Origin of the sequence: Pseudomonas sp. Q12-87 (genome assembly GCF_001269755.1) — a bacterium.
GTDB classification, from domain to species: Bacteria; Pseudomonadota; Gammaproteobacteria; order Pseudomonadales; family Pseudomonadaceae; genus Aquipseudomonas; species Aquipseudomonas fluorescens_S.
In genome coordinates, this window is record NZ_LHVI01000016.1 from 1 (window position 1) to 115,343 (window position 115,343).

Annotated in this window: 99 protein-coding genes and 1 pseudogene (1 of these 100 running past the window's edge); 51 read left to right on the forward strand and 49 right to left on the reverse strand. The window is 61.7% G+C overall.

Annotation, left to right across the window (positions count from 1 at the left end; genetic code table 11):
- The first annotated feature begins 85 nt into the window (after positions 1–85).
- The 3 genes from AD663_RS10335 (at position 86) to AD663_RS10345 (ending at position 3,424) form a co-directional block, all read left to right on the forward strand.
- Positions 86–1,369: a Zn-dependent hydrolase gene (locus AD663_RS10335; RefSeq protein ID WP_003180494.1), complete on the forward strand. Its 1,284-nt coding sequence runs from the start codon at positions 86–88 to the stop codon at positions 1,367–1,369.
- Between the two features lie 85 nt (positions 1,370–1,454).
- Positions 1,455–2,939 carry a helix-turn-helix transcriptional regulator gene (locus AD663_RS10340; RefSeq protein WP_003180497.1) on the forward strand — a complete coding sequence of 495 codons (1,485 nt, stop codon included), beginning with the start codon at positions 1,455–1,457 and terminating at the stop codon, positions 2,937–2,939.
- 239 nt (positions 2,940–3,178) lie between these two features.
- The gene (locus AD663_RS10345) at positions 3,179–3,424 is read left to right on the forward strand and encodes a DUF1652 domain-containing protein (RefSeq protein ID WP_003180498.1); all 246 of its coding nucleotides are present in this window, start codon (positions 3,179–3,181) and stop codon (positions 3,422–3,424) included.
- Positions 3,425–3,473: 49 nt separating this feature from the next.
- On the opposite strand, the gene AD663_RS10350 is transcribed toward AD663_RS10345, so the two are convergent.
- Together AD663_RS10350 and AD663_RS10355 are read right to left on the reverse strand one after the other, a co-directional pair.
- On the reverse strand, positions 3,474–4,859 hold the full coding sequence (locus AD663_RS10350) for a HAMP domain-containing sensor histidine kinase (protein WP_003180499.1): 1,386 nt from the start codon (positions 4,857–4,859) through the stop codon (positions 3,474–3,476).
- Entirely contained in the window at positions 4,837–5,520 is a 684-nt protein-coding gene (locus tag AD663_RS10355; RefSeq protein ID WP_003180500.1) for a response regulator transcription factor, read from the reverse strand. The genes AD663_RS10350 and AD663_RS10355 overlap by 23 nt, the downstream gene beginning before the upstream one ends.
- A 274-nt stretch (positions 5,521–5,794) precedes the next feature.
- On the opposite strand from AD663_RS10355, the gene hcnA reads away from it, so the two are divergent.
- The 3 genes from hcnA to hcnC are packed head-to-tail and all read left to right on the forward strand — an operon-like array spanning position 5,795 to position 8,782.
- Entirely contained in the window at positions 5,795–6,121 is a 327-nt protein-coding gene (gene hcnA / locus AD663_RS10360) for a cyanide-forming glycine dehydrogenase subunit HcnA (RefSeq protein ID WP_003180501.1), read from the forward strand.
- Positions 6,118–7,536, forward strand: coding sequence for a cyanide-forming glycine dehydrogenase subunit HcnB (hcnB, locus tag AD663_RS10365; protein WP_053213667.1), 1,419 nt, complete (start codon positions 6,118–6,120; stop codon positions 7,534–7,536). Before hcnA ends, hcnB begins: the two co-directional genes overlap by 4 nt.
- Positions 7,520–8,782, forward strand: coding sequence for a cyanide-forming glycine dehydrogenase subunit HcnC (gene hcnC / locus AD663_RS10370; RefSeq protein WP_003180503.1), 1,263 nt, complete (start codon positions 7,520–7,522; stop codon positions 8,780–8,782). Before hcnB ends, hcnC begins: the two co-directional genes overlap by 17 nt.
- A gap of 297 nt (positions 8,783–9,079) precedes the next feature.
- On the opposite strand, the gene AD663_RS10375 is transcribed toward hcnC, so the two are convergent.
- Positions 9,080–10,003: a MurR/RpiR family transcriptional regulator gene (locus AD663_RS10375; RefSeq protein ID WP_003180504.1), complete on the reverse strand. Its 924-nt coding sequence runs from the start codon at positions 10,001–10,003 to the stop codon at positions 9,080–9,082.
- A gap of 312 nt (positions 10,004–10,315) precedes the next feature.
- Between AD663_RS10375 and iolC the strand changes: the two genes are divergently transcribed.
- The 14 genes from iolC (at position 10,316) to AD663_RS10440 (ending at position 27,415) form a co-directional block, all read left to right on the forward strand.
- Positions 10,316–12,253, forward strand: coding sequence for a 5-dehydro-2-deoxygluconokinase (gene iolC / locus AD663_RS10380; protein ID WP_003180505.1), 1,938 nt, complete (start codon positions 10,316–10,318; stop codon positions 12,251–12,253).
- A gap of 160 nt (positions 12,254–12,413) precedes the next feature.
- On the forward strand, positions 12,414–13,307 hold the full coding sequence (iolE, locus tag AD663_RS10385; RefSeq protein ID WP_003180506.1) for a myo-inosose-2 dehydratase: 894 nt from the start codon (positions 12,414–12,416) through the stop codon (positions 13,305–13,307).
- Entirely contained in the window at positions 13,304–14,113 is an 810-nt protein-coding gene (gene iolB, locus AD663_RS10390; RefSeq protein WP_003180507.1) for a 5-deoxy-glucuronate isomerase, read from the forward strand. The genes iolE and iolB overlap by 4 nt, the downstream gene beginning before the upstream one ends.
- A gap of 31 nt (positions 14,114–14,144) precedes the next feature.
- Positions 14,145–15,647, forward strand: coding sequence for a CoA-acylating methylmalonate-semialdehyde dehydrogenase (locus tag AD663_RS10395; protein ID WP_003180508.1), 1,503 nt, complete (start codon positions 14,145–14,147; stop codon positions 15,645–15,647).
- A 36-nt stretch (positions 15,648–15,683) separates the two neighbouring features.
- Positions 15,684–16,505 (forward strand): TIM barrel protein, encoded by an 822-nt coding sequence (locus AD663_RS10400; RefSeq protein ID WP_003180509.1) that lies wholly within the window; start codon positions 15,684–15,686, stop codon positions 16,503–16,505.
- A gap of 167 nt (positions 16,506–16,672) precedes the next feature.
- A complete protein-coding gene (gene iolD, locus AD663_RS10405; RefSeq protein WP_003180510.1) occupies positions 16,673–18,604 on the forward strand; it encodes a 3D-(3,5/4)-trihydroxycyclohexane-1,2-dione acylhydrolase (decyclizing) in 1,932 nt (643 codons plus the stop codon).
- Between the two features lie 29 nt (positions 18,605–18,633).
- The gene (locus AD663_RS10410) at positions 18,634–19,644 is read left to right on the forward strand and encodes a Gfo/Idh/MocA family protein (protein WP_003180511.1); all 1,011 of its coding nucleotides are present in this window, start codon (positions 18,634–18,636) and stop codon (positions 19,642–19,644) included.
- A gap of 135 nt (positions 19,645–19,779) precedes the next feature.
- Positions 19,780–20,832: a Gfo/Idh/MocA family oxidoreductase gene (locus AD663_RS10415; RefSeq protein ID WP_053213668.1), complete on the forward strand. Its 1,053-nt coding sequence runs from the start codon at positions 19,780–19,782 to the stop codon at positions 20,830–20,832.
- A 142-nt stretch (positions 20,833–20,974) separates the two neighbouring features.
- Positions 20,975–21,127 carry a hypothetical protein gene (locus AD663_RS29070; protein ID WP_003180513.1) on the forward strand — a complete coding sequence of 51 codons (153 nt, stop codon included), beginning with the start codon at positions 20,975–20,977 and terminating at the stop codon, positions 21,125–21,127.
- Positions 21,128–21,178: 51 nt separating this feature from the next.
- Positions 21,179–22,105: a sugar ABC transporter substrate-binding protein gene (locus AD663_RS10420; RefSeq protein WP_053213669.1), complete on the forward strand. Its 927-nt coding sequence runs from the start codon at positions 21,179–21,181 to the stop codon at positions 22,103–22,105.
- Between the two features lie 75 nt (positions 22,106–22,180).
- Entirely contained in the window at positions 22,181–23,734 is a 1,554-nt protein-coding gene (locus AD663_RS10425; protein WP_003180515.1) for a sugar ABC transporter ATP-binding protein, read from the forward strand.
- A 148-nt stretch (positions 23,735–23,882) separates the two neighbouring features.
- Entirely contained in the window at positions 23,883–24,905 is a 1,023-nt protein-coding gene (locus AD663_RS10430) for an ABC transporter permease (protein WP_003180516.1), read from the forward strand.
- Between the two features lie 325 nt (positions 24,906–25,230).
- A complete protein-coding gene (locus AD663_RS10435) occupies positions 25,231–25,635 on the forward strand; it encodes a TraR/DksA C4-type zinc finger protein (protein ID WP_003180518.1) in 405 nt (134 codons plus the stop codon).
- 175 nt (positions 25,636–25,810) lie between these two features.
- Positions 25,811–27,415, forward strand: coding sequence for a methyl-accepting chemotaxis protein (locus AD663_RS10440; protein ID WP_003180520.1), 1,605 nt, complete (start codon positions 25,811–25,813; stop codon positions 27,413–27,415).
- An 80-nt stretch (positions 27,416–27,495) separates the two neighbouring features.
- Here the strand turns inward: AD663_RS10440 and AD663_RS10445 are convergent, their stop codons facing one another.
- The 3 genes from AD663_RS10445 to AD663_RS10455 all read right to left on the reverse strand — a co-directional run bounded on the left by AD663_RS10445 (position 27,496) and on the right by AD663_RS10455 (position 28,416).
- Positions 27,496–27,732: a DUF2789 family protein gene (locus tag AD663_RS10445; RefSeq protein ID WP_003180522.1), complete on the reverse strand. Its 237-nt coding sequence runs from the start codon at positions 27,730–27,732 to the stop codon at positions 27,496–27,498.
- Positions 27,733–27,817: 85 nt separating this feature from the next.
- Positions 27,818–28,048, reverse strand: coding sequence for a hypothetical protein (locus AD663_RS10450; protein ID WP_033045976.1), 231 nt, complete (start codon positions 28,046–28,048; stop codon positions 27,818–27,820).
- A gap of 131 nt (positions 28,049–28,179) precedes the next feature.
- Positions 28,180–28,416 carry a hypothetical protein gene (locus tag AD663_RS10455; RefSeq protein WP_003180526.1) on the reverse strand — a complete coding sequence of 79 codons (237 nt, stop codon included), beginning with the start codon at positions 28,414–28,416 and terminating at the stop codon, positions 28,180–28,182.
- 427 nt (positions 28,417–28,843) lie between these two features.
- On the opposite strand from AD663_RS10455, the gene AD663_RS10460 reads away from it, so the two are divergent.
- From AD663_RS10460 to AD663_RS10470, 3 genes are all read left to right on the forward strand, one after another.
- Positions 28,844–29,293, forward strand: a complete 450-nt coding sequence (locus tag AD663_RS10460) for a hypothetical protein (protein ID WP_003180527.1) — start codon at positions 28,844–28,846, stop codon at positions 29,291–29,293.
- Positions 29,294–29,480: 187 nt separating this feature from the next.
- A complete protein-coding gene (locus AD663_RS10465) occupies positions 29,481–30,491 on the forward strand; it encodes an ABC transporter substrate-binding protein (protein ID WP_003180529.1) in 1,011 nt (336 codons plus the stop codon).
- A gap of 128 nt (positions 30,492–30,619) precedes the next feature.
- Entirely contained in the window at positions 30,620–31,057 is a 438-nt protein-coding gene (locus AD663_RS10470; RefSeq protein WP_003180531.1) for a DUF3995 domain-containing protein, read from the forward strand.
- 48 nt (positions 31,058–31,105) lie between these two features.
- On the opposite strand, the gene AD663_RS10475 is transcribed toward AD663_RS10470, so the two are convergent.
- From AD663_RS10475 to AD663_RS10505, 7 genes are all read right to left on the reverse strand, one after another.
- Entirely contained in the window at positions 31,106–31,468 is a 363-nt protein-coding gene (locus AD663_RS10475; RefSeq protein WP_003180533.1) for a Na+/H+ antiporter subunit G, read from the reverse strand.
- Positions 31,465–31,743, reverse strand: a complete 279-nt coding sequence (locus AD663_RS10480; RefSeq protein ID WP_003180534.1) for a K+/H+ antiporter subunit F — start codon at positions 31,741–31,743, stop codon at positions 31,465–31,467. The genes AD663_RS10475 and AD663_RS10480 overlap by 4 nt, the downstream gene beginning before the upstream one ends.
- On the reverse strand, positions 31,740–32,228 hold the full coding sequence (locus tag AD663_RS10485; protein ID WP_053213670.1) for a Na+/H+ antiporter subunit E: 489 nt from the start codon (positions 32,226–32,228) through the stop codon (positions 31,740–31,742). The genes AD663_RS10480 and AD663_RS10485 overlap by 4 nt, the downstream gene beginning before the upstream one ends.
- Complete coding sequence (locus AD663_RS10490; protein ID WP_053213671.1) at positions 32,225–33,910, reverse strand: monovalent cation/H+ antiporter subunit D; 1,686 nt, start codon at positions 33,908–33,910, stop codon at positions 32,225–32,227. The genes AD663_RS10485 and AD663_RS10490 overlap by 4 nt, the downstream gene beginning before the upstream one ends.
- Positions 33,907–34,251 carry a Na+/H+ antiporter subunit C gene (locus AD663_RS10495; RefSeq protein WP_003180540.1) on the reverse strand — a complete coding sequence of 115 codons (345 nt, stop codon included), beginning with the start codon at positions 34,249–34,251 and terminating at the stop codon, positions 33,907–33,909. The genes AD663_RS10490 and AD663_RS10495 overlap by 4 nt, the downstream gene beginning before the upstream one ends.
- The gene (locus tag AD663_RS10500) at positions 34,251–37,175 is read right to left on the reverse strand and encodes a monovalent cation/H+ antiporter subunit A (protein ID WP_053213672.1); all 2,925 of its coding nucleotides are present in this window, start codon (positions 37,173–37,175) and stop codon (positions 34,251–34,253) included. Before AD663_RS10500 ends, AD663_RS10495 begins: the two co-directional genes overlap by 1 nt.
- 148 nt (positions 37,176–37,323) lie before the next feature.
- Positions 37,324–38,346, reverse strand: coding sequence for a DMT family transporter (locus tag AD663_RS10505; RefSeq protein WP_033045977.1), 1,023 nt, complete (start codon positions 38,344–38,346; stop codon positions 37,324–37,326).
- Here AD663_RS10505 and AD663_RS10510 point away from each other — a divergent pair.
- Both AD663_RS10510 and AD663_RS10515 read left to right on the forward strand, forming a co-directional pair.
- Complete coding sequence (locus AD663_RS10510; RefSeq protein ID WP_003180545.1) at positions 38,341–38,904, forward strand: helix-turn-helix domain-containing protein; 564 nt, start codon at positions 38,341–38,343, stop codon at positions 38,902–38,904. The genes AD663_RS10505 and AD663_RS10510 overlap by 6 nt on opposite strands.
- 14 nt (positions 38,905–38,918) lie before the next feature.
- Positions 38,919–40,367, forward strand: a complete 1,449-nt coding sequence (locus AD663_RS10515) for an FAD/NAD(P)-binding protein (protein ID WP_053213673.1) — start codon at positions 38,919–38,921, stop codon at positions 40,365–40,367.
- A 167-nt stretch (positions 40,368–40,534) separates the two neighbouring features.
- Here AD663_RS10515 and AD663_RS10520 read toward each other — a convergent pair whose 3' ends face one another.
- The 3 genes from AD663_RS10520 to AD663_RS10530 all read right to left on the reverse strand — a co-directional run bounded on the left by AD663_RS10520 (position 40,535) and on the right by AD663_RS10530 (position 43,740).
- Positions 40,535–41,650 carry a Gfo/Idh/MocA family protein gene (locus tag AD663_RS10520; protein ID WP_053213674.1) on the reverse strand — a complete coding sequence of 372 codons (1,116 nt, stop codon included), beginning with the start codon at positions 41,648–41,650 and terminating at the stop codon, positions 40,535–40,537.
- Between the two features lie 230 nt (positions 41,651–41,880).
- Entirely contained in the window at positions 41,881–42,648 is a 768-nt protein-coding gene (locus AD663_RS10525) for an SDR family oxidoreductase (protein ID WP_003180553.1), read from the reverse strand.
- A 24-nt stretch (positions 42,649–42,672) separates the two neighbouring features.
- A complete protein-coding gene (locus AD663_RS10530) occupies positions 42,673–43,740 on the reverse strand; it encodes a phosphotransferase family protein (RefSeq protein ID WP_003180555.1) in 1,068 nt (355 codons plus the stop codon).
- Positions 43,741–43,939: 199 nt separating this feature from the next.
- Here AD663_RS10530 and AD663_RS10535 point away from each other — a divergent pair, with 199 nt between their 5' ends.
- Positions 43,940–44,335: a DUF4280 domain-containing protein gene (locus AD663_RS10535; RefSeq protein ID WP_039593034.1), complete on the forward strand. Its 396-nt coding sequence runs from the start codon at positions 43,940–43,942 to the stop codon at positions 44,333–44,335.
- A 149-nt stretch (positions 44,336–44,484) separates the two neighbouring features.
- On the opposite strand, the gene AD663_RS10540 is transcribed toward AD663_RS10535, so the two are convergent.
- The 10 genes from AD663_RS10540 to tssB form a co-directional block, all read right to left on the reverse strand.
- On the reverse strand, positions 44,485–45,027 hold the full coding sequence (locus AD663_RS10540) for a toxin-antitoxin system YwqK family antitoxin (RefSeq protein ID WP_003180558.1): 543 nt from the start codon (positions 45,025–45,027) through the stop codon (positions 44,485–44,487).
- A gap of 13 nt (positions 45,028–45,040) precedes the next feature.
- Positions 45,041–47,050: a type VI secretion system tip protein TssI/VgrG gene (gene tssI / locus AD663_RS10545; protein ID WP_053213675.1), complete on the reverse strand. Its 2,010-nt coding sequence runs from the start codon at positions 47,048–47,050 to the stop codon at positions 45,041–45,043.
- Positions 47,051–47,062: 12 nt separating this feature from the next.
- Entirely contained in the window at positions 47,063–47,536 is a 474-nt protein-coding gene (locus AD663_RS10550; RefSeq protein ID WP_033045978.1) for a hypothetical protein, read from the reverse strand.
- 25 nt (positions 47,537–47,561) lie between these two features.
- The gene (gene tssH / locus AD663_RS10555) at positions 47,562–50,105 is read right to left on the reverse strand and encodes a type VI secretion system ATPase TssH (protein ID WP_053213676.1); all 2,544 of its coding nucleotides are present in this window, start codon (positions 50,103–50,105) and stop codon (positions 47,562–47,564) included.
- A 1-nt stretch (position 50,106) separates the two neighbouring features.
- Positions 50,107–51,132 (reverse strand): type VI secretion system baseplate subunit TssG, encoded by a 1,026-nt coding sequence (gene tssG / locus AD663_RS10560; RefSeq protein WP_003180565.1) that lies wholly within the window; start codon positions 51,130–51,132, stop codon positions 50,107–50,109.
- On the reverse strand, positions 51,096–52,886 hold the full coding sequence (tssF, locus tag AD663_RS10565) for a type VI secretion system baseplate subunit TssF (RefSeq protein ID WP_053213677.1): 1,791 nt from the start codon (positions 52,884–52,886) through the stop codon (positions 51,096–51,098). The genes tssG and tssF overlap by 37 nt, the downstream gene beginning before the upstream one ends.
- Positions 52,870–53,313 carry a type VI secretion system baseplate subunit TssE gene (gene tssE, locus AD663_RS10570; protein ID WP_003180568.1) on the reverse strand — a complete coding sequence of 148 codons (444 nt, stop codon included), beginning with the start codon at positions 53,311–53,313 and terminating at the stop codon, positions 52,870–52,872. The genes tssF and tssE overlap by 17 nt, the downstream gene beginning before the upstream one ends.
- Before the next feature lie 12 nt (positions 53,314–53,325).
- The gene (locus AD663_RS10575; protein ID WP_003180570.1) at positions 53,326–53,823 is read right to left on the reverse strand and encodes an Hcp family type VI secretion system effector; all 498 of its coding nucleotides are present in this window, start codon (positions 53,821–53,823) and stop codon (positions 53,326–53,328) included.
- A 198-nt stretch (positions 53,824–54,021) separates the two neighbouring features.
- On the reverse strand, positions 54,022–55,503 hold the full coding sequence (gene tssC, locus AD663_RS10580) for a type VI secretion system contractile sheath large subunit (RefSeq protein WP_003180572.1): 1,482 nt from the start codon (positions 55,501–55,503) through the stop codon (positions 54,022–54,024).
- A 30-nt stretch (positions 55,504–55,533) separates the two neighbouring features.
- On the reverse strand, positions 55,534–56,094 hold the full coding sequence (gene tssB, locus AD663_RS10585; protein WP_003180574.1) for a type VI secretion system contractile sheath small subunit: 561 nt from the start codon (positions 56,092–56,094) through the stop codon (positions 55,534–55,536).
- 224 nt (positions 56,095–56,318) lie between these two features.
- Here tssB and AD663_RS10590 point away from each other — a divergent pair, with 224 nt between their 5' ends.
- Genes AD663_RS10590 through tssA form a run of 5 tightly spaced genes read left to right on the forward strand, consistent with a single transcriptional unit; the run spans position 56,319 to position 63,831 of the window.
- Positions 56,319–56,768, forward strand: a complete 450-nt coding sequence (locus AD663_RS10590) for a hypothetical protein (RefSeq protein ID WP_003180581.1) — start codon at positions 56,319–56,321, stop codon at positions 56,766–56,768.
- A 51-nt stretch (positions 56,769–56,819) separates the two neighbouring features.
- On the forward strand, positions 56,820–58,151 hold the full coding sequence (tssK, locus tag AD663_RS10595; protein ID WP_003180582.1) for a type VI secretion system baseplate subunit TssK: 1,332 nt from the start codon (positions 56,820–56,822) through the stop codon (positions 58,149–58,151).
- 18 nt (positions 58,152–58,169) lie between these two features.
- On the forward strand, positions 58,170–58,931 hold the full coding sequence (locus AD663_RS10600) for a DotU family type IV/VI secretion system protein (protein WP_003180584.1): 762 nt from the start codon (positions 58,170–58,172) through the stop codon (positions 58,929–58,931).
- A complete protein-coding gene (locus AD663_RS10605) occupies positions 58,928–62,752 on the forward strand; it encodes a type VI secretion protein IcmF/TssM N-terminal domain-containing protein (RefSeq protein WP_053213678.1) in 3,825 nt (1,274 codons plus the stop codon). Before AD663_RS10600 ends, AD663_RS10605 begins: the two co-directional genes overlap by 4 nt.
- The gene (gene tssA / locus AD663_RS10610) at positions 62,749–63,831 is read left to right on the forward strand and encodes a type VI secretion system protein TssA (RefSeq protein ID WP_053213679.1); all 1,083 of its coding nucleotides are present in this window, start codon (positions 62,749–62,751) and stop codon (positions 63,829–63,831) included. The genes AD663_RS10605 and tssA overlap by 4 nt, the downstream gene beginning before the upstream one ends.
- On the opposite strand, the gene AD663_RS10615 is transcribed toward tssA, so the two are convergent.
- Positions 63,828–64,781: a 2-hydroxyacid dehydrogenase gene (locus AD663_RS10615; protein WP_003180591.1), complete on the reverse strand. Its 954-nt coding sequence runs from the start codon at positions 64,779–64,781 to the stop codon at positions 63,828–63,830. The genes tssA and AD663_RS10615 overlap by 4 nt on opposite strands.
- A 378-nt stretch (positions 64,782–65,159) precedes the next feature.
- Between AD663_RS10615 and AD663_RS10620 the strand changes: the two genes are divergently transcribed.
- On the forward strand, positions 65,160–66,440 hold the full coding sequence (locus tag AD663_RS10620; protein ID WP_003180593.1) for a serine/threonine transporter: 1,281 nt from the start codon (positions 65,160–65,162) through the stop codon (positions 66,438–66,440).
- Positions 66,441–66,696: 256 nt separating this feature from the next.
- On the opposite strand, the gene acnB is transcribed toward AD663_RS10620, so the two are convergent.
- Entirely contained in the window at positions 66,697–69,306 is a 2,610-nt protein-coding gene (gene acnB, locus AD663_RS10625; protein WP_003180595.1) for a bifunctional aconitate hydratase 2/2-methylisocitrate dehydratase, read from the reverse strand.
- Positions 69,307–69,712: 406 nt separating this feature from the next.
- On the opposite strand from acnB, the gene AD663_RS10630 reads away from it, so the two are divergent.
- A complete protein-coding gene (locus AD663_RS10630; RefSeq protein WP_003180597.1) occupies positions 69,713–70,183 on the forward strand; it encodes a DUF1289 domain-containing protein in 471 nt (156 codons plus the stop codon).
- 168 nt (positions 70,184–70,351) lie between these two features.
- Here the strand turns inward: AD663_RS10630 and AD663_RS10635 are convergent, their stop codons facing one another.
- Positions 70,352–71,215, reverse strand: coding sequence for a universal stress protein (locus tag AD663_RS10635; protein WP_003180600.1), 864 nt, complete (start codon positions 71,213–71,215; stop codon positions 70,352–70,354).
- A 160-nt stretch (positions 71,216–71,375) separates the two neighbouring features.
- Here AD663_RS10635 and AD663_RS10640 point away from each other — a divergent pair, with 160 nt between their 5' ends.
- On the forward strand, positions 71,376–71,981 hold the full coding sequence (locus AD663_RS10640) for a tRNA-(ms[2]io[6]A)-hydroxylase (protein WP_003180602.1): 606 nt from the start codon (positions 71,376–71,378) through the stop codon (positions 71,979–71,981).
- Positions 71,982–72,087: 106 nt separating this feature from the next.
- Here AD663_RS10640 and AD663_RS10645 read toward each other — a convergent pair whose 3' ends face one another.
- From AD663_RS10645 to AD663_RS29505, 4 genes are all read right to left on the reverse strand, one after another.
- Positions 72,088–73,035 carry an IS110 family transposase gene (locus AD663_RS10645; protein WP_003178485.1) on the reverse strand — a complete coding sequence of 316 codons (948 nt, stop codon included), beginning with the start codon at positions 73,033–73,035 and terminating at the stop codon, positions 72,088–72,090.
- A gap of 246 nt (positions 73,036–73,281) precedes the next feature.
- On the reverse strand, positions 73,282–73,770 hold the full coding sequence (locus AD663_RS10650; protein WP_053213680.1) for a GFA family protein: 489 nt from the start codon (positions 73,768–73,770) through the stop codon (positions 73,282–73,284).
- A gap of 199 nt (positions 73,771–73,969) precedes the next feature.
- The gene (locus AD663_RS10655; RefSeq protein WP_053213681.1) at positions 73,970–74,584 is read right to left on the reverse strand and encodes a DNA-3-methyladenine glycosylase; all 615 of its coding nucleotides are present in this window, start codon (positions 74,582–74,584) and stop codon (positions 73,970–73,972) included.
- Positions 74,585–74,607: 23 nt separating this feature from the next.
- Positions 74,608–75,690: a bifunctional transcriptional activator/DNA repair enzyme AdaA gene (locus tag AD663_RS29505; RefSeq protein WP_053213735.1), complete on the reverse strand. Its 1,083-nt coding sequence runs from the start codon at positions 75,688–75,690 to the stop codon at positions 74,608–74,610.
- Between the two features lie 144 nt (positions 75,691–75,834).
- Here AD663_RS29505 and AD663_RS10665 point away from each other — a divergent pair, with 144 nt between their 5' ends.
- Positions 75,835–76,329, forward strand: coding sequence for a hypothetical protein (locus AD663_RS10665; RefSeq protein ID WP_003180609.1), 495 nt, complete (start codon positions 75,835–75,837; stop codon positions 76,327–76,329).
- Between the two features lie 77 nt (positions 76,330–76,406).
- Here AD663_RS10665 and AD663_RS10670 read toward each other — a convergent pair whose 3' ends face one another.
- Positions 76,407–77,861: a TrkH family potassium uptake protein gene (locus AD663_RS10670; protein WP_003180612.1), complete on the reverse strand. Its 1,455-nt coding sequence runs from the start codon at positions 77,859–77,861 to the stop codon at positions 76,407–76,409.
- A gap of 199 nt (positions 77,862–78,060) precedes the next feature.
- On the opposite strand from AD663_RS10670, the gene AD663_RS10675 reads away from it, so the two are divergent.
- Positions 78,061–78,648, forward strand: a complete 588-nt coding sequence (locus AD663_RS10675; protein ID WP_053213682.1) for a LysE family translocator — start codon at positions 78,061–78,063, stop codon at positions 78,646–78,648.
- Positions 78,649–78,807: 159 nt separating this feature from the next.
- Here AD663_RS10675 and AD663_RS10680 read toward each other — a convergent pair whose 3' ends face one another.
- The gene (locus tag AD663_RS10680) at positions 78,808–79,632 is read right to left on the reverse strand and encodes an AraC family transcriptional regulator (protein WP_053213683.1); all 825 of its coding nucleotides are present in this window, start codon (positions 79,630–79,632) and stop codon (positions 78,808–78,810) included.
- A gap of 32 nt (positions 79,633–79,664) precedes the next feature.
- Here AD663_RS10680 and AD663_RS28905 point away from each other — a divergent pair.
- Positions 79,665–79,805, forward strand: a pseudogene (locus AD663_RS28905) (GGDEF domain-containing protein); the annotation flags it as partial.
- Between the two features lie 186 nt (positions 79,806–79,991).
- Here the strand turns inward: AD663_RS28905 and fabI are convergent.
- The 8 genes from fabI to gloB all read right to left on the reverse strand — a co-directional run bounded on the left by fabI (position 79,992) and on the right by gloB (position 90,783).
- Entirely contained in the window at positions 79,992–80,786 is a 795-nt protein-coding gene (gene fabI / locus AD663_RS10685) for an enoyl-ACP reductase FabI (RefSeq protein ID WP_003180618.1), read from the reverse strand.
- A gap of 19 nt (positions 80,787–80,805) precedes the next feature.
- Positions 80,806–82,416: an ABC transporter ATP-binding protein gene (locus tag AD663_RS10690; RefSeq protein WP_053213684.1), complete on the reverse strand. Its 1,611-nt coding sequence runs from the start codon at positions 82,414–82,416 to the stop codon at positions 80,806–80,808.
- Between the two features lies 1 nt (position 82,417).
- Complete coding sequence (locus tag AD663_RS10695) at positions 82,418–83,437, reverse strand: ABC transporter permease (RefSeq protein WP_003180622.1); 1,020 nt, start codon at positions 83,435–83,437, stop codon at positions 82,418–82,420.
- A gap of 1 nt (position 83,438) precedes the next feature.
- The gene (locus AD663_RS10700; RefSeq protein WP_003180624.1) at positions 83,439–84,512 is read right to left on the reverse strand and encodes a microcin C ABC transporter permease YejB; all 1,074 of its coding nucleotides are present in this window, start codon (positions 84,510–84,512) and stop codon (positions 83,439–83,441) included.
- Between the two features lie 4 nt (positions 84,513–84,516).
- A complete protein-coding gene (locus tag AD663_RS10705; protein ID WP_003180625.1) occupies positions 84,517–86,373 on the reverse strand; it encodes an extracellular solute-binding protein in 1,857 nt (618 codons plus the stop codon).
- Positions 86,370–88,202 carry an extracellular solute-binding protein gene (locus AD663_RS10710; protein ID WP_053213685.1) on the reverse strand — a complete coding sequence of 611 codons (1,833 nt, stop codon included), beginning with the start codon at positions 88,200–88,202 and terminating at the stop codon, positions 86,370–86,372. Before AD663_RS10710 ends, AD663_RS10705 begins: the two co-directional genes overlap by 4 nt.
- A 266-nt stretch (positions 88,203–88,468) precedes the next feature.
- Positions 88,469–89,917 carry a transglycosylase SLT domain-containing protein gene (locus tag AD663_RS10715; RefSeq protein WP_053213686.1) on the reverse strand — a complete coding sequence of 483 codons (1,449 nt, stop codon included), beginning with the start codon at positions 89,915–89,917 and terminating at the stop codon, positions 88,469–88,471.
- A gap of 98 nt (positions 89,918–90,015) precedes the next feature.
- Positions 90,016–90,783, reverse strand: coding sequence for a hydroxyacylglutathione hydrolase (gene gloB, locus AD663_RS10720; protein ID WP_053213687.1), 768 nt, complete (start codon positions 90,781–90,783; stop codon positions 90,016–90,018).
- Positions 90,784–90,848: 65 nt separating this feature from the next.
- On the opposite strand from gloB, the gene AD663_RS10725 reads away from it, so the two are divergent.
- From AD663_RS10725 to AD663_RS10740, 4 genes are all read left to right on the forward strand, one after another.
- Positions 90,849–91,607: a class I SAM-dependent methyltransferase gene (locus AD663_RS10725; RefSeq protein ID WP_003180631.1), complete on the forward strand. Its 759-nt coding sequence runs from the start codon at positions 90,849–90,851 to the stop codon at positions 91,605–91,607.
- An 88-nt stretch (positions 91,608–91,695) separates the two neighbouring features.
- Positions 91,696–92,148, forward strand: a complete 453-nt coding sequence (gene rnhA, locus AD663_RS10730; RefSeq protein WP_003180633.1) for a ribonuclease HI — start codon at positions 91,696–91,698, stop codon at positions 92,146–92,148.
- 52 nt (positions 92,149–92,200) lie between these two features.
- On the forward strand, positions 92,201–92,965 hold the full coding sequence (gene dnaQ, locus AD663_RS10735; protein WP_003180635.1) for a DNA polymerase III subunit epsilon: 765 nt from the start codon (positions 92,201–92,203) through the stop codon (positions 92,963–92,965).
- A 323-nt stretch (positions 92,966–93,288) separates the two neighbouring features.
- The gene (locus AD663_RS10740; RefSeq protein ID WP_003180637.1) at positions 93,289–93,903 is read left to right on the forward strand and encodes a GNAT family N-acetyltransferase; all 615 of its coding nucleotides are present in this window, start codon (positions 93,289–93,291) and stop codon (positions 93,901–93,903) included.
- Here the strand turns inward: AD663_RS10740 and AD663_RS10745 are convergent.
- Together AD663_RS10745 and AD663_RS10750 are read right to left on the reverse strand one after the other, a co-directional pair.
- Positions 93,869–94,762 (reverse strand): LysR substrate-binding domain-containing protein, encoded by an 894-nt coding sequence (locus tag AD663_RS10745; protein ID WP_003180639.1) that lies wholly within the window; start codon positions 94,760–94,762, stop codon positions 93,869–93,871. The genes AD663_RS10740 and AD663_RS10745 overlap by 35 nt on opposite strands.
- 84 nt (positions 94,763–94,846) lie before the next feature.
- Positions 94,847–95,080 carry a hypothetical protein gene (locus AD663_RS10750; RefSeq protein WP_003180640.1) on the reverse strand — a complete coding sequence of 78 codons (234 nt, stop codon included), beginning with the start codon at positions 95,078–95,080 and terminating at the stop codon, positions 94,847–94,849.
- Between the two features lie 185 nt (positions 95,081–95,265).
- Here AD663_RS10750 and AD663_RS10755 point away from each other — a divergent pair, with 185 nt between their 5' ends.
- Both AD663_RS10755 and AD663_RS10760 read left to right on the forward strand, forming a co-directional pair.
- The gene (locus AD663_RS10755) at positions 95,266–95,826 is read left to right on the forward strand and encodes an NADPH-dependent FMN reductase (protein WP_003180642.1); all 561 of its coding nucleotides are present in this window, start codon (positions 95,266–95,268) and stop codon (positions 95,824–95,826) included.
- Between the two features lie 318 nt (positions 95,827–96,144).
- Entirely contained in the window at positions 96,145–97,428 is a 1,284-nt protein-coding gene (locus AD663_RS10760) for an arsenic transporter (RefSeq protein ID WP_003180644.1), read from the forward strand.
- Between the two features lie 130 nt (positions 97,429–97,558).
- Here the strand turns inward: AD663_RS10760 and AD663_RS10765 are convergent, their stop codons facing one another.
- Complete coding sequence (locus tag AD663_RS10765) at positions 97,559–98,524, reverse strand: DUF1853 family protein (RefSeq protein ID WP_003180645.1); 966 nt, start codon at positions 98,522–98,524, stop codon at positions 97,559–97,561.
- A 105-nt stretch (positions 98,525–98,629) separates the two neighbouring features.
- Here AD663_RS10765 and AD663_RS10770 point away from each other — a divergent pair, with 105 nt between their 5' ends.
- Genes AD663_RS10770 through pepN form a run of 6 tightly spaced genes read left to right on the forward strand, consistent with a single transcriptional unit; the run spans position 98,630 to position 105,165 of the window.
- Positions 98,630–99,520 (forward strand): NAD(+) kinase, encoded by an 891-nt coding sequence (locus AD663_RS10770; protein ID WP_003180647.1) that lies wholly within the window; start codon positions 98,630–98,632, stop codon positions 99,518–99,520.
- Positions 99,517–100,491 (forward strand): metallophosphoesterase, encoded by a 975-nt coding sequence (locus AD663_RS10775; protein ID WP_172680599.1) that lies wholly within the window; start codon positions 99,517–99,519, stop codon positions 100,489–100,491. The genes AD663_RS10770 and AD663_RS10775 overlap by 4 nt, the downstream gene beginning before the upstream one ends.
- Positions 100,488–101,360: a rhomboid family intramembrane serine protease gene (locus tag AD663_RS10780; protein ID WP_053213688.1), complete on the forward strand. Its 873-nt coding sequence runs from the start codon at positions 100,488–100,490 to the stop codon at positions 101,358–101,360. Before AD663_RS10775 ends, AD663_RS10780 begins: the two co-directional genes overlap by 4 nt.
- Positions 101,361–101,406: 46 nt before the next feature.
- Entirely contained in the window at positions 101,407–101,667 is a 261-nt protein-coding gene (locus AD663_RS10785) for a YeaC family protein (RefSeq protein ID WP_003180653.1), read from the forward strand.
- The gene (locus AD663_RS10790; RefSeq protein WP_003180654.1) at positions 101,664–102,494 is read left to right on the forward strand and encodes a DUF2797 domain-containing protein; all 831 of its coding nucleotides are present in this window, start codon (positions 101,664–101,666) and stop codon (positions 102,492–102,494) included. The genes AD663_RS10785 and AD663_RS10790 overlap by 4 nt, the downstream gene beginning before the upstream one ends.
- Positions 102,495–102,507: 13 nt before the next feature.
- Positions 102,508–105,165: an aminopeptidase N gene (pepN, locus tag AD663_RS10795; RefSeq protein WP_053213689.1), complete on the forward strand. Its 2,658-nt coding sequence runs from the start codon at positions 102,508–102,510 to the stop codon at positions 105,163–105,165.
- Between the two features lie 199 nt (positions 105,166–105,364).
- Here pepN and AD663_RS10800 read toward each other — a convergent pair whose 3' ends face one another.
- Positions 105,365–105,793 carry a hypothetical protein gene (locus AD663_RS10800; protein ID WP_033045979.1) on the reverse strand — a complete coding sequence of 143 codons (429 nt, stop codon included), beginning with the start codon at positions 105,791–105,793 and terminating at the stop codon, positions 105,365–105,367.
- A gap of 405 nt (positions 105,794–106,198) precedes the next feature.
- Between AD663_RS10800 and AD663_RS10805 the strand changes: the two genes are divergently transcribed.
- Positions 106,199–107,251 carry a YCF48-related protein gene (locus AD663_RS10805; protein WP_053213690.1) on the forward strand — a complete coding sequence of 351 codons (1,053 nt, stop codon included), beginning with the start codon at positions 106,199–106,201 and terminating at the stop codon, positions 107,249–107,251.
- A 40-nt stretch (positions 107,252–107,291) separates the two neighbouring features.
- Positions 107,292–109,667, forward strand: a complete 2,376-nt coding sequence (locus tag AD663_RS10810; protein ID WP_003180660.1) for an RND family transporter — start codon at positions 107,292–107,294, stop codon at positions 109,665–109,667.
- A gap of 449 nt (positions 109,668–110,116) precedes the next feature.
- Here the strand turns inward: AD663_RS10810 and AD663_RS10815 are convergent, their stop codons facing one another.
- Positions 110,117–114,829 (reverse strand): hypothetical protein, encoded by a 4,713-nt coding sequence (locus AD663_RS10815; RefSeq protein ID WP_053213691.1) that lies wholly within the window; start codon positions 114,827–114,829, stop codon positions 110,117–110,119.
- Between the two features lie 135 nt (positions 114,830–114,964).
- Positions 114,965–115,343, reverse strand: the 3' portion of a protein-coding gene (locus AD663_RS10820; RefSeq protein WP_003180664.1) for a FadR/GntR family transcriptional regulator. It continues 341 nt past the right edge of the window; the window shows 379 of its 720 coding nt (coding positions 342–720); its start codon lies off the right edge, out of view; the stop codon is at positions 114,965–114,967.

Genomic DNA, 115,343 nt, shown 5'->3' on the forward strand with positions numbered 1-115,343 from the left:
TCGACTGACCCACCGCATTCGCGAGCAAGCCCGCTCCCACACTGAACCGCGTTGAGATTGAGATAACTGGTTTAAGGAGATCCCCATGAACGCTGCCATCGACGTCCTACAGTCCACCCTCCCGCACATCAACCGCGACCGCCTGTGGCAATCGCTCATGGACCTGGCGCAGCTCGGGGCCACGGTCAAGGGCGGGGTGTGCCGGCTGGCCCTGACCGACCTGGACCGCCAGGCCCGGGATCTGTTCGTGCAATGGACCGAGGCGGCCGGCTGCACGGTCAGCATCGATGCGGTGGGCAATATCTTCGCCCGCCGCCCGGGACGCAATCCGAACCTGCCGCCGGTGATGACCGGCAGCCACATCGACACCCAGCCCACCGGCGGCAAGTTCGATGGTTGCTTTGGCGTGCTGTCCGGGCTGGAAGTGTTGCGCACCCTCAATGACCTGAACATCGAAACCGAAGCACCGCTTGAAGTGGTGGTGTGGACCAACGAAGAAGGCTCGCGCTTCGCCCCATGCATGATGGGCTCCGGCGTGTTCGCGGAAAAATTCACCCTTGAGGAAACCCTGGCCAAGACCGACGCCGAAGGCATCACGGTGGGGCAGGCGTTGAACGCCATCGGCTATGCTGGCCCGCGCCCGGTCAGTGGCCATGCGGTGGGCGCCTATTTCGAGGCGCACATCGAACAGGGGCCGATCCTCGAAGACGAGGGCAAGACCATCGGCGTGGTGATGGGCGCGCTGGGGCAGAAATGGTTCGACCTGACCTTGCGTGGCGTCGAAGCCCACGCCGGCCCGACCCCGATGCACCTGCGCAAGGACGCCCTGGTGGGGGCCTCGATCATCGTCGGCGCCGTCAATCGCGCCGCCCTCGGCCATCAACCCCATGCCTGCGGCACGGTCGGTTGCCTGCAGGCCTATCCGGGGTCGCGCAATGTCATCCCTGGCGAAGTGCGCATGACCCTGGACTTCCGTCATCTGGAACCGGCGCGGCTGGACTCGATGATTGCCGAGGTCAAGCAGATGATCGAAGACACCTGCCGGCAACATGGCCTGACCTATGAACTGAAACCCACCGCCGACTTCCCGCCGCTGTATTTTGACAAAGGCTGCGTCGACGCCGTGCGCGGCGCTGCCCAGGGGTTGGGCCTGTCGCATCTGGACATCGTCAGCGGTGCCGGTCATGACGCAATTTTCCTCGCCGAACTGGGCCCGGCCGGCATGATCTTCGTACCCTGCGAGGGCGGTATCAGCCACAACGAAATCGAAAACGCCGCCCCCGACGACCTTGCCGCCGGCTGCGCGGTGCTGTTGCGCGCCATGCTCGCCGCCTCCCAGGCCATTGCCGAGGGGCGCATGGCGGCATGAATGGCGCGCTGCACTAACGTCACCCCATGTGGTCGTAACCCTCAACGCATCCATGCTTGAAAGGCACTGACCACATGGAGACCCAATGAACCAAGACGTCCCCAATACAGATACCAATCGCCGTCAATTGCTGCAGATCATCGCCGGGCTGTCGGACGGGGTGATGTTGATCGAAGTCGACCAGACCATTGCCTGGGCCAATGAAGCCGCCCTGGCCATGCACGGTGTCCAGGACATCAGTGAGCTGGGCGCCAATGCCAAGCAATACGCCCGCCGTTTCAACCTGCGCTATCGCAACAATCACCCGCTGACGGAGGATAACTACCCAATTGCCCGGGTCGCCCGTGGCGATGAGTTCAGCGATATCCTGGTGGAGGTGACGCCCGAGGCCGATCCGGATCGCACCTGGGTCCACCGGATCCGCAGCATGGTGTTGAGCGATCGCGGGGGCGAACCGGAATATCTCGTGCTGATTCTCAGTGACGCCACTGAATGGGCCAGCGCCGAACAGCGGTTCGAAAAGACCTTCGGCGCCAATCCGGCGCCGGCAGTGATTTGCCGTCTCAGCGACCTGCGCTACATCAAGGTCAACCAGGGTTTCCTGGAAATGACGGGCTACAGCCGCGACCAGGTGATCGGCCGTTCGGTGTATGAACTGGACGTGCTCGAAGCTGCGGAAAAACGTGACCTGGCCGTCGAGCGCCTGGGGCAGGGCGCGACCATCCCGCAAATGCAGGCCGAGCTTAAACTGCCCGATGGCGGGAGCAAGCAAGTGATTGTCGCCGGCCAGCCCCTGGACCTGCAGGACGAGGACTGCATGCTGTTTTCCTTCATGGACATGGAGCCGCGCCGCAAGGCTGAAACGGCGCTGCGCCAGAGCGAAGAGCGCTTTGCCAAGTCGTTCCGCCTGTCACCCGTACCGACCCTGGTGTGCAACGCCGAACAGCAGTTGATGGAAGTCAACGAAGCTTTTCTGCATACCACCGGTTATGCCAGCGAAGAACTGTTGGGCAAAACCGTGGAGGAAATCGGCTTTCTCGATAAGGATGCCAGGGACACGCTATTCGCCAGGCTGGAAAAGACTGCGGCTCTTTCAAAGCTCGACGTCAAGGTGCAAAAGAAGGAGGGGGAACTTATCGACTGCGAAGTCGCTGCCGATACGGTGCTGATCGAGGACAAGCCTTGTTACCTGCTAGTGTTGATGAACATCACCGAGCGCAAGCGCTCGGAGCTGGAGCTGGTGGCGGCTATCGAGGAGGTGATGAAGGATGCTTCCTGGTTCAGTCGGACCCTGATCGAGAAACTGGCCAACGTCAAAAGCATCAATGCCCAGGTGCCCAGTGCCTCGTTCACTGAATTGACGGCTCGGGAGCGCGACGTGCTGGGCCTGATTTGCCAGGGGCTGGCCGACAAGGAGATCGCCGCGCGCTTGAAGTTGGCACCCAATACGGTACGCAACCATGTGGCGACGCTGTATTCGAAACTGGACGTTCATAGCCGCAGCGAGGCGATTGTCTGGGCTCGGGAGCGCGGGTTGTTCGCCAATGAATGGCGGATGAAGGCACCATGATAGCCAGTGCAAATGCACCTGGCATGCTGGTGCAAATTCGGGTTCTGCGTGTGGGTCGGGGTCCTTAGGCTGTCAGGGTGCGATATCGCTACGGATGTCGCGTCCCCATGAAACAGTCAAGGAATACGCCACAATGTGCATCGAACCCCGTAAGTGCGAGATCGACAGGACGTCCATGCCTGCCCGGAAGTGGACGCTGTCCACCGTTCATTTGCGCCTTCGCAGCTGAGGTGCAACCCATGACTCATCTGGCACCCTTGCGCACCCGCCTCGAAGAAAGCTTTACGCCGCTGGCCTGTGAATGCAGCCTCAACGGCGACGGCACCCTCACCGTACGCCTCTATCACCGCGAAAGCGGCGAAGTGGACCTGGTGGTGAGCGGCATGAGCCTGGACAGCGTCCGCTCCGATGAAAGCATTGCCAAGCTGATCGACGAGCTGCGCTACGAGCTGAAAAACACCCCGCTGCATCGTTCCGAGCCCTGAGAATCCAGAATGGTTTGACAAGTAACCCTGTGTTCCTACGAGCCGGCCGTCACAACAATGTTGGCCGGCAATCGAGCGCCAGCCGCGCGCCGCCGTATTCACTGCTGTCCACTTCCAGCGTAAAGCCGTGCAAATTGACAATCGCCGCGACGATCGACAGGCCCAGGCCGAATCCGCCGTGCTGGCTGCTGCCCTCGGCGCGGTAGAAACGACGAAACACGGCCTTGCGCTCTGTCTCGGGAATGCCGGGGCCGGAATCGAGTACTTCGATGCGCGTGCTGTCACCCTGATCGACCCCCCGCAGAATCACACGGCCCCCCGTCGGGGTGAACTTGATCGAATTGCTCAGCAGGTTCGACACGGCCTCGAACAGCAGCGCCCTGTCGCCATTGAGCAGGGGCAGGCTGTCAGGTACTTCCAGCACGAAGGTCAATTCGCGCTCCTCGGCCAGCGGCAGGTAGAAATCATGCAGCTCCAGCAATAACTGCAAGGGATCGAGGCGCACGAAACCCGAGCGTCGTTGCTGGTCTTCCAGTTCGGAAATGCGCAGCAAGCCACGAAACCGCGCCATCAGGGTATCGGTCTCGGCAATCACCTGGTCCATCTGCAACGCCTCGGGCGAGCCGTCCGCAGCTTCTTGCTGGATGCGGTACAACTGAGCGCGCAAGCGGGTCAGGGGCGTGCGCAGGTCATGGGCAATGTTGTCGCACACGCCCTTGACCTCGTTCATCAAGCGTTCGATGCGATCGAGCATGGCATTGACGATCGCCGCCAGCATGTCCAATTCATCGCGCCGGCTCGACAGTGGCAGGCGATGGGTCAGGTCTCCGGCGACGATGGCCTCGGCACTGGCCTGCAACTGGCGAATACGTTGCAGCGGGCGACGGCGCAGCAGGTGCCAGCCGGCAATGCCCGGGAGGATCGTCAGCGACACGCCCCAGAACAACGCGTGGAGGATGATGCGTGTCACGGCGAACAGCGAGCCGTTGTCCCGCGCCAGGACCAGCCAGCGTCCGTCCTGGGTCCGGGTGGCCACTGCATCACAACTGTCGGAAGGCACGCTGGGGTCATCGGAATCGATACAACCGCCGAGCATATGAATCTTGCCGTCCAGCGGCAGGTCCCCAGGGATTTGCTGGATCGGGCCGCTCAGGTGGCGCAGTTGCGGATCGAACAGGCCATAGGCATCGACGCCGCGCTCGTCCAGCGTCAGGCTGGCCATGAGCGCATCGTCCAGTTGTTCGCCATGGATCCGCGCGAACAGATGCTGGCGTTGCATCAGGGAGTGCTTGGCCAGGCTGTCGAGGTAGCCGAACACTTCGTAGTACATCACCCCCATCAGGATCGCGCTCCAGATCACGAACAGTGAACTGTACAGCGCGAGCAAGCGGCTGCTGGAGGAGCGCCAGCCCTTAGCGGGGTTCAGCAATGACATAGCCGGAACCCCGCACGGTGCGAATCAGCGGGTCCAGGCCTGGCGGGTCGATCTTCTTGCGCAGGCGGCCGATGTGGACGTCGATCAGGTTGGTGCCGGGGTCGAAGTGGTAGCCCCAGACTTCTTCGAAAATCATCATGCGCGACAGAATCTGACCGCTGTTGCGCATCAGGAACTCGAGCAGCTTGTATTCGGTGGGCAGCAGGCTGAGCAACTGGCCGTTGCGGCTGGCTTCGCGGCTGATCAGGTTCAGTTCGAGGTCAGCCACCCGCAGGACGGTTTCCGGTTCCCGGGCACCGTTGTTGCGCCGAAGCAGCACTTCGACCCGGGCGGCCATTTCGTCGGTGGCGAACGGCTTGGTCAGGTAATCGTCGCCACCGGCCCGCAGGCCGCGGACCCGCTCGTCGACATCGGAAAGGGCGCTGATCATCAGGATCGGCGTGGCCACGCCCATGGTCCGCAGCGTGGTGACGATCACCAGGCCGTCGAGCTCGGGCAGCATGCGGTCGAGGGTGATCAGGTCGTAGTCACCGCTTACCGCGCGTTCCAGGCCCTCGCGGCCATTGTCGACCCAGTCGACGTCCAGGCCGTTGCGGGTCAGCTCGGCGACGATTTCACGGGCGGTCACGGCGTCGTCTTCAATGGTCAGGATGCGGTTCATGGGCGGTACCGTGTTGGGAAGTTGGAGCTATTGCGCTGCATTCTGCCAAAGAATACCTGTCGGCTTTCTGAAAAAAAGTTCATGGGCCGGCAAGCGGATTCACTGGCCTGGATCAACACTTGGTCACAAATAATCCCTAACATCCATTTCGTGCGCACTACTATGTTGCGTCTGTCGCCCTGCGTTGGCGCATCGCCGCTACCGGGAACCGATGCAAACCGAAGGGCGTGCCGCAAGGAGCCGAAGCCCCTCTGAACCTTCAAGGAAGAGCAGCATGATTCAACCTCAAGAACTTCTGTGCCGCAAATTTGATATCCAGCCCTTGGCACGGGCCGACATGACGGTGCGCCTGGATGGGCAGGCCGTCAACGCCGCCCAGGGTGAAACCGTCCTCTCTGTCATCCAGTCCCTGGGGCAACGCCAGGTGGCTCGCAACGATCACGACCAGATCAGCGGCGCCTATTGCGGCATGGGCGTATGCCAGTGCTGCCTGGTCAGGATCGACGGACGCCACAAGCGCCGCGCCTGCCAGACCCTGGTTCGTCCCGGCATGCAGATCGAAACCCGTGCCAACCGCATCACCGGGACGGAGGCGCCATGAACCTCGATCCGGTCATTGTCGGCGGTGGGCCGGCGGGTATGGCGGCGGCCATTGAGCTGGCCAGCCACGGAGTACGCAGCACCTTGCTCGAGGAAGCGCCGCGCCTGGGTGGCGTCGTGTATCGCGGACCGCTGCGCGATGGCGTGAACCTGGATTACCTGGGGCCGCGCTACAACGAAGCCCTGGACAAACTTCACGGCACGTTCCAGCGCCACGCTGCCTTGATCGACGTGCGCACGAGCAGCCGTGTCGTCGGTGCCGAGGGGTTCCGGGCATTGATGTTGCTGGACGCCGACGAGCGCCTGCGTGAGATTGCCTATTCCCACCTGGTCCTGGCCGCCGGTTGTCATGAACGCAGCGTGCCGTTTCCGGGCTGGACGCTGCCGGGCGTAATGATGCTTGGTGGCCTGCAATTGCAGATCAAGAGTGGGGCGGTCAAGCCGCCGGGGCCGGTAGTGATCGCTGGCACCGGGCCGTTGCTGCCATTGGTGGCTTGCCAGCTGCACGCTGCGGGCGTGGCGGTGGCCGGGGTCTACGAGGCCTGCACGTTCGGCAGGATCGCCAAGGAAAGCCTGGCGCTGTTGAACAAACCGCAGTTGTTTCTCGACGGCTTGAGCATGCTGGCCTATCTCAAGCTCAATCGAATTCCCATGCGCTACGGCTGGGGCGTCGTGCAGGCTGACGGTGAAGGGGAGTTGAGTATCGTCACCGTGGCGCCATATTCCACTGCCTGGGTGCCCGATCTCAAGCGCGCCGAACAGGTGCCGGCCCAGACCCTGGCGGTTGGCTACGGGTTTATCCCGCGCACTCAATTGAGCCAGCAGATGGGTCTGGAGCATGGCTTCAGCGAGGACGGCTATTTGCGGGCCGTGGCCGATGCCTGGCAGCAGAGCAGCGAGGCGCATATCCACCTCGCCGGTGACATGGGCGGGATTCGTGGTGGAGAGGCCGCCATGTTGAGCGGACGTATCGCGGCGCTGTCGGTGCTGATGCAACGCAACGTACTGGATTCGTCCACCGCTCTTGAGCACCGCGAGCGGTACCAGGCGCAGCTTGACCGAATTGTCCGCTTCCGCGCTGCCGTGGATCGCTACACCCAGCGCGGCGCCGGGCAAACCGCATTGCCGGCCGCCGATACGGTGATCTGCCGCTGCGAGCACGCCACTCGCGCCGACATCGACCGCGCCTTGGAGCAGGGCGTGCAGGACATGGCCAGCCTGAAGATGCGCACCCGCGTGAGCATGGGCGATTGCCAAGGGCGGATGTGCGTCGGTTATTGCAGCGACCGGTTGCGCGAAGCCACAGGACGTGCCGATGTCGGCTGGCTGCGGCCACGCTTTCCCATCGACCTGATTCCCTTCTCTGCTTTCCAGAACGTTGGCTCGGAGGCTATTTCCCATGACCCAGCACTATGACGTGATCATCGCCGGTGGCGGTGTGATCGGGGCCTCCTGTGCCTATCAACTGTCCAAGCGCACGCACCTGAAAATCGCCCTGATCGACGCCAAGCGGCCCGGCAACGCCACCCGCGCTTCGGCCGGCGGCTTGTGGGCCATCGGCGAGTCCGTGGGCTTGGGTTGCGGGGTGATTTTCTTTCGCATGATGTCCGCCGACCGCAAGCGCAAGACCCAGGGCAGCGCCGTGGCGGTGGATGCCAGCACGCCACATATCCTGCCCCAGTCCTTCTTCGATTTCGCCCTTCAGTCCAACGCCATGTATCCCCAGTTGCACCGTGAGCTGCTGGAAAACCATGGGATGGACTGCAAGTTCGAGCGGACCGGGCTCAAGTTCGTGATTTACGACGACGAGGATCGTTTGTACGCCGAGCACATTGTCGCGTGCATCCCGCACCTGGCGGACCAGGTGCGCTGGCTGGACCAGGCCGCCTTGCGCGAGGCCGAGCCGAGTGTCAGCCATGAGGCCCGCGGTGCGCTGGAGTTTCTCTGTGACCATCAGGTCAGCCCGTTTCGCCTGGCTGATGCCTACACCGAAGGCGCGCGGCAGAACGGTGTCGATATTTTCTTCAACACCAACGTCACCGAGGTCTTGCGCGAGGGCACGCGGGTCACGGGCGTGGAAACCGCCGAGGCGGGGACTTTCCATTGCCGGACGCTGATCAACGCCGCCGGCGCTTGGGCGGCGGACCTGAGCGAGCAGGCCACCGGCGTGCGGATCCCGGTCAAGCCGGTCAAGGGCCAGATCCTGCTGACCGAACGCATGCCGAAAATCCTCAACGGCTGCCTGACCACCAGCGACTGCTACGTGGCGCAGAAAGACAATGGCGAAATCCTCATCGGCAGCACCACCGAAGACAAGGGATTCGACGTGACCACCACCTACCCCGAGATCGAAGGGCTGGTGCAAGGCGCGGTGCGCTGTATCCCGCAATTGGCTGACATCAACCTGAAACGCACCTGGGCCGGCCTGCGTCCGGGCTCTCCCGATGAGTTGCCGATCCTGGGGCCGATGTGCGGCGTGGAAGGCTACCTCAACGCCTGCGGCCATTTCCGCACCGGCATCCTGACCTCGGCCATCACCGGAGTGCTGCTGGACAAACTGGTGAACAACGAACCGCTGCCGCTGGACATCACACCTTTCCTGGCGGATCGCTTCGAAGTCGCACCGATGGCCGTCGGACCGAAGGAAGTGGAACTGGCCTGAAGGGACCCAATGAAGGACCTGAGGTGAACACAATCCCACAGTCATCCGCAAATGGACTGTGGGGTCGTGCACGAATCTGCCCAACAGCCACCGTCACCCGTGGCGAGGGAGCTTGCTCCCGCTGGGGCGCGAAGCGGCCCTGAGACCTGGCGACCCGGTGTGTCAGGCAATTGATTGGGGCTGCTGCGCTGCCCAGCGGGAGCAAGCGCCCTCGCCACAAGGGCGAGGGTGAGTCCAGCCTGCCGATCAGTTTCATCGCTTTTCCTTCAGCGGTTGGTTACAGGGTGGGACGAGGCGTTAATCCTCGAACCCTACCTGTTCATGAATTTCATCGACCTTGAGCTCCAGCCGGTACGCCACGGCGATGAACAATGCCTGGCACAAGCACAGGGTGGCGCTCAAGGAACGGAAGGCGAACGAACTGCCCTCGTTCACCAGCAGCACCGCATTGGCCCGCTTGGCCAGGGGTGACAGGTTGCTGTCGGTGATAATCAACGTCTTGGCCTGGTGGTGCTGGGCGATGCGCAGGCAGTGCTGGGTTTCCTTGCCGTAGGGTGTGAAGCTGATGGCGATGACCAGGTCGTTGGCCCGCACGCTGCGCATCTGCTCCCGATAGCTGCCGCCCAGGCCGGACACCAGGTGGATGCGCTTGTTGGTGTGCTGCAGGTTGTAGACCAGGTAATCGGCGACGGCGAACGAGCGGCGTACACCCACTACATAGATGTTGTCGGCGTTGACCACCAGGTCCACGGCTTTCTCGAACGCCTGGTCATCCAGTTCCAATCCCAGGCGCTCGATGCCCGACAGGGTCGCATTGACGCATTCACGGGCCAAGTCGCCGCCGCTGGCTTTCTGCGACTTGTTGGCGATCATGCTGCGGATGCGCTGCTGGTAGTTCTGTACCGGCGTGGTCTTGTGGGTATAGGCCTCGCGAAACAGCGCCTGCATTTCGCTGAAACCGCTGAAGCCGAAGCGTTGGGAGAACCGCACGATGGCTGACGGATGTACTTCGCATTCCCGGGCAATGTCGCTGATGCGATCGACCATGATCCGATCACTTTGCTGGCTCATGTAGCTGGCGATGCGCTTGAGTTGGCGCGGCAGGCTTTCGTATTCGTCGGTGATCAGTTGCAGCAGGCGCTCGGCATTGATCGGTGGGCTCGGGAGGGCGGGTTCGGACGCGCTCTCGGACGGCGCCGTCAGATCATCGGGGCGGGTCATAGAAAATCCTTCTGGCTTGTTCTTATAGGGCGGCCCCGAAAAAGGCTCGCCCTCGACAATAGGTTGGCTGGTCGCAGTCTACAGCGTAGGCGCAGGGAACATCAGGGGTGGACAACGTTGCAGTGATTGCTGAAACGATGCACTGCGCCTGGGTCGGTTAACTCATAGCGTATTGGAAAAAATATTCCACGTAAAAAATTTATAGAATAATTATTGATTATTGGCCGCTGCTCGTTTTAGTCTGCATCCACCAAGAGCGTTGACGCCGGTTTCGGCGATAAACGCAGGCTGATAAAAATAACAGGAGCCAGCATGGGCCAGACTCGTTTTGCCAGTGGGCGTCAATTGGATGTGATCTGCCTGGGACGCCTGGGCGTCGACCTTTACGCGCAGCAAGTCGGGGCGCGCCTGGAAGATGTGTCGAGCTTCGCCAAGTACCTGGGCGGTTCGTCGGCCAACATCGCCTTCGGCACGGCGCGACTTGGGCTCAAGTCGGCAATGTTGAGCCGCGTGGGCGATGACCACATGGGGCGCTTCCTGGTCGAGTCGCTGGCTCGCGAGGGTTGCGATGTGCGTGGCATCAAGACCGATCCAGAGCGCCTGACCGCCATGGTCCTGCTAGGCATCAAGGACCGCGAAACCTTCCCCCTGGTGTTCTACCGGGAAAATTGCGCCGACATGGCCCTGCGCGCCGAAGACATCGACGAAACCTTCATTGCCTCCAGCAAGGCCCTGCTGATTACCGGCACGCATTTCTCCACCGAAAGTGTCTACAAAGCCAGCACCCAAGCCCTGGAATACGCCGAGAAACACAACGTCAAGCGTGTGCTGGACATTGACTATCGTCCAGTGCTCTGGGGCCTGGCAGGCAAGGCCGATGGGGAAACCCGTTTTGTCGCCGATCAGAAAGTCAGCCAGCACGTGCAAAGCATCCTGCCGCGTTTTGACCTGATCGTCGGCACCGAAGAAGAATTCCTGATTGCCGGCGGCAGTGAAGACCTGCTGACGGCGCTGCGCACGGTGCGTTCGCTGACGGCGGCGACGCTGGTGGTCAAGCTCGGCCCGCAAGGCTGCACAGTGATTCACGGCGCCATTCCGACTCGGCTGGAGGACGGCGCCCTTTACCCTGGCGTACGGGTCGAAGTTTTGAATGTGCTGGGCGCTGGCGATGCGTTCATGTCAGGGTTCCTCGCCGGGTGGCTGGAGGACGCCAGCGATGAGCGCTGCTGCCAATTGGCCAATGCCTGCGGTGGCCTGGTGGTGTCGCGTCATGCCTGCGCGCCGGCGATGCCGACCCGTGCCGAACTCGACTATTTATTCAAGAGCCCGGTGCCGATCACCCGACCGGACCAGGACGCCGTGTTGCAGCGGCTGCATCAGGTCAGCGTGCCGCGCAAAACCTGGAAGCAGCTGTTCATCTTCGCCTTCGACCATCGCTGGCAACTGGTGGAACTGGCCCAGAAGGGCGGTCGCGACCTGAGTTGCATTGGCGAGCTCAAGCAATTATTCATCAAGGCGGTGGAGCGGGTCGAAGCTGATTTGCAGCATCAGGGCGTCGAGGCGGATGTGGGGCTGCTGGCCGACCAACGCTTCGGCCAGGATTCGCTGAACGCCGCCACCGGGCGCGGCTGGTGGGTGGCGCGGCCGGTGGAAGTGCAGAATTCGCGGCCCCTGGCGTTCGAACACGGACGCTCGATCGGCAGCAATCTGATCGCCTGGCCCCAAGAGCAGATCATCAAATGCCTGGTGCAATTTCACCCCGACGACGAGCCGCTGCTGCGCCTGGAACAGGAAGCGCAGTTGATGGGCCTGTACAAGGCTTCCCAGGTCAGCGGCCACGAATTGCTCCTGGAAGTCATACCGCCCAAGGATCACCCATCACCACACCCGGACGTGCTGTATCGCGCCCTCAAGCGCCTCTACAACCTGGGCATCTACCCGGCGTGGTGGAAGATCGAAGCCCAGAGTGCGGACGAATGGAAACAACTCGATGAGCTGATCCAGCAGCGCGATCCGTATTGCCGAGGCGTCGTTTTGCTGGGGCTCAACGCTCCGGCTGCGGCCCTGGCCGAAGGGTTCCGCCAGGCCAGCCAGAGCAGCACCTGTCGCGGGTTTGCCGTGGGCCGCACGATCTTCCAGGAGCCGAGCCGGGCCTGGCTCGCCGGGGAAATCGATGATGAAACCTTGATCCAGCAGGTGCAGGGCCGGTTTGTGGACTTGATCGAAGCGTGGCGCAGTGCCCGTGCTTGATGAGTTAACGCAAATCCAATGTGGGAGCGGGCTTGCTCGCGAAAGCGGTGTGTCAGGCGACATCAATGTTGAATATGCCGCCGCTTTCGCGAGCAAGCCCGCTCCCACAAGTGTCCAGCGTCGTTCTTCCTGATTTGTAAAAACAATAAAGGTGCAGCCCATGCCCGCTATTCGAATTGGCATCAACCCGATTTCCTGGAGCAACGACGACTTGCCATCGTTGGGTGGCGAGACGCCGCTGAGTACTGCGCTGAGCGAAGGCAAGGCCATCGGCTATGAAGGTTTCGAACTCAACGGCAAGTTTCCCAAGGACGCCAAGGGCGTCGGCGATGTGCTGCGTCCGTATGACCTGGCGCTGGTTTCCGGCTGGTACTCCAGTCGCCTGGCCCGGCGCTCGGCCGCCGAGGAAATCGACGCGATTGCCAGCCACGTCGAGCTGTTGGCGCAGAACGGCGCCAAGGTATTGGTTTACGGTGAAGTAGCGGACTCCATTCAGGGCCAGCGTATTGCACTGGTCGAGCGGCCACGTTTCCACACGGACGAAGCCTGGCAGGTCTACGCCGATAAGCTCACCGAACTGGCGCGCTTCACCTTGTCCCGGGGCGTGCGCCTGGCCTATCACCACCACATGGGCGCCTACGTCGAATCGCCGTCGGACATCGACAAACTGATGGCGCTGACCGGCAGCGAAGTGGGCCTGCTGTTCGATTCGGGCCATTGCTACATGGGCGGTGGAGAACCGTTGCAGGTGCTGCGCAAACACATCGAGCGCGTTTGCCATGTGCACTTCAAGGACGTGCGCAAGGCCGTGGTGCAGCTGGCGCGCAACAACCTCTGGAGCTTCCCCGACTGCATCATCAACGGCACCTTCACCGTGCCTGGGGACGGCGACATTGATTTCGCCGCATTGCTGGACGTCCTTCTGGCCGCCCACTACCAAGGCTGGTTGGTCGTCGAAGCCGAGCAGGACCCCGCGGTGGCGCCGAGTTATGCCTACGCCAAGAAAGGCTACGACACTTTGCGCGCCCTGTTGCAAGAAAGGAGCTTGTCATGAGTCTGTTGATCAAGAGTCAGCCCAGCGGCCGGACCATGGTCCAGCTGCCTGCCGGTGAACTGGAATACGTCGGTTTCACCGCCTACCGCCTGAGCCTGGGCGAAACCCTGCCGGTGGCCGCCGCCGACAAGGAAGTGTGCCTGGTGCTGCTCAGTGGGCGCATCAACCTCAAGGGCGAAGCACCGGGGCAGGGCGCCTTCGATTGGGACAACCTCGGTGATCGCCAGTCGGTGTTCGAGGACAAATCACCCTATGCCGCCTACCTGCCGCCGGGCAGCCAGGCCCAGGTGACCGCCCTGAGCGACGTGCAGATTGCCGTATGTGCCGCGCCGGGTTCGGCGCAAAACGAATACGGCCCGCGCTTGATCCGGCCCGACAGCATGAAGCGCAGCGTGCGCGGCAAGGGCGCCAATACTCGTTATGTCTGCGACATCCTGCCCGACAGCGAACCGGCCCATTCGCTGCTGGTGGTGGAGGTGCGCACGCCGTCGGGGCATTCGTCGAGCTACCCGCCCCACAAACACGACACCGACGACCTGCCGCACCAGAGCTTCCTGGAGGAAACCTATTACCATCAGGTCAACCCGTCCCAGGGCTTCGTGTTCCAGCGGGTCTACACCGACGACCGCAGCATCGACCAGGCCATGGCCGTGGAGAACAGCGACCTGGTGGTGGTGCCCAAGGGGTATCACCCGGTCAGCGTGCCCTACGGGTACGAGTCGTATTACCTGAACGTCATGGCCGGCCCGAAGCGGGTCTGGCAGTTCCATAACGACCCGCAGCACAGTTGGCTGCTGGACCTCTGATTTGCACCCATTCCCATGGAGAACAAGAACAATGAGTGACGCCCCGGTAGTAGGCCATTACATCAACGGCCGCGTGCAGGACAGCGACAGCGTGCGCTTGAGCAATGTCTTCAACCCGGCCACCGGTGCGGTGCAGGCCCGGGTCGCCCTGGCCGAGCCGAGTACCGTCGAGGCAGCGGTGGCTTCGGCGCTGGCGGCGTTCCCGGCCTGGTCCGAGCAGTCGTCCTTGCGCCGCTCGCGGGTGATGTTCAAGTTCAAGGAATTGCTCGACCGTCACCACGACGAACTGGCGCTGATCATCAGCCGCGAACACGGCAAGGTGCTGTCCGACGCCCATGGCGAGGTCACCCGGGGCATCGAGATCGTCGAGTACGCCTGCGGTGCGCCGAACCTGCTCAAGACCGATTTCAGCGACAACATCGGCGGCGGTATCGATAACTGGAACCTGCGCCAGCCATTAGGCGTTTGCGCCGGTGTCACACCGTTCAATTTCCCGGTGATGGTGCCGCTGTGGATGATTCCCCTGGCACTGGTGGCTGGCAACTGCTTCATTCTCAAACCTTCGGAGCGCGACCCGTCCGCCAGTTTGCTGATGGCTCGTCTGCTGACTGAAGCTGGCTTGCCCGACGGTGTATTCAACGTGGTCCAGGGTGACAAAGGGGCGGTGGATGCGCTGTTGCAACACCCGGACATCGAGGCGATTTCCTTCGTCGGCTCCACGCCCATCGCCGAATACATCCACCAGCAGGGCACGGCGCACGGCAAGCGCGTCCAGGCCTTGGGCGGGGCCAAGAACCACATGATCGTCATGCCCGACGCCGACCTCGACCAGGCGGCGGATGCCTTGATTGGCGCCGCCTACGGCTCGGCGGGCGAGCGTTGCATGGCGATCTCCATCGCTGTGGCGGTAGGGGACGTAGGCGATGAACTGATTGCTCGCTTGCTGCCACGCATCGATCAATTGAAGGTTGGCAATGGACAGCAGCCCGGAACCGATATGGGGCCGTTGGTGACCGCCGAACACAAGGCCAAGGTCGAAGGTTTCATCGATGCGGGCGTCGCCGAAGGGGCGCGACTGATTGTCGACGGCCGTGGCTTCAAGGTGCCAGGGGCCGAGCAGGGCTTTTTTGTCGGCGCCACGCTGTTCGACCAGGTCACTGCCGAGATGAGCATCTACCAGCAGGAGATTTTCGGCCCGGTGCTGGGCATCGTTCGCGTACCGGATTTCGCCAGCGCGGTGGCTTTGATCAACGCCCATGAGTTCGGCAACGGCGTGTCGTGCTTCACCCGCGACGGCGGTATCGCCCGGGCGTTCGCCCGCAGCATCAAGGTCGGCATGGTGGGCATCAATGTGCCGATTCCGGTGCCGATGGCCTGGCATTCCTTCGGCGGCTGGAAGCGCTCGTTGTTCGGCGATCACCATGCCTATGGCGAGGAAGGCCTGCGTTTCTACAGCCGCTACAAAAGCGTGATGCAACGCTGGCCCGACAGCATCGCCAAGGGTCCTGAATTCAGCATGCCGACTGCCCAATAACGCCTTTTTCGAATGACTGCCGGAGGGAAAACAACAATGAACAAGCCCCTGCGTTTTGCCTTGAACCGAATGGTTGCCCCGCGCCTGTCGCTGCCGGATTTTATCGACTTGGCGCTGGCGCTGAAAACCGATGCCATCGAGATTCGCAACGATCTCAAGGGCGTCGAGATTGAAGACGGCATGCCGCCGGCGCGCGTGCGTGAGTTGTGCGAGGAGCGCGGCATCAAGGTGCTGTCGATCAACGCCCTGTACCCCTTCGATGTGTGGAACGAAGAGCGCCGTGCCCAGGCCGTGCGGCTGGCCGACTACGCTCGCGAATGCGGCGCCGAAGGGCTGGTGATGTGCCCGCTCAACGACCGCGCCGATCCACGCAGCGAGGCCGAGCGTGCGGCGGGGCTGCGCACGGCGCTCAGCGAACTGGCGCCGATCCTGCGCGCCTTCGGCATCTACGGTTTCATCGAACCCCTGGGGTTCGAGGAGTGCTCGCTGCGCCATAAGCGCACGGCGGTGGATGCGATCGAAGCCGTCGGCGGGCTGGATGTGTTTCGCCTGGTGCATGACACCTTTCATCATCATTTGGCGGGCGAGCAGGCATTCTTTCCCGAGCTGACCGGGTTGGTGCATATCTCCGGCGTCGAGGATGCCCAGGCCCCCTTGGCGACCATTCGCGACGGACACCGGGTGCTGGTGGGCGAGGCTGACATCCTGGGCAATGCCAGGCAGATCGAGGCGTTGCTGGCCGGCGGGTATGAAGGTTACTTGTCCTTCGAACCGTTTGCCGAGAGCGTCCATGAACTGGCGGACATTCGCCAGGCGCTGGGGGCAAGCATGAGCCATCTGCAAAGCTCCCAGGCCTGACCCCGTTATCGACCTGATGAAGATCCCCTTGTGGGAGCGGGCTTGCTCGCGAAGGCGGCAGTACATCCAATATTGATGTTGACCGACATGCCGCTTTCGCGAGCAAGCCCGCTCCCACAGGGGATTTGAGACAGCCACCGAATTTGCATTCCAGACAAGGTGCAAGCATGACCACAACCCGACTGACCATGGCCCAGGCCTTGGTGAAATTCCTCGATAACCAATACATCGAGGTCGATGGCGTCCAAAGCAAATTCGTCGCCGGCGTCTTTACCATTTTCGGCCATGGCAACGTGCTGGGCGTGGGCCAGGCGCTGGAGCAGGACAGCGGCGACCTGGTGGTCCACCAGGGCCGCAACGAACAGGGCATGGCTCACGCGGCCATCGGTTTTGCCAAGCAGCACCTGCGCCGCAAGATCTACGCCTGCAGCTCGTCGGTTGGCCCTGGCGCGGCGAACATGCTGACCGCCGCTGCCACCGCGACGGCCAATCGTATCCCGCTGCTGCTGTTACCCGGCGACGTCTACGCCAGTCGCCAGCCGGACCCGGTGTTGCAGCAGATCGAACAGTTCCACGACCTGAGCATCAGCACCAACGATGCGTTCAAGGCCGTGAGCAAATACTGGGATCGCATCAACCGCCCCGAGCAATTGATGACCGCTGCAATCCATGCGATGCGCGTGCTGACCGACCCGGCCGAAACCGGTGCGGTGACTTTGGCGCTGCCCCAGGACGTGCAGGCCGAAGCCTACGATTACCCGGATTACTTCCTGCAAAAACGTGTCCACCGCATCGACCGCCGTCCGGCCACCGGGGCGATGCTCGGCGATGCCTTGGCGCTGCTCAAGGGTAAGCGCAAGCCGTTGATCATTTGTGGCGGCGGCGTGCGCTATTCCGGGGCCAATGCCGCGTTGCAGGCCTTCGCCGAACGTTTCGAGATTCCCTTCGCCGAGACGCAGGCTGGCAAGAGCGCCGTGGTGTCGAGCCATCCACTGAACGTCGGCGGTGTTGGCGAAACCGGGTGCCTGGCGGCGAACCTGCTGGCCAAGGAAGCGGACCTGATCATCGGCATCGGCACGCGCTATAGCGATTTCACCACCGCGTCGAAATGGCTGTTCCAACATCCCGATGTGCAATTCCTCAATCTCAACGTCAGCCCATGCGATGCCTTGAAGCTCGATGGCGTGCAACTGCTGGCCGATGCTCGTTCGGGCCTGGAGGCGTTGTCGGCCGCGATGGGCGACTATCGCGCCGAATGGGGCGGGCAGATCGCCGATGCCAAGACGCAACTGGACGCCGAAGTGGACCGGGTCTATCAGGCGGACTTCCAGGTCGAGGATTTTGTCCCGGAGATCAATGACCACATGGACCCGGCAGTGTTTCGTGAATTCATCGAACTCACCGGTTCCTGCCTGACCCAGAGCCGCGTACTGGGCACGCTCAACCAAACCTTGGCCGATGACGCCATCATCGTCGCCGCCGCCGGTAGCCTGCCCGGCGACTTGCAGCGCAGCTGGCGCAGCAAGGGCGTGGGCACCTATCACGTCGAGTACGGCTATTCGTGCATGGGCTATGAAGTGAACGCAGCCCTGGGCGTGAAACTCGCTGAGCCCGACAAGGAGGTGTACGCCCTGGTGGGCGATGGCTCCTACATGATGCTGCATTCGGAGCTCGCGACCTCGATCCAGGAGCGCCGCAAGATCAATGTGGTGCTGCTGGACAACATGACGTTCGGTTGCATCAACAACCTGCAAATGGAACACGGCATGGACAGCTTCGGCACCGAGTTCCGCTTCCGCAACCCGGACACCGGCAAGCTCGACGGCGCCTTCGTGCCGGTGGACTTCGCCATGAGCGCCGCGGCCTACGGCTGCAAGACCTACAAGGTCAAGACCCTCGACGAACTGCACGCGGCCCTGGCCGATGCGCGGCGCCAGAGCGTCTCGACGCTGATCGACATCAAGGTGCTGCCCAAGACCATGATCCACAAATATCTGTCGTGGTGGCGGGTCGGCGTGGCGCAAGTCTCCACCAGCGCCCGCACCGATGCTGTCGCCAAGACCCTCAACGAACGACTGGCCAAGGCCCGTCAATATTGATTGCCCCAACACTACGAAAGGAGTTCCAAATGTCTTTGAAGCTGGGCGTCATCGGCACCGGGGCCATCGGCCAGGACCACATCCGTCGTTGCAGCCAGACCTTGCTCAACAGCCAAGTGGTGGCTGTGACCGACATCAATCTTGCCCAGGCGGCGAAGGTGGTGGCGGACTTGAAACTGACCGCCGAGGTCTACCCCGACGGCCACGCCTTGATCAAGGCGCCCGACGTGGAGGCGATCCTTGTCACCTCTTGGGGGCCGAGCCATGAGGAGTTCGTGCTGGCGGCGATAGCGGCTGGCAAACCGGTATTCTGCGAAAAGCCCCTGGCGGTGACAGCCGAAGGCTGCCGCAGGATCGTTCAGGCCGAAGTCGCCCAGGGCAAGCGCCTGGTGCAGGTCGGTTTCATGCGTCCTTATGATGAGGGCTACCGAGCGCTCAAATCAGTGATCGACAGCGGCCAGATCGGCGAACCGCTGATGCTGCATTGCGCCCACCGCAACCCCAGCGTGGGCGAAAACTACAAGACCGACATGGCGATCACCGACACCCTCATTCATGAGCTGGACGTGTTGCGCTGGCTGCTCGCCGATGATTACGTCTCGGTGCAAGTGGTCTTTCCGCGCAAGACCAGCAAGGCCTTGGCGCACCTGCGAGACCCACAAATCGTCCTTCTGGAAACCACCCGAGGCACCCGCATCGACGTAGAAGTGTTCGTCAACTGCCAGTACGGCTACGACATCCAGTGCGAAGTGGTGGGGGAGACCGGTATCGCCAAGCTTCCGGAACCGTCCCAGGTGCAACTGCGCAGTGGCGCCAAGCTGTCCAATGCGATCCTGATGGACTGGAAGGACCGCTTCATCGCGGCCTATGACGTGGAGTTGCAAGCTTTCATCGACGGCGTGCGCGCCGGGCAAGTGGGCGGACCGTCGGCCTGGGACGGCTTCGCCGCAGCGGTGGCGGCGGATGCCTGTATCGAGGCGCAGCAGAGTGGGCAGATCGTCAAGGTCCAATTGCCTGAACGCCCGCGTTTCTACGGCTAACATGGTCCTTCTGTGGGAGCGGGCTTGCTCGCGAAAGCGGACTTACATTCAACATTGATGTTGCCTGAAACACCGCTTTCGCGAGCAAGCCCGCTCCCACATGAGTTGTGTTTGTTCAGACCTAAAGGAGCTTTCATGCGAATCGGATTAGTCGGCTACGGCAAAGGCGGGCGATTTTTCCATGCGCCGCTGATCAGCAGCCTGCCGGGGGCCACGTTTGTCGGCGTGGTGACCCGGTCCGCCGAGCGGCGTCAGCACTTGGCCAACGATCATCCGCAGGTCCAGGCTTTCGACACGCTGCAGCAACTGGTGGCGGCTGGGGTCGATGTGGTGGTGGTGTCCACGCCTCTGGACGGGCGTCCGGCGGTGGTGATGGAGGCCATCGAACTCGGCGTAGCGGTGGTCAGCGACAAACCGTTTGCCCGTGACGCCGCACAGGCCGAAGCCATGGTGGTGGCGGCCGAACGGCGCAACGTGCCGCTGAGCGTGTACCAGAACCGTCGCTGGGACTCGGATTTCCTGACCTTGCGCAAGCTGCTCGAATCCGCTGCCCTGGGGCAGGTCGTTCGTTTCGAGTCCAGTGTCGAGCGTTATTCGCCGACGTCGTTGGGTAAAGGCAGCGGCGGGGGATTCCTGCGTGACCTGGGCAGCCATTTGGTGGACCAGGCGCTGCAACTGTTCGGCCCGGTAGCCCGGGTGTACGCCGAGCTGGACTATCGGCAGCCAGGCCAGGTGTTCGACAACGGCTTCTTCATGTCCTTGACCCATGTCTCAGGGGTGATTTCGCACTTGAGCGGCAATTGCGTGCAGAACGCGCCGCGTCCGCGTTTTCGGGTCAACGGCACCCAGGGCTGCTACACCGTAGAAGGCCTGGACGGCCAAGAGGCCCAGGCGCTGGCCGGGTTGAGTCCGGCAACCGAAGGCGAGCGCTGGGGCGTCGAGGAACATCGGCGCTGGGGCTGGTTCGAACACGGCAACGAGCGCGAGCGGGTGGCCTCGGAGCGGGGTTGCTGGATCGAGTTCTACCAGCGCCTGCAAACCGCGTTGCAGGGCGCTGGCCCTCTGCCGGTGGAGGCCCGCGATGCACTGGCGACCACGCAGGTGCTGGACGCTGCCCGGCAGAGTGCCGAGCAGGGTGAAGTGGTGGCTTTGACCACGCCCGTGGGTCATGGAATAAAAAACGAATAAAATTCTAAAACAGGTTGATATGGAAAATATTTTCCAATAAAGTCGATTCCAGGTTACCGACAATCCTGTTTGTTTTCCGCCAAGCCAGCCTTGAACGGATGACAGACGAAACAAAAACAAGAAACACAGCTAGGTACCGTCGATGAAAACCTTCAGCCGCTCTGCGTTTCACCTGTCACATCTGCTGCGCCTGTCCGCAGTCCTTCCCCTGCTCGAATCCCTGTGTATCCAGCGCAAGGGCGCCGTGGTGTGTTGCATGCCCGGTGCGCCCATCGTGCGCTTGCCCCGTTCCTGATCCGTCACGCCTTATCCATAAAACCAACAAAAAAGTGGAGAAAGACCGTTCATGAAGACCAAGACCCGCATCGCCTCGCTGGCCCTGTCATTGATGCTCACCAGCGGCGCTGCCCTGGCGGACCTGAAGATTGGCGTCAGCATGTCCCAGTTCGATGACACCTGGCTGACCTACCTGCGCGAATCCATGGACAAGAAGGCCAAGTCCCTGCCGGACGGCGTTACCTTGCAGTTCGAAGACGCCCGCAGCGACGTGGTCAAGCAACTGAGCCAGGTGGAGAGTTTCATCAGCCAGAAGGTCGACGCACTCATCGTCAACCCGGTCGACACCGCCGCGACCCAGCGCATCACCAAGGCTGCGGTGGCCGCCGGCATCCCACTGGTGTACGTGAACCGCCGGCCGGACGATCCGAAGTTGCCGGAAGGCGTGGTCACCGTGGCCTCCGATGACCTCGAGGCCGGACACCTGCAAATGCAATACCTGGCCGACAAGATGGGCGGCAAGGGCGACATCGTGATCCTGCTGGGCGACCTCGCCAATAATTCCACCACCAACCGCACCAAGGGCGTCAAGGACATCCTCGCCAAATACCCGAACATCAAGATCGAGCAGGAACAGACCGGCACCTGGTCGCGGGACAAGGGCATGACCCTGGTCAATGACTGGCTGACCCAGGGGCGTGAGTTCCAGGCGGTGGTGGCCAACAACGACGAGATGGCTATCGGCGCCGCCATGGCTCTCAAGCAAGCGGGCACCAAGAAGGGTAGCGTCTTGATTGCTGGGGTCGATGGCACGCCGGACGGCTTGAACGCCATCAAGAAAGGCGAGATGGCGGTCTCGGTGTTCCAGGACGCCAAGGGCCAGGCCGATGGCTCGATCGACACGGCGGTGAAAATGGTCAAGAAGCAGCCGGTCGAGCAGGCTGTCTGGGTGCCGTACCGCCTGATCACGCCGGAAAACGTCGATCAGTTCAAGTGACGCCCGACGCACCGGCTCTACCACAACAATAAACAGGCAAGGTCGCTTGCGACCTTGCTCAGGGAGTACCTGATCATGTTCGCTTCAGCCACTGCTTCGAGCGCCCCGGCGATGACGTTCCAGCCGGATGTAATACCTGACGACCCGTACCTGCTGGAAGTCGTCAATGTCAGCAAAGGCTTTCCCGGCGTGGTGGCCCTGTCCGATGTGCAACTGCGGGTACGTCCAGGCTCGGTCCTGGCGCTGATGGGCGAAAACGGCGCGGGCAAATCCACTCTGATGAAAATCATCGCTGGTATCTACCAACCCGATGCCGGTGAACTGCGCCTGCGCGGCAAGCCGGTGACCTTCGACACGCCCCTGGCGGCCTTGCAGTCCGGCATTGCAATGATCCACCAGGAACTGAACCTGATGCCCCACATGAGCATCGCCGAAAACATCTGGATCGGTCGCGAGCAGCTCAACGGGCTGCACATGGTCGACCACGGCGAAATGCATCGCTGCACCGCCAGACTGCTGGAGCGCCTGCGCATCAAACTCGACCCTGAAGAGCAGGTGGGCAACCTGAGCATCGCCGAGCGGCAGATGGTCGAGATCGCCAAGGCAGTGTCCTACGACTCCGACATCCTGATCATGGACGAACCGACTTCGGCCATTACCGAGACTGAAGTCGCCCATTTGTTTTCAATCATTGCCGACCTGAAATCCCAAGGCAAAGGCATTATCTACATCACCCATAAAATGAACGAAGTGTTCGCCATCGCCGATGAAGTGGCGGTGTTTCGCGACGGCGCCTACATCGGCCTGCAACGGGCCGACAGCATGGACGGCGACAGCCTGATCTCGATGATGGTCGGGCGTGAATTGAGCCAGTTGTTCCCGGTGCGGGAAAAGCCCATCGGTGAATTGGTGTTGTCGGTACGCGACCTGAGCCTGGACGGCATCTTCAAAGGCGTGTCCTTCGACCTGCATGCCGGGGAAATCCTCGGCATTGCCGGGCTGATGGGCTCGGGGCGGACCAACGTGGCCGAGGCGATTTTCGGTGTGACCCCGGCGACCGGCGGTGAAATCCGGCTGGACGGCCAACCGGTGCGCATCGGCGATCCGCACATGGCCATCGAGAAAGGTTTCGCCCTGTTGACCGAGGACCGCAAGCTCAGTGGCCTGTTTCCCTGCCTGTCCGTACTGGAAAACATGGAAATGGCGGTGTTGCCCCATTACGTCGGCAACGGCTTCATCCAGCAAAAAGCCCTGCGCGCCCTGTGCGAGGACATGTGCAAGAAGCTGCGGGTCAAGACCCCGTCGCTGGAACAGTGCATCGACACGCTGTCCGGCGGTAACCAGCAGAAAGCGCTGCTGGCGCGTTGGCTGATGACCAACCCACGCATCCTGATCCTCGACGAGCCGACCCGCGGCATTGACGTCGGTGCCAAGGCCGAGATCTACCGACTCATTTCCTACCTCGCCAGCGAAGGCATGGCGGTCATCATGATTTCCTCGGAACTGCCGGAAGTACTGGGCATGAGCGACCGGGTCATGGTGATGCACGAAGGTGACCTGATGGGCACCCTCGACCGCAGTGAAGCGACCCAGGAGCGGGTCATGCAACTGGCCTCGGGCCTGTCCTGATGCCAGTCCGTTCAATTTAATAACGTCGAGCAACATGTGGTGAGGGGATTTATCCCCGCTGGGCCGCGAAGCGGCCCTGTCCCAGGGGCGCCACACCTCCCGGCAGGGAACAACCCCCCTCGCCAAAGAACAAAAAAGGTGAATGGCTATGAACGCGATACTGGAAAACAAACCCGCCGCCGCACCGGCCAGGACGCGCCGACGGCTGCCGACGGAGCTGAGTATCTTCCTGGTGTTGATCGGCATCGGCCTGGTGTTCGAAATGTTCGGCTGGATCATGCGCGACCAGAGTTTCCTGATGAACTCCCAGCGCCTGGTGCTGATGATCCTGCAAGTGTCGATCATCGGCCTGCTGGCCATCGGCGTGACCCAGGTGATCATTACTACCGGTATCGACTTGTCGTCTGGCTCGGTGCTGGCGCTCTCGGCAATGATTGCCGCCAGCCTGGCCCAGACCTCGGACTTCGCCAGGGCGGTATTCCCGTCCCTGACGGATTTGCCCGTGTGGATACCCGTGGTGGCGGGGCTCGGTGTGGGGCTACTGGCCGGGGCAATCAACGGCAGCATCATCGCCTTGACTGGCATCCCGCCTTTTATCGCCACCCTCGGCATGATGGTCTCGGCCCGCGGCCTGGCGCGCTACTACACCGAAGGCCAGCCGGTGAGCATGTTGTCCGATTCCTACACTGCCATCGGCCACGGCGCCATGCCAGTGATCATTTTCCTGGTGGTGGCGGTGATTTTCCACATCGCCCTGCGCTACACCAAGTACGGCAAATACACCTACGCCATCGGCGGCAACATGCAGGCGGCGCGGACCTCGGGCATTAACGTCAAGCGCCACCTGGTGATCGTGTACAGCATTGCCGGGTTGCTGGCGGGGTTGGCCGGCGTAGTCGCCTCGGCACGGGCGGCAACCGGGCAAGCGGGCATGGGCATGTCCTATGAGCTGGACGCGATTGCAGCGGCAGTGATTGGCGGAACCAGCCTGGCGGGCGGGGTGGGACGTATCACCGGGACGGTGATCGGGGCGCTGATCCTTGGGGTCATGGCCAGCGGATTTACCTTTGTCGGTGTCGACGCCTACATCCAGGACATCATCAAAGGGCTGATCATTGTGGTGGCGGTGGTCATTGATCAATACCGCAATAAACGCAAACTCAAGCGCTGATCGGTTTTTTCTGCGACAAAGCGCCACGCCTGACCCGCGTGGCGTTGCCATTTGTCTTCTTAATACAGCTATTGCACCGAATTTCTTGTTATAAACGCACTCCGACGATCACCAAAAGCCTGTCAGAGAACATTTGAAGGGGTTGTCGGACATTTTCCCTATGTTTTCAGTTGCTGAGGCCTCGACTCGGCCTTAGACTGCCGCCCCTCGTAAATTGAGTGCCGGGTGGCGCTTGGAAGAGACGGCGCCTTCCCGATGAGCGCGGCAGCTGCGCTGCGGGACGCTCCATAATTCGCCTTAATGCACGTTTTTTATAGAGATATCAATGACAAAGGAAAAGTTGCTGGCCATGCCGGCGGATGACTACATGAATGCCGAGCAGCTGGCTTTCTTCACCAAGCTGTTGCAGAACATGAAAGTCGAAACCCACGAGCGCATCGAACAGAACCGAATCGCCATTGAGAGCCTGGACACCCCGGCTGACCCGGCTGACGCTGCTTCCGTAGAAGAAGAGCGTACCTGGCTGGTCAACGCCATCGATCGCGACCAGCGCATGCTGCCCCAACTGGAGCAGGCCCTGGACCGTATCAACGATGACAGCTTTGGCTGGTGCGACGACAGCGGCGAGGCCATTGGCCTCAAGCGCCTGCTGATCAGCCCGACCACCAAGTACTGCATCGAAGCCCAGGAACGTCACGAGCAGATCGACAAGCACCAGCGTCAGGCTTGATTCGCGCTCTCTAAAAGATCGCGGCCTTCTTGAAGGAGGCCGCGATCTTTTGCTTTCCCGTGTCTGTCTCTCTACTCCCGTTGACCTGCTGCAAGAACGCGACTAATGGACCATGGATAATGGCTCGGTAGTGGCGTTTAATGCGGTCATAACAACGAAAAGTGTGGTGACGAACATGGCGACAGACGGATCTCTAACGGGTGCGGTGCCGGCCTCGGTACCTGAGACACACAGCAAGGCACGCTGGCTGACGCCGACCTTGCAGAGTCTTGCCCTGTCCTTGCTGTTGTGCGGCATGGCCCTGGGCGGCTGGTCGCTGTACCTGGGACTGCCCTTGGTGATGCTCATCGTCTGGTTGCCGCGCCTGCGTTCGCGCCTGGCCGCCGCGCCTGAACCGGCGACCGACACATTGGCCGACCTGACTCGCGATTTGTCCTACACCACCAGCCATAACGCGCTCTCGGCGGCCGGTGTCGCCTATTCGGTCAAGCAATTGGCCGGCAGGGTCCAGTCACAACTCGATGCGGCGGCGCAGATCGTCAGCAGTGCCGAGTCGATGATCGAAACCGAGCAGGCCACTTCCCAACTCAGCCAGCAGGCCCTGAGCGCCGCCAGCGAGGCCCATCGCAGCAGCGTGGCCGGGCGCAGCGAGCTGGTGGAGTCCATCAGCCGCATGCACCAGCTCAGCCAGCGCGCCAACGACAGCCGTGAGCTGATCGAAGCCTTGAGCGTGCGCAGCGATGAGATCCAACGGGTCAGCCTGGTGATTCAGTCGATTGCCAGCCAGACCAACTTGCTGGCGCTGAACGCGGCCATCGAAGCGGCACGAGCCGGTGAGCATGGTCGTGGGTTCGCCGTGGTGGCCGATGAGGTCCGTGGCCTGGCCGGGCGCACAGCGGCGGCGACCGGCGAGGTCGGGGTGATGGTGGCGGACATCCAGCAGCGCACCGCCCAGGTGGTGGAACAGATCCGTCAACTGGCGGCTGATCTGGACAGCGGCGTGCGACAGGTGGAGCACACCGGCCAGCATCTGGAAAACATCGCCCGACTCGCAGAAGGGGTCGAGACGCAGGTCAGCGCCATCGCCCAGGGCACAGACACCAATCGCGAACAACTCGACAGCCTGTTCCATGCCATCGAGCAGATGCGCGGCGACTTGTCAGTCAGCGACCAGCAGACCCAACGCTTGGCCGAGGCGGCTGTGCAGATGGAGGGGCAGGCCGAAACCATCAGCGAACGCCTGGCCGAGGTGGGCCTGGACGATTATCACCAGCGGGTCTACGACCTGGCGCTGGAAGGGGCGAGCCGGATCGCTGCGCAATTCGAAGCCGACATCGACCAGGGGCGCGTCAGCCTTGAAGACCTGTTCGACCGTAACTACCAGCCGATCCCCAATACCCAGCCTGCCAAGTACCAGACCCGTTTCGACCGCTACACCGATCAGGTGCTGCCGCCGATCCAGGAACCGTTGCTGGCCCGACACGAGGGCCTGGTGTTCGCGATTGCCTGCACTCAGCAGGGTTACGTGCCTACACATAACAAGGTCTTCAGCCAGCCACTGACGGGCGACCCGCAGGTGGACACACTGAATAACCGCACCAAGCGCAAATTCTCCGATCGCACCGGGATTCGCTGCGGTAGCCACCAGCAACCCGTGCTGTTGCAGACCTACACCCGTGACACGGGGGAGCTGATGCACGATCTTTCCGTGCCGATCATGCTCAAGGGCCGGCATTGGGGTGGTTTGCGGTTGGGCTATAAGCCTGAGAAGCCGCGCTAGGCTTCGATACAAAACCACTGGCTTGCACGGGACTATGGTGGCGAGGGAGCTGTCTTGCACTTGGTCAAGGGTGGTTGCCGCTATTTACCGTCGTGCAGGCGCACATTGAGTTGATCCACCAGCACCGCCTCTTCGCCATCAGCGAGCAGCCAATCCCGCAGCAGTTCTTGCTGCTGGTCCGACCAGAAATCGGCTTCCACCAGTTTGATGTCCGGCGGCAGTGGGTGCGCCATGATGAAGTCGTCGATAGCGTTGCCGTCCGACGGCAGGCCGAGTTGATCGAATAGGGTGCTGAGGTCGTGCGAAGGCTGTTCCATGGGGGGCTCCTTTGGGTGGGCGCCGTCATGGCGCCCGGTTGCTTCCCTTTATCTGAGGCAAGCGGTCGCCAGGAGTTCGATCGGATCAGGCTTTCAGGGCCCCTTCATCCACCGCGACCTTCAGTGCCTTGGCCGCTTCCCTGGCGGCTTCGGCAGCGATTTCCGGAGTCTTGAACCAGCGATCCTTTTCCACTTGGTGCCAACTGACGGCGGTCAGGGGCGGCTTGGCACGCATTACGATGACGGCCTGGAACTCGCCTTCGACCTCTCTGGCTTCGCCCCGGATAAAAAACTCGCCGATATCAAATTCCGTCACGTCGCGCCTTCTCCTCAAATCATGTCATGGGTGCGCGAACTGCCGATAGGGGGCAGTCTTTGCTGGCGGGCAGTATGGCAGCAGTTGCCTATCGGCGGCTGAGTTTAGTCACGCAGCGACGTATTTACCGATCAGCCGTTGCGTTCCAAATGCCTGGCCAGGTTGCAGGCCTCGTTATGGTCGGTGCGGAAACCTCTTACACGCCCGGTGGAAGTTTCTTCAATATGAAAAAAACACTTGCCCGCCAGGACGACCCGGTAACGCGGTTGAATCAACGAGACTGGGAGGCAATCGACCCTGTCCAGGGGGGCGTGAGCTTCAGCAATGCAAGGGATGATGGGTTGGGGCAGGGCGGTGAAACTGGCCATGTGAATTCCTTTTCTATGGTTTACCGACGAATTGACGGGTACTTCGAGTAGTCTCCACGCCTCAGGCTGCTCTAGAATCGCCGGTGTCGTGTGGACGGTTGTGCCTATCTAAAGCAATTTTTTTTCGGCTCGATGTCAGAAAAATGCTTTTATAAGTGAGAAATTTCCCTAAAGTTAGTAGTCCCACTTTTCCGATGCTCAGCGTGGCGTTTTCCTTCAGCCTCTGACGCCCCGTCGGGAAAGACGGCGAGAGCGACAACCATTAGTCTGCTCTGCGCCCGGGACAGGGCGCACCGTTCACTTCGAATTTCTAGTTACAGGTCCATTGCGACATGACAGTCGGCACGGGTTCTCGTGGTCCGTCCTTTCCTGAGGGTGGGCCGTTTTCAAAGATGGGGATGTTTCCTTGGCAGTAAGTAATCTCGACATGCATGCGCTGTTTGTACTGGGTGACCTGCGGGCAAAACTGGTCAAACTCTTCCAGTCACGTTTCGTCTACATCACCGAACAGACCGCTGAAGGTATCTATGTTGCCGAAATCGACACCGAGTCGGCCCTGGTAGTCGATGACAAGCCCAGGCTTGAGCTCAAGGTCGGTGATCATTTCCGGGCCGCGGTATTGCCCAGTCGTGAAGGCGGCAAGTTTGAAATCCGCTTCCGCGAAATCAAACTGACGGTCTATGGCCTGGGTGACTACGCCTTCGTCACGACCACTGGCGGCCAGGCCATCCTGTTCAAGGAAGGCCACAGCGTGGTGACCGTATTTGCGGCCAACGAACAGCTGCAGGAAGGCCTGACCAAGACGCTCAAGGCGGTCACAGCCAAGGCGGCCAAATGGCGCAAGGGTGAACTTATATCCTTCAAGGCCAGCGAGTGACACGCTCGGTATCGGTGAAAAACGCCTGAGGACCGGGTTTGCACGGCCCCTGCGGTCAAACCGGTTACAGTTTCACTGGGTCTCGCTGGAACCTCGGCTACAGTCAATTGACTGAACTATTCAGGGACTTGCGTTTGGTTACGCAGGGCCGTTCAGCTATGGCTAGGTCTGGCACGAGGAATAAAGCATGAAACGAGTTCGACAGTGGCTGGCTGCCTGGGCCACCTTCGCCGTGTTGGTTTCGCCACTTGGGGCGTCGGCTGCTTCAGCACCGATCCATTTCGCTGACTTGAATTGGGAAAGTGGCAGCCTGATCACCGATATCCTGCGGATCATCGTCGAAAAAGGCTACGGGTTGCAGACCGACACTTTGCCGGGCACCACCATTACATTGGAAACCGCCCTGGCCAATAACGACATACAAGTGATCGGCGAGGAGTGGGCCGGCCGCAGCCCGGTGTGGGTCAAGGCCGAGGCCGAGGGCAAGGTGATCGCCCTGGGCGATACGGTCAAGGGCGCGACCGAGGGATGGTGGGTGCCGGAATACGTGATCAAGGGCGACCCGGCCAAGGGCATCAAGCCCTTGGCGCCGGACCTGCGCAGCGTCGAGGACCTGGCGCGCTACAAGCACGTCTTCAAGGACCCGGAGAGCCCCGACAAGGGCCGCTTCCTCAACAGCCCCATTGGCTGGACCTCCGAAGTGGTCAATAAACAGAAGCTCAAGGCGTACGGCCTGTCCGACAGCTACGTGAACTTTCGCAGTGGTTCGGGGGCAGCGCTGGATGCGGAGATCAACTCATCGATCCGTCGGGGCAAGCCGATCCTGTTTTATTACTGGTCGCCGACGCCACTGCTCGGGCGCTTCAAACTGGTGCAGCTGCAGGAGCCGCCGTTCGACGCCGAGGCCTGGAAAACCCTGACCGATGCCGATAACCCCAATCCCAAGCCAACCCGGTCGCTGGCCTCGAAACTGTCGATTGGCGTGTCAGCGCCGTTCCAGAAACAACACCCGGACGTTGCCGAGTTCTTCAGCAAGGTCGACCTGCCCATCGAGCCATTGAACAAGGCCTTGGCGGACATGAGCGAGAAGCGCACGCCACCCCGGGAGGCTGCTGAGGCGTTCCTCAAGGCCCATCCGCAAGTCTGGCAAGCATGGCTGCCCAAGGAAGTGGCAGACAAGGTTTCCGCCGGCCTGTAGGTCCTGTGGGCTGAACTCTTGATCCTGAGCAATGCGTCATCGGCTGGCAACTGGCACCCTGTGTCCGTCCAGCAAAATGCCAAATTCAAGCTAGGATGATTGTTCAACCTTTTTCAGGAGGCTGGCGAATGACGCTTCTATTGGCTCGGTCGCTGGTCGCAGTATTTGCGGCCATCAGCTTTATGCATGTGTATTGGGCCCTGGGTGGGCGCTGGGCGGCCTTGGCGGTGGTGCCCCAGGTGCCGGTCAAGCAAGGCGGGTCGCTGCGTCCGGCGTTCAACCCCTCGGGCTGGCTGACCCTGGTGGTCGCGCTGTCGCTGTTGATGATTGCGGTTCTGGTGTGCCTGCGGGTCGGCCTGCTGGCACCGCCCGTCACCCATCGTGCATTGCAATGGCTGATCAGCGCAGTTGCCCTGCTGATGTTCGCCCGGGCCATTGGCGAGTCGAACCTGGTAGGCTTTTTCAAGGAGGTCAAGGGATCGAGGTTTGCCAAGCTCGATACTTGGGTCTATTCGCCATTGTGTGTCGTGCTTGGGGCGGGCTTGCTGACAGTGGCCTGGGCCTGAACGACAGCGGGACACAACCCGTTTTGTGTGGCAAGGATGTCCTCGCTGTCAGCCATCCTTGCCGTTTCGGCGGCTACTGACCTCCGCCGGCACATCATCCCCCGCCATGCGCTTGCGAAACAACGCGGCGCGGGCCAGCAGGAGGGTGGTCACCGGTACGGTAACCGACAGCAGGATCGGTATCAGCCAGGCATGCAGCACCGGCCCGGACTTGAGCGCCGAAAAATAGATGATCGAGGCCAGCGCCACGCACCAGGCTCCCAGCGTGGAAGCCAGGGCTGGCGGGTGCATGCGCTGGAAATAATCCTTCAAGCGCACCAGACCAATGGCCCCGGCCAAGGCAAAGAGGCTACTGAGCACCAGCAGGATCGCCACCGGGATTTCAACCCACATCGACAATTGGCCGGTCATTCGATCACCTCGCCACGCAACAGGAACTTGGCCAGGGCAAACGAGCCGACAAAGCCGAACAGGGCGATCAACAACGCTGCCTCGAAATAAGTGTCGCTGGCATAACGGACACCCAGCACCAGCATCATCAACATTGCCACGATGTACAGGTAATCCAGGGCCAGGACCCGATCCTGCGCCGAAGGCCCCTTGAACAGCCGCAACAGCGTCAACACCATCGCCACGGAAAACAGGAACAGGCTCAACACAATCGCATTGGACAGCAGCGGGCTCATTCGAAAATCTCCATCAGCGGGCGTTCGTAGGTGGTCTTGAAATGCGCGATGAATGACGCCTCTTCCTCCAGGTCGAATACATGCAGCAGCAAGACGCTGCGGTCCAGGGCCAGTTCCGACCAGACCGTCCCGGGGATCACGGTAGTAATCATCGACAGCGCGGCCAGGCCGTTAGCGTCGTGCAGGTCCAGCGGCACCTTGATGAACCGCGAGCGAGGCGGCCGACGTCCGGCGTTCAATACACTCCAGGCCACCAGCAGGTTGGAGGCCAACACGTCGCGGCCCACCAGCAGGAACAAGCGCAGCATCACCCACGGGCGGCGAATGCGGATCGGGCGCGGGCGCAGCGGACGCATCATCAGCGGTGCCACGAAGCCCAACGCAGCCCCCAACAACATATGGCCGGCGCTGACAGACGCATTCAATACCAGCCACAGCAGCCAGAGCGCCAGGGACAACCAGGGGGCAGGAAACAGGCGCTTCATGGCTGCACCTCCCGCAGGGCGGCGCTGGCTTCGGGGCTGGGCACGGCGCGGGTGGCGAGCACCGACATCACGTAGTGTTCCGGGGTGTTCAGCGCCTCGGCGGCGGACTGGGTATAGCGCAGCAATGGCTCGGCCTTGAACGTCAGTGCGATGCCCAGCCCCAGCAGCACGATGATCGGCAGGCATTCGAAAGGCCGCAGCAATGGTGATGGGCGCTCCTGTGGCGTCCAGAAACGTTGGATGCCCAGGCGGGAGAAGGCAATCAACGAGGCCAGCCCCGACAGGATCAGCAACGCCAACAGGCCCCACGCCTGGTTCGACACCGGTGCCCCGGCGCTGGCCCCGAGCCCTTGGGGATTGAGCAGGGCACTCAGCAGGCCCAGCTTGCCGATGAATCCCGACAGCGGCGGCATGCCGATGATCAGCAGGGCGCAGAAGATAAAACTCAAGCCAAGGAACGCCATGGTCCAGGGAATCACTTGCCCGACGACGGCTTTCTGTTCGTCGTCGAGGTTGATGCCCTTGGGCGGTTCCAGGGATTCCAATGGTTTTGGCAAGGTGTCCAGGTCATCGTCCATGGACATGTCGTTGGCCGAGCGTGAGCGTTCGATCAGTTCGGCCAGCAAGAACAGCGCACAAAGCGCCAGCGTCGAGCTCACCAGGTAGAACAGGGCCGCGCCCACCAGGTTAGGTTGGGCAAAGCCAATGGCCGACAACAGGATCCCCGCTGATACGAGGATGCTCAGGCTGGCCATGCGCTCCAGGCGCTGGGCTGCCAGGATGGCGATGGCGGCGCAGACGATGGTCGCCATGCCGCCGTAGACCAGCCAATCGGCGCCGAAATAGGCGGAAGCGCCGGCCTGGCCGGAAAACAGCAATGTCCACAGGCGCAGGATCGTGTAGACGCCGACCTTGGTCATGATTGCGAACAGCGCTGCCACCGGCGCGCTGGCGGCGCTGTAGGCCGGCACCAGCCAGAAGTTCAGCGGCCACATGCCCGCCTTGGCCAGGAACGCCACCGCAAGGATGGCGGCCCCGGCGTGGAGCAAGCCGCGATCGGCTTCCGGCACCAGCGGGATTTTCAGGGCCAGGTCGGCCATGTTCAACGTGCCGGTGACACCGTAGATCAGCGCCGCGCCGATCAGGAACAGCGACGAGGCCAGCAGGTTGATGGAAATGTAATGCAGGCCCGACGACACCCGCGCCCGCCCCGAACCGTGCAACAGCAAACCATAGGAGGCTGCCAACAACACTTCGAAGAACACGAACAGGTTGAACAGGTCCGCCGTCAGGAAGGCCCCGTAGAGGCCCATCAGTTGGATCTGGAACAGCGCATGGAAACTGGCTCCGGCGCGGTCCCAGCGAGCGGTGGCGAAGAGCAGGGCGCTGACGCCGATGATGCCGGTCAGCACCAGCATCAGGGCTGATAGGCGATCGACCACCAACACGATGCCGAACGGCGCCTGCCAGTTGCCTGGCAGATACACGCCGATGGACGCGGGCAGGGCCTGCTCCTGGGTCCAGCGCAGCAACAGCACGGCGATGCCCAGGCCAAGCAGGCTGGAGAACAGATTGATCCGAGCCTTGAGCGGCCGGTGTTTCTCGCCCAGCATCAGCATCACTGCAGCGGTCAGCAGCGGCAGCAGGATGGGCGCGGCGATCAGGTGAGGCGTCAACATCATTCCCGGGGCTCCCGGCCGTCCACGTGGTCGGTGCCGGTCAGGCCCCTGGACGCCAGCAGCACCACCAGGAACAACGCGGTCATGGCGAAGCTGATCACGATGGCAGTCAGCACCAGGGCCTGGGGCAGCGGGTCGGTGTAGTGCAGCAGGTCCTGGGGCACGCCGTCCTTGATGATCGGTTCCTTGCCGATGAACAGGCTGCCCATGCTGAAGATGAACAGGTTCACGCCATAGGACAGCAGGCACAGACCCATGACCACTTGAAAGGTCCGGGGCCGCAACACCAGCCAGACACCGGAGGCGGCCAGGACGCCAATTGCGATTGCGATGACTTCTTCCATCAGGCGGTGGCTCCTTTGACGGGGGCGACGGGTTTGGCTTGCAGGCCCGGTTTATGGGCCCGCACCGACTGGTGAGCCAGGGCGGTGAGGATCAACAGGGTGGAACCGACCACCACGGCGTATACACCGATGTCGAAGAACAGCGCACTGGCCACATGGATATCACCCAGCAGCGGCCATTCGAAATGCCAGGTGTGGGTGGTCAGGAACGGATAACCCACGGCCATCGCCCCCAGGCCCGTGGCGGTGGCGAACAGCAGCCCGGTGCCCATCCAGCGCAGCGGTCGCAGGCTCATTTGCGCCTCGACCCACTGGGTGCCGGCGACCATGTATTGCAGGATGAACGCCACGGACATCACCAACCCCGCGACAAAACCGCCGCCCGGTTGGTTGTGACCGCGCATGAACAGGTAGAACGACACCACCAGGGCGATCGGCAGCAGCAAGCGGACCAGCACCGACGGCACCATCATGAAGCCCAGCGCGGTGTCGCTGGCATGGCGCGGGTTGACCAGGTCGGTGACCACATCCGCCGCCAGCAGGCGCTGTTGCGCCGGTAACTGCATGCTTTCCTTCGGAGGGCGGAAACGCCGGAGCAGGGCGAACACTGCCAGGGCCACCGCCACCAGCACGGTGATCTCGCCCAGCGTGTCGAAGCCACGAAAATCCACTAGCATCACGTTCACCACGTTGCTGCCGCCGCCTTCGGGCAGGGCCCGGCTGAGGTAGAACGAGGAAATATCGTTGGGCGTCTGGCGCGTCAGCATCGCATAGGCCAGCAGCGCCATGCCGCCACCCACCGCGATGGACAACAGAAAGTCCCGCAGGCGCCGGATGCGCGCGCGTCGCTCACTGTTGGGCCGTGGCGATGCATCTTCGATCCGCCGTGGCAGCCAGCGCAGGCCGAGCAGGATCAGTACCGTGGTGACCACTTCCACCACCAGTTGGGTCAAGGCCAGGTCGGGCGCGGAGAACCAGACGAAGGTCACGCAGGTCATCAGGCCGCAGACGCTGACCATGGTCAGGGCCGCGAGCCGGTGGTACTTGGCTTGCCACGCCGCGCCCAGGGCACAGGCGATGGCCAGCAACCAGAGAATGACGAACACGATGGAACCGGGGATCTTCGGCCGGTCGCCCCAGACCAGCGTGGTATTCAGCATCGGGATCAACCCGGCGAGTACCGCCGCCAGCACCAGCCAGAATAACTGGGCTTGCAGGCGCCGGGTGCTGATCAGCCGCTCCAGCCGGCGGCCCTGGCGCATCATCACCACCAGGCTGCGCTCGAACAGGCGTTTGCCGCTGAACCGACCAATGAACGGGGTGCGTTTGATGTGCCCGCGCCTCAATTGATTGCGCAACAGCAGGTACAACACGACGCCGCCGGACATGGCCACCAGGCTCATGATCATCGGCGCGTTCAGGCCATGCCAGATCGCCAGGCTGTACTGCGGCAGCGTGCCGCCCACCACGGGCAACGCGGCCGCAGCCAGCAACGAACCGACCACCTGGGCCGGGAAAATCCCTACCAGCAGGCAAGTGAACACCAATAGCTCCACCGGTGCGCGCATCCAACGTGGCGGCTCGTGGGGCGTATGGGGCAGGTCGGTGGCGGTGGGGCCGAAGAACACGTCCACGGTGAAGCGCAAGGAATAGGCAACGCTGAACGTCCCGGCAATGGTGGCGATGATCGGCAGCGCCAGCTCGACCCAGGCCGTGGCGGAAATGAACACGGTCTCGGCGAAGAACATTTCCTTGGACAGGAAACCGTTGAGCAGCGGTACTCCGGCCATCGCCGCGCTGGCGACCATTGCCAGCGTGGCGGTGAACGGAATCAAGCGGACCAGGCCACTGAGCCTGCGGATATCCCGGGTGCCGCTTTCGTGGTCGATGATCCCGGCGGCCATGAACAGCGAGGCCTTGAAGGTAGCGTGATTGAGAATATGGAACACCGCCGCCACCGCCGCCAGCGGACTGTTCAGGCCCAGCAGCAGGGTGATCAGCCCTAAATGGCTGATGGTGGAGTAGGCCAGCAGCCCCTTGAGGTCGTTCTGGAACATCGCGCAGTAGGCGCCCAGCAGCAACGTACAGGCCCCGGCGCCGCCGACGATGTAGAACCATTCTTCACTGCCCGACAGTGATGGCCACAACCGCGCCAGCAGGAACACCCCGGCCTTGACCATGGTGGCCGAATGCAGATACGCCGATACCGGCGTGGGAGCGGCCATGGCATGGGGGAGCCAGAAGTGGAAAGGGAATTGCGCGCTTTTGCTCAAGGCGCCGATCAAGATCAGCGGGAGCAGGAAGGGATAGAGGGCATGAGCTCGAATCAGGTCGCCGGCGGCCAGGACCTTATCCAGGTCATAGCTGCCCACCACATGGCCGAGCAGCATCACCCCGGCCAACAGGCAAAGCCCGCCGGCCCCGGTCACCATCAAGGCCATGTAGGCACCGCGCCGGGCGTCGGCGCGGTGATGCCAGTAGCCGATCAGCAAGAATGAAAACAGGCTGGTCAGTTCCCAGAAAAACACCATCTGCACCAAGTTGCCGGAAATCACCAGCCCGAGCATCGCGCCCATGAACGCGAGGAAAAAGGCGAAGAAGCGTGGCACCGGATCGTCCGGCGACATGTAGTAGCGGGCATACAGGGACACCAGCGTGCCGATGCCCAGCACCAGCAACGAAAACAGCCAGGCGAACCCGTCCAGGCGCAGCACGAAATCCAGGCCCAGGCTGGGTAGCCAGGAATACGTTTCACGAATCACGCCGCCATCGGCGATTTGCGGGTACAGCAAGGCCACCTGAACGGTGCCGACCAGGGCCACCAGGCCTGCCAGCAAGGATTCGGCGTTACGGGCGTTATGCGGCAGCAGTGCCGCGACACAGCTGCCGATGAAGGGCAAAAGCAATAGAACTATCAGTGACATAGGCTTCTATTCGGCGGGGGATGACAAGGATCATACGTGGCGTATTCCCGATCACCAACCGCGAGGATGTCGCAGAATCCTACAGGGTAGGTGGAGTTTTCCTGTTTCGCGCCATCTCAACTGAGCGGATCGCAATGATTTTCCGGGCTCAGCCTTCGCGCTCAAGCACCTCATCCACCTCGACGCCGCCTTTGTTGCGCGTCTTCAACTCACTGACAATCACCGCCGCCACGATCAGCACCGCGCCGAACAACGCAATCGCGGGCAACCGCTCGCCCGCCAGGCGCCCGGCAATGCCGGCCCACACCGGCTCGCCGGCATAGATCAGCGTGGCGCGGGTGGGCGAGACACTTTTCTGGGCCCAGTTCATTGCCACCTGGATCGCGGCACTGGCCGCTCCCAGGCCTATGGCACTGACCAGCAGCAGCCAGGAAAAGTCCGGGATCGTTTCTTGGGTCGGCACCACCATCAGCAATGCCAGCACCGCCGTGCTTGCCAGTTGCACCACGGTTACCCGGCGCACGTCGACCTGGCCGGCATAGGCGCTGATCAGGATGATTTCGGCGGCGATGGCGATGGCGCTGATCAACGTGGCGATTTCACCAGGACTGAAGTTCAGCGATGCGCCGGCGGGCCCCGATACCAGCATCAGGCCGGCGAATGCCAGCATGATGCCGATGCTGGGCATCAAGCCAGGGCGACGGCCGAGTACCAGCCACTGCAACAGCGGCACGAACGGCACGTAGAGCGCGGTAATAAATGCTGATTGGCTGCTGGGGATGGTTTGCAGGCCGACGGTCTGCAAACCGTAGCCGAGCATGATCGCCACGCCAATGAAGCAGCCGGCCTTGAACTCGAACAGGGTCAGGTCGCGCAAATGACGCCAGGAGAACAGCGCCACGAACCCCGCGGCGGCGGCAAAACGCAGGCCGACGAAAAACATTGGCCCGCTGACCGTCATCGCGTGCTGCACCAGCAAGAACGTCCCGCCCCAGATCATGGTGATCAGCACCAGCACGCACTCGGCCTTGCTGAACCGGGAGAAACGGGAGGAAGCTTGAGGAGAATTCACCGATGCCATGACCTTGCGCGCTACTTGAGGCAGACGCACAATGCGCCCGAAGTTGGGCAGTATAATGCGCAACCCCAGCAGATGAGCAATATAGTGCACAAAGATAACGGCCAGCGGGCCTCCGTCCTCCAACACGTCAGCCAGAACGTGCGTCGCCTGCGGCATGCTGCGCAACTCAGCCAGACCGCGCTGGCGCAGCTGTCCGGCGTCAGCCGGCGGATGCTGGTGGCCATCGAGGCCGGCGAAAAGAACGTCAGCCTGACCACCCTGGACCGCGTGGCCGAGGCGCTCGACGTGGCCTTCAGCGATTTGATCCAGGCCCCCGACGCCCGCGACCCGAGCCGCATCAACGAGCTGGCCTGGGCGGGCACCATTGCCGGCAGCAAAGCCGTCTTGCTGGCAAAAGCCACCGCCAACCGCGAAGTCGAACTTTGGGAATGGCGCCTGGAGCCCGGCGAGCATTACCCTAGCGAACCCGATGCTGACGGCTGGAGCGAACAGCTTTATGTCTTCGAGGGTTGCCTGACGCTACTGTTGGGCAATGAAGAGCGCCGCATCGGCGCCGGTGAGTTTTTCATGTTCGCCAGCAACCAGCCCCATGCCTACCGCAACGATGGGCCGGTGGCGGCGAGATTCGTACGCAACGTGGTGATTTGATCCTGGAGAGCGGTATGGACACAGCGTTGGATCGACAGGCCCGCGACGTTACTCGCGAAGCCGATATCCTGATTATCGGCGGCGGCCTGAGCGGTGCCATGCTGGCGGCGCAACTCTTGCGCCTGCCAGGCCGACGCGAGGTGCTGATCGTCGAGCCGCGCAGTGAATTGGGCCGGGGAGAGGCCTACAGCGCCGTGGAGTTGGGCCACACCTTGAACGGTAACGCGGCGCGCATGAGTGTCGATCCGGACAACGCCGATGACCTGACCCAATGGCTCACCGCGTTCATCGAGGCGGGTGGCTGGCCTGAGTCGGATCAGCAGCATGTGCCAGTCAGCGAGCTGTTCCCACCCCGGGGGATTTTCGGTCTATATGTGCAGCAGCGCTTGGCGCAAGCCCGGGCGCAGGGTGCGCAGCACGGTTCCACGGCGGACCACGTCCGTGCGCAAGCCGTGGATGTGCAGATCGAGGGCGGTGCTGTACGGGTGACCTTGAACGATGGGCAGACCTTGCGTGGACGTTTCGCCGTGCTCGCCACCGGCATGTTCCCGGCCGCACGCACCCCGCAAACCGCATCCAGCGGCTTGAATGCCGCCGCGCTGGATCCTTGGGATGTGGCTGCGATGCGCCAACTCGATCCCCAGTCGACGGTGCTGATTATCGGCTCCGGGCTGACCATGGTTGACGCCGTCGTGTCCCTGGAACGGGCCGGGCATCGCGGGCCGATCGAAGTGTTTTCCCGCCATGGGCTGCTGCCTCATGTGCGCCGCCAGCCACCCGCCTGGGTGGATTTCCTGGCCGAAGACCACAGCTTGCGTTCACCTCGGCAACTGATGCGGGCCCTGCGCGAGCAATGCCGCCAGGCGATGGCCCAGGGCATTGATTGGCAGGCGCCACTGGACACGGTACGCGCCCATATCGGGCGCTTGTGGAACCAGGCCAGCGATGTGCAACGCCGACAGTTCGTCCGGCATGTACGGCCATGGTGGGAGAGCCATCACCATCGTTCGCCACCGTTGAGTGCCGAGCTGGTGGCGCGCCTGCACGAAGAAGGGCGGCTGCGGATCCAGGCGGCGTCGTTCAAGGGGCTGGCGCCGTCCGCCGAGGGCACAGTGGGTATTCGCATCCGTCGGCGGGGCGAGGTCGGACTGACCGTGGTGCAGGGCGCAGCGCTGATCAACTCCAGCGGCATCGAATATGATTGGCGCCGGGTTGCGCGACCGTTGCCGCAGCAACTGCTGGCCCGTGGGCTGATCCAGCCGGGGCCGCTGGCCCTGGGCATTGCCGCCCGTCCCGACGGCACGGTGCTGGGTGCCCAAGGGGAGGCGACCGGGCGCCTGTTTGCCATGGGCCCGCCGCTGCGGGGAATGTGGTGGGAAAGCACCGCCGTGACCGACGTGGCGAGCCAGGCCAAGGCGCTGGCGGCGCGGTTGGTTGAGCTGGATACCCAGGCTTTAGGCTGAACGCGGTCCCCCGTGGCGAGGGAGCTTGCTCCCGCTGGGCTACGTAGTAGCCCCAAAACCATTCACCCGGGTGTGTCAGGGGCATCGCATTCAGTCTCTATCAGGGCTGCTGCGCAACCCAGCGGGAGCAAGCTCCCTCGCCACAAAAGCCTTCGCTGAAGTGAACGTTATAGCTCGCTGACCTGCACCCAACGCTGCTCCCTAGCCGCCACACGAATCGCCGCCGCCAGCCGCTCCACTGCCCAGGCCTCGTCGAAGTCGGTCCCGCTGCCGCCTTCGCCGGCGAGGGCCATGATCAGTTCCCGCACCTCCAGTGTCTTCAATTCGTTGTACCCCAACTGGTGCCCGGCGGCCGGGCTGAACGCCGCATAGCCCGGCAGGTCCGGGCCGGCAAGCAAACGTTGGAAACCGGCCTGGCCGACACGGCACAGGCGCAGCTCATTGAGTCGCTCCTGATCGAATGCCAGCGTGCCCAGAGTGCCGCTGATTTCGAAGCTCAGGTGATTCTTGTAGCCGTGCTTGAGCCAACTGCTGGTCACCGTGCCCCGGGCGCCATTGGCGAAACGCAGCAGGGCGTGGACTTGATCATCCACCGCGATGGTCCGTTGTTCGCTACTGCCCGCGCTGGCTGGGCGTTGGCTGTGCACGGTCTGGCTGTCGGCGCACACCGCCTCGATGTCGCCCAACAGATGCCGGGCCATGGATAACAAGTGGCTGCCCAGGTCGGCCAGTGCGCCGCCGGCGTGGGCCGCTTCGCAACGCCATGACCACGGCGACGTCGGGTCGGCCATGAAATCTTCGCTGAATTCACCCTGGAAGCTGATGATCTGCCCCAGATCCCCACGCTGGATCAATTCCCTTGCCAATTGAATGATCGGATTGTGCTGGTAGTTGTAGCCGACCCGCGTCACCACGCCGGCCGCCTTGGCAGCCCGTTGCATTTGCTCGGCCTGCTCCAGGGAAACTGCCAAGGGTTTTTCGCAATAGACCGGCTTGCCCGCCGCCAGCGCCGCCATGGCCATCGGAAAATGCAGGTGGTTGGGAGTGGTGATGGCGATCAGGTTGACCTTCGGGTCCTCAATCAACTGTTGCCAGTCGCCGTGGGCCATCTCGAACCCCCAGCTCTGGGCGCACTGCCGGGCACGCTGCGGATCGGCGTCGGCCAGGGCTGCCAGTTTCAGGTTCAGGGGAAGATCGAATACCGCCTTGGCATTGTGGAACGCCAAGGCATGGGCACGGCCCATGAAGCCAGTGCCAATCAAACCGATGCCGAGTTCGCGCATGAAAAGAGCCCTTTGAATTTTTATTTTCAGAAGGGCTCTTTATGGAATAAATATTCACTAATTGCAAATATTGGAATAAATATTCACGTTTGTCGTCACTACATATCCCTGTGGGAGCGGGCTTGCCCGCGAATGTGGTGGGTCAGTCACAGCTGTATCAACTGGTCCACCGCATTCGCGAGCAAGCCTGCTCCCCAAGAGATTTCACAGGTCTGTCATGGCGCTCGCTGTCAGGACAGGAACCCACCATCCACATTCAACGCCACACCCGTGGTGTAGCTCGACGCATCGCTGGCCAGGTACAGCACCGCGCCGGCCATTTCACTCGGGTCGGCCACGCGCTTGAGCGGGATCTGTGCCAGAGCGGTTTTCAGGATGGCGTCGTTCTTGACCAGTGCCGAAGCGAACTTGGTATCGGTCAGGCCCGGCAACAAGGCGTTGCAACGGATGCCGAACTGCGCGCATTCCTTGGCGAACACCTTGGTCATGTTGATCACCGCAGCCTTGGTCACCGAATAGATGCCCTGGAAGATTCCCGGTGAGATGCCGTTGATCGACGCCACGTTGATGATGCTGCCGCCGCCGTTCTCGCGCATCAGCTTGCCGGCTTCCACCGACATGAAAAAGTAGCCGCGGATGTTCACGTCCACGGTTTTCTGGAACGCGCCCAGGTCGGTGTCCAGTACGTTGCAGAATTGCGGGTTGGTGGCGGCGTTGTTCACCAGGATGTCCAGGCGCCCGAACTGCTCGCGGATGCCGGCGAACACCTGGCTGATCTGCTCCATTTCACCGATGTGGCAGGCGATTGCGGTGGCCTTGCCGCCTGCGGCGATGATGGCATCGGCCACATGCTGGCAACCGTCGAGCTTGCGGCTCGAGACGATCACATGGGCGCCTTGCTGGGCCAGCAATTTGGCGATGGCCTCGCCGATGCCGCGGCTGGCACCGGAAACGAAAGCGATCTTGCCGTCGAGGTCGAACAACTGGGTCTTGGACATGCTGTTTCCTTGTTATAGGTGCGCTCAGAGCGTGGATTTGTTGATGACCTGCAGGCTCATCTGCTCCAGCAATTTGTTCATCTGAACGAACTGCGCGAAGCGTTTGTCCTGGGTCTGGCCGTGGAAGAAGCGGTAGTAGATCTGCTGGACGATGCCGGCGAGGCGGAACAGGCCATAGGTGTAGTAGAAGTCGAAGTTGTCGATGCGGATCCCGGCGCGCTCGGCGTAGTAGTCGACGAATTCGCGGCGCGTCAGCATGCCGGGAGCATGGCTGGGCTGGCGGCGCATCAGTTGCACGGGAGCCGGGTCGTTGGCTTCGATCCAGTAGGCGAGGCTGTTGCCCAGATCCATCAATGGATCGCCGATCGTGGTCAGCTCCCAATCCAGCACACCGATGATCTGCATCGGGTTCTCCGGGTCAAGGATGACGTTGTCGAAGCGATAATCGTTGTGGACGATGCTCGAGGTCGGATGGTCGGCGGGCATCTTGTCGTTGAGCCAGGCCCTGACCGTCTCCCATTGCGGCGCATCGGGCGTCAGGGCTTTTTCGTAGCGCTCGCTCCAGCCACGGATCTGCCGGGCCACGTAGCCTTCGGGCTTGCCCAGGTCGGCCAGGCCACAGGCCTTGTAATCGACGCGATGCAGTTCGACGAGCCGGTCGATGAAGCTCTTGCACAGCGCTTCGGTGCGGGCGGCGTCGAAGCCCAGTTCCGGTGGCAGGTCGGAGCGCAGGATGATGCCCTTGACCCGTTCCATCACATAGAACTCGGCGCCCATCACTGATTCGTCGGTGCAATGCACATAGGCTTTCGGGCAGTACGGAAAACCGTCGCGCAATTGGTTGAGGATGCGGAATTCGCGGCCCATGTCATGGGCGGATTTGGCCTTGTGGCCGAACGGCGGGCGGCGCAGGACAAATTCCTGTCCGGGGTATTCCAGCAGGTAAGTCAGGTTCGACGCGCCCCCGGGGAACTGGCTGATCCGTGGCATGCCGGTCAGGCCTGGAATGTGGGCCTTGAGGTACGGGTCGATCAGGTTGGCATCGAGTTCTTCACCGTCGCGCACGCGGGTGGACTGATCAGTAAACGCCATGCTTATCCCTTCTGCTTATTTTGGAGGCCATCGATCATTGGCTAATCTAATGGCGGGTGGCAGGCGTCACAAGCACGCCGGGGTCTTATAGGTTAGCGTGTTGCTGGATAATCAGCGGGCTTGATGCATTGCGGCGTGCGCGTCGGGCGTGGGCGAGCTAAGGTTTTGGAGGTCTGTCGCTTTCCAGGGAGCCACCGCGATGGGATGCCCGCAAGTCTGTAGCACCGCAACGTTGCAATGCAGCTTCGGCGCGGCCCCGGCGGTGCTCAATGTGCTACCGGTCAATCGCCTGCTGACCGGTGGGATGCCGGCGGCAAATATCATGGATCACATCCCACTGGTGAACATCACCACGTTCGGCATGTGTCAGAGCCTGGCCAACCCAACCGTGGCCGCAGCAACGGCGGCGGCCTTGGGCGTATTGACCCCCATGCCCTGCATTCCGGCCACCGCCACCCCATGGATCCCCGGCGGCGCACCAACCCTGTTGCTGGGCAACATGCCGGCCATCGACGCCAACAGCACCCTGATGTGCACCTGGGCCGGGGTGATCAAAATCGTCGTGCCGGGGCAGGTGCAGATGTTGATTCCTTGATCGGCAATCTTGCAGCATTGCACAGCCCCTTGTGGGAGCGAGCTTGCTCGCGATAGCGGTGGGTCAGTTGGTGGTGATGTTGGATGTGCCGGCACCTTCGCGAGCAAGCTCGCTCCCACACTGGTTCCGGGGGTGAGGCAAGACAATCGTTATGCCTGCGCCGGATCATTCCAGCGTCTGAACCACCAGCGCAGCCGGGAGATCGGTTTGCCCTCGGCGTCCAGCGGCCGGCCGTCTTCGGCGTAGGCGTGGGCCGGCTCCAGCAGTTGACCGTTGAGGTAGCGGGCCTCGACGGCGGGGTTGCCGTTGGGGTGCATGCGCCGGTAACGGCCATCACGCACGCCGTGGCGATAAAACTCCGCTTCGGCCAGTTTCCCGTCGGGGAAGAAATTGTTCGCCTCACCGTGCAGCAATCCGCGCTGATAGGCCGCCTGGCGCTGCAATCCGCCTTCGGCGGCGTAGAAGCTCGCCACGCCCTGCAACTTGCCCTGCACGAACGGCAACAGCGCCGAGACCCTTCCGTTTGGGTGATACAACGTGCTGGTGCCTTGCAGTTCACCTTGGCTGTAAGTGAGCTTCGCCTGCGGGCGCTGGGCTTCTTCGATCAGCAACGGGCCGTCCAGATGGCCGTCGACCAGTTGCCCGCTCAGTTGGCTGTCGCCGCGTTCCAGATCGAGTTTTTTCGAGCCCATCGGCGCGCTCCTGTCAGTTGACCTTCACCAGGCCACCCTTGATCGTCAGCATGCCGCCGCCGTCCACGGTTTGCTCGGCGGCGGCCTTGTTCACCAGGCTGATACCGGCGTCGTTGGTCAGGGTGGTGCCGGCCTTGTTTTCCAGCGATGTACCGGCCTGGTTGCTCAGGGCGGTGCCGGCTTTCTGGCTGATGGAGGTGCTGGCCTGGGCCGCGAGGTCGGCACCGCTCTTGATCGCGAAACTGCCGCCGCTTTGCAGGGTCAGGGTGCCACTGACCTTGATGGTCAGGTTGCCATCCACCGTCAGCTCGTAGTTGCCGGTGACCTTGTGTGTGTAATTGCCGCCGGTGCTGTGGTTCTGGTCCGAACCCACGGTGACGGTGCGGGTGTCTTTCACATCGAGGCTGTCGCTGCCGGTCTGGATCGTCACGCTGCGCTTGCCTTTCTCCAGGGTGATGGTCTCGTCGCCGTCCTTGACCGTGCGGGTGCGGGCGTTCTGCACCGTGAGGGTTTCATCGTGGCCGACCGTGGCAGTGGTGTCGTTGAGCACGTTGATATTGAAGTCTTTCTGGGCCTGGAGGAACACCTCTTCAGCGTCCTTCTTGTCCTCGAAGCGCAACTCGTTGAAACCGCCGCCGCCCTTGGAGGAGTGGGTCTTGATCCCGGACTGGGTCTGGTTCGCCGGCAGGGCGTAGGGTAGGGCGTTGTCGCCGTTGTAGACGCAACCGGTCACCAGCGGCCGGTCCGGATCGCCGTCGATGAAGGTCACTATCACTTCCTGGCCGATGCGCGGCACGAACTGCATGCCAAAGCCCTTGCCGCTCCATGGCAACACAACGCGCACCCAGCAGGACGAAGTTTCGTCGTTCTTGCCGGTGCGGTCCCAGGGAAACTGCAGCTTGATCCGCCCGTATTCATCGGTCCAGATTTCTTCACCGGCCTTGCCCACCACCTGGGCCGTCTGGGTGTGCATGCGCGGCTTTGGCGTGATGCGCGCCGGGCGATAAGCGGTGGCCTTGGGAATCGCCTCGAAGCGGTTGCGATAGCTTTCGTGACTGGCTTCGTGACGGACCGAGGTCACGACCCAATCGATGTTCAATGTCGTGTCTTCATGACCGGCGAGGGTGAACCAATAACCCGGCACCAGCCAGCGGCAGTCGCTTTCGCCGACAAAACGTTTCTCCTCGCTGCGCAGGCCGTCCACCCGCTGCTTGGTCAACGCATCGCCCTGGGCCTTGGCGGTATAGCCGCCCGGATGTTCGTACATCGAATTCGGGCCCGCCACGGCTTCGGCCTGGCTGAAGAGCGAGGTTGTCGGGGTCGTGAATTCATAATCGGTCGCCTGGTAAACCCCGGCCACTGCTTGCAGGCACACTTGCCCAGTGCGAATGCCGTGCAGTTCGCGTTCGCCCATTTTCTGCCCGAGATAATTCACGGTCGGTCCGTTGGGAATCGGTGCGAAGGCATCGTTGCTGTCGGCCAGCACCAGCGTGTGCTTGCCTTCGTCATGGGTGAAGAACCAGAAGATTCCGTCCTCTTCCAGCAGGCGCGAGACGAAGGCCAGGTCGGTTTCGCCGTATTGTACGCAGTACTCCCGTGGCGTGTAGCTGCCGCTGAGCTTGAGTTGGAAATCGGTGAAACCGTGGGCCTTGAAAATCGTCGTGACGATGTCCGACGTGGCGAGGTTCTGGAACACCCGGTTGTTGCTGGCCAGGCTCAACCACCAGAGCCAGGGCCGGAGTAAAAGCTGATAACGCTCGGCGGTGGCATCGGCCGGAAGTTGGCGGATCTCGGCCACCAGCCAGTCCAGCGGGCGCAGCAGGGCATCCTTGTGCAGCGTGGTGGTGACGTGGCTGGCGACGGCAGTGGTGAGGGTCAGTGAAGTGCCGTCGTTGATGCCATTGAGGGTGTGCGAGCCCAAGGCATTGAGGCTTTCTTCGCCCGACAGTGATTCAGGGTACAACGCCGACAGCGCAGTGGCGGTGAGGGAGAGGGTGGCATTGCTGTCGATACTTCTAGCCATTATGCGTCTCTGTCACTGCTTGTTAAGCAGGTTTCCTATCCCCATGACCATTCTTTGATCAAAGTTCGGTTGGGCCCGCTTCTCCTGATTATGATTCGTGCAAGTAATCCAAAGATTATTCAGGTCGTTATAGATAAGCTGGAGTTGGGCCAAGTCGTTCCAATCTATGGCGGTGGCTCCCCATGCGGCAAAGCCGTTTGAGATGAGCGCAGCAACATCAGCATCGTAACTATTGGTATTCATAAGGCGTGAAAACGGAGTCCTATGATCGACCTGCGTGTGCTCTTTGACATGCAGCGATCCATTGTTTGTCAGTATTCGAGCATCCATTGCGCAGTAAGGGCAGCGGTAATAATTGAGTACTCGACCGCTGAGGCTTCTTTGCGGAACCGAGGGCGCGTTCTGATAGACCCAGTTGATGGTTTCCACCTCAAGGTAAGGAGTCTCCGGAGCTCCGTATAGCATCATGTTCTTGGCCAATCTCATGTTTCACCTCATGTCATTGGTAGGGTTATTCCAACACCCACTCCGCCAATTTCCCCGTCACCTGCGTCATCAAAACATTCTCGACATCCCGTGCTCCAGCCGCGCTGCACTTGGCGAGTACGGCCTTGACGATCCCGGCATCGAACTCGAACTGCTTGCCCGTCGCGGCCTTGTAGCGCCCACGCAATTTTTCCAGCTTCGCCAGCACAATCCCTTCCAGCGTCGCCTCATCCAGCGGCCGATACGCCACCACCGTCATGCGTGCCAAAAACGCCGGGCGGAACGCTTGCAACAGCACCTTGTGCAAGGCTTCGTTGAAGGCATCGGTGCCCAGTTGCGCAGCCGGCGTATCCAGCAACAGTTCGGCGCCGACGTTGCTGGTGGCGAGCATCACGGTGTTCTTGAAGTCCACCACCAGGCCGGTGCCGTCTTCCATCAAGCCTTTATCGAAGACGTTGTAGAACGCCTCGAGCACATCCGGGTGGGCCTTTTCGATTTCATCGAGCAGCACCACCGAATAAGGCTTGCGCCGCACCGCTTCGGTGAGCACGCCGCCGCTGCCATAACCTACGTAGCCGGGCGGGGCGCCCTTGAGTTGGCTGACGGTGTGGGCTTCCTGATACTCGGAAAGGTTGATGCTGATGAGGTTGCGTTCGCCACCGTACAAGGCATCGGCCAGGGCGTAGGCGGTTTCGGTCTTGCCGACCCCGGTGGGGCCCACCAGCAGGAACACGCCGACTGGTTTCTGCGGATCGGTGAGACCGGCGCGGTAGGCTTGCAGGCGTTGGGCAATGGTATTGAGTGCGGTGCCCTGGCCCATGACCCGCTGGCCCATGCGCTGGCCGAGGGTGCGCACGGCGTGGGCTTCGTCGGCGAGCATTTTGCCGACCGGGATGCCGGTCCATCCGGCGATCACGGCGGCGACGGTCTTGCTGTCCACCTGTTCCGGCACCAGTGGGTCGTCCTGGCGAATGGCATCGAGGCCGGCCTCCAGGCGTAGCAGTTCGGCGGCCAGGTGGTCGATGCGGTTATCGACGTCGGTGTCGGGTTTTTCGCTATCGGCGCGTTCGCTCAGGGCCAGCAGCTCGCGCCGGGTGTCGAGCAGTTCGCGCACTGCTTCGCGTTCTTCGCCCCAGCGGGTTTCCAGCTCGCGGATGGCCTGCACGTTGCTGGTCGATTCGTCCTCAAGCAGGGTGATGCGCTCGCGGTGATCCAGTCCGGTGGCCTGTTCCCGGCGCAGGCGTTCGACTTCGTCCTTGAGGCTGTTCTGGCGGTGACGCAGGCTTTCCAGGGGCGGCGGTACGTCGTGCTGGCCAAGGGCGACCCGGGCGCAGGCGGTGTCGAGGACGCTGATGGCTTTGTCCGGCAATTGTCGACCGGAAATGTAGCGGTGGGACAGCTTCACCGCTTCGTGGATGGCCGCGTCCAGCACCTGCACGCCATGGTGCAGTTCCAGTTTGCTCGCCACGCCACGGAGCATTTCCACGGCGGTGATTTCGTCCGGCTCTTCGACTTGCACCAGCTGGAAGCGTCGGGCCAGGGCCGGGTCTTTCTCGAAATATTTTTTGTATTCCAGCCAGGTGGTGGCCGCCAGGGTGCGCAGCTCGCCTCGGGCCAGGGCCGGCTTGAGCAGGTTGGCTGCGTCGCTGCCGCCCTCGGCGCCGCCGGCACCGATCAGCGTGTGGGCTTCGTCAATGAACAGGATGATCGGTTTTTCGGCGCTGCGCACCGCGTCGATCACGCCTTTGAGGCGCTGCTCGAACTCGCCCTTGACCCCCGCGCCGGCCTGCAACAAACCGAGGTCGAGTACCCGCAGGGTGACCTCCTGCAACGAAGGCGGCACATCTCCCGCAGCGATACGCAGGGCCAGGCCTTCGACTACGGCGGTCTTGCCCACGCCTGGCGCGCCCACCAGGATCGGGTTGTTCTGCCGGCGCCTGAGCAGGATATCGATGCACTGGCGGATCTCGCCGTCGCGCCCGACGATGGGGTCGATGCGTCCGGCCCGAGCGTCGGCGGTGAGGTCCTGGGTGTACTGGTCGAGTACCGGGTCCTGTTTCTGAGGGGCGTCACCGGGTTTCGCCGGGCATTTGCCACCGACATGTTCGCGTGAGCTTTCGGTCCACTCCAGAAGATTGGCGCGCAGGGCGTCCCGGGGGATGCGCAACAATGACGAGGCGCTGTTGAGCAGCAAGCTGCGGCGTTCATCGCGGTCCAGCAGCGCGAGCAGCAGCAAGCCGGAACGGATGCTGTCCAGGCCCAGCACACTGGCCTGGACCACGGCGTCTTCCAGCAGGCCGATGGTCTGCGCCGACAGGGCGGGGGTGCGGGTGCTGCCGGATTTGAACAGGTCCAGGGCCTTGTTGGTTTCAGCCGTCACCGCGTCACGTTCGAGGCCGAAGCGCGGCAGCAGGCAAGCGAAGTCGCCGCCTTCGATGTCCATCAGTTCCAGCAGCAAGTGTTCGATTTCCACGTAGTGATGGCTGCGCTGCATGCAGCGTTGTGCGGCCCGTTCGAGGGCGCGGCGGTTGTCCGGGTTGAGGCGACCGATCAGGCTGGCCAGTTCCATGTCAGGTGATCTCCGGCTGACGCAGGCGGGTGACGATCTGTTGCACGGCCAGGTTCGGCTGACGTTGAAGGCCGCCGTTCCAGTTCAACCGGGGCGGTGCCTGGCGGCCCAGTTGCAGTGGGCCGGCCCCGCGGATCAACAGCACCAGGGTGCAGTCCAGGTCGGGACCGAAGTACAAGGCGAACAGGCTGGCGAGCAACGGGTGGGTTTCGCCATTGGGCAGCAGTCCGCTGGCCTGGCCGGCGTTCAGCGGGCCGAGGGTCAGGCGCACACCGGCATGTTCGTCCCAGACTCGGGTGCCGGCCACGGCGCTGCGCCCCAGACGCAGGTTGCGCCCGCCCGGTTGCAGGCGACTGCGGCTGGCGGGCGGGATGTCGCGCCAACTTCCCTCATAGCCGTTGAGCGCCACTGGCAGCCCGAATTGTTCGCGGACTATCGCTGCGAACCCGGCCAGGGAGCGGCGCCCGTCGGCGTACAGCGCGGTGCAGGCCAGCACGGCGGAGTCGGGTGCGGCCTGGCGTTCCTGCAAGGCCTTGGGCAGCAGGCCGGTCAGGGCGCGCAGTTGCGCCTGTACAGCCGAAGACCCTGGCGCGGTGAAGCCCAGGGCGATGCGATGTTTGCGCATCACTTTGTAAAGCAGGCTCAACAAGCGATGTTGGAACAGGTCGAGAAATTCCGCCGGCGCGTGATCCCGCGCTCGCGCCCGTTGTTGCAGCCATTCCTGATAAGCGTAGGGCAGCGGTCCGTCGGGACCGCCGAGACCGAAAATCGGCGTGGTCAGGATCGGTGGCGAGCCGGGTTCCTGGGTCAGGCGTTCGATTTCACTGGCGGCGAACAACGGGGTCAACGGTCCGCGCAGACGCAAGGCTTCGGCGTGCGGCGCGGTGCCGCTGCCCAGGGGTTCGGCCTGGGGATGTTCGCGCTCCAACAGCAGCAATGCCTGGAGCCATTCGAAGCGTTGCGGGTCGCGCCGCAGTCGTTGGCTCAGGTTCAGAGCGTCAGGGGTTTGCCGGCTTGGGGTTGCCATGTCTTCACCTCCTTGTCGGACTGGACCAGCACGGTGCGCACGAAGCGATTGGCGGTGGCATAGAGGGAAAAGAACTGCGCCAGCACCCCGGAGAACAGCACGGCGCTGCTGCCGACGAAGTGTTGCGGGTCCAGTTGCAGGCGTACTTCCAAGCCATTGCGCCAACCGCGCCAGGCATCCTCGCCGACGTGGGCGATGACCCGATCGCAGCCCAGCCCGAGCACCCCTTCGATCTGGCGCCGGGCACTGGCCTCGTCGCGCAGGTTGTGCAGTTCGAGGATTTCCCGCAGCGCGTCCAGTGCCTGGGGACCTTCGACCAGCGACAAGTGGTTGAGGGTCAACTGCGACACCAGGCGCCAGCGCGACTCCCCGTCCAGCCGTGGCAGGCTCTGGGGGCTGGGAGGGTTGCGCAAACGGGCCCAGGCCACCGGCCCCGGACGCTCGAAGCCCAACGGTGTGCCGGCCGGCAGGCTTTGGGCAAGGTGGCGATTGGTGCACAACAGTTCCGCGGTCAGGCTGTAGTCACGGGTCTGGGCGAGCGGGTCGAACTGGGTATCCACCAGGCTGACCATCAGATCGGTGCCCAGTCGGTTGGGGCTCATGCCGCTGACCCGACGCGCGTGCCAGTAACAGGTCTGGTCGCTGCCGTGCTGGCTGCCGTAATAGGCCGGCACTTTGCGCACGCCCTGGCTGGACGTCGCACGCATGCCACGAATGCTATGGATCTCGACGCTGTTTTCGCGGTGACTGTCGGCCACCAACCGGTATTCGCTACGGGTGCCGTCCGGGCGCAGGGGCTCGGACGTCCGGGGAAAAAGATTGATCACCGGCGTGCAGCCCAGGGCGATGTCGCTGGCTTGCAGCGGCAAGCGATTGGCGGGCGCCCGGTCGAAAACGATGTACAGGTACAGCGCCGGGTTGTCGCTGGCGGCTCCGGCCAATGGCAGGTCGAAAAAGCCGAACTTGTCGGGAAAGGCAAAGTACTCCGCGAGCAAGCGCATGCCGGGATGCACGCCATCTTCGTCCGGCAACAAGACTTCGTCACTGCCGAAGCCGATGATTTGCGGCAAGCCCACCAGTGGTTCCGGCACGCTGCCCGGTGGGCCGGCCAGGATTTTGATGGCATGGGCGCCCAGCAAATCGTAGAGCCAGGCGTTGATCATCGGCGAGGCCGCGAGGTGCACTCGCAGGCGGTCGATGCCCAGGGTCGACCATTGGCTTTCCCCCAGGCAGCGCAGGTTCAGGCGCAAGGCCGAGCGCGCCTGCACCACGCCGGTCAGCGCCTGGGCCTCGTCACTGCCCAGCAGCAACGCTTCGCTGACTTCAATCGGCCACAGGTGCACGGCGGCCGTGGTGCGGAAATGAATGCTCTGGCCCGTGTCGGTGGTGACGAACAACGGTGTGTCCCGAGGCAGCGGGTAGCCCTCGTTGAGGTTGCCTTTGCTCGGGTCGGGTTCGAACTGCACGATTGCGCACGATGGCAGCGGGCGCATGGCCAATGGGTAAAGCTGTTCGAGCAGGGCGTCGCTGAACTCGGCGTAATCGTCGTCGAGCCTGCGTTGCAGGCGCGCGGCCAACAGCGCGAAGCCTTCCAGCAGGCGCTCGACGTGCGGGTCGGGGCATTCGCCGGGGGATAGCTCCAGGCGCCGGGCGACCTTGGGGTAACGTTCGGCGAACAGGCTACCGGCGTGCCGCAGCCAAGTCAGTTCACGCTGGTAATAATCGAGCAGTTGCGGGTCAATCGAGTCGCTCATGTCGTACCTCAAGGCCGTCGCCGGCGTGCTCGATGACAAATGCCACAGGCCATGAGTGCAGGTCGCCGCGCAGCTCGCCCGACAGCCGTATGCACAATTGCTGCGGATGACCCGGCACCGGCGTGACCTGCACCTCGCCGAGTTGCAGGCGCGGTTCGAAATGGGTGACGGCCTGGCGGATTTCCCGAGTCAGTTGGCGACGATCATCGCTGCGCTGCTGTTGCAGCGCGGTCCAGTCGGCGATGCCGTAATCCAGGATGCTCGGCGGCTCGGTCAGCGCCCGTGGGCCGCGTCGGGTATTGAACAGGCGTTGCAGTTCGGCATGGACCGAGTCCTGCAACGCCTGTCGATCGAACGTCCGGCCTGTATCGTCCGCCGGGCTGGCCAGGCGTTCGAACAGGGGCGGGCGAAGCCCGAAACCGGCCATGGGCGCGCGCCGTCACTTGGTCATTTTGTTGGCCGCCAAGTCCCAGGTCGTGCCCGCCGTGCCTTCCTTGGTGCCGTCGTCTTTCTGGGCGGTGAGCTCCCATTTGATCTTGGTGAAGTTCAGCGACAGGGTTTCCACCGGCTTGCCGCCAGTACCGCCGCTGACGCTGACGTTGGACAGCACGACGTTGGTCAGGGTGTAGATGATGAACGGCATGAGTTTGCCACTGCCCTCGGCGGCGTTGCGGCCGATGGTGACGACGGCCTGCGGGATCGGCTTGCCGGCGCAGCAATACTCATTGAGCGAAGGGGTGGAGCTGTCGATGAATTTTGTCAGGGTGAACTCACCGATGTGGGGCCGGCCGGAGGTGCGCTCCGAGTTGCTGACGTCGTTGGTGACTTGCATCGCCACGTTGTGGCTGTAGGACATGACCTCGATCTTGTCCGTGAACCCCTCCAGCAGGCTGTCGCCCTTGATGTCGCCGCCGAGGTCGAGAATGATTGCATCCATTGTGTGGAACTCCTGAAGTCGAGTGGGGTGTTACCCGATACCGATCCGTTAAAGACGAACGCTGAACCTGTGGCGAGGGAGCTTGCTCCCGCTGGACTGCGCAGCAGTCCCAAAAAGCAGGGCCGCTTCGCGCCCCAGCGGGAGCAAGCTCCCTCGCCACATAGCCACATAGCCACATAGCCACAAAGCCAACAGCGGTCAGGCAGCAACCGGTGGCGGCAGGGTCGCCACCAGGCGGATCGAGGCGGTCAGTTCTTCAAGCTGGAAGTGTGGCCGCAGGAATACCGTCGCCTTGTAGGCCCCCGGCTTGCCGGCCACCTCGGTCACGTCGACCCGGGCTTCGCGCAACGGGTATTGCGCCTTGATCTCTTGGGGGGCGTTGTCGTTGATCAGCACGTAATCGGCGATCCAGTTGTTGAGGTAGGTCTGCACGTTGTCGCGGGTCATGAAGCTGCCGACCTTGTCGCGCATGATCACCTTCAAGTAATGGGCAAAGCGCGAGGCCGCGAGCACATAGGGCAACATCGCCGAGATCCGCGCATTGGCGTTGGCCTCGTTGGTGTTGTAGACCTTGGCCCTGTTGGTGGTCTGGCCGCCGAAGAACACCGCCACGTCGCTGTTTTTCTTGTGGCACAGGGCGATGAAACCCAGGTCGTTGAGTTCTTTCTCGCGGCGGTCGGTGATCGCCACTTCGGTCGGGCATTTGAGCGACAGGTCCCCGGAGCTGGTGCGGAAGGTATGGGCCGGCAGGCCCTCCACCGCGCCCCCGCCCTCGGCCCCGCGAATCGCCGCGCACCAGCCATATTTGGCGAAGGCTTCGGTGATGCGTTGCGACAGCGCCCACGCCGCGTTGCCCCATAGGTATTTGCTGTGGTCGGTGCCGTTGACGTCTTCGATGTAGTTGATGCCTTCCACCGGCAGCGTGTCCGGGCCGTAGGGCAGGCGCAGCAGGAAGTGCGGCAGCACCAGGGACACGTAGCGCGAGTCTTCGCTTTCACGGAAGGAACGCCACTTGATCAGTTCCTGGCTCTCGAAAATTTTCGACAGGTCCCGCGGCACCGCCAGTTCCGTGAAGCTGGTCATGTCGAACAGCCGTGGGCTGGCAGCGGCAATGAATGGCGCGTGCGCGGCGGCGGCGACGTTCGAAAGTTTTTCCAGCAGGCCGATGTCCTGCGGATGGCGGCCAAAGGTGTAGTCGCCCACCAGCAGGCTGAACGGGTGCCCGCCGAAGGTGCCGTATTCCTCTTCATAGATTTTCTTGAACAGCGCACTCTGGTCGAATTCGACGGCTTTCTCCAAGTCGTTCTGCAGCTCTTTCTGGGTGACGTTGAGCAGGCGCAACTTGAGTCGGGTGCTGGTCTCGGTGTTCTGCACCAGCAGGTGCAGGCCGCGCCAGGAGGCTTCGAGTTTTTGCAGGTCGGGGTGGTGCAACACTTCGTTGAGCTGGGCGCTGATCAGTTGGTCGATCTGGCTGATGCGGTCGTTGATCATCGCCACCGTATCCTTGTCGATGGCCATGCCTTCGTCGAGGACTTGGGTGGCAAATTCGGCCAGCATGTCGCGGGCGTAATCCTGCTGGCTGTCGTCGTGGGCCATGCGGCCTTCGGCGATGATCTTGTCCAGCAGGGACAGGGTCTGGGTCGTGCTCTCGCTGGTTTGAGCGCTGGATGAAGCAGGCATGGCTTTATCTCCCTTCAATGCTGAGCACGATCAGGCCTGTGGTTCGGCCGGGGCTGGGTCGTCGTTGGCGGCCACGGTCGGCAGCTCGGGCGCTACGTCCTGGGGCCGGGCCGACTTGATCTCTTGCAGGCCTTCGGTGTTGGCGATCACGTCGCGCAGCAGCTTGTCCAGGTCGTCGTTGCCGTCGAGTTTGGTCAGCAGGTCCCGCAGGCGCTGGCGGGCTTCGAACAAGCGGCGCAACGGCGTGACCTGTTCCACGACCTTGACCGGGTCGAAGTCATCGATGTGGCGGAAGTTGAGTTCGATGTTCAGCTTGCTGTCATCGCCGCTGAGGGTGTTGTTCACCTGCAGCGTGGCGCGTGGGGAGATGGAGGCGAGCACTTCGTTGAAGTTATCGCGGTCGATTTCCGTGAAGCGCCGCTCATTGAGCTTGGGCAGCGGCTCCAGTGGCTTGCCGGAGAGGTCGGCCAGAATGCCGACCACCAGTGGCAATTCTTTTTTCTCGATGGCGTTGCCGATTTCCACGTCGTAAGTGATCTGGACGCGGGGAGGGCGGACTCTGTCGAGCTTGTGCTGGGTACTTTCTGCCATGGCGGCCGACTCCGATGCATGTATGGAAGCAATGCATCGGGAGTCCCGCTCATCGCATTCCCTTGCTGATCCGCAGGTTGCAAATGGACGGCAGAAAACCTGTCATTCCCTTGACGAACCTGGTCCATTCGACCGTGTGGGTCGAACTACCCAAGACGCTAGAACAGGTCTATAAAAATGCAAGCGAAAACAATTTATGACCGCTGAGAAAAGGAAAATTCATTTTGCGTGTCTTTTTTTGCGGATTATTTCTGAGCCTGGCGCTCAGCGGTTGCTCGCTCTTTGCGCCCAGCGTCGATCTGGACAGCCTGACCCTGGACGTGGCGCCCCGCGCCAACGACGACACACCGATCGCCGTGGATTTTATCGCGGTGAACGACCCGGACCTGCTCAAACAACTGTCGGGCATCACCGCCAGCCAATGGTTCGCCGAGCGCGAACAGTTCCAGCGCGACTATCGTCAACTCATGTCCGTATGGGGATTGGAACTGGTCCCGGGGCAGTTCATCGACCGCCAACCCTTCCCGCTGGAGGGCAAGCGCGCCGCTGGACTTTTGGTCTTCGCCAGCTATAACACTCCCGGAGCCCACCGGCTTCGGTTGGACGATCAGCGCGAGGCCTGGCTGAAGTTCGACAGTCGCGAGATGACCCTCGTCGATGCCAGCCAGCCTTGAATGACCGCGGGCCGCCAAGCGCGGCGACATTGGGATGTCGAAGGGAGTCGTATGAGTCTGTTACCTGACGCGGTGTGCTGGCATGAGGGCATGCAATTGCTGCCCCAGCATTTTCAATTGCAAGGGCTGCGCGCGGAGGCCCTGGCGGCGCATTTTGCCGGTGCCTGCAATCCTTGGTTCTGGGGTGTCAGTCAACTGGAGGTCGACCCTTCGGCCCTGAGCGCCGGCCAGGTGCGGCTGTTGCAACTGCAGGGCACCTTGCCGGACGGACTGCCGGTCAATCTGCAAGCCGGCGTCGGACCGATCCTGGAGCTGGACGTCACCGAGGCGATCGACAAGACCGACGACGCCACCGTGACCGTGTACCTGGCCGTCAGCCCGCTCTGGCGCGCCGGGCAATTGCTGCCCCTCAAGGGACGCTTGCAATCGGTGGTCGGCGACGCGTTGCCGGACCTCACCAGCGGCGAATTCCCCGAGTCGATCACCGTCTGGCGGCCCAACCCCAGGCTGTGCACGCACCTGAGCAAAGCCGATTCGATCTGCCTGCCGCTGCTGCGCATCCGCAAAGAGGGTGGCGGATTCTGGCGTGTGCCGTACACGCCGCCGACGCCGGTGTTGTTGCCGGACTCAGGACTGGGGCGACGTGTCGCCGGGTTGTGCGCACGGGCCCGGGAAAAATGCCTGTTCCTCGCCGGTCGGTTGCGTCAGGCCCAGGCGGCCGGTAACCAGGACGATGCCATGGAGATCCGTCGGCAGTTGACCGCCTTGTGGGCGCGGCTGCCGGAGGTCGAGGGGGCGCTGAACACCCGGGTGGCGACGCCCCAGTCGCTCTATGGCTTGCTGCTGGGCCTGGCCGGGACGTGGTCGGCCCTCGATCCGCTGGCGGGCGTGCCGGCATTCGCGCCCCTGGATTTTCTCGAGTTGCAGCGTGGCTACGAGCCGCTGCTCGACTGGCTGGAGACCACCCTGGAACTGGTTCGCGCCGGTTATCGCAGCCTGGCCTTCGAGCGCGACGAGCAGGTTTTTTCGATCCAACTGCCCGACGACCAGCCCAACCAGCGCCTGGTGATCGGCCTGCGCATGCCCAACGGCGCCAGCGAGCAGTCGGCCGCAGAGTGGTTGCGCGGGGCGATCATCGCCTCCGCGAAGCACATCCCCTTGCTGAGTCGACAACGCATGAGCGGCCTGCCCCACGAGGCCATGAGCCGCAACGAACAGGTGGCCTACAGTGTGGGTGACGACACCCGTTTGTTCGTCGTAGCCGCCAGTGGGCAATGGTTCGATGGGCAATTGCCGTTGCACATCGTGGCCCCGGCGTCGGCCCAGGCCAGTAGCCCGTGGCAGGTGGTGTTGTTCGTGGCGCAAACCGGTGAAAGTGCCTGATCGCAGAAGGGGAGTCGTATGCCTGACGGAAGTGGCGGGGCGGTTCGGGGTCTGCATGAGGCGCCGCTGAGCAGCGCTTTTCGGCAGGCCTGGCTGAAGTGGTCCCAGGAATGGCAGGACTTGCCCAAGGACAGCGACGCTGCGGTACTGGTCAACCGGGTGGTGGAGTTTTCCGGGCGTAGCGCCCAGCGCCTGTGGCGGACCGCCTTTGCCACGGTTGGCGACGCCGCCACCGAGCAGGTCAAGGCGCTGGTTTATGCGTTTGTGGCATTGGTGGATGAAACCTTGCTGTTCGCCTCTTGGCCCGGCCAACTCGCCTGGCAGCAACACCCCCTCGAATCGCGCATGTATTCCAGTCGCCAGGCCGGCGAGCGAGTGCCCGCCGCCATCAAGAAACTGCTGGATGAACAGATGCCCGGTACCCGGGACCTGGCGAATGTCTACCTGCAATGCCTGATCCTCGGGTTCCAGGGCCGACTGCGCGGCGAGCCAGGGCAGGTGCAGCACGAGCAGTGGCGCGTTGCACTGTTCACGTTCGCCTGGCAGCACGATCCCGATTACCAAGACGTCAGCGAGCGCCTGGCCATGTCAGCGTCGGCCCCGCCGGTACGCAGGCCAGTGCAGCAATCGCTGCCGGACGGGTTTCGCCTGGGGCTGGCGATCCTGGCCATGGTGGTGCTGCTGACCGGTTTGGGGCAGGTGTTCTGGCGTGACATCCGCTCGGAACTGGAGCCGGTGTTGCAACTGAACGAGTCGGCGGCCCAGGAGCAGGATTCATGAACCTCGTCAGCATCGTTGCCTGGGTGGTAGTCGCCATCATCGTGGTGCTGTTACTCGCGGCCTTGATCTGGTGGCTCAGGACCCAGGGCGGAGCGGCGATTCGCAGTTTCTATGGCGCGGTGCACCACATGGAGCAGGAGCAGGGCACCCGGGACCGTTACCAGGCGCCGTGGTTGCTGATGCTCGGGCAAGATTCCGACAATGCCCAGTTGTGCGCCCAGTGGCGCTTGCAACCGACGGACAAGGCGGCGTGGTTCGGGCGTTGGTGGTCGGATGCCGAAGGCGCGGTGCTGGTAGTGCCCCAGGCGTTGTTCTTGCCCGATGAGGGCATGAACCGCCAGCGTGGCAACTGGTGGCGCCTGTTGGGCCTGATCTTGCGGCTGCGCAGCAAGCGGCCATTGGACGCGGTGGTCTGGACCGTTCCATTCGCCCTGCTCGAAGACATCGAGCACACCACCGATTTGAGCCTCAAGGTCCGGCGCTGCTTTATCGACTTGCTGCAACGGTTCGGCCTCAGCCTGCCGGTGTACGTGGTGGTTACCGGGATGGAGGCGTTGCCCGGCTTTCAGGAACTGGTCAGCGCGTTGCCCGCCGAGGGCCGCGAATCGATGCTTGGCTGGTCGTCGCCCTACGCGCCGGATGCGGCCTGGCAGTCGCACTGGAGCGATCAGGCGCTGGACCAGGTCAACGCCGCACTGTCGCAATCGATCATCGAAATCGGTGCGTTATCGGGGCAGTTGGGCACTGATCTCTATGGCCTGCCGGAACGTTTCGAAGGCTTGCGGCGGGCCGTTCAGCTCTTGCTGGAGCCGGTGTTCCAAGGCAACGCCCAAGGCGAAGCGCCGCGTTTTCGAGGCATTTATTTCACCGCCAGCCAGGCCCCGGCCGCCAGCGGGGATGGCTTGACTGCCAACGACAACATGCTGCGGCAAACGGTTTTCGCCCGGCAACTGTGGTCCCGGCGGCTGATAGCCGAACGTGGCCTGGCGCAGCCGGTGTCACGCCTGCTGCGACTGCGCCAGCGCTGGCATCGGCTGGCCGCAATGGTGGCGCTGGTGGTGGGCCTGGTCTGGCTGGCAAGCATGGTGTGGGTCTGGCAAGACTCGGTGGAACAAGCCGAAGGCCTGTCGCGACTCATCCTTGCGACCCACAAGAACCACCTCGTGATTGATGCGGATGAGCCGAAATTGGAGCCGACCCGGCACAACGTGCAGAATTACTGGGACATGCTGGAAAAGGCCCCAAGCTGGCGCTTCGTCTCGGTGGTGTTCCCCACGTCTTGGTTCTCCTCCGTGGACACTCAACTGCAAGAGGGCCTGCGCCTGACCGCCCGGCAACACTGGGTCCTGCCCCTGCGTGACTTGCTCGAATCAGACCTGGAACAGCTCAAGGCCATCCGCAATACCGAGCGGCGTGGCAACGTGCAAAGTGAAGACCCGGCGCAATGGCCAAGCTACTTGAAGGCCAGGGAACTGGTGGAGCGCGCCGTGCGCCTGGAGCAGCACAACCAGATGTTCAGCCAGGCAGTGAACAATCCCAAGGCACCGTTGGACGAGCTGGTGCTGTTGAGTGACAACGCCTTGTCGCTGAGCCTCAACACGGGCACGTTGAGCCGGGCGCGGTTCTATAATCGTGTGTTGTTCGATTCACAAAACTCTGATTTGAAAGCGCTGGACTTGAACGCTGCGCGTTCGGTGGTCTCGGATAACTTCACCGGCCTGATGCAGCGTTGGCTCGATCATTATTTCCTGGCGGATAACTTCGTGCGCCAGGCTGGCTACCTCAAGCTGCATCTGCAACGCCTGGAAGCGGGCAGCGGCAACTCCTTGAGCGAGCTTGAAGACCTGATGGCGTTGATCGACGATCTGCAGACGCTGGTCAGCCTGACCAACTCGGCCTGGGGACGAGGCAAGGGACAGGACCTGGTGCCCGGTTACGCGCAGATGATGGAAAAGGTCAGCCACAGCGCACTCCTGGGGCCGGATGTCGAGCAGGACCTGGAAAGCCAGGCGGCCAAGCTGCAGCAGAGCTTTCGGGACCAATGGATCGTCCAGACCGGTTCTCGGGACAACCTGCTGGTGCAGCAGGGCAGCGGCCTGCTGGTGCTGCAAGAGCATGTCACCGCGCTGAACGGCGCGGTGCAAGCCTTGTTCAAGCGAGACTTCGTGGCGCTGGCATTGCAGAAGGATCCGTCGAGCGGCAACTCGGATTCGATGGGCCAGGGCGATGGCAGCGATGATTTCAGCGTCGCCTTGAACTACTTCGCCAGCTTCAAGAGCTATGCCAATGAAGAACTGCCGCGTATCCCTCCGGACTACCGTGCTGCGCTGATGCAGGCCGCTGAAGTCGCTGCGGCGCAAGCCATGTGGTTGAGCCTGGCTGAAGGCGACGAGCAATTGCCCGGCATGGGTTTCAACGTACAGACCAGCCAGGCCGTTGCGCTGCAAAAAGCCTTCATGGACGTGCACCGTAGCGACTTGGCTATTCGTTTCCAACGCCTGCTCAACCGCCGTGCGCTGGCACAGATCAAGAGCGGCCTGAACGAGATCGATGCCCAGCCGCTGTTCAGCCAGCGGGCTGACGTCCAGCGGTGGGACGGTTCGAAAAACTTTGGCTTGCAACTCTATGGCGCGACGGATCCACAGGATCTGAAGTTGAGCTTGGATCAGCAGTTCGGCGCCATGCTGCAGATTGCCGAGCAGCGGATGCCGGCCCTGGAATGGCTGATCGTCCAGCAGGACAATCTGTCCGCCCTGGAGCATGACCAGGTGGCGCGATTCATGGCCCTCAACGATGAACTGCTCAAATACAAAAATCAGAACCCGGCCAGTTCGGCGGCCCAGCTGGAGCAACTGGTGAGCCGGGATTTCATCGCCATGGACACCACGTCCTGCGCGCAGATCCTGCAGACCTCCAGCCTCTCGGGCGGACGGGGTGACCTGGCGCGGCGCGCTGTCGCGTTGCAGCAGGGCGCCTTGCAACGGTGCCTGTACCTGCAACAGAACCAGGCCGCGACCGCCTGGAATGACCTGGCCAATTATTTCAACCAGTACCTGGCTGGGCGCTTTCCGTTTTCGCAGGATGTGCGGGCCATTGATGCCGATCCGGCCCGCGTGCAGCGCCTGCTGGAATTGATCGACACGCGTCTGCCTCTGGCCCAGGCCGGGTTGGCCCTGAGCCAGACGCCGGATCGGTTGGCGGCCGAAGATTTTCTCAACCGCTTGAAACAGGCCGGGACTTGGCTCGGGCCGCTGTTCGTGCGGGACAAGAGCGGCATTCTTGGCGTGGAAATGGACGTGCGCTGGCGCACCGACCGCGACGAAGAGCGCGGCGCCGACCAGGTGATCGCCTGGGGGCTGACCGCCGGCAACCAACAGATCAACTACCCCGGTGATGCCCAGCAGAACCTGCGCTGGATGGTCGGGCAGCCGGTGCGCCTGACCTTGCGCTGGGCCCGCAACGGTTATCAGCGCCCGGCCAACGACCCCTTGCAACCGAACCTGGTGGTGCGCGACCTGGAGGCGGGCTGGGAGTACCAGGGCCCATGGTCGTTGCTGCGCCTGATGCGCTCGCAGGTGTCGGTCCAGCGCCAGCCGAATATCGACTACACCGATTTTCCGCTGACCTTGCAACTGCCGGTGACGGCCCAGACCCAGGCCCGCACGGCGCAGCAAACATTGATGTTCGTACGCCTGTCGTTGATGAGCCAGGGCTCGAAGCTGCCGCTGTCGATCCCGCCGCTGCCGACCCGGGCACCCCGTTCACCGTTCATGGCAGGCCCATCGAGCCCGGCCATTGCCACACGCGAGGAGGGTCTGTGAGCTTGCCGATAACCCCGTTGCCTGATCGGGTCAGCCAGTTGCTCGAACCGCTGAGTACCGAATTGCCCTGCGGCCCGGACCTGCGCTACGAACCGGAATTCGACCAACTGCGCGAGTTGCGCCGCGAGGACGACACCAGCTTGCCCACCGGCGTCTGGCAGTCGGCAGTCAAGCGCGCCCAATGGCCGGAGCTGGAAAGGCTGGCCACCACGTTGTTGCTGGAGCGCAGCAAGGACCTGATGATCAGCGCCTGGCTGGGGGAGGCCTGGTTGCATCTGATAGGGCTGGACGGGCTGCCGAGCAGCTTGGCCTTGGTGGCGGGCCTGTGTGAGCGTTATCCCGACCAGTTGCACCCCCTGGCCGAAGAGGGCGACCAGTCCTGGCGGGTCATACCGCTGGAATGGCTGGCCCGTCGCTACAGCGAAGTACTGCTGACGCGGGTGCCGCTGTTCGACGGTCGGGAGCAGGCGTTCGCGGTCTTTTGCCTGGACGACTGGCAACGCCTGCAACGCCAGCAGGTACTGGGCAATGACAGCAAGAATGCCAAGGCTTCGGCGGAAGCCGCGCGCAACGACCAAAAGAAAATCAGCGAACTGATTCGTACCACACCGCTGTCGTTCTGGTTGCATCGTCAAGGCAGCCTGATGTTGGGCCTGCAACATTTGCAACGGCTCGAAGCCTGGAGCGACGCTTACCTGGGCAATCTGGCCCCGGGCTACAAATCCTTGCAGGATGTGATACAGGCCCTGCTGGCGCTGGTAGAGGAGTTCATTGCGATGCACCCACAGCAACCCACTGTCGCCCCAGTGCAAACGCCACCGGCCGTTGCGACGTCGACTCCGCAGCCGCAAGCGGCACCGCCCCAGGCTTTCCAGGAGCCGGCCAGCCGTGAAGAGGCCTATCGTCAATTGTTGGTGATCGCCGGCTACCTGGCCCGTACCGAGCCCCACAGCCCGGTGCCCTACCTGATCCGGCGAGGCGTGGACTGGGGCAACAAGCCATTGAACGAACTGCTGGGCGAGCTGATCAGCGCCGATGCCGAATCCCGGCGGTTGTGGACCTTGCTGGGCGTTCTCTAAGGCTGCGCGTCGGGTAGCGGTACCGGTGTCAGCACCGGCTTGCCGGAAAAAAACGCGTTCAGGTTCTGCCCCACCAACTCCACGGTACCGCGCGTCGCTTCCGGCGACAGGCCGGCCACGTGGGGCGTCAGCACGACATTGGGCAACTGTTTGAGCGCGTCTGGCACCTCGGGCTCGTGGTCGAACACATCCAGGGCCGCGCCGGCGATTCGCCGTTGTTCCAGAGCACTGACCAGGTCGGCGGTAGCCACCACGCTGGCCCGGGCGATGTTTACCAAAAAGCCGTTGGGCCCCAAGGCATCGAGGGCCTGTTTGTTGATCAGCTGGCGCGTATCCAGGCCACCGGGCGTGGCGATGATCAGGAAATCCGAGACCCGGGCCAGTTCCGTAGGCGTGGCGCAGAAGGTATAGGGCACGTCGTTGCGCACCCGGCGATTATGGTAGCTGACGCTCATGTCGAAACCGAGGGCGGCCCGCTTGGCAATCGCCATCCCCACCGCACCGAGGCCCAGCACCCCCAACCGCTTGCCGGCCAGGGAAGGGCGCATGACCTTCGCCCATTCGCCGCGGCGTACACAGGCGTCGGCCCGCGGGATATCGCGCACCAACGCCAGCAACAGCGCCATGGCATGGTCGGCCACCGAAGAAGCGTTGACCCCGGCACCGTTGGTCACCACGATCCCCCGGTCGCGCGCGGCTTGCAGGTCCACTTGCTCATAACCGGCACCGATCACACAGATGATTTTCAGGTTTGGAAGAGCGGCGATTTCCTCGGCAGTCAAACCCAGGGGACCACGGGTCAACACCGCGCTGAACCGCTCACCATGCTCGAAAATCGCTGTCTTGCGCTCGGCAGGCGTTGGCGCCAATTCCAGGTGATAGCCCTGGCGCTCCAGAATCGGCAGGTATTCATTGACGGTTTCAACCAGTACCAGAACGGTTGCGGTCATGCTGTGCTCCTGTGGGCGCTGGATCGGTTTCGGCTATTCAACCTGATTGTAGGAGTCGAGGGCAGGGGGGCTTGGCTTTTATCTTCATTTCGGCCCCGACATCACCTCTATGGGAGCGGGCTTGCTCGCGAATGCGCTGCGTCAGGCGACATCAATGGTGGCTGACCTACCGTTTTCGCGAGCAAGCCCGCTCCCACAGGACGGTGGTGATTCACTATAAAATAATCTGATCCGCACAACCGCTCCTCAGCTAAGTCTTTGCTTCTGCTCATGAATCCCGGACAATCGCGCCCCTGTTTCGGCCAGGGCGCTGCCTGTCGGGTTTTTCCGACTCGTCCCGGCCGGGTGCATGTGACCGGAACGCGGAGATCCGACCGGATGAATGATCAGGCCAATAGCGTTGAAGAGCGCTTTGAAACGATAGCCCCAGCCACCCTCAGCCAATGGAGCCGCCAGGACACCACTTGGATGTTGGGTCTGTTTGGCACCGCCATCGGTGCAGGTACGTTGTTTTTACCGATCAATGCGGGCCTGGGCGGATTTTGGCCGCTGCTGATCCTGGCGGTGCTGGCATTCCCCATGACGTTCTACGCTCATCGAGGCCTGACCCGCTTCGTGTTGTCCGGTCGAGACGGCGCGGACATCACCGAGGTGGTGGAAGAGCATTTCGGCCTCAAGGCCGGCGCGCTGATCACCTTGCTCTATTTCTTTGCGATTTTCCCGATCCTGCTGATCTACAGCGTGGCGTTGACCAACACGGTGGGCAGCTTCCTGGAGCACCAGCTGCATTTGCAGCCGCCACCGCGTGCCGTACTGTCCCTGGTGCTGATACTGGGCCTGCTGGCAGTGGTGCGTTGTGGCGAGCAGGCGATCGTCAAGGCCATGAGCCTGATGGTCTATCCGTTTATCGTTGCACTGCTGTTCCTGGCGGTGTTTCTGATCCCGCACTGGAACGGCGGCATCCTGGCCACGGCATCGACGCCGCCTGAAGCTTCGGCGTTGCTGCATACCTTGTGGCTGGCGATTCCGGTAATGGTGTTCTCGTTCAACCACTCGCCAATCATTTCGGCGTTTGCGGTGGACCAGAAGCGTCGCTACGGCGTCAATGCCGAGGAGCGCAGTTCGCAGATTCTGTCCCGTGCCCATGTATTGATGGTGGTGATGGTGCTGTTCTTCGTGTTCAGCTGCGTGCTGACCTTGTCTGCGGCGCAACTGGCCGAGGCCAAGGCGCAGAACTTGTCAATCCTGTCGTACCTGGCCAACCACTTCAGCAACCCGACCATTGCCTTTGCAGCGCCGCTGATCGCGTTCGTGGCGATCTCCAAATCCTTCCTCGGCCATTACATTGGCGCCAGCGAAGGTCTCAAGGGCTTGATCGCCAAGAGCGGACGTCGTCCAGCGCCCAAGACCCTGGATCGCCTGACGGCTGCGTTCATGTTGATGGTGTGCTGGATCGTCGCCACGCTCAACCCGAGCATCCTGGGCATGATCGAAACCCTGGGCGGCCCGGTCATCGCAGCGATCCTGTTCCTGATGCCGATGTACGCCATCCGCAAAGTCCCGGCCATGGCCCGCTATCGCGGCCAGGCCTCCAATGTTTTCGTGGCGCTGGTGGGGCTGGTGGCGATCACGGCACTGGTCTATTCCCTCCTGGCCTGATCGCCCCCTGTGGGAGCGGGCTTGCTCGCGAAATGGTGGGTCAGCCAAATGTTGATGTTGGATGTGCCGGCCCCTTCGCGAGCAAGCTCGCTCCCACATTGGTTTTGGGTGGTTGAAGAGTTTGCATGTACCACCAATCTCCTGTGGGAGCGAGCCTGCTCACGATAGCGGTGATTCAGTTGGGATCGAAATGACAGGCATAAAAAAACGCCGCCCCTCGCAAGAAGGGCGGCGTTTTTAGTCGGGCGTTGAAGCGTTAGGCTTGAACGACCGGGATGTTGGCGTTTGCAGCGGCTTCACGGAACTCGGCGATCTGGTCGAAGCTCAGGTAGCGATACACGTCCGCTGCCATGCTGTCGATCTTGCCAGCGTATTCCATGTACTCCTCGACGGTCGGCAGGCGACCCAGGATCGAAGCCACGGACGCCAGCTCGGCCGAAGCCAGGTAGACGTTCGCGCCGTCGCCCAGACGGTTCGGGAAGTTACGGGTCGATGTCGACACCACGGTGGAATTCGGCTCGACGCGTGCCTGGTTACCCATGCACAGCGAGCAGCCTGGCATTTCCATCCGTGCACCGGCCTTGCCGTAGATGCCGTAGTAGCCTTCTTCGGTGAGCTGGTGAGCGTCCATCTTGGTCGGCGGCGACAGCCACAGACGGGTTGGCAGCTGACCCTTGACCTGCTCCAGCAGTTTACCGGCAGCGCGGAAGTGACCGATGTTGGTCATGCACGAACCGATGAACACTTCGTCGATCTTCTCGCCAGCAACGCTGGACAGCAGACGGGCGTCGTCCGGATCGTTCGGCGCGCAGAGCACAGGCTCGCTGATGTCGGCCAGATCGATTTCGATGACTTCGGCGTATTCGGCGTCGGCATCGGCTTCCATCAGCTCAGGGTTGGCGATCCAGGCTTCCATCGCTTGGGCGCGACGTTCCAGGGTACGTGCGTCACCGTAGCCTTCGCCGATCATCCAGCGCAGCAGGGTGATGTTGGATTGCAGGTACTCGGTGATCGACTCTTTCGACAGCTTGATGGTGCAACCGGCAGCCGAACGTTCGGCCGAGGCGTCGGACAATTCGAAAGCCTGTTCCAGGGTCAAGCCTTCCAGGCCTTCGATTTCCAGGATGCGGCCGGAGAAGGCGTTTTTCTTGCCTTTCTTCTCGACGGTCAGAAGACCATTCTGGATGGCGAAGTAGGGAATGGCATGAACCAGGTCACGCAGGGTGATGCCAGGTTTCATCTTGCCTTTGAAGCGCACCAGGATCGATTCCGGCATGTCCAGCGGCATGACGCCGGTGGCAGCGGCGAACGCGACCAGGCCGGAACCGGCCGGGAACGAGATGCCCATCGGGAAACGGGTGTGCGAGTCACCACCGGTGCCGACGGTGTCTGGCAGCAGCATGCGGTTCAGCCACGAGTGGATGATGCCGTCGCCCGGACGCAGGGAAACACCGCCGCGGGTCATGATGAAGTCAGGCAGGGTGTGGTGGGTGGTCACGTCGATCGGCTTTGGATAAGCCGCGGTGTGGCAGAACGACTGCATTACCAGGTCGGCCGAGAAGCCCAGGCACGCCAGGTCTTTCAGTTCGTCACGGGTCATTGGACCGGTGGTGTCCTGGGAACCCACGGTGGTCATCTTCGGTTCGCAGTAGGTGCCAGGGCGTACGCCTTGGCCTTCTGCCAGACCGCAAGCCTTGCCGACCATTTTCTGCGCCAAGGTGAAACCCTTGGTGCTTTCGGCGGGTGCTTCAGGCTTCTTGAACAGGTCGAACGCTGGCAGACCCAATTCGGCACGCGCCTTCTCGGTCAGGCCACGGCCGATGATCAGCGGGATACGACCGCCAGCACGAACTTCGTCCAACAGGACCGGGGTCTTCATTTCGAAGGTGGTCAGGACTTCGTCGGTACCGTGCTTGCAGACTTTGCCAGCGTGCGGGTACAGGTCGATCACGTCGCCCATGTTCATGTTCGACACGTCGAATTCGATCGGCAGGGCGCCGGCGTCTTCCATGGTGTTGTAGAAGATCGGTGCGATCTTGCTGCCGAAGCAGAAGCCGCCAGCGCGCTTGTTCGGCACGTATGGAATGTCGTCGCCGAAGAACCACAGGACCGAGTTGGTCGCGGATTTACGCGAAGAACCGGTACCGACCACGTCACCGACGTAAGCGATCGGGAAGCCTTGGCCGCGCATTTCTTCGATCTGCTTCATCGGGCCGGTCTTGCCTTGTTCATCAGGCACGATGCCGTCACGGGCCATTTTCAGCATGGCCAGGGCGTGCAGCGGGATGTCCGGGCGGGACCAGGCATCGGGAGCAGGGGACAGGTCGTCGGTGTTGGTTTCGCCGGTGACCTTGAACACGCGCAGGCTGATCTTGTCGGCCAGGGTAGGGCGCTTCTTGAACCACTCGCCATCAGCCCAGGATTGCAGCACGGCCTTGGCGTGAACGTTGCCGTTCTTGGCTTTTTCAGCCACGTCGTGGAAAGCATCGAACATCAGCAGGGTGTGCTTGAGTTCTTCGGCAGCCACTGGCGCCAGCTCGGCGTCGTCCAGCAGGTTCACCAGGGTCACGATGTTGTAGCCGCCCTGCATGGTGCCGAGCAGTTCAACAGCGCGTTTCTTGTCGATCAGAGGGGATTTGGCTTCGCCTTTGGCGACGGCGGACAGGAAACCGGCCTTTACATAGGCGGCTTCGTCGACTCCTGGCGGAACGCGGTTGGTGATCAGGTCAACGAGGAAAGCTTCTTCGCCAGCCGGAGGATTCTTCAGCAGCTCGATCAGGCCTGCGGTTTGTTCGGCGTTAAGCGGCTGGGGAACGATACCCAGTGCTGCGCGCTCTTCGATATGTTTGCGGTAGGCTTCAAGCACAGTTATTACCCTCATCAGTGGTCCCAAATGGGTGTCCGGGACGCTCATCCAGAAACTCACGGTACCCATGCGCGTCGGGGGCTTTTTGAGCCACCATGCCAGGGTTTCCGGAGTTCCTCACAGAAGCTGCTTTCAAAGTTTTACGCCTGCAGAACGGGAGCTGATGAGGGTTGGCGTTGGGCTTTCCCCGCTGGAAAGACCCTCCGCCAACACCGCTCTGAAGGAACGACTGTGCTCGTGACGCTTTGAAAACAGCTTCTAACGGACATTGGCGCCTTAAAAGGCTGGCTGATTCTACGGCAAAAAAAAATTAAAGGTAAGTTCGGCTCCGAAGTTTGAGGGGTGATCAATCTTAGACAAAGGGCTAACATGCCGGCCTGTCCTGTTTTTGCGTGTGTTTTTCCTTATGCCCAACCAGCTCATCAAGACCCCTTGCGTCGGCCTTTGCTCCACTGTCTACGGTGACTTGGTGTGCCGTGGCTGCAAGCGGTTCCACCATGAAGTGATTCACTGGAACGGCTACAACGAAGAGGAAAAGCGCGCGGTGTGGATGCGGCTGGAACAATTGCTGGTGCAGGTGATGGTGGCCAAGTTGGAGGTTTTCGACCCCGTTGTGCTACGTCAGCAACTGGAAGCGCGCAAGATCCGCTTTGTACCGCACCAGTCGGAATACTGCTGGGCCTACCAGTTGATCGCCCGGGGCGCGCGGGTGATCAACAACCTGGAAGCCTACGGGATGGTGCTGTTGCCGGAGTTTCGCGACTGGGAACTGCCGGACCTGCGCGATGCCATTGATCGAGAGTTTTTCCTTCTGTCCGAAGCCCATTACCAGCGCTACATCGCGCCGGGGTTCCTGAAGGATGCGATCGGCGGCTGATGGCCGGCCATGTGTGCAAAGGAGCTTTTGTGCTGGGGAGCTTTTGTGGCGAGGGAGCTTGCTCCCGCTGGGTTGCGAAGCGACCCCGCCTTCAATTGGTGAATTGCCAGGCGCCTGCTGCGCAGTCGAGCGGGAGCAAGCTCCCTCGCCACAAGAAGCGAATACTGTTTATTCCTTGACCGCCAACTCCACCAGATGGTCCTCGACTTCCTGCGGCTTGAGTACCAGCACGTCGCTTTCCAGCGTATCGAGCACCGCTTCAGCGGTATTGCCGATCAGCACCCCCGACAATCCCGAGCGCGCCACAGTGCCGATCACGGTGACCGCCGCCTGGAGCTTGCGCGCCATGTATGGAATCAGGACGTCCGCCGGGCCTTCCTCGATGTGCAGGTGCTCGTCGTCAATGTCGAATTCCGCCTGGAACGCCCGGCATTGTTCACGATAGCGGGCCTCGATGGTTTCCTTGAGCTGGAACGTCGGGTCGGCGGACGAAAGCATCGGCGAGGGATGGGCGCTGATCACGTGCAGGTGCGCCTTGGCGAGGAGGGCGATGTCGTAGCCATGATCGATGATCGTAGTGTGCAGGTGGCGATGCTCGCCGTCGGCATTGCCGACATCGACAGCGGCCAGAATCACCCGGTCCTTCCAAGAACCGGTGGTTTTCACCAGCAGTACCGGCGTCGGGCAATGGCGTAGCAGTTTCCAGTCCGCCGGGGTCAACAGGGCTTTTTTCAGCGGGCTGTCGGGGAAGTGCTGCTTGATCACCAGGCCGCAGCCTTCGGCCTGCTGTACGTCGATGATGGTTTCGTAGAGGCTTTCGTTCCAGGCCTGCTCGGTGGTTACGCTGTAGCCGTCCGCCAGCAGCGCGGCCTTCAATACACTGAGCAGACCCGCATGGTCATGCTTTTTGTCGCACACCAGCAGGTGCAGGTGGGCCTGGGTCACTCCGGCGATCAGTTTGGCGCGCTTGAGCGCCAGGCTTTCCGAATGTTCGGGGTTGATGACCACCAGTATGCTGCGGATGGATTGCATGATCGGCGTCTCCAGCAAAGAAAAGGCGTAGCGTTGCTCAACTATAGTTGCTGTGGGTGAGCCGTCGACTTGATGCATATCAACGACCGTGGCTGGTGGTCCGGGGGCAGGCCGGTATAATCGGCGGCCTTCGCTCGACTACCTTTTTTCCGTGAGCCCCATGATCCTTCCCGAAATTCATGAATTCCTTGGCTGCCGTACGCCCGATGGCTGGGTCCAAGCCGCGCTGGCCGATCAGGAAACCCTGCTGATCGATCACAAGAACTGCGAGTTCAAGGCCGCCAGTACGGCCCTGAGCCTGATCGCCAAATACCATTCCCACGTCGACTTGATCAATTTGATGTCGCGCCTGGCCCGGGAAGAGCTGGTGCATCACGAACAGGTCATGCGCCTGATGAAAAAACGCAAGATCGGCTTGCGCCAGCTCTCCGCGGGGCGTTATGCCTCGGGGCTGCGCAAGGTGGTGCGTAGTCACGAGCCGGTCAAACTGGTAGACACGCTGGTAGTCGGCGCTTTCATCGAAGCCCGCAGCTGCGAGCGTTTCGAGGCATTGGTGCCGCATCTGGACGAAGAGTTGGGCAAGTTCTATTTCGGCCTGCTGAAAAGCGAGGCCCGGCATTTCCAGGGGTACCTGAAGCTGGCCTACCAGTACGGCGACGCGAAGGACATCGCCCAGGTAATCGACAGGGTGCGCGAGGCGGAGCGGGAGTTGATCGAATCGCCGGACGTGGAGTTTCGGTTCCACAGTGGTGTGCCAGCGCTCTAAATCTGCGTTGGCTGCACTGACGCCATCGCGAGCAGGCTCGCTCCCACAGGGGATTTGTGAACTTCCCAAGTCCGATGTGGGAGATTCTATGGTGCGGGGCTACCCCTTAAATGCCTTTCGGTAAGTATTCGCTCTGGTTCTTCAGCAGGGCGAATACCACTCGAGCAAGCTTGCGGGCCAGTGCAACTAATGCTTCGGTTGTGCTGAGTCCCCGGGCCCTCAGTGCCTCATAAAAACCCTTCCATGCCGCTGTGCGCCTCGCCGACATCGCGGCGTTATGCATCAATCGACGTGCCTCTGGGTCACCTCGCTTAGACAAGCAGCGGCGTCCCTTCTTTTTCCCTGAATCCGATATACGCAGGTCTAGGCCCAGAAAAGCGATGAAGGCATCGGCATTTCTGAAATCCCCACGCTGAAACGACGTGAGCAAACGGGCACCGCTCAATAGGCCGATACCTTCGACTTTCATGCAACGCTTGAGCTGAGCGCTCAAGCCAGCTGCTTCCAACTGCGTCTGGATTGTTTTCTCGAGCAAGATTTCCAGTCGTTGCATGGCCTTTATCTGGTGCTCAAACGCCGTTTTGAGCAACGGTTCGTTGGACCAACTTTGCTTGAGGCTGACACGCGCCTGAACCAAGGCTGCTCGGCGCCGGAAAAGGCTTATAAGCCGGCAATACAGGGGCGATGGCGGGGTCCATGGGTGCAACTGGTGGCCTTCGTTGTTCAAGTAACGAGCCAACAACCGAGCATCCAGCGCATCGGTTTTAGCGCGAACTTTCACACCTTTGCGGTAATGGCTGAGCTCGTAGCCGCCGATCATGTAGATCACACAACCTTGCGCATAAGCCAGGTCGGCGAATTCCTGGTGATAGATATTGGTGGCTTCGATGGCGACATCCACTGGCGCGGGCAACGCCTTGAGCCACTTCTTGATCGCAGCTTTGGTGTTGGGGATCGCTTCGAGTCGATCTGTTTCTGCGTGATAAATCACCAACTCATCCTTGGCGACATCAACACCCACGATCGGCTTTACGACAGAAACCGGCATTGCCATTGAAAATCCTCCGGGCTAAGGTTTGAACACTTGAAGGGTTCACCCAGAGGCGCAGGCTTGTTCCTATCGTCGGTCTAGGCCAGATGCATTCTTTATCGGCGCTTGGGTGAAAGGAGGAGGGGTGAAATCTCCCACGGTCTGTACTGCGGCTAACAGTCAGAATCGAGCTTTGTCCCTCCTCCTCCCTTCAAGTCCTACCATACAAGCGAGCTTGCTCGCGATGGGGCCTTATGCAGCATTGCATCTCTAAGTGACCAGCCCCAGGCGCTCGTGCCACTGGGCAATCGACTCCTCGGGGTAGACCTCGAACTGCTGGTCGCGCGGATGCGCCTCGACTTCCACCCAGGGTGCCTTGGAGCCGAGCATCAGGTGAGTGTGCTCCGGCGGTACCGGCAGCGGTGTGTCGATGGCCGAGGCAAAAGGGTGGATCAGCTCCGGCCATTCGGGGCTGAACAGCCACAATCCCGAGCCGCAAAGGGAACAGAAGTGCCGTTCGGCGCTGCTGCGGTGGGCACGTTTTTCATCTTCATCCTTGAGCCGCGCATGGTAGATCGAGATGTGCTTGCGCCCGCGCACCTTCAGGCTTTGGGCCTCGCCTCCCAGGTTGATCGCAAAGCCGCCTGCGCCCTGGGTCTTGCGGCAGATCGAGCAGTAGCAACGCTGGTAAGGGTAGGGATGGGCGCAAGCCAGGCTGAATGACACCGCGCCGCAGTGGCAGGATCCTTCGAGCTGCATGAGAACCTCCAATCAAGGTTGGAATGACTCTGGACAGCCTAGACGGTCAATGTTGTTCCGTTGAGTTGAGGGTGTCCCTGCGATCGCTTTCGCGAGCAAGCCCGCTCCCACAGGGGATTTATGTCGTTCGCCAATTTTCTGCCCGCTTGCGGTCAGTGTGGGAGCGGGCTTGCCCGCGAAGGCGTCAGTACAGGCAACATCACTTAGGCACTCGCCACAAGTACCACGCCGCCACCGTCCGATAAGGACTCCAGGCCAGGCCGATCTCGATCATCTGCTTGCGGCTGGGCTGCTGCTCCAACCCCTTGAGCCGCCGATAGCCTTCGCGCACGCCAAAGTCATCCGCCGGCAGGATGTCCGGCCGCTCCAGGCTATAGATCAGCAGCATTTCCACGGTCCAGCGCCCGACACCGCGCAAAGCGGTCAGACGCTCGATCAAGGCTTCATCGTCCATGACCAGCGCTGTGGCGTAATCGGGCACCAAGCCGTCCAGGGCTGCCTGGGCAATGCCGTGAAGGGTCGTGATCTTGCTGGCGGAAAAACCGCAACCGCGCATCTGCGCAATGTCTGTCGCCAGCAGCTGTTCGGGCCGGGGAAACGTCAGTGCCGGGTACAGGGCCAGCAGCCGGCCAAGAATCGCATCGCCGGCCCTGGCATGTAGTTGCTGATAAGCGATGGCCCGCACCAACGCCTCATAAGGTTCCCGGGACGGCTTGGGTTGCAACAGGCAAGGACCGATCGTCTCGACATGGCGTTGCCAATCGTCATCCAGGCTTGCCAGGAACGTGCTCGCTTCGTGGTAGGGCGCAGGCATCGGGTGGTCACTTCGCGGGCCGATCAAAATGCCAGCGGCAGGGAAACCTGCACCGCGGCTTTTTCCAGCCGCAACAGGAAAGCCTTGCGCGGCTGCCCGCCACCATAACCCGTCAATGAGCCATCCGCACCAATCACTCGATGGCAAGGAATGATGATGGCCAGGCGGTTCTGTCCGTTGGCCAGGCCCACGGCGCGGCTGGCGCCAGGGCTGCCAAGCGCGGTGGCGATGCTGCCGTAGCTGCGGGTTTCGCCGTAGGGGATCTTTTGCAGTTCAGCCCAGACCCGGACGGCGAAGGCGCTGCCGGGCATGTGCAGCGGAACGCTGAAGGCTGTGAGTTTGCCGGCGAAATAGTCGGCCAGTTCGCTTTCGATCCGCTGTAGATGGGCGTTATGCCCCGGCGCGACCGTGTAGCCGTAGCGCTGCTGCAGTTCCTCCAGTTCTTTCGTTAATGCCGGGCGGTCGAGAAACTCCAGCAACACCAGGCCGCGTCGTTCGGCCATCGCCAGCATCGGTCCCAAAGGCGTGGTCAGGCGCGTGAACAGCAAGGGTTCGCTGAGGGCGGCGCGCCCTGGCGTGATGTGGAAAGACTTCACGAAGGCATCCCGAAAGCCGCTCAACGACTCATAACCCGAATCGAACGCCGCGTCGTCGATGGTGCTGCCGTCCTTGATACCGCCGAGGGCAATTCCCAGGCGGCGGGTGCGCAGGTACGCATGGAATGTCATGCCGAAGTGCTGCTTGAACCATCGGCGCAGTTTCAGCGGTTCGATGCCTTGCTCCAGCAGCAGGGCGTCGGTCCAACGCAGGTCGGGTTCGGCGTCCACGGCCCTGAGCAGTGCCTGGATCCAGTCCGGGGCGATGGCGGCGGCATCCAGCGGCTTGCAGCGCAAGCAGGCCCGGTAGCCGGCGGACAACGCGTCATCGGCATGGGCGAAGAATTCCACGTTCTCCGGTTTCGGCTTGCGCGCCGTGCAACTGGGGCGACAGAAGATGCCTGTGGTCTTGACCGCAGTGAAGAACACCCCCTCGTAGGCGGTGTCTCGTTCGAGCATGGCGCGGACCATCTCGGCATGGGGTGGGAGCAGCGAGTCTTGTAGGTTCATGGCGTTGAGCATAGAACCGTGCCCGCAATGACTCCACCGGAAAATCGACAGCGAATTACAGGCATTTTGTCGGACGATTCCGAACAAAAATTGAACCTTCGAGTCTTAAAGGTTCAATCGCTGTTTTTGTCTTTCGGAGACATCATGTCCAAATCCAAGAAATCCCTGATTGCCGTTGCCGTTTGCACCCTGATGCTCGGCGCCTCGGCCTTGCTGCCTGCCGATCTGTCCCCCATCGGTGCGAGCTATGCCGCAGGCGGCGGAAATGGTGGTGGTGGCGGTGGCGGTAACGGCGGAGGCAATGGTGGCGGAAACGGAGGCGGCAATAGTGGCGGCCACGGTGGCGGTGTGGGCGGCGGCCAGGGCAATGGCAAATCCGCCGATTCCAGCGGCCTGGGCAAGGGCTTGGCCAGCGACCACGCCGGCACCCGTACCCGCGATCATGGCCTGAGCGGCAAGCACACCGGCACCACCCGCACCGACCGGACCAGCAAGGCCTCGCTGACTTCGAGCATCGCCAAGGACCGGGACACCCGCGGCTTGACCAAGGCTTCGGCCATTTCCACCGCCACGCCAGGTACCCACAACACCAAGGGCCTGACCAACGCGACCAGCTCCTCGATCAAGAACGACCGCTGATCATCATAAAAAACCGCGGCGCCATGGACAGGCGTCGCGGTTTTTTTTCGTCTTCCTGTCACCCATTACCTGAGCGTTCAGTACTTCCAGAACACCGGCGTGAACAATACCAGCACGGTCAGGATCTCCAAGCGGCCCAGGAGCATGCCAATGGTCAGTAGCCATTTCGCCGCATCCGGCAATGTCGAGAAATTGCCGGCCGGCCCGATGATTGTTCCCAATCCTGGCCCAACGTTGCACACGGCGGTGGCCGCGCCGGTCAAGGCGGTTGTCCAGTCCAGGCCGATCAAAGCCAGCCCCAGGGCGATACCGCCGATGGTGATGGTGAAGAAGAACGAAAACGTCAGTAGGGAGCGGACGATTTCTTCATCGATGGGATGATTGTTGTACTTTTTCCGGATCACCGCCCGGGGATGGATCAGTTGTTTCAAACTGCCCATCAGCAGCGCGCCGGCCACCTGGAAGCGAAAGATTTTCAGCCCGCCTGCCGTCGATCCCGAACACCCGCCGACAAACGTCAGGTAAAAAAACAGCAGCAAGGCGAAGCTGCCCCACAGGGTGTAGTCACCCAGCGCAACGCCGGTGGTCGTGACCACTGAAGTCACGTTGACAGCCACGATACGGAACGCATCCCACCATGTGTAATCGCTGTTCAGGCTCAGCCAGGTCCCGACCAGTAGCCAGGTAATGACCAGGAAGCCGATAAAACCCCTGACTTGTTGGTCTTTGAACAGCGCGCGCCGGTTGCCGCGCAAGGTGGCGACATACAAGGTGAATGGCAGCGAACCGGCCATCATGACAACGACCGAAACCCAATGAATCGCTGGCTGGGGCCAGTGTCCCAGGGAGGCGTCCGAGGTGGAAAAGCCTCCGGTGGAAATCAGCGACATTGCATGATTGATCGCTTCGAAGGGCGTCATGCCGGCCAGCCACAAAGCGAGGGTCGCGAGGGCCGTCAGCCCGGTGTAGATCCAAAGAATGTAGTTAGCCGCGACATGGGAACGTGGGGTGACCTTTTCCGACCAGTCCGACGATTCGGTCTGGAACAGCCGCATGCCGCCGACCCGCAGCAGTGGCAAGATCGCCACGGCCATGCCGATGAAGCCGATACCGCCGAGCCAATGCAACATCGAGCGCCACACCAACAGGCCGGGGGAGGCTGTGTCGAGGCCGGTCAGGACAGTCGAACCGGTGGTGGTAATACCCGACATCGTCTCGAAAAAAGCGTCGGTGTAGCTGATGTGCTGGATAAGCACCATCGGCAGGGCGGCGAAGGTGCAGACTACGAGCCAGCTGCCAGTGGTCAGTACATACATGTCCCTCGGGCGTAGTTGCGCATGTTCCGGACGACCACGGGCGATCAGCGCGACGCCGCAAACAAAGGTAATCAGGCTCGACCATAAAAATGCCGACAGGTCATCGTTTCGCTCATACAAGAACAGCGTCAGGATCGGGATCGCCATGCTGGCGGCCAGGGTAATGAGAAAAATGCCCAGAATGAAACCGATGAGCCGTAATACCGCAAAAGACATAGTGCGCGCCTGATTGAATGAGCCCCCGGATAGAATTCGTCGGGCGAGTGCCGTGGAAAGTTTACCTAAAAGACGCTGGGACAGTTCTGTTTCAAGCGGTGGAGGGTGGCGCCGCTCATTGGGCAGTTTTGTTCAATACCCGCGATGGTGAGCCATTCATCCTGATCGCTACCTCAACGGACATTAAAAAGGTATTGCGATGAGTCTGATTCTTTCCATGGCGGCGTTTGCCCTGGTCGCTTCCATCACGCCGGGGCCGGTCAACATCGTGGCCCTCAGCTCCGGGGCTCGGTATGGGTTTCGTGCCACGTTGCACCACGTGGCCGGCGCGACCCTGGGGTTTGTCCTGCTGCTGGTACTCATGGGGCTTGGGTTGCATGAAGTGTTGCAGCGCTGGCCGGGCCTCACGCGGGTGGTGCAGTTGGGGGGCGTGGGGTTCCTGTTGTTCATGGCCTGGAAACTGGCAATGGACAACGGGCATCTCGGCACCAAGGACGAGGATCGAGCGCCCTCGATGTTCTACGGCGCGCTGATGCAATGGCTGAACCCCAAGGCCTGGCTGGCCTGCGTGGCGGGGATGGGTGCATTCGTGGCCGATGGCGAGGCGCGGCTGATGTGGCAGTTTGCGGCGGTTTACCTGGTGATCTGCTACGTTTCGGTGGGTTGCTGGGCCTACGCTGGCAGCTTTTTGCGCACCTGGCTGGGCAATCCGGCGACCATGCGCCTGTTCAACCGGGCGATGGCGGTGCTGTTGGTGGCCAGCGCGGTTTATCTGTTGTTGCCTTGAGCCAGAAGTGCTTGTAACCCGGGCTTTGGGGAAAGGATGCTGTTGTGGCGAGGGAGCTTGCTCCCGCTGGGCGACGAAGTAGCCCCAGATTCTGACGACTGCTACGCAGTCGAGCGGGCGCAAGCTCCCTCGCCACAGGGGGTGTGCAGTGGGGCGGTATCAACCACGATACTGGCCCGGCGTAGCCGCCAGGTGCTGCTTGAAGGCCCGTTGGAAATGCGCCTGGTCGGCAAACCCGCTGTCCAGCGCCACATCGGCGATCAGCTTGCCTTCGCGCAATTGACGGCGGGCGAACTGGATCCGGCGGTTGACCAGGAACGCATGAGGCGTCATGCCGTAATGGCGCTTGAAGGCGCGGCTCAGGTAAGACGGCGAGAGTTGGGCGGCGCTGCAAATGTCTTCGAGCTTCAATGCCTCAGTGCAATGGTCATGAATGAACTGCGCTGCCCGCATCAGGCCCGGATGGCTGCCGCGATCCGGCCGGCCGGCGGGGTTGAGGCGTTGTTGCAGGTCAATGAAGAACGCCTCGGCAGCGGCATGCTTGCCAGCGCTGCCTATCCGCTCATCCAGCAGTTGCGCATACAGCCCCTGCAAGGCGGCAAACAGGTCGGCGTCGCGGCTGTGGGTAGTGGCAAAGCCCTGGAAATCCAAGCTCTCATCAAAACCTGTACGACGCTGCAAGTCCCTCAGCCAGACGGTATCCACGTACAGCATCACGTACGACCACGGCTGATCGTCGATCGGATTGCACGCGTGGACATCGCCAGGGTTCATCAGCACCACCGTACCGCTCTCTACCTGAAAGTTCGATTGCTCGTGAAGGTAGGTGCTGCGTCCAGCGGTGATCGCCCCAATGGAAAAATGGTCGTGGGAGTGTCGCGAATAACAGACCTTGCGGCCATCGGCGATGGCCCGGGCCTCGATGAAGGGCAGGGCCGCGTCGCGCCAGAAGCGTGGGGCGTCGTCGTGGTTGGCAGGCTTCATCAGTCCGTGTCCTGTGGGGTTGGATGTGCCTGAGTGTACTGCAACGCGGCTATGACATTCGCTTCGGCGTCGGCCAGATTGAATACGACTTGCTGCGGCATCCGTCGATCGACAGCCTGTTGCTCGAAGCGGATGCGGCCATGTATGCGCAGAAGCAGGCGCTTCGCAGATAACTCAAGCCAACCGCCGATCCAATGTGGGAGCGAGCCTGCTCGCGATGACGGCGGCACATCCGGCATCACTGCAAACGGACCCACCGCATTCGCGAGCAGGCTCGCTCCCACAGGGGATTTGTGGTGGGCATAAAAAAGCCGCTTGGCCTTTTCAGGGCAAGCGGCGTTTTTGCTGCAGCGTGAAGATTACTCTTCGAGGCTACCCATGGCGGTGGTGTTGAAGCCGCCGTCCACGTACATGATTTCACCGCTGATGCCGGAGGCCAGGTCCGAGCACAGGAAGGCGCCGGCGTTGCCGACTTCTTCGATGGTGACGTTGCGACGCAGCGGGGTTTGCGCTTCGTTGGCGGCCAGCATTTTGCGGAAGTTCTTGATGCCGGAAGCCGCGAGGGTGCGGATCGGGCCGGCCGATACGCAGTTGACGCGGGTGCCGTCCGGGCCCAGGGAGCCGGCCAGGTAACGCACGCCAGCTTCCAGGGAAGCCTTGGCCATGCCCATCACGTTGTAGTTCGGCATGGTGCGCTCGGCGCCCAGGTACGATAGGGTCAGCAGGCTGCCGTTGCGGCCTTTCATCATTTCGCGACCGGCCTTGGCCAGGGCCACGAAGCTGTAGGCGCTGATGTCGTGGGCAATGCGGAAGCCTTCACGGGTGGTGGCTTCGGTGAAGTCGCCGTCCAGTTGGTCGCCCGGGGCGAAGCCCACGGAGTGCACGATGCAGTCCAGGCCGTCCCACTTCTTGCTCAGGGCTTCGAAGACCTTGGCGATTTCTTCATCGCTGGCCACGTCGCACGGGAAGCACAGCTCAGGGTTCGAACCCCAGCCTTGTGCGAACTCTTCGACACGACCCTTGAGTTTGTCGTTCTGATAAGTGAAGGCAAGCTCAGCGCCCTCGCGATGCATGGCGGCAGCGATGCCGGATGCGATGGACAGCTTGCTGGCGACACCGACGATCAGTACGCGCTTACCGGCGAGAAAACCCATGTGTTGCTCCTCTTTCAGGTTATTCGGCAGCTGTTGGGGCCAGGAAGGCGGCCTCCAGCAACTGCTGTGTATAGGGGTGTTGCGGCGCGGCGAATATGCTGCGGGCATCACCTTGTTCGACCACTTGGCCATGCTTGACCACCATCAACTGGTGGCTCAGCGCTTTGACGACAGCCAGGTCATGGCTGATAAACAGGTACGTCAGGTTGTACTTGGTTTGCAGCGACCGCAACAGCTCCACCACTTGGCGTTGCACGGTACGGTCCAGGGCCGACGTTGGTTCGTCCAGCAGAATCAACGCCGGCTTGAGCACCAGGGCCCGGGCAATGGCGATACGCTGCCGCTGCCCTCCGGAAAATTCATGGGGGTAGCGGTTCCGGGTTTCCGGATCCAGGCCTACCTCCTTCAATGCCGCGATTATCGCTTGTTCCTGTTCGGCGTCGGTGCCGATCTTGTGGATCCGCAAGCCTTCGCCGACGATCTGGCCGACGCACATCCGCGGACTCAGGCTGCCGAACGGGTCCTGAAACACCACTTGCATCTCCCGGCGCAGCGGCCTGACTTGTTGCTGTGTCAGGCTGTCCAACTGCTTGCCTTCGAAGCGGATCCCGCCCTGGCTGCCGATCAATCGCAGGATCGCCAACCCCAGGGTGGACTTGCCGGAACCGCTTTCGCCAACGATGCCCAGGGTCTGGCCCTGGGGCAGGCTGAAGCGGATGCCGTCCACGGCCTTGATGTAATCTACCGTGCGCTTGAACAGGCCTTTCTTGATCGGGAACCAGACTTTCAGGTCCTCGACCTGCAACAGTGGCGGGCCGACAACGTTCGTCGCCGGCTTACCGCTGGGCTCGGCGCCAAGCAGTTCCCGAGTGTACGGATGCTGGGGGGCGCGGAACAACTCTTCGCACGATGCCTGTTCGACGATGCAACCACGCTGCATGACACATACGCGATGCGCAATTCTTCGCACCAGGTTCAAATCGTGGCTGATCAGCAGCAGCGACATGCCCAATCGCGCCTGCAATTGCTTGAGTAATTCGAGGATCTTCAGCTGGACGGTGACGTCCAGCGCCGTGGTCGGTTCGTCGGCGATCAGCAGTTCCGGCTCGTTGGCAAGGGCCATGGCGATCATCACCCGCTGGCGCTGGCCACCGGACAGTTCGTGGGGCAGGGCCTTGAGGCGCTTGTGGGGCTCGGGGATGCCAACCAGCTCCAGCAACTCAAGGGTCCGGCGCGTCGCGACCTTGCCGGTGAGGCCCTTGTGGATGCCGAGCACTTCATTGATCTGTTTTTCAATGGAGTGAAGCGGATTCAGAGAGGTCATCGGCTCCTGGAAAATCATCGCGATCCGATTGCCGCGGATATGGCGGATGGTTTTTTCCTTCAGCCCCAGCAAATCCTGCCCGGCGTACTGGATGGTCCCGGTGGGGTGATGAGCCAGGGGGTAGGGCAGCAACCGCAGGATCGAGTGGGCGGTGACCGATTTGCCCGAACCACTTTCACCTACAAGGGCCAGGGTTTCGCCGCGCTTGATGTCGAAACTGACGCCTTCGATCACCCGCTGGCGCCGTTCGCCGACAATGAACTCCACCGCCAGGTCGCGTACTTCGATCAGATTGTCCTGGTTCATTTCACTTCCTCGGATCGAAGGCATCGCGAGCGGACTCGCCGATGAACACCAGCAGGCTCAGCATCAGGGCCAGCACGGCGAACGCACTCATGCCCAGCCAGGGCGCTTGGAGGTTGGATTTGCCTTGGGCCACCAGCTCGCCCAGGGATGGCGAGCCGGCAGGCAAGCCGAAGCCAAGGAAATCCAGGGCGGTGAGGGTGCCGATGGCGCCAGTGAGGATGAACGGCATGAAGGTCATGGTCGAAACCATGGCATTCGGCAGGATGTGGCGGAACATGATCGCGCCATTCTGCATGCCCAGTGCTCGCGCGGCGCGCACATATTCCAGGTTGCGTCCGCGCAGGAACTCGGCGCGGACCACGTCCACCAGGCTCATCCACGAGAACAGCAACATGATGCCCAGCAGCCACCAGAAGTTGGGTTGTACGAAGCTGGCCAGGATGATCAGCAGGTACAGCACCGGCAGCCCGGACCAGATTTCCAGGAAACGCTGCCCGGCCAAGTCTACCCAACCACCATAGAACCCCTGCAAGGCGCCGGCGATCACCCCGACGATCGAGCTGAGCACTGTCAGCGTCAGGGCGAACAGCACCGAGATGCGGAAACCATAAATCACCCGCGCCAGGACATCACGGCCCTGGTCGTCAGTGCCCAGCCAATTCATGGCGGAGGGCGGTGCCGGGGCCGGGACTTTCAGGTCGTAGTTGATGCTCTGGTAGCTGAAGGGGATTGGCGCCCACAGCACCCAGGCGTCCTTGGCGGCCAGCAGTTCGCGGATGTACGGGCTCTTGTAGTTGGCTTCCAGCGGGAATTCGCCGCCGAACGTGGTTTCCGGGTAGCGCTTGAGGGCCGGGAAATACCAGCCATCGTCGTAATGCACCACCAGTGGCTTGTCGTTGGCGATCAACTCGGCGCCCAGGCTCAGCCCGAACAGGATCAGAAACAGCCACAGCGACCACCAGCCGCGCTTGTTGGCCTTGAACAGTTCGAAGCGCCGGCGATTGAGAGGAGACAGGTTCATCTCAATGCTCCCGGCTTTCAAAGTCGATGCGTGGATCGACGAAGGTGTAGGTCAGGTCGCCGATCAGTTTCACCACCAACCCCAACAGGGTGAAGATGAACAGGGTGCCAAACACCACCGGGTAGTCGCGGTTGATGGCTGCTTCGAAACTCATCAGCCCGAGGCCGTCAAGGGAAAAGATCACTTCCACCAACAGAGAACCGGTGAAAAAGATCCCGATGAACGCCGAAGGGAAGCCGGCGATCACCAGCAACATCGCGTTGCGAAATACGTGGCCGTAGAGCACCCGATGGCGGGTCAGGCCCTTGGCCTTGGCTGTGACCACGTATTGCTTGTTGATTTCGTCGAGGAAGCTGTTCTTGGTCAGCAGGGTCATGGTGGCGAAGTTGCCGATCACCAAGGCCGTCACGGGCAAGGCCAGGTGCCAGAAGTAATCGAGAATCTTGCCCCCCAGGGTCAGTTCTTCGAAGTTGTTCGAGGTCAGCCCACGCAGCGGGAACCAGTCGAAATAGCTGCCGCCGGCAAAAACCACGATCAGCAGGATCGCGAACAGGAACGACGGGATGGCGTAGCCGACAATGATCGCCGAGCTGGTCCACACGTCGAAATGGCTGCCGTGCCGCGTGGCCTTGGCGATGCCCAGCGGGATCGACACCAGGTACATGATCAACGTGCTCCACAGCCCGAGGGAGATGGACACCGGCATCTTTTCCTTGATCAGGTCGATGACCTTGGCGTCGCGGAAAAAACTGTCGCCGAAGTCCAGGCGGGCGTAGTTCTTGATCATGATCCACAGGCGTTCGGGCGCCGACTTGTCGAAGCCGTACATGCGCTCGATTTCCTTGACCAGCGCCGGGTCCAGGCCTTGGGCACCGCGATAGGAGGAACCGGCCACCGACACCTCGGCACCACCACCGGCAATGCGGCTGGTGGCGCCTTCGAAACCTTCGAGCTTGGCGATCATCTGTTCCACAGGCCCGCCGGGCGCGGCCTGGATGATGACGAAGTTGATCAACAGGATGCCGAACAGGGTCGGGATGATCAGTAGCAGCCGCCTAAAGATATAAGCCAGCATCGGGTTACTCCACGCTCTCAGGTGTGGCGTTGATCTGTTGTTCCATCACTTGTTTTTCTACTTCCGCAGCGGGCTTGGTGTCCGGCTTGACCCACCAGGTGGTGGTGCCAATGTCATAGGTGGGCGTGATCTTCGGATGGCCGATGTGGTTCCAGTAGGCTACGCGCCAGGTCTTGATGTGCCAGTTGGGAATCACGTAGTAACCCCATTGCAGCACCCTGTCCAGCGCGCGGGCATGGGCCACCAGACTCTTGCGTGAGTCGGCATTGATCAATTGCTCCACCAACTGGTCTACGGCCGGGTCTTTCAAGCCCATGGTATTGCGGCTGCCAGGCTTGTCGGCGGCGGCCGACATCCAGAACTCGCGCTGTTCGTTGCCCGGCGAACTGGATTGCGGAAAGCTGCCCACCACCAGGTCGAAATCCCGCGAGCGCACGCGATTGATGTACTGGGACACATCCACGCGGCGGATCACCAGGTCAATGCCCAGGTCGCTGAGGTTGCGCTTGAATGGCAGTAAGACCCGCTCGAACTCGGTCTGGGCCAACAGGAATTCCAGTACAACTGGCTTGCCTTGGGCATCGACCATTTTGTCGTCGACGATGCGCCAACCGGCTTCTTGCAGCAATTGATACGCCTTGCGCTGCTGGTCGCGGATCATGCCGCTGCCATCACACACCGAAGGTTGGAAAGCGTCGGTGAAGACCTGCTCGGGAATCTTGCCGCGCAGGGGCTCGAGAATTTTCAGCTCGTCCTCGCCGGGCAGGCCAGTGGCAGCCATTTCCGAATTCTCGAAATAGCTGCGGGTGCGCGCGTAGGCACCGTTGAACAGTTGTTTGTTGGTCCACTCGAAATCCAGCAGCAGGCTCAAGGCCTGGCGCACCCGTACGTCCTGGAAGACTGGGCGGCGCAGGTTATAGACGAAGCCCTGCATGCCGGTGGGGTTGCCGTTGGGGATCTGTTCCTTGATCAATCGGCCTTCGGTCACCGCCGGGATGTTGTAGGCGTTGGCCCAGTTCTTGGCGGTCATTTCCAGCCAGAAGTCGAACTGCCCGGCCTTCAGCGCTTCGACCGCCACCGTGTTGTCGCGGTAATAGTCGGTGGTCAATACATCGAAATTGTAGAAGCCGCGGTTGACCGGCAGGTCTTTGCCCCAGTAATCCTTCACGCGTTCATAGCGGATCGAACGCCCGGCTTTCACCTCAGCGACCTTGTAGGGACCGCTGCCGAGTGGGATCTCCAGGTTGCCTTTGTTGAAGTCGCGATTGGCCCACCAATGTTTTGGCAATACCGGCAGTTGGCCGAGGATCAGCGGCAATTCGCGATTGTTGGTGTGCTTGAACTTGAACAGTACCTTGAGCGGGTCTTCAGCGATGACTTCGGCGACGTCGTTGTAATAACCGCGAAACATCGGAGCGCCGTCCCTGGTCAGGGTTTGGAAGCTGAAGACCACGTCCTCGGCCCGCATGGGGTGGCCGTCGTTGAAGCGGGCTTCGGGGCGCAAGTAGAAACGTACCCAGGCATTGTCCGGGGCTTTTTCGATTTTTTCCGCAACCAGCCCGTATTCGGTAAAGGGTTCGTCGAGGCCTTGCCTGGCCAGGGTGTCGTAGATCAGACCGATGTCATCGGCCGGTACACCTTTGCTGATGAACGGGTTGAGGCTGTCGAAGCCACCGAAACCGCCCTGGCGGAAGACGCCGCCCTTGGGGGCGTCGGGGTTTACGTAGTCGAAATGCTTGAAGTCGGCCGGGTACTTGGGTGGCTCGCTGTACAAGGTCAAGGCGTGCTGCGGCGCAGCGCAGGCCAGCCCGGCGAATAGCAGGCTGCTGGCGTGCAGGAGCAGGGCGCGAAAAGGCTTCATTGATCTTTCTCCGAAGATTTCAGCCACCATGCGCTCAAACCCAAGGTGTAGGGCGGCGTGGTGACAAAGGCAAACCGGTTGCGGTACGCCAGGCGATGATAATTGAGATACCAGTTGGGAATGCAGTAATGCTGCCAGAGCAGTACGCGGTCCAGGGCTTTGCCGGCGGCAACCTGTTCATCGCGGGTCTGGGCGGCCAGGAGTTTCTCCAGCAGATGATCGACCACCGGGTTGGCGATGCCCGAGTAGTTCTTGCTGCCCTTGACCCCGACCTGGCTGGAGTGGAAGTACTGCCACTGCTCAAGACCGGGGCTGAGGGTCTGGTTCAAGGTCAGCAGGATCATGTCGAAGTCGAACTGGTCCAGGCGTTGCTTGTATTGGGCGCGATCCACGGTGCGCAGCCGGGCCTGGACGCCAATGCTGGCGAGGTTTTCGACATAAGGCTGAAGGATGCGCTCAAGGTTGGGGTTCACCAACAGGATTTCGAAACTCAGCGGCTGGCTGTCGGCGTTCACCAATCGCTGGCCGTTGAGGGTCCATCCGGCTTCTTTCAATAATGCCAAGGCTTTGCGCAGGGTTTCCCGAGGAATGCCGCGACCGTCGGTCTTGGGCAGGCTGAAAGGTTCGGTGAGCAGTTTGGGCGGCAGTTGTTCCCGGTAAGGTTTGAGCAGCAACCATTCGTGGCCCACCGGCAGGCCGGTGGCGGAGAATTCACTGTTGGGGTAGTAACTGAGGGTGCGCTTGTAGGCACCGCTGAACAGCGTGCGGTTGGTCCACTCGAAATCGAACATCATCCCCAAGGCCTCACGCACCTTGACCTCGGCGAAGGTGCCGCGCCGGGTATTCATGAACAGGCCCTGGGTCTGGGTCGGGATCTGGTGGGGGATTTGCGCCTTGATTACGTCGCCGCGTGTGACCGCCGGGAATTCATAGCCGTTGGCCCAGTTCTTGGCCTGGTGTTCGATGTAGATGTCGAACTCACCGGCCTTGAAGGCTTCGAAGGCCACGTCACTGTCGCGATAGAATTCCACGTCCATGCGGTCGAAGTTGTATTTGCCACGATTGACCGGCAGGTCTTTGCCCCAGTAATCCTGGACGCGTTCGAAGACCAGTTGGCGCCCTGGCTGCACTTTAGTGATGCGGTAAGGCCCGCTTCCCAGGGGCGGTTCGAAGGTGGTGGCCTTGAAGTCGCGGTCTTTCCAGTAGTGCTGGGGCAACACCGGCAACTCGCCCAGGCGCAGGATCAGTAGCGGATTGCCCGCGCGCTTGAAGACAAAGCGGATTTTCAGCGGGTTGAGGATATCGACCCGCAGCACTTCCTGCAGGTTGGTGCGGTATTGCGGGTGACCATCCTTGAGCAGGGTTCTATAGGAGAACGCCACGTCATAGGCAGTAATCGGCACGCCGTCATGAAACCGCGCCTCGGGGCGCAGGTTGAACACCACCCAGCTGCGATCTTCGCTGTATTCCACCGATTGGGCGATCAGGCCGTAGCTGGACGTCGGCTCATCGCCGGACGGTGCGTACTGCCCAGTGCCGACCATCAGCGGCTCGTTCAGCTCGTTGATGCCGTATTGCAGGAAATTCGCTGTGGAAATCGGGCTGCTGCCCTTGAAGGTGTACGGGTTGAGCGTATCGAAGGTGCCAAACGCCATGACCCGCAAGATGCCGCCCTTGGGCGCTTGCGGATTGACCCAGTCGAAGTGGGTGAATCTGGCCGGATACTTGAGCGTGCCGAACTGCGCGTAGCCATGGCTTTCGCTGATGGCTGCGCTGGCGGGAGAGCTCAAGGCCAGGCTGATCAGGAAGAGGAAGAGGGGACGTATCAAGTCTGAGATTCGATCCAGGCGGCTTGGGCATTATGGCCCGTACAGTAACAGCTTGTATCGGCAGGAAAAAGGCGGGGCTTAGGAGGAGGGCTGGCGGTTTAGCGGATACCTGTCAGGCAGAGCGCTTTTGTGGCGAGGGAGCTTGCTCCCGCTGGGTTGCGAAGCGACCCCGATTTGGCCCCTCGGTGTGACAGACGGATTGAGTGGCTGCTTTTGGGGCTGCTTCGCAGCCCAGCGGGAGCAAGCTCCCTCGCCACATGAACTCCTCAGTGAGGCGAGTAGACCGTCAGCATCTGCCCAGGCTTGAGCGCGTTGCCCATGCGCGGGTTCCAGCGCTTGAGGTGCTGCATCTCGACGTTGAAGCGCTTGGCTACAACGTACAACGAGTCACCCTGTTTGACCTTGTACTGGGTCTGCTTCTTCTGGTCCTTGCTGTTGGCGGCTACCACGGTGCTGATGCGCTTGCCGGTGGCCTTGCTGGCCTTGGCGTCCTGCATGACCAGGGTCTGGCCGACCTTGAGCTTGTTGCCGCTGAGTTTGTTCCAGCGTTGCAGGTCTTTGGTCTGGACATTGTTGGCCTTGGCGATCTGTGCCAGGTTTTCGCCGCGCTTGACGCGGTAGGTGCGCCGGGCGCCTTCCACTTCGCTGTCATCGGCGGTTTCGAAGACCGGCTGGAGCGAGCGCGGGCTGATCAATTCTTCCGGACGCATCGTCGACAGGCTGGCGGTGAGCAGTTGGGCCTTGGACGTAGGCACCAGCAAGTGCTGGGGGCCGTCGATGGTGGTGCGCTGCTTGAAGGCCGGATTGAGTTGGAACAGCTCGTCTTCGTCGATATTGGCCACCGCCGCGACCTTGGACAGGTCCATGCGCTGGTTGATCTCGACGACCTGGAAATAGGGTTCGTTGGCGATCGGGTTGAGGTTCACGCCATAGGCGTCGGGCGCGAGCACCACCTGGGACAGCGCCAGCAACTTCGGCACATAGGCCTGGGTCTCGCTGGGCAGCGGCAGGTTCCAGTAATCGGTGGGCAGGCCAAGCTTCTCGTTGCGCTCGATGGCGCGGCTGACCGTGCCCTCACCGGCGTTGTAGGCCGCCAGCGCCAGCAACCAGTCGCCGTTGAACATGTCATGCAGGCGCGTCAGGTAGTCCATGGCGGCCGTGGTGGAGGCGGTGATGTCGCGTCGCCCGTCATAGAAGCGGGTCTGGCGCAGGTTGAAGTAACGCCCCGTGGACGGGATGAATTGCCACAGCCCCACCGCGTTGGCCCGGGAATAGGCCATGGGGTTGTAGGCGCTCTCGATCACCGGCAACAGCGCCAGTTCCAGCGGCATGTTGCGTTCTTCAAGGCGTTCGACGATGTAATGGATGTACAGGCTGCCGCGCTCACCGGCGTTTTCCAGGAAGGAGGGGTTGCTGGCGAACCACAGGCGCTGTTGCTCGATACGCGGGTTGACGCCGGCCGTTTCCTGCAGTTGGAAGCCCTGGCGCATGCGTTCCCAGATGTCCTGGGGCACTTGGGGGCTGGGTTTCTCGGTGAGCCATACCGGCTTCTGTTTGGCGCGAGCGGCGATATTCGGGGTGTGCGCCGCGTCGGTCTGCGGCAGCTGGCTCGTGCTCTGGCAGCCCGCCAAAGTGGCGGACACAGCCACCGCGATGGCTTGAGCCAAGCGGGTCAATGTGTCTGACTGGACGGACCTGCGTATAGATGACGACATTGGCTGGAAGTAAGTTCCGGGCAAAAATGTCGGCCGATTCTAGAAAGCGCACCCCAACAGGTCAACCTTTCAGAATTTTTGATCAATCGATAGCTGCCTTAGAACTTATCTTTCCAAGCTCTCAAGGCCGCAAAAACCTCACTCGGCGTCTGGTTTCGCTGGCCGTTCCGTTCGTCTGCTTTTTGTTTAACGGATGTTTCAGCGGTACGCAGAAACGGGTTGGTCATTTTTTCCAGGGCCAGGGTCGACGGCAGGGTCATGACGCCTTCGTTGCGTTGGCGGCTGACTTTTTCCAGGCGGGCGGCGATGTCCGGGTTGTTCGGCTCCACCGCGGCAGCGAATTTCAGATTGCTGAGGGTATATTCATGGGTGCAGTAGACCAGCGTATCTTCAGGCAGGGCGGCAAGGCGGCTGAGGGAATGGTGCATTTGCTCCGGCGTGCCTTCGAAGAGCCGGCCGCAACCGGCGGCGAACAGGGTGTCGCCACAGAAGAGCAGGCCCCCGTGGTAGTAGGCGATGTGCCCTAACGTATGGCCGGGCACGGTGTAGACATCGAAATCCCAGCCCAGCACGCTGATCCTGTCGTTGTCATTGAGGGCCATGTCCCGCGCCGGGATGTTTTCGCTGGCCGGACCATAGACGGTGGCGCCTGTCGCGTCTTTCAACACCTGGACGCCGCCAACGTGATCATGATGATGGTGGGTGATCAATATATCGCTGAGGACCCAGCCGGGATGGGCATCGAGCCAGGCTTGCACCGGCACGGCATCGCCCGGGTCGACTACGGCGCAGCGTTGGGTAGAGTGGTCCTGTAACAACCAGATGTAGTTATCGGTGAACGCGGGCAGGGCAGTGATCTGTATCATCGCGGAATTCGCCAAGCGGAAAACAAAGGCGCATCTTAGAACTTCCTGGCGCGTTGGAGAATGCAATGACCGATGAAGCGTTCGCTCAGGCTGATCCTGACTGGCTGGCGTTGATCAGCGCCGCTCGTGAATGGCTGTCCGGCCCTGTCGGGCAATTTTTGCTGGACGAAGAACGACGCATGCTCGAAGACGAGCTGGGCCGGTTCTTCGGCGGCTACCTGGTTCACTACGGGCCTTCGGCGCAGACGCCACCGTCGGCGCCACAGGTCCAGCGTAACGTGCGCCTGGGGGCGCCCTTGCCCGGTGTGGAAATTGTCTGTGAGGAGCAGGCCTGGCCGCTGAGCGAGCATGCCGCCGACGTGGTGGTCATGCAGCATGGACTGGATTTCTGCCTGTCCCCCCACGGTCTGCTGCGCGAAGCCGCCAGCAGCGTGCGCCCTGGCGGGCACCTGTTGATCATTGGCATCAATCCCTGGAGCAGTTGGGGGCTGCGGCGTGTGTTTGCCCACGATGCCTTGCGCCAGGCCCGCTGCATCTCGGCCTCGCGGGTGGGCGACTGGCTCAACCTGCTGGGCTTCGCGCTGGAGAAACGCCGCTTCGGGTGCTATCGTCCGCCGCTTGCGTCGCCCAAATGGCAGGCCCGCCTGGCCGGCTGGGAGCGCAAGGCCGGTGACTGGCAACTTTCCGGGGGCGGTTTTTACCTGCTGGTCGCGCGCAAGATCGCGGTCGGACTGCGTCCGGTGCGCCAGGCACGACGTGAGCCGATGGGCAAGTTGATTCCCTTGCCGATGGCCAAGGTCAATCGTCGCCACATCGAGCCGTAACCCCTTTTTGATGGTCTTGCCGGTATCCGGCGGCGGGCAATGTCCGCCGCGATCGGCGGGCCTTTGCATTTATTCTGGATAGATTGGCATGAGCGATAGCGTAGAACTCTTCACAGATGGCGCCTGCAAGGGCAACCCCGGTCCGGGCGGCTGGGGGGCACTGCTGGTGTGCAAGGGCGTGGAGAAGGAACTCTGGGGCGGTGAAGCCAATACCACCAACAATCGCATGGAGCTGATGGGCGCGATTCGCGGATTGGAAGAACTCAAGCGGTCTTGCGATGTGCTGCTGGTAACGGACTCGCAGTACGTGATGAAAGGCATCAACGAGTGGATGGCGAACTGGAAAAAGCGCGGCTGGAAGACCGCCGCGAAGGAACCGGTGAAGAATGCCGACCTCTGGAAACTGCTGGATGAACAGGTCAACCGCCACAACGTCACCTGGAAATGGGTACGTGGCCACATCGGCCACCACGGCAACGAACGGGCCGACCAATTGGCCAACCGTGGGGTGGATGAGGTGCGGGGGTATAAGCAGGCCTGAGCGTGCTAACATCCGCGCTTTTGCAAGCATGCCCGTTGAGAGCTGAACACTGATGGCCAACAGATCTGTTGTACTCGATACCGAAACCACCGGCATGCCGGTGACCGATGGTCACCGGATTATCGAAATCGGTTGTGTCGAACTGATCGGCCGGCGCCTGACCGGTCGCCATTTTCACGTCTACCTGCAACCGGACCGGGAAAGTGACGAGGGCGCTATCGGCGTCCACGGCATCACCAACGAATTCTTGGTGGGCAAGCCGCGTTTCGCGGAAGTGGCCGATGAGTTCTTCGAATTCATCCAGGGCGCGCAGTTGATCATCCACAACGCTGCGTTCGACGTGGGTTTCATCAACAACGAATTCGCCCTGATGGGCCAGCACGACCGGGCCGACATCACCCAGCATTGCACCATCCTCGACACCTTGATGATGGCCCGGGAGCGGCACCCGGGGCAGCGCAACAGCCTCGATGCCTTGTGCAAGCGCTACGGCGTCGACAACTCCGGTCGCGAGCTGCACGGCGCCTTGCTCGACTCCGAGATCCTGGCCGACGTCTACCTGACCATGACCGGCGGCCAGACCAGCCTGTCCCTGGCCGGCAATGCCTCGGACGGCAACGGTACCGGCGAAGGTTCGGGCAACCAGGCCACGGAAATCCGTCGCTTGCCGGCTGACCGCAAGCCCTCGCGGATCATTCACGCCAGCGAAAGCGATCTGGCCGAGCATGCCGCACGTCTGGAAGCCATCGCCAAGTCCGCTGGCGCTCCGGCACTGTGGACGCAGTTGGCCGAGGCACAGGCCTCCGCGAACGGATGAGACCCCTGTGGGAGCCAATGCGCTCATTCAAGGAAGCGAAGAGTCTTGTGGCGAGGGAGCTTGCTCCCGCTGGACTGCGAAGCAGCCCCATTTTGTGAGCGCTTCGCACTCAAGCGGGAGCAAGCTCCCTCGCCACGATGATTCCGGTAAACCCTGAACGAACGGCTGCATCCATGTTCATTTCTCGCCACAATCGCCACGACCTTCTACCCTGAGGTAACGGCAGGCTACGGAACCCGCTTGATGTGTGAAAATTTGAAAGGCAAGGACACTGGATGGCAACGCGCCGTGGGTTGCCTCAAGGAATGAGGACTTTTCCCGCTATGCAGCCGGTTATGAATCCCAAGCACCCCGGGTTGTCGGTGCGTGTCGTCGATGACGGCTTCGCCGCCTACATCTGGGGCAGTGATTTCAGTTTCGAGGTCAGCCACTACGGTACGGCGCAGATGGGCCGCCCGGTGAGCCAATGGGCCGTGACGCCGATTGTTCCCTATCGCAAGTGCTATGGCATCGATCCCGAAGAGTTCGCCAGTTTTCGCGACGCCCCGGACAGCGAAATCTTCATGGCCTTTCTGGATGATCAGCCAGTGGGTCATATCGTGGTCAGTACCAACTGGAACGGTTTCGCCCATATCGACGAACTGGCGGTGCATGCCCCGGCGCGACGCCATGGGGTGGCCAAGGCGTTGCTCGATGTTGCGCAGTTCTGGAGCCGCAAGAAAAAACTCCCAGGGATCATGCTGGAAACCCAGAACAACAATCTGGGCGCGTGCCGTCTCTATGAGCGTTGCGGCTATGTGCTGGGCGGCATCGATCACCTGCGCTATCGCGCCATTGACCGCCACACCGCTGAGGTGGCCCTGTTCTGGTACCGGTTGTTCGACGATCCGCTGGGCATGTCGATCAATGGCCCAACAACGCCTCGGCTTGTTCCGTAATCCGCTCCAGCAGCGACTGGAGGGCGGGCGAGGGCGTCGTGCCATCCAGGCTCAGGGCATAAAGATTGATCGGTATGGCGGGCGACACCGGGCAGACATCCAGGCCGCCATTCCTGGCGCCTGAGGCGGTAAACGGGTCGACAATGGCCAGGCCTTCGCCGGCTTCGACCATGGCCCGCATCATTTGATGAGTCTGGACGCGAATCTGGATCAGCGGCGCTGGGCGTAGCGCTGCCAGTTTGTGCTCGAAGGCTGGGCTTAGCGGATCGTGGCCATCGAGCCCGACCAGCGACTGGCCTGCCAAATCTTGAATCGAAATGTATTTCTGCCGTGGTTGCAGCCAACCGTGGGGGGCCAGCAATTGCAGCTTGCCCTGGCCGATCATCTGGCAGCGGATGTCGGGATGCTCGGGGTCGTGCAGGCTCAGGCCCAGGTCGCTTTCCCGCAGCAGCAGGCTCTGGACGATCTCGCGGGTCGGCTGGCTGAGCAAGGTGCACGGCGCGTCCGGATGGCGTCGGCGCAACGCCGCGATGCTTTGCGGCAGCAACTGCTGGGCCAGCGGCGGGGTACAGATGATGCGCAGGGGCGGCGCCTGATAATGTTTCAGGCTGCTAGCCAATCGTTGCACCGGTTCGAGGGTGTCGTAAACCCGCGTAATGCCGTCACGCAGCTCAAGGGTTTCCCGGGTAGCCTGCAAGCGCCCGCGCACGCTGGCAAACAGCATGAAGCCCAGTTGTGCCTCGGCATCGCGCAAGATCGCCTCGACCTCCGCCACCGGCAATTGCAGCCATTCGGCGGCCGTGCCGAGGTGGCCGGTTTGCAGCAGCGCCTGGATCACTTCGATGTGGCGTAAACGCATGCAAGAGGTCCGTGTTCGGCGGGTGAGCCATTGAGTGGCCGAATCCTAACCCAACTCCGGGCATGACTTCTGCTTCATGGCAAATTATGAAGCTATTTGCGTTTCCGGTTCGCGTGTCAACTCGACGCCTGACTGCACCAGCACGAAGCGGTCTTCGTCGAGTTTCGTGACTCGATCACCGATGGCCAGCTTGTACGTGATGACAGGCTCCTTGCCGTTACCGTCCAGCGACGGGGTCGATTCCTGGAACTCATGCACCGAATAGACGCGACCTTCGGCGTCCCGCGCATGAAATTGTCCGACAAGTACTGCTGCCATTGCTTAGAACCTCTGGAAATAGATCACTCGATTTGCGGTTCTGTAGACCCTGCCCAAGCGCGGTAAGTTTTCCCACAAGAAAAAAATAGTCCAGCCGGCAAGTTTTCGTTGCTCCACTGGTCCAAATTGTCCTCCGATCATCTATAACTAGGGCTCCTTCGAACCGACAGTCGAGAATGCCTCTCATGAGTAATGTCTACACAGTGGCCGTTTTGGTGGGAAGCCTGCGCAAGGCATCGATCAACCGCAAGATTGCGCTGGCACTGGCTGAGCTGGCTCCTGCCAATCTGAAACTGAACATTGTTGAAATCGGCGAGCTGCCACTTTACAACGAAGACATCGACGTGACGCCGCCGCCGGCAGCCTACGCCACGTTCCGCCAGCAGGTCGGCGCCGCCGATGCCTTGTTGTTCGTCACCCCCGAGTACAACCGCTCGGTACCGGCACCGTTGAAAAATGCCATCGACGTCGGCTCGCGTCCCTACGGCCAGAGTTGCCTGAGCGGCAAGCCGGGCGCGGTGATCAGTGCTTCGCCAGGTGCCATCGGTGGTTTCGGTGCCAATCATCATTTGCGCCAATCCCTGGTGTTCCTCGATGTGCCCTGCATGCAGCAGCCGGAAGCTTACCTGAGCGGCGCCGGGACGGCCTTCGACGAGGCGGGCAACCTGTCGGAATCGCTCAAACCCTTCCTGCAGAAATTCATCGACGCCTATGGCAAATGGGTCGAGCAGCATAAAAAGGCCTGATCGGGTCTCGAACCCTCAGCAGCCCCCTGTGGCGAGGGAGCTTGCTCCCGCTGGGCTGCGCAGCAGACCCAAAAACAGGGACGCCAGGCGCTGGAGCGCCAGCCCGACCCAGCGAGAGCGAGCTTCCTCGCCACAAACGTATCCGAATGTTGGATCCCGGCTTTACTGAATAATCCAAGCTCCCTATATTCGCCCCTCGCACTCACGATCCACCTTCGCCATGCCCGATTCCCTCCGTCGCCTTGAAGTCTTCCAGGCCCCGACGGCGGCATTGCTGCTGGTTTTATCCTTTCATTTACCTGCTCAAGGCTGTTGCGCATGCTCATCGCGTCGTTGATTTTCCTGCTGACCATCACCCTGGTGATCTGGCAACCCAAGGGGCTTGGCGTTGGCTGGAGCGCGACGCTGGGTGCGGTGCTGGCGTTGTTGAGTGGGGCGGTGCAGGTCAGTGATATCCCGCTGGTGTGGCAGATCATCTGGAACGCCACCGGCACGTTTGTCGCGCTGATCATCATCAGCCTGCTCCTGGACGAGGCGGGGTTCTTCGCCTGGGCGGCCCTGCATGTGGCCCGGTGGGGGCGGGGCAGTGGGCGCAAGCTGTTTGCGTTCATGGTGTTGCTGGGCGCACTGGTGTCGGCGCTGTTCGCCAATGACGGGGCGGCGTTGATCCTGACACCCATTGTGATTTCGATGCTGCTGGCGTTGCGTTTTTCGCCGGCGGCAACCCTGGCGTTCGTAATGGGCGCCGGTTTTATTGCCGACACGGCGAGCGTGCCGCTGGTGGTGTCGAACCTGGTGAACATTGTTTCGGCGGACTTCTTTGGCATCGGCTTCAACCGCTACGCGGCGGTCATGGTGCCGGTCAATCTGGTCAGCGTGGCGGCCAGCCTGGCGATACTGCTGTGGTTCTTTCGCCGAGACATCCCGCGGGACTACGACCCGCAGCAGTTGGACGATCCGGCGTCTGCCATTCACGACAAGGCCACCTTCTATGCCGGTTGGGCGGTGCTGGTGATCCTGCTGCTGGGCTGTTTTGCCCTGGAGCCGCTGGGAATCCCGATCAGCGCCATCTCGGCGGTATGTGCCATGTTGCTGCTGGCCATCGCCGCCAGAGGCCACAAGATATCCACCCGCAAAGCGATGAAAGAGGCGCCGTGGCAGATCGTGATTTTCTCCCTTGGCATGTACCTGGTGGTGTACGGCTTGCGCAACGCCGGGCTGACCGGATACCTGGCCCACTGGCTTGATGGCTTCGCCGAATATGGTGTGTGGGGCGCGGCCATGGGCACCGGTATTCTGACGGCACTGCTTTCGTCGATCATGAACAACCTGCCGACGGTGCTGATCGGCGCCTTGTCCATCGATGCCAGCCAGGCCACCGGCGCGGTGAAGGAAGCGATGATCTATGCCAACGTCATCGGCAGCGACCTGGGCCCGAAGATTACTCCGATCGGCAGCCTGGCGACCCTGCTGTGGCTGCATGTGCTGGAGCGCAAAAATATCCGGATAGGCTGGGGGTATTACTTCAAGGTCGGGGTCGTGTTGACGGTGCCGGTGTTGCTGGTGACGCTGGCGGCGCTGGCGGTGCGGTTGTCACTCTAGACCGAGGAGGCTTCATCGCGAGCAGGCTCGCTCCCACAGTGACCGCAGCGTCTGCAATTTCAATGGTGAACAGAGACACCATGTGGGAGCGAGCCTGCTCGCGATGAGGGCCTGGTAGACACCCTCAAATTCAGCCGTTGCCCGGCACATCCGGCCAAAGATCGGCCACCAGGAACAGCCGCTCGGCCTCTTCCCACTCGCCCTCTGCACTTTCGGTCAGGCGCACCATCAGTTGCGCTGGCGCCATGGAGTCGAGGGCCATTCGCCAGGCGTCCAGTTGCTCGGTGCTCCAGGTCTGGTCCGCTGGATAATGGGCTGGGGCCAGCCAGGCGGCGCGGGGCAGGGGTTGCCAGCGGCCTGGCGGACGTTGGGCGACGAAGGCTGGCCAATCGCGCTGATGCAGCCAGCTTCCCCGTAGATGCCTGGGGTGCGCACCGGCCGGTGGTTCGGCCTTGCCCGGCCAGGGATACAACAAATAACCGCCGAGCCAGAGTTCGGAACGAAACACCTCGATACCGGACGGCTCAACACCCAGTGCCGCCAAGGCCTTGCGGCTTTCCGGACGTGCCGAGATCGGCAGTTGGTGCTCGCGCAAATGCGCCAGTTTGCGGTCGAGTCGGTCATGGCAGCCCGGGCCGAGCCATTGCGCGGTGTCCTGGCCATTGCCGTGCTGGGGGCCGAGGTACAACTTGATCGCCAATTCCAGATGATGGACGCCGTCGCCATCGCGCAGCAGCAGGTCCAATTCGCCCAGCGTATGGCCGGCGTGCCGGATCGGCAGGTTCGCGGCAATCAGCTCGATGCCCGGGGCGTGTTGCACGGCAAATTGCCACAGCCTTTCGTAATACAGGCCCAGGCGCCGTGTTCGCCCTTGGGACAGGCAATGCAGCAGTGGATAGCTGTCACGGTCCAGTTGCCGCAACCAGTATTCCAGTCGATGAGGATCTTGCACCCAGCCACTGCCGGCCAGGGGGTGGCGCTGGGGCCAGGGTGGGTCGATGAGCATCGGCGGGGCAAGTATCGCCCACGCCAGATCGCGCACTTCGGGATGGCGCAGGCGGCGGGGCAAGTCCAGCAATTCAGGAAACAGGATCATTTTGCGAGCATAGCCGCTGTGGTGAAGGCTTAAAGAATTTTGTCTATGGAGCGCTTTCGCCCATAATCGTGTTTTTCGCCCGCAGCAGACCCTCGCAGGAGCCTCATGGAGCAATTTCGCAATATCGGCATCATCGGTCGCCTGGGCAGTTCGCAGGTGTTGGACACCGTTCGCCGACTCAAACGTTTCCTCCTGGAGCGGCACCTGCATGTGATTCTCGAGGACACCATTGCCGAAGTGCTGCCAGGGCACGGCCTGCAAACGTCCTCGCGCAAAATGCTCGGCGAAGTCTGTGACATGGTGATCGTGGTTGGCGGCGATGGCAGCCTGTTGGGGGCCGCCCGGGCCCTGGCGCGGCACAATATCCCGGTGCTGGGGATCAACCGGGGCAGCCTGGGGTTCCTGACCGATATTCGTCCCGACGAGCTGGAGATCAAGGTCGCCGAGGTGCTGGACGGCCATTACCTGGTGGAAAACCGCTTCCTGCTGCAAGCCGAGGTTCGCCGCCACGCCGAGGCTATTGGCCAGGGCGATGCCCTCAATGACGTGGTGCTGCACCCCGGCAAATCCACGCGCATGATCGAATTCGAGCTGTACATCGATGGCCAGTTCGTCTGCAGCCAGAAGGCCGACGGCCTGATCGTCGCCACGCCCACCGGATCCACGGCCTATGCGCTGTCTGCCGGAGGCCCGATCATGCACCCCAAGCTCGACGCTATTGTGATTGTGCCGATGTACCCCCATACCTTGTCTGGGCGACCCATTGTGGTCGATGGCAACAGTGAGCTGAAAATCGTCGTGTCCAAGGATATGCAGATCTACCCGCAAGTGTCCTGTGACGGTCAGAACCATTTCACCTGCGCGCCGGGTGACACCATCACCGTCAGCAAGAAAGCGCAGAAGCTGCGCCTGATCCACCCGCTGGATCACAATTACTATGAAGTCTGCCGGACCAAGCTCGGTTGGGGCAGCCGGTTGGGGGGTGGAGGCGACTGATGCTCGATCCCGCGCGCAGTTACGACCTGATCGGCGACGTGCACGGATGCGCCCTGACCCTTGAACGCCTGCTGGACCGACTCGGTTACCAGAAGCAGGGCGGGGTCTGGCGGCATCCGTCGCGCATGGCCGTGTTCCTGGGCGACATCATCGACCGGGGTCCGCGGATCCGCGAGGCGCTGCACATCGTCCACGACATGGTCGTGGCTGGCCAGGCGCTATGCATCATGGGCAACCACGAGTTCAATGCCCTCGGCTGGAGCACACCGGCCTTGCCCGGCAGTGGCCAGCGCTACGTGCGCGAACATACGCCGCGCCATGCTCGCCTGCTCAACGAAACACTGACCCAGTTCGAGCAGCACCCCGGCGACTGGCATGACTTCCTCAAGTGGTTCTATGAATTGCCGCTGTTTATTGATGCCGGCCATTTCCGGGTGGTGCACGCCTGTTGGGATGCCGGCCTGATCGAACCGCTACGCGGGCTGTTCCCGGACGGCTGCATCGACGAGCACTTCCTCCAGGCCTCCACCCAGGTGGGCAGTTTCGCCTGCACTGTATTCGATCGTCTGCTGCGCGGCACCGATATGCGCTTGCCCCACGGTTTGACCCTCACCGGTGGCGACGGCCTGACCCGTTCGTTTTTCCGCACCAAGTTCTGGGAAGACAACCCGCAAACCTACGGTGACATCGTGTTCCAGCCCGACGCCTTGCCCGAGCCCGTGGCGCGCACGCCGCTGTCGCCGGATGAAAAGAACAACCTGTTGCGTTATGGCGTCCACGAACCGTTGCTGTTCGTCGGGCATTACTGGCGCAGCGGCAAACCCGCGCCGATCCGCCCGAACCTGGCCTGCCTGGACTACAGCGCGGTGCTATATGGCAAGTTGGTCGCTTATCGCCTGGACCGGGAAACCCGCCTGGACCCGCATAAATTCGTCTGGGTCGATGTCGAGCGCCCGGAGGCGATGCAATGAGTGCCGTCGCCGTCTTGCGCTTGCCCTTGGCTGCGGATCTGAGCGGGTTCGTCAAACTGTTGCAGCGCATGCAAGTGCCCCATCGAGTCAGTGAGGAGGCGGGCGAGCAGGTCTTGTGGGTGCCAGATGACATCAGCGAAGACGTGCGCTCCTTGTACGCACGTTTCCCGGACGGCGATCCCGAGCAGCAACTGGAACTGCCGGATACCGGTAGCACCGCGCGCCGGCCGGGCTTTGTCGAGCAACTGACGCGCAGCCCGGTCACGGCCCTGATATTGCTGCTGAGCCTGATCGTCGGTGCGGTGACCCTGCTGGGGGAGAACCTGCAAACTTTGCGCTGGCTGACGTTCCTCGAGTTTCGCGTCGTCGGCGACTATATCCAGTTCACGCCCCTGGCCGACAGCCTGGCGGCGGGGCAGTGGTGGCGCCTGTTCACGCCGATGCTGATCCACTTCGGTTTCCTGCACATCGCCATGAATGGCATGTGGTATTGGGAGCTGGGGCGGCGGATCGAAGCGCGCCAGGGCGGCATCAACCTGCTGGGGCTGACACTGCTGTTCAGCCTGGCGTCCAATTTCGTCCAGTATTTTGTCAGCGGCGCGACGCTGTTCGGCGGTTTGTCCGGCGTGTTGTATGGCCTGCTGGGGCATTGCTGGATTTATCAACTGCTGGCGCCGAACCCGGCTTATTACCTGCCCCGTGGCGTGTTGGTGATGATGCTGGTATGGCTGGCGCTGTGCCTGTCGGGGCTGGTCTCGCTGATCGGTTTCGGTGAAATCGCCAACGGTGCCCACGTTGGCGGGTTACTCGTCGGCTGCCTGACCGGACTGTTGGGTGGGCTGTTCGCTCGCCGTAAAATGGCCCTCTGACTGACGCTAGTGTCTTTTGAAAAATGCGCGACTGCGCGGAGATCTCATGTCCTCGTTCAACGAAATGATCCAGAACATCACCCCCGACATCTACCAAAGCCTGAAGCTGGCGGTGGAAATCGGCAAATGGTCCGATGGCAACAAGCTCACCGCCGAGCAGCGCGAGCTGTCGCTGCAGGCCATGATCGCCTGGGAGATCCAGAACCTGCCCGAAGAAGAACGCACCGGCTACATGGGCCCGCAGGAATGCCAGTCGAAGTCCACCGAAGTGCCTAACATCCTGTTCAAGTCGGACGCCATCCATTGATCGAGATTGGCCGCGGTGCAATCAGCAAGATGTCGGCGCGCCTTGACGGGCCGACCGTTCAATACGCCTTTCGCCTGGGCGATATCGAGGTGCCGGTCAACCCGTTGATCGGCAGCACGGTACGCCTGGAGTTTCTCGGTGCGATCCACTGCACCCATTGCGGACGCCGGACCAAGACCAGTTTCAGCCAGGGCTATTGCTACCCCTGCATGACCAAGCTGGCCCAATGCGACCTGTGCATCATGAGCCCGGAACGTTGCCATTTCGACGCGGGCACCTGCCGCGACCCGGCCTGGGGCGAGCAGTTCTGCATGACCGATCATGTGGTGTACCTGGCCAACTCCTCGGGCGTGAAAGTCGGCATCACTCGTGCCACGCAATTGCCGACCCGCTGGCTGGACCAGGGCGCCAGCCAGGCGCTGCCGATCCTGCGGGTCGCCACCCGCCAGCAGTCGGGGTTCGTCGAGGACCTGTTCCGCAGCCAGGTGGCGGACAAGACCAACTGGCGCGCCTTGCTCAAGGGCGATGCCGTGGCGGTAGACCTGCCACAAATTCGCGATTCGCTGTTTGAAAGCTGCGCCCAGGGATTGCAGGGCTTGCAGGAACGATTCGGCCTGCAAGCGATCCAGACCATAGCGGACGTCGAACCCATCGAGATCCGTTATCCGGTGGAGCAGTATCCGGCCAAGATCGTCAGCTTCAACCTGGACAAGAACCCGATCGCCGAAGGCACGCTACTGGGAATCAAGGGCCAGTACCTGATTTTCGACACCGGCGTGATCAACATTCGTAAATACACGGCTTACCAGCTCGCCGTGCATCAGTAGAAGGATTCGACCCATGCGCACCGAACAACCGAAGATGATTTACCTGAAGGACTATCAGGCGCCCGAGTACCTGATCGACGAGACGCACCTGACCTTCGAGTTGTTCGAGGACCACAGCCTGGTCCATGCGCAACTGGTGATGCGCCGCAACCCTGAGCGCGGCGCTGGGCTGCCGCCGCTGGTGCTCGACGGCCAGCACCTGGAGCTGATTTCGCTCAAGCTCGACGACGCCGACCTGGGGCAGGGCGATTACCAGTTGGATGACAGCCACCTGACCTTGCACCCCAAGGCCCAGGCCTTCACGGTCGACACAACCGTCAGGATCCACCCGGAAACCAACACCGCCTTGGAAGGCCTGTACAAATCCGGCAGCATGTTCTGCACCCAGTGCGAAGCCGAAGGCTTCCGCAAGATCACCTATTACCTCGACCGCCCGGACGTGATGAGCAAGTTCACCACCACGGTGGTGGCCGAGCAGCACAGCTATCCGGTGCTGCTGTCCAACGGCAACCCGATTGCCAGTGGCCCTGGCGAAGACGGCCGGCACTGGGCAACCTGGGAAGACCCGTTCAAGAAGCCCGCCTACCTGTTTGCCCTGGTGGCCGGGGACCTGTGGTGCGTCGAAGATACCTTCACCACCATGAGCGAGCGCACCGTAGCGCTGCGCATCTATGTCGAGCCGGAAAACATCGACAAATGCCAGCACGCCATGACCAGCCTGAAGAAGTCGATGCGCTGGGACGAAGAGGTGTATGGCCGCGAATACGACCTGGACATTTTCATGATTGTCGCGGTCAACGATTTCAACATGGGGGCCATGGAGAACAAGGGCCTCAATATCTTCAACTCCAGCGCTGTGCTGGCCCGCGCCGAAACCGCCACCGACGCCGCGCACCAGCGGGTCGAGGCGATCGTTGCCCACGAATATTTCCACAACTGGTCGGGCAACCGCGTGACCTGCCGCGACTGGTTCCAGCTGTCGCTCAAGGAAGGCTTCACGGTGTTCCGCGACGCCGGTTTCTCCGCCGACATGAACTCCGCCACCGTCAAGCGCATCCAGGACGTGGCTTACCTGCGCACCCACCAGTTCGCCGAAGACGCCGGCCCCATGGCCCACCCGGTACGTCCGGACAGCTTTATCGAGATCTCCAACTTCTACACCCTGACCGTGTACGAAAAGGGCTCGGAAGTCGTCGGCATGATCCACACGCTGCTGGGGCCTGAGGGTTTCCGCAAGGGCAGTGACCTGTACTTCGAGCGCCACGATGGCCAGGCGGTGACCTGCGATGACTTCATCAAGGCCATGGAAGACGCCAACGGCGTCGACCTGAGCCAATTCAAGCGCTGGTACAGCCAAGCCGGTACGCCACGGCTGGCAGTGAGCGAGTCCTACGACGCCGCAGCCAAAACCTACAGCCTGACCTTCAGCCAGAGTTGCCCGCCGACCCCGGACAAACAGGAAAAACTGCCGTTCGTTATTCCCGTGGAACTGGGCCTGCTGGACAGTCATGGCACCGAGCTTGCGTTGCGACTGGCCGGTGAAGCCGCGGCAAGCGGTACGACCCGGGTGATTTCGGTCACCGAAGCCGAGCAGACCTTCACCTTCGTCGACATTGCCGAACAGCCGCTGCCATCGCTGCTGCGTGGTTTCTCGGCGCCGGTGAAGCTGAGCTTCCCGTACAACCGCGACCAATTGATGTTCCTGATGCAGCATGACAGCGACGGTTTCAATCGCTGGGATGCCGGCCAGCAGTTGTCGGTGCAGGTGTTGCAGGAGCTGATCGGCCAGCATCAGAAGGGCGCTAGCCTGTCGCTGGACCCACGCCTGGTCAGTGCGCTGCGCAGCGTGCTATCGGACGAATCCCTGGATCAGGCCATGGTTGCGGAAATGCTTTCGCTGCCAAGTGAAGCCTACCTGACGGAAATCAGCGAAGTGGCTGACGTCGAGGCGATCCATGCCGCCCGCGAATTCGCCCGCCGGCAATTGGCCGAAAACCTCTTCGAAGCGCTGTGGCTGCGCTACGAAGCCAACCGCGACTTGTCGAAACGCACACCGTATGTGGCCGAAGCCGAGCATTTCGCCCGTCGCGCGTTGCAGAACATCGCCCTGTCGTACTTGATGCTCACCGGCAAGCCTGAGGTGTTGAGTGCAACCCTGGAGCAGTTCGATAGCGCCGACAACATGACCGAACGCCTGACGGCGCTGGCGGTGCTGGTCAACTCGCCATTCGAAGCCGAGAAGGCCAAGGCCCTGGAAGTGTTCGCGGAAAACTTCAAGGGCAACCCGCTGGTCATGGACCAGTGGTTCAGTGTCCAGGCCGGCAGCCCGCTGCCTGGCGGCCTGGCGCGGGTCAGGGCCTTGATGGAGCACCCGGCATTTAACATCAAGAACCCGAACAAGGTGCGGGCACTGGTCGGCGCCTTCGCCGGGCAGAACCTGATCAACTTCCACGCCGCCGACGGCTCGGGCTATCGCTTCCTGGCGGACCTGGTGATCCAGCTCAACGGCTTCAACCCGCAGATCGCTTCGCGGCAGTTGGCGCCGCTGACCCGCTGGCGCAAATACGACAGCGCCCGCCAGGCACTGATGAAGGCCGAGTTGGAACGCATCCTGGCGTCCGGCGGGCTTTCTGCCGATGTGTTTGAAGTGGTGAGCAAGAGCTTGGCGTGACCTTGAAGCCGCGGTCTGCCTGGCGGACCGCGGTGCACCCTATCGCGAGCAAGCTCGCTCCCACAGTAAATCTTCGGTGAACACATATTTTGTGTTCAAGCGCACAGGGTCTATACAAAAAAAGATCAATTTTGAGAGGTAAAAGGCAGGGCACTAGTATTCTGCAGCTTTATCTGCGGGGGCTCATGAGAGTACCGGCCTAAATGCTTCTTTTAGAGAAGTTAAGTTCTATTCCAGAGCCAAGAATGGCCAGTGACCATAGGTTGTCACTCACCGTATAGTTTCTAGCAAGTAGAATGTTCAAGCTGAGAGCCTCGACCAAGGCTTCTTCATTTTCTGCTGCTGGATCCTCTGTTTCTTTAATGAATTCAGTGCTTAAGCATCTAAGGTCATCATGGAAAGTAATACTGGCAGAATATTTATTACTGTGTCCAATGCTTCCCATTACTTTGTAATTTATAAAGGTGGCACCCATATATTTATTGATAAAATTGAATGATGGCAGATTCATGTCCCATGAGTATCCTGTTCCTTCCAGCAGCTTGCTTATGGTTGGGGTCTGCATGACGTAGCTATTGTAGGGTTCTACATCAAAGCCTTTTCCTTCAACATTTTTAGTGGTTGTCATGACACTCGCTCCTCTTGCGATTGTTAATGCAATTCTGCGCAAGTTCTATAAGTCACTGTTCGGTGTGATGAGTGTCGATTAGAAAAGGGCAGAGGGCTACTGTCAGAAATAACAGGGTTTTATATTGATTTTAAATAGGCGATATAGGTTGTCATGACAAAGTAATCCCCTGGCCAGCCCTCGCCATCACCCCACCGAATACCCCGCCATTCACCCCCTGCGCCAATCCCCCTGGTTAACAAAAGATAACGTGGCGTCGATTGTCAGACCTTTCGAAAGCCCGATAGGATAGGTCAGCTTCCGAAGTGGCTCTAGATTGCAGGTTTCAGGGCTATGCTCCAGGACTGCAAGGTGGAGGAGCCTGCTTACGGCGCCCACCTAACAATAATAATGGGGGAAAGGTCTATGAATGAGCCTGTCATGGCTGTGGGGCGCTGCCGCCCGCCGATGCTGCGCAAAGTCGCGTTGCTGGCTGCGGTGCTCTCGCTGCTGGGCTCTGCCGTGTTGTCGGCACCGGTGATGGCCGTTGCGGCCTCGACCACCGATGTCATCTATTCCGTTGAATCGGCCAAGGCCAGCAAAACCCTGATGCTCGACGTGGTCCACGCCGGCCAGCGCCTGGTGGCGGTGGGGGATCGTGGGCACATCGTTTATTCGGATGACCAGGGCAGCTCCTGGACCCAGGCCAAGGTGCCGACCCGCCAATTGCTTACCGCAGTATTTTTTGTCGATGACAAACACGGTTGGGCCGTGGGCCACGACGCGCAGATCCTCGCCAGCGACGACGGTGGCAGTACCTGGACCAAGCAATTCGAAGACCTTGCCCGTGAAGCGCCGCTGCTGGACGTCTGGTTCAAGGACGCCAGCACCGGTTTTGCCGTGGGCGCCTACGGCGCGTTGTTGGCAACCATCGATGGTGGCAAGCACTGGGAAGATGCCAGTGATCGGCTCGACAACGAAGACCAGTTCCACCTTAACGCCATCGCCGCGGTGAAAGACGCCGGGCTGTTCATCGTCGGCGAGTCCGGCAGCATGTTTCGCTCCGCCGACTGGGGCCAGTCCTGGGAAAAGATCGAAGGCCCATACGAAGGCTCGCTCTTCGGCGTCATCGGCACCGCCCAACCCTCGACACTGCTGGCCTACGGCTTGCGCGGCAATCTTTATCGCTCCGTCGATTTCGGCGACACCTGGGAGCAGGTCGAGCTGAAGGCCGCCCGTGGAGCGCTGGAGTTCGGCCTGTCCGGGGCCACGTTGTTGGCAGACGGGTCCATCGTGATCGTTGGTAACGGCGGCAGCGTGGTTCGCAGCACCGACGACGGCGAGTCCTTCAGCGTATTCAATCGCCCTGATCGCATTTCCGTGGCAGCTGTCACGGCGGCGGGCAACGGCAACCTGATCCTGGCGGGGCAGGGAGGCGTTCGCGCCACCACGGCCACCGGTGCCGAACTGAGCAAATGAGTCGGGCCTGCAAGGGCATAAAAACAAGAAGGCGGACCCCATGAGCAGTCATCATCAAGACAAGGCGACGTTCCTCGAGCGCCTGATTTTCAATAACCGCCCGGCAGTGATCATCATTTGCCTGCTGGTCAGCATCTTCCTGTTCTGGCAAGCCACGCTGATCCGGCCGTCCACCAGTTTCGAAAAAATGATTCCCCTCAAGCACCCCTTCATCGAGAAGATGCTTGAGCACCGCAATGACCTGGCAAACCTGGGCAACACGGTACGGATTTCCGTGGAGGCCACCAACGGCGACATCTTCTCCAAGGAATACATGGAGACCCTGCGCCAGATCCACGATGAGGTGTTCTATATCTCCGGCGTCGACCGCTCCGGGCTCAAGTCGTTGTGGAGCCCAAGCGTGCGCTGGACCGAAGTGACCGAGGAAGGTTTCGCCGGTGGCGAGGTGATTCCCCAGAGCTACAACGGCTCGGCCGACAGCCTCGACCTGCTGCGCAACAACGTGCTCAAGTCAGGCCAGGTCGGACGCCTGGTGTCCAACGATTTCAAATCGAGCATCGTCGATATTCCGCTGCTGGAGTCCTATCCGGACCCTCAGGATCAAGGCAAGTTGCTGGCGCTGGACTACCAGAAGTTCTCCCACGAGCTTGAAGACAAGATCCGCAACAAGTTCGAAGCCCAGAACCCCAACGTGCAGATTCACATCGTCGGATTTGCCAAGAAGGTCGGCGACCTGATCGACGGCCTGGTCATGGTGGTGCTGTTCTTTGGCGTGGCCTTCGTCATTACGCTGATCCTGCTGTACTGGTTCACCAACTGCATGCGCAGCACCGTTGCGGTGTTGACTACCACACTGGTGGCGGTGGTCTGGCAACTGGGGTTGATGCATGCCGCCGGTTTCGGGCTCGATCCGTACTCGATGCTGGTGCCGTTCCTGATCTTCGCCATCGGCATTTCCCATGGCGTGCAGAAAATCAACGGCATCGCCTTGCAGTCCAGCGAGGCGGACAATGCACTGACGGCGGCGCGGCGCACGTTCCGACAACTGTTCCTGCCGGGCATGATCGCGATCCTGGCGGACGCTGTCGGCTTCATCACCCTGCTGATCATCGACATCGGCGTGATCCGCGAGCTGGCCATCGGCGCCTCCATCGGCGTGGCGGTGATCGTGTTCACCAACCTGATCCTGCTTCCGGTGGCGATCTCCTATGCCGGCATCAGCAAGCGTGCCATCGAACGCAGCAAGAAGGATGCGACTCGCGAACATCCGTTCTGGCGCACGCTGTCGAACTTCGCCAGTGCCAAAGTCGCGCCGGTGTCCATCGCCTTGGCGGTTATCGCCTTCGGCGGCGGGCTCTGGTACAGCCAGAACCTCAAGATCGGCGACTTGGACCAGGGCGCACCGGAACTGCGTCCGGACTCGCGCTACAACAAGGACAACAATTTCATCATCAGCAACTACTCCACCAGCTCCGACGTGTTGGTGGTGATGGTCAAGACCAAGGCCGAAGGTTGCTCGCGCTATGAAGCCATGGCGCCCATCGACGAGCTGATGTGGAAGATGCAGAACACGGAGGGCGTGCAGTCGGCGATTTCCCTGGTGACCGTGTCCAAGCAGATGATCAAGGGCATGAACGAGGGCAACCTGAAATGGGAAACCCTGTCGCGCAATCCTGATGTGTTGAACAACTCCATTGCCCGGGCCGATGGCCTGTACAACAACAGTTGCTCCCTGGCACCGGTGCTGGTCTTCCTCAACGACCACAAGGCCGAGACGCTGGACCGGGCGGTGAAGGCGGTGCAGGACTTCGCCAAGGAAAACAACCGGGACGGCCTGGAATTCATCCTCGCCGCCGGTAACGCCGGTATCGAGGCGGCCACCAACGAAGTGATCAAGGAGTCGGAACTGACGATCCTGATCCTGGTGTACATCTGCGTCGCGACCATGTGCATGATCACCTTCCGTTCCTGGGCCGCAACGTTGTGCATCGTGTTGCCGCTGGTACTGACCTCGGTGCTGGGCAACGCCCTGATGGCGTTCATGGGCATCGGCGTGAAAGTCGCGACGTTACCGGTGGTGGCGCTTGGCGTCGGGATTGGCGTGGACTACGGCATCTACATCTATAGCCGCCTGGAAAGTTTCCTGCGGGCTGGACTGCCGCTTCAAGAGGCGTACTACCAGACGCTGAAGTCCACCGGCAAGGCCGTGCTGTTCACCGGCCTGTGCCTGGCCATCGGTGTGTGCACCTGGATCTTCTCCGCCATCAAATTCCAGGCAGACATGGGCCTGATGCTGACGTTCATGCTGCTGTGGAACATGTTCGGCGCGCTGTGGCTGCTGCCGGCGCTGGCGCGGTTCCTGATCAAGCCTGAAAAGCTGGCGGGGCAGAAGGGCAATTCCTTGTTTGCACACTGATCACCAGCACAAAGCACACCCACCCTGGCAAGGAGCCGCTGGGGCTGGGTGAGTCAGGCTACTCAAAGCACTCATTGCCAAACACAATCCTGTGGTGAGGGGATTTATCCCCGCTGGGTTGCGAAGCAACCCCCAAACCAGGCACCCCGGTGTAATAGGCTGATCACCTCTAGCCTTTTAGGGCTGCTACGCAGCCCAGCGGGGATGAATCCCCCACCACAATACTGACAGCAACCCGGTTCATGTGGCGAGGGAGCTTGCTCCCGCTGGGTTGCGAAGCAGCCCCCAAACCAGGCACCCCGGTGTAACAGACTGATCGCCTCCAGCCTTTTGGGGCTGCTACGCAGCCCAGCGGGAGCAAGCTCCCTCGCCACGGTCTTGTGTTTGGCTACAGGCTGGGTGAGTCAGGCCAATCAAGCCACTTCTGACCAAACACGAACCTGTGGTAATCAAGGCGCCAACGGCAAGAACTTGCTTTGCGCCAATGGCCTGCCGATCTGGCCTCGATGCACATTCACCACCGCGTAAGGGCTTTTGGCCTTGGCGAGCATCGAATGGTAGTGCTCCTTGCGTTGTTCCTTGGTTTTCAGGTGCGCGACGCTGAAGTCCGCTTTTGGCGTATCGGCGGTTTCGTAATGAAAATGCGCATACCAGAGGGGCCAACCGTCCCGGTCGTTGACGGCGTACTCCTGGAGAAAATCCTTGCGAATCCCGGCCAGGGCCTTGCGTTCGCCGAGCCTCGCGACTTGTATGAGGTTTTTCTCGAACAGGTAGCGAAGGTTGCTGTCGGTCGGGGGCAGTTGCAGGCTCAATTCGGTGCGCAGTTCATTGCCTCGGGTGGTCATCCGCGAAACGGCGCTCGACAGCTGCTCGGTCAACGCCTGATCGCCTGCGGTGCGTGGCGTTTTCGTCGCCGTGAAAGCCCTTTCCAGCTCTTCGGAAAGTTTGCGGTAGCGACTCGCCTCGTTGTTCATGATCTCCTCGATTTCCTGAGGGAAGCGGCACTGTGTTTTGTAGCGCTCGGCGTTCGAGAGACTGTTTTCCAACTGATCCAGCAATTTTCGCGCATCGGCCTTGATCGTCTTGATCGACCGGGTGCGAGGCGTTGGGGCCGGTCGTTGAACTTCGACGACGTCCCAGACATCGTCGTGTTGCGAATACATGGCGAGCAATTTGTCATCGACTTCGGAGCGCAACTCCACGACGTCGATGGGCAGGCTGGTGCCGGCCGGCTTCAGGTCCCCGATCAAGACGCCCCCCTTGCGGGTCTTGATCACCTTCTTCTGCGGGCGTCCGGAAGGCGTCTTGCTGCGTTTTGGCGGGCGTTTGCGTGGTTGTGGTTCAGGTTTGAGTTCGGCGGCGAGTTTCCTGGAAGCGTCCTCGTACAGACTTTCCACCAGCCTGAATAACCTGCCGAAGTAAGAAGTGTCGATGTCGCCGGCATTGAAGGCCTTGATGCCCTGCATGGCATCGAGCGCTGCGCCATAGTGCTCGGTCAGGCTTACCAAGACTTCGAGCTGTTCCGATGGGGTCAGCTCGTAGGTGCCCAGGTCCGATTGGGAGCGCGCCTGTTCCATCAATAGCTTGGTGATGCTGTGCAAGTTCTCGGGAAGGTCAGAGTCGGGATCCTTGAACACGAGCGCCGCCAAGGTGGGTAATTGCAGGGCCTTGGTCGCCAGTGCGGTTCTTTCATCTTGTGGCCGGTCCCTGGTCAGGCGCTCGAACACTTGCGCGCCGGCGGCATCCAGGTTCAACAGCGCATCCAGGTAGCGGTCACGAAGCTCCAGCCAATGGATCGAGCGATCGTTGATGTCACTCAAAGCATCCAGGTACTTGAAGTAGCCCTGGACATTCGCAGCGACGGCGGCCTGCAATCCGTCCGCATTCTCAGTGAACTGGCTGTGGGCGGCATCCAGTGCCGTCAGATCGAACTCGCTGATCAGGAAGGCCTTGCGGGCGTTGTTGACTACATTTTCCATCAAGGCGCGAATGATCTTGGGCGGCAGGGCCATGTCCAGGCTGGCGTACTCGTTCACATGCTCCAGCAGCTTCAAATAGCCGTCGGTCTGTTCCTGGAGCAGCTTATAAAACTGCGCCCTTTTTGCCGCGCGTTGCTCCTCGGTAAACGCGCCTGCCTGGGTCCTGCTCATGACCTCTTGGGCGACATCCAAGGCTCGTTGTTGACTGGCTTCCTGCGCATGGTAATTCTTGAGTTCCTGGCTCAGTTCGGCTGCGCGTTGAGTCCTCAGGTTGCGCATTTGAGCCAAGCGCTTGGGTGGCATGCCACCGCGTAGCCGAAGGCGCAGGTCGAAGGACCAGTTGCCATGGGTATCTGCTCGCAACACCGGGCCATTGCGCGCCGGATCGCGCGGTGCACGAGGGTCGATCATCGTCGCGCTGCCATCCGATTCCGGGGTGACTCGATACAGCTTGTCGTCCACCAATGCGTGCCACTTGTTGTCGATCACGTATAAGCCGGTGTACGGGCCATAGGTGACTGGCCCGGGCAGCCTCGCCGGGCGCGGCACCTGCAAGTTTCCCAAGCGGGTGCGTTGCTGTGCGGTCAGGCTGCGGCGGGCGCTGGCGAAACTGAAGTCCAGGTTCATGCTGGCGGCCTTGGACGACTCCCCCGGCAAGGCAACAGTGCCCTCACGGATGACGGGCGGCTCGAGCAAGGGCCAACGCTCCGGGATGATGCGCGGCGCAGGCGGGCGCATGGCCTGCTGCTTCAGGGTTTCGGGCAAGGGCTCCGCCAGGGTAGCGCGAGTGGATGGCAGCTGGCCCGCCAGCAGGGCGAGGTTAAGCAGCAGGTCGACGGCGGCGAGTTCCCGTGTCACCGCGTCTTCGCTACTTAGTGCCGGAATGTCATGGCTGGCGCTGGCCATCAGGCTCCATAGCCAGACGGCGGCCATGGCCGGGCCTCGCAACAGGGGCATCAACAGCGTGTTGAACAGCAGGCTGGAACCTTGGAGCAGAACGGCCCAGCGACTTTCGCTGTTGGAAACCGATGCCCGGTCGGCCTGGCTGACCAAGGCTCGAGCGTTGCTGCCGTAGAGGTACCGCATCAACTCGCCGTTGCGCAGGAATTGCTGCAATTCGTCGTCGACGCTGTCGATGGCGAGTGTCGCCGGAGCAGGCTTGGCCGGAACGCTGAATTCATCGCCCTGGAAAAAACGCACGATGTGCGGCTCCAGGAAACCGCCGTTGGCATAGATCGGGCGCGCGGCGGCGGGCATCCAGGTCAGGACGCTGTTCTGCAGCTCACCGGGGGTGACGATGGCTTGCAGCAGCGCTTCGCGCGTCGGGTATTGCAGCAGCGACGGCGCGTAGAGTGGGCGATACAGCAGGTGCGGGCCGGTTCGGCTGTCTTGCGGCTCGATGATGAACATGTTGATCACGGTGTCGGGGTGGGCCTCGGGCTTGCGCAGGAAAGCCAAGTGCCGAATGACCACCGAGCGGTCGCGGACCCGCTGGCTGTCAGGATCGGATTTGAGCAGCGCTTCAACCAGGCGCAGGCCTGGGCGGGTCACGCCGTGTTCGTTGTTGAGCATCTGCTTGAGCGCTTCCAGCGGCAGTTGAGCCGGGATCTGCTCGGCGAACATCCGTTCACGTTCCCGGGCTTGAGTCCCATCGTCCAACAGGTGTCGTTGCAGATAGCGAGGGTAGGTCGTGCCGATATCGACCTGTTCGATCAACCCACCCTTGCGAGTGATGAAGTCCGGCGTCAGCCACGGGGGAAGCGTCAGCCCCAGGCGATGGGCGAGCGCCAGGTTGCCGCTGGGTCGGGCAACGAGGTTGTTGATGGCCAGTTCGGTCAGGGTCATCGTTGTTTTTTCGATGATCCCGGAAGTGCCGGGATAACCGGCGGCGACGCTGAAGGTCAGTTGCACATCGTCGGGCTGGTATTGGCGAGCATCTATCGTGTTCGACAGGCTGGCGTCGGTGTTCTGCAATTGTTCAAGCAAGGCGTCGGCTGCATAGGTCCTGATGTCCTTGATATCGCTGAGGTAGGTCCGGCCTTGATTGCGCTTCTTGGCGCTGGCCAGGGCCAGGCTGTAGTGCTGGAACGTCGTTTGATCGAGGGTGGACGCGTTTTTCAACCAGTCGGGCAATAGCGGTTCGAGTCGCGCCGAGGTTTCAGGCGTGAGGCGCGGGCCGTCCAGCAGATAACGGGCCGGGTCGCTCAATTCTGCGTAAAGCGACTTCAGGTCTTGCAGGCCGATTTGGGAAGGCAATTGCACAGCTGCCAGGTCGGCCAATTGCTGCTCCAGGATCAGGGCTGCCTGGGTGTCGAAGACGTTGCCATCGATCTCGTTGCGTCGGCAGGTAACGGTCTCGACGGCGTAGCGGCTGGCAATCCGTTCGCCCCAGTGGCTCGTAAAGGCGTCCAGGGAAGCGAAGGACTGCACGACGCCGCAAGGGCTGCATAACAGAAAGACATCGGTATTTTTTGTGGTGTGGGCCAGGAGTATTTCACTGGCGATCAGCACGGTGTCGTGGTCGCCCCCGATCATCCGGGTTTCCAGGCTGTAGGCATGCACGGCGGGCTGGCCCTTGCCAAGCAAGCGCCGGTCGCGATCCGGCCATCGGACGATCTGGTCCAACGCTTGGCGTGCCGCATTGGACAGGCCCGGCTGTTGCAAGGCGCAGGCGTGCAGTCTGTTTTTGAGCACGTCGCTGAGCCAGCGCCAGCGGCTGATGGAGTCTTGAGGATCGGCTTTAGAGGGGGCGGCGATGTCTGCGTTCCAATAGCGGGTCAGCGCATCGGCCAGGCCGATCTGCACGCTCCAGGGCAATTCAAGCAAGAGCTTTTCGATCACCTTCATGTCCAGCGTTCCCTCAGCCGACCTCAGTGGGTGCGGCATTTTTTCCGAGAGAAAGCACGCCAGGCCACCGGCATCGCTGAAATCCACGGGTGTGCCCAAGGCTAGGTAATCGAGGACGCGGGACATGAACGGCTGGAGTCGCCAGCCGCGAGTGGCGACGTCCGGAGTGGCGAGCAGGGTCTTGGAGAGGTCGAAGGCCAGCGACGGGTATTTTTCCTGAATGGCCTGTTCAAGCATGCGTCGAGCGAACTGCTCGAAGGTTGGGCGACTGGCAAATTGCAGGCTGACGCTCTGAGCAAATGCAGCGGGGCTGTCAGCCGGTGAAGGCGAGGTCATGGGAAATCCTTTTCATGGAGTCGTTGGAAATGACGCCTGGAAAAGTATCGACCTCTGGCTCTCGTGCGGGCGGTATATAGATACCGCCGCGGCGGATGAAATGTGTGTCAGGCCGGGGAGGGCCGAAGCATGGGATCAGGCGGGATCGGCGCCCAGCACCACATTCAAGGCACTGCGGGCATCGTCCAGTTGCACCAGCGTGGCATGCCGGGCACCGAGGGCATCACGGTTTTCGATGGCGGTGAGAATCGCCTTGTGCCGTGGCATCGCCAGCTCATGCAGGTTGGGGCGCTGGTTGGAATGCTTGAGCGCTTCGGCGATGGCGACCGACAACATGTTGCACAGGTTGGCGAGCAGGTCGTTGTGGGTGGCGTCGGCGATGCGGCTGTGGAAATCCAGGTCTGGTTGCAGCACGGCTTCGGGGGTCGGTGCGACCTCCATGCGCTGGTAGGCTTCGCGGATGGCGGCGATATCGCTCTCGTCGGCGAACTGGGCGGCGAGGGCGGCAGCGGCC

Coding starts and splice junctions, on each gene's coding strand:
- AD663_RS10335 (WP_003180494.1), top strand. CDS start 86: ATGAACGCTGCCATCGACGTCCTACAGTCCACCCTCCCGCACATCAAC.
- AD663_RS10340 (WP_003180497.1), top strand. CDS start 1,455: ATGAACCAAGACGTCCCCAATACAGATACCAATCGCCGTCAATTGCTG.
- AD663_RS10345 (WP_003180498.1), top strand. CDS start 3,179: ATGACTCATCTGGCACCCTTGCGCACCCGCCTCGAAGAAAGCTTTACG.
- AD663_RS10350 (WP_003180499.1), bottom strand. CDS start 4,859: ATGTCATTGCTGAACCCCGCTAAGGGCTGGCGCTCCTCCAGCAGCCGC.
- AD663_RS10355 (WP_003180500.1), bottom strand. CDS start 5,520: ATGAACCGCATCCTGACCATTGAAGACGACGCCGTGACCGCCCGTGAA.
- hcnA (WP_003180501.1), top strand. CDS start 5,795: ATGATTCAACCTCAAGAACTTCTGTGCCGCAAATTTGATATCCAGCCC.
- hcnB (WP_053213667.1), top strand. CDS start 6,118: ATGAACCTCGATCCGGTCATTGTCGGCGGTGGGCCGGCGGGTATGGCG.
- hcnC (WP_003180503.1), top strand. CDS start 7,520: ATGACCCAGCACTATGACGTGATCATCGCCGGTGGCGGTGTGATCGGG.
- AD663_RS10375 (WP_003180504.1), bottom strand. CDS start 10,003: ATGACCCGCCCCGATGATCTGACGGCGCCGTCCGAGAGCGCGTCCGAA.
- iolC (WP_003180505.1), top strand. CDS start 10,316: ATGGGCCAGACTCGTTTTGCCAGTGGGCGTCAATTGGATGTGATCTGC.
- iolE (WP_003180506.1), top strand. CDS start 12,414: ATGCCCGCTATTCGAATTGGCATCAACCCGATTTCCTGGAGCAACGAC.
- iolB (WP_003180507.1), top strand. CDS start 13,304: ATGAGTCTGTTGATCAAGAGTCAGCCCAGCGGCCGGACCATGGTCCAG.
- AD663_RS10395 (WP_003180508.1), top strand. CDS start 14,145: ATGAGTGACGCCCCGGTAGTAGGCCATTACATCAACGGCCGCGTGCAG.
- AD663_RS10400 (WP_003180509.1), top strand. CDS start 15,684: ATGAACAAGCCCCTGCGTTTTGCCTTGAACCGAATGGTTGCCCCGCGC.
- iolD (WP_003180510.1), top strand. CDS start 16,673: ATGACCACAACCCGACTGACCATGGCCCAGGCCTTGGTGAAATTCCTC.
- AD663_RS10410 (WP_003180511.1), top strand. CDS start 18,634: ATGTCTTTGAAGCTGGGCGTCATCGGCACCGGGGCCATCGGCCAGGAC.
- AD663_RS10415 (WP_053213668.1), top strand. CDS start 19,780: ATGCGAATCGGATTAGTCGGCTACGGCAAAGGCGGGCGATTTTTCCAT.
- AD663_RS29070 (WP_003180513.1), top strand. CDS start 20,975: ATGAAAACCTTCAGCCGCTCTGCGTTTCACCTGTCACATCTGCTGCGC.
- AD663_RS10420 (WP_053213669.1), top strand. CDS start 21,179: ATGAAGACCAAGACCCGCATCGCCTCGCTGGCCCTGTCATTGATGCTC.
- AD663_RS10425 (WP_003180515.1), top strand. CDS start 22,181: ATGTTCGCTTCAGCCACTGCTTCGAGCGCCCCGGCGATGACGTTCCAG.
- AD663_RS10430 (WP_003180516.1), top strand. CDS start 23,883: ATGAACGCGATACTGGAAAACAAACCCGCCGCCGCACCGGCCAGGACG.
- AD663_RS10435 (WP_003180518.1), top strand. CDS start 25,231: ATGACAAAGGAAAAGTTGCTGGCCATGCCGGCGGATGACTACATGAAT.
- AD663_RS10440 (WP_003180520.1), top strand. CDS start 25,811: ATGGCGACAGACGGATCTCTAACGGGTGCGGTGCCGGCCTCGGTACCT.
- AD663_RS10445 (WP_003180522.1), bottom strand. CDS start 27,732: ATGGAACAGCCTTCGCACGACCTCAGCACCCTATTCGATCAACTCGGC.
- AD663_RS10455 (WP_003180526.1), bottom strand. CDS start 28,416: ATGGCCAGTTTCACCGCCCTGCCCCAACCCATCATCCCTTGCATTGCT.
- AD663_RS10460 (WP_003180527.1), top strand. CDS start 28,844: ATGCATGCGCTGTTTGTACTGGGTGACCTGCGGGCAAAACTGGTCAAA.
- AD663_RS10465 (WP_003180529.1), top strand. CDS start 29,481: ATGAAACGAGTTCGACAGTGGCTGGCTGCCTGGGCCACCTTCGCCGTG.
- AD663_RS10470 (WP_003180531.1), top strand. CDS start 30,620: ATGACGCTTCTATTGGCTCGGTCGCTGGTCGCAGTATTTGCGGCCATC.
- AD663_RS10475 (WP_003180533.1), bottom strand. CDS start 31,468: ATGACCGGCCAATTGTCGATGTGGGTTGAAATCCCGGTGGCGATCCTG.
- AD663_RS10480 (WP_003180534.1), bottom strand. CDS start 31,743: ATGAGCCCGCTGCTGTCCAATGCGATTGTGTTGAGCCTGTTCCTGTTT.
- AD663_RS10485 (WP_053213670.1), bottom strand. CDS start 32,228: ATGAAGCGCCTGTTTCCTGCCCCCTGGTTGTCCCTGGCGCTCTGGCTG.
- AD663_RS10490 (WP_053213671.1), bottom strand. CDS start 33,910: ATGATGTTGACGCCTCACCTGATCGCCGCGCCCATCCTGCTGCCGCTG.
- AD663_RS10495 (WP_003180540.1), bottom strand. CDS start 34,251: ATGGAAGAAGTCATCGCAATCGCAATTGGCGTCCTGGCCGCCTCCGGT.
- AD663_RS10500 (WP_053213672.1), bottom strand. CDS start 37,175: ATGTCACTGATAGTTCTATTGCTTTTGCCCTTCATCGGCAGCTGTGTC.
- AD663_RS10515 (WP_053213673.1), top strand. CDS start 38,919: ATGGACACAGCGTTGGATCGACAGGCCCGCGACGTTACTCGCGAAGCC.
- AD663_RS10520 (WP_053213674.1), bottom strand. CDS start 41,650: ATGCGCGAACTCGGCATCGGTTTGATTGGCACTGGCTTCATGGGCCGT.
- AD663_RS10525 (WP_003180553.1), bottom strand. CDS start 42,648: ATGTCCAAGACCCAGTTGTTCGACCTCGACGGCAAGATCGCTTTCGTT.
- AD663_RS10530 (WP_003180555.1), bottom strand. CDS start 43,740: ATGGCGTTTACTGATCAGTCCACCCGCGTGCGCGACGGTGAAGAACTC.
- AD663_RS10535 (WP_039593034.1), top strand. CDS start 43,940: ATGGGATGCCCGCAAGTCTGTAGCACCGCAACGTTGCAATGCAGCTTC.
- AD663_RS10540 (WP_003180558.1), bottom strand. CDS start 45,027: ATGGGCTCGAAAAAACTCGATCTGGAACGCGGCGACAGCCAACTGAGC.
- tssI (WP_053213675.1), bottom strand. CDS start 47,050: ATGGCTAGAAGTATCGACAGCAATGCCACCCTCTCCCTCACCGCCACT.
- AD663_RS10550 (WP_033045978.1), bottom strand. CDS start 47,536: ATGAGATTGGCCAAGAACATGATGCTATACGGAGCTCCGGAGACTCCT.
- tssH (WP_053213676.1), bottom strand. CDS start 50,105: ATGGAACTGGCCAGCCTGATCGGTCGCCTCAACCCGGACAACCGCCGC.
- tssG (WP_003180565.1), bottom strand. CDS start 51,132: ATGGCAACCCCAAGCCGGCAAACCCCTGACGCTCTGAACCTGAGCCAA.
- tssF (WP_053213677.1), bottom strand. CDS start 52,886: ATGAGCGACTCGATTGACCCGCAACTGCTCGATTATTACCAGCGTGAA.
- tssE (WP_003180568.1), bottom strand. CDS start 53,313: ATGGCCGGTTTCGGGCTTCGCCCGCCCCTGTTCGAACGCCTGGCCAGC.
- AD663_RS10575 (WP_003180570.1), bottom strand. CDS start 53,823: ATGGATGCAATCATTCTCGACCTCGGCGGCGACATCAAGGGCGACAGC.
- tssC (WP_003180572.1), bottom strand. CDS start 55,503: ATGCCTGCTTCATCCAGCGCTCAAACCAGCGAGAGCACGACCCAGACC.
- tssB (WP_003180574.1), bottom strand. CDS start 56,094: ATGGCAGAAAGTACCCAGCACAAGCTCGACAGAGTCCGCCCTCCCCGC.
- tssK (WP_003180582.1), top strand. CDS start 56,820: ATGAGTCTGTTACCTGACGCGGTGTGCTGGCATGAGGGCATGCAATTG.
- AD663_RS10600 (WP_003180584.1), top strand. CDS start 58,170: ATGCCTGACGGAAGTGGCGGGGCGGTTCGGGGTCTGCATGAGGCGCCG.
- AD663_RS10605 (WP_053213678.1), top strand. CDS start 58,928: ATGAACCTCGTCAGCATCGTTGCCTGGGTGGTAGTCGCCATCATCGTG.
- AD663_RS10615 (WP_003180591.1), bottom strand. CDS start 64,781: ATGACCGCAACCGTTCTGGTACTGGTTGAAACCGTCAATGAATACCTG.
- AD663_RS10620 (WP_003180593.1), top strand. CDS start 65,160: ATGAATGATCAGGCCAATAGCGTTGAAGAGCGCTTTGAAACGATAGCC.
- AD663_RS10630 (WP_003180597.1), top strand. CDS start 69,713: ATGCCCAACCAGCTCATCAAGACCCCTTGCGTCGGCCTTTGCTCCACT.
- AD663_RS10635 (WP_003180600.1), bottom strand. CDS start 71,215: ATGCAATCCATCCGCAGCATACTGGTGGTCATCAACCCCGAACATTCG.
- AD663_RS10640 (WP_003180602.1), top strand. CDS start 71,376: ATGATCCTTCCCGAAATTCATGAATTCCTTGGCTGCCGTACGCCCGAT.
- AD663_RS10645 (WP_003178485.1), bottom strand. CDS start 73,035: ATGGCAATGCCGGTTTCTGTCGTAAAGCCGATCGTGGGTGTTGATGTC.
- AD663_RS10650 (WP_053213680.1), bottom strand. CDS start 73,770: ATGCAGCTCGAAGGATCCTGCCACTGCGGCGCGGTGTCATTCAGCCTG.
- AD663_RS10655 (WP_053213681.1), bottom strand. CDS start 74,584: ATGCCTGCGCCCTACCACGAAGCGAGCACGTTCCTGGCAAGCCTGGAT.
- AD663_RS29505 (WP_053213735.1), bottom strand. CDS start 75,690: ATGAACCTACAAGACTCGCTGCTCCCACCCCATGCCGAGATGGTCCGC.
- AD663_RS10665 (WP_003180609.1), top strand. CDS start 75,835: ATGTCCAAATCCAAGAAATCCCTGATTGCCGTTGCCGTTTGCACCCTG.
- AD663_RS10670 (WP_003180612.1), bottom strand. CDS start 77,861: ATGTCTTTTGCGGTATTACGGCTCATCGGTTTCATTCTGGGCATTTTT.
- AD663_RS10675 (WP_053213682.1), top strand. CDS start 78,061: ATGAGTCTGATTCTTTCCATGGCGGCGTTTGCCCTGGTCGCTTCCATC.
- AD663_RS10680 (WP_053213683.1), bottom strand. CDS start 79,632: ATGAAGCCTGCCAACCACGACGACGCCCCACGCTTCTGGCGCGACGCG.
- fabI (WP_003180618.1), bottom strand. CDS start 80,786: ATGGGTTTTCTCGCCGGTAAGCGCGTACTGATCGTCGGTGTCGCCAGC.
- AD663_RS10690 (WP_053213684.1), bottom strand. CDS start 82,416: ATGAACCAGGACAATCTGATCGAAGTACGCGACCTGGCGGTGGAGTTC.
- AD663_RS10695 (WP_003180622.1), bottom strand. CDS start 83,437: ATGAACCTGTCTCCTCTCAATCGCCGGCGCTTCGAACTGTTCAAGGCC.
- AD663_RS10700 (WP_003180624.1), bottom strand. CDS start 84,512: ATGCTGGCTTATATCTTTAGGCGGCTGCTACTGATCATCCCGACCCTG.
- AD663_RS10705 (WP_003180625.1), bottom strand. CDS start 86,373: ATGAAGCCTTTTCGCGCCCTGCTCCTGCACGCCAGCAGCCTGCTATTC.
- AD663_RS10715 (WP_053213686.1), bottom strand. CDS start 89,917: ATGTCGTCATCTATACGCAGGTCCGTCCAGTCAGACACATTGACCCGC.
- gloB (WP_053213687.1), bottom strand. CDS start 90,783: ATGATACAGATCACTGCCCTGCCCGCGTTCACCGATAACTACATCTGG.
- AD663_RS10725 (WP_003180631.1), top strand. CDS start 90,849: ATGACCGATGAAGCGTTCGCTCAGGCTGATCCTGACTGGCTGGCGTTG.
- rnhA (WP_003180633.1), top strand. CDS start 91,696: ATGAGCGATAGCGTAGAACTCTTCACAGATGGCGCCTGCAAGGGCAAC.
- dnaQ (WP_003180635.1), top strand. CDS start 92,201: ATGGCCAACAGATCTGTTGTACTCGATACCGAAACCACCGGCATGCCG.
- AD663_RS10740 (WP_003180637.1), top strand. CDS start 93,289: ATGCAGCCGGTTATGAATCCCAAGCACCCCGGGTTGTCGGTGCGTGTC.
- AD663_RS10745 (WP_003180639.1), bottom strand. CDS start 94,762: ATGCGTTTACGCCACATCGAAGTGATCCAGGCGCTGCTGCAAACCGGC.
- AD663_RS10750 (WP_003180640.1), bottom strand. CDS start 95,080: ATGGCAGCAGTACTTGTCGGACAATTTCATGCGCGGGACGCCGAAGGT.
- AD663_RS10755 (WP_003180642.1), top strand. CDS start 95,266: ATGAGTAATGTCTACACAGTGGCCGTTTTGGTGGGAAGCCTGCGCAAG.
- AD663_RS10760 (WP_003180644.1), top strand. CDS start 96,145: ATGCTCATCGCGTCGTTGATTTTCCTGCTGACCATCACCCTGGTGATC.
- AD663_RS10765 (WP_003180645.1), bottom strand. CDS start 98,524: ATGATCCTGTTTCCTGAATTGCTGGACTTGCCCCGCCGCCTGCGCCAT.
- AD663_RS10770 (WP_003180647.1), top strand. CDS start 98,630: ATGGAGCAATTTCGCAATATCGGCATCATCGGTCGCCTGGGCAGTTCG.
- AD663_RS10780 (WP_053213688.1), top strand. CDS start 100,488: ATGAGTGCCGTCGCCGTCTTGCGCTTGCCCTTGGCTGCGGATCTGAGC.
- AD663_RS10785 (WP_003180653.1), top strand. CDS start 101,407: ATGTCCTCGTTCAACGAAATGATCCAGAACATCACCCCCGACATCTAC.
- pepN (WP_053213689.1), top strand. CDS start 102,508: ATGCGCACCGAACAACCGAAGATGATTTACCTGAAGGACTATCAGGCG.
- AD663_RS10800 (WP_033045979.1), bottom strand. CDS start 105,793: ATGACAACCACTAAAAATGTTGAAGGAAAAGGCTTTGATGTAGAACCC.
- AD663_RS10805 (WP_053213690.1), top strand. CDS start 106,199: ATGAATGAGCCTGTCATGGCTGTGGGGCGCTGCCGCCCGCCGATGCTG.
- AD663_RS10810 (WP_003180660.1), top strand. CDS start 107,292: ATGAGCAGTCATCATCAAGACAAGGCGACGTTCCTCGAGCGCCTGATT.
- AD663_RS10815 (WP_053213691.1), bottom strand. CDS start 114,829: ATGACCTCGCCTTCACCGGCTGACAGCCCCGCTGCATTTGCTCAGAGC.